Annotated in this window: 107 protein-coding genes and 1 tRNA gene (2 of these 108 only partly in view); 41 read left to right on the top strand and 67 right to left on the bottom strand. The window is 66.8% G+C overall.

Annotated elements, in window-relative coordinates; all coding sequences use genetic code 11:
* From pafA to ABFP37_RS06895, 9 genes are all read right to left on the bottom strand, one after another.
* Positions 1–397 carry the beginning of a Pup--protein ligase gene (gene pafA, locus ABFP37_RS06935; protein ID WP_078027787.1) on the bottom strand. 968 nt of this gene lie to the left of the window's left edge, so only the first 397 of its 1365 coding nucleotides appear in the window; the start codon lies at positions 395–397; its stop codon lies beyond the left edge, outside the window.
* 1 nt (position 398) lies between these two features.
* The gene (prcA, locus tag ABFP37_RS06930; protein WP_078027786.1) at positions 399–1106 is read right to left on the bottom strand and encodes a proteasome subunit alpha; all 708 of its coding nucleotides are present in this window, start codon (positions 1104–1106) and stop codon (positions 399–401) included.
* A gap of 1 nt (position 1107) precedes the next feature.
* Positions 1108–1929 carry a proteasome subunit beta gene (prcB, locus tag ABFP37_RS06925; RefSeq protein WP_078027785.1) on the bottom strand — a complete coding sequence of 274 codons (822 nt, stop codon included), beginning with the start codon at positions 1927–1929 and terminating at the stop codon, positions 1108–1110.
* Positions 1930–2014: 85 nt separating this feature from the next.
* A complete protein-coding gene (locus ABFP37_RS06920) occupies positions 2015–2215 on the bottom strand; it encodes a ubiquitin-like protein Pup (RefSeq protein WP_347033087.1) in 201 nt (66 codons plus the stop codon).
* An 86-nt stretch (positions 2216–2301) separates the two neighbouring features.
* Positions 2302–3912 (bottom strand): depupylase/deamidase Dop, encoded by a 1611-nt coding sequence (dop, locus tag ABFP37_RS06915; protein ID WP_347033119.1) that lies wholly within the window; start codon positions 3910–3912, stop codon positions 2302–2304.
* Between the two features lie 59 nt (positions 3913–3971).
* Positions 3972–5720: a proteasome ATPase gene (gene arc, locus ABFP37_RS06910; protein ID WP_078027783.1), complete on the bottom strand. Its 1749-nt coding sequence runs from the start codon at positions 5718–5720 to the stop codon at positions 3972–3974.
* An 82-nt stretch (positions 5721–5802) separates the two neighbouring features.
* On the bottom strand, positions 5803–6870 hold the full coding sequence (locus ABFP37_RS06905; protein ID WP_078027782.1) for a tRNA (adenine-N1)-methyltransferase: 1068 nt from the start codon (positions 6868–6870) through the stop codon (positions 5803–5805).
* Between the two features lie 132 nt (positions 6871–7002).
* Positions 7003–8160, bottom strand: coding sequence for a site-2 protease family protein (locus tag ABFP37_RS06900; protein ID WP_347033086.1), 1158 nt, complete (start codon positions 8158–8160; stop codon positions 7003–7005).
* Positions 8161–8171: 11 nt separating this feature from the next.
* A complete protein-coding gene (locus ABFP37_RS06895) occupies positions 8172–8900 on the bottom strand; it encodes an HAD family phosphatase (RefSeq protein ID WP_347033085.1) in 729 nt (242 codons plus the stop codon).
* Between the two features lie 180 nt (positions 8901–9080).
* Between ABFP37_RS06895 and ABFP37_RS06890 the strand changes: the two genes are divergently transcribed.
* A complete protein-coding gene (locus ABFP37_RS06890; protein ID WP_078027779.1) occupies positions 9081–9989 on the top strand; it encodes a PAC2 family protein in 909 nt (302 codons plus the stop codon).
* Between the two features lie 21 nt (positions 9990–10010).
* Here ABFP37_RS06890 and mshC read toward each other — a convergent pair whose 3' ends face one another.
* Complete coding sequence (gene mshC / locus ABFP37_RS06885; RefSeq protein ID WP_347033084.1) at positions 10011–11288, bottom strand: cysteine--1-D-myo-inosityl 2-amino-2-deoxy-alpha-D-glucopyranoside ligase; 1278 nt, start codon at positions 11286–11288, stop codon at positions 10011–10013.
* A 15-nt stretch (positions 11289–11303) separates the two neighbouring features.
* Positions 11304–12137 carry an undecaprenyl-diphosphate phosphatase gene (locus tag ABFP37_RS06880; protein WP_347033083.1) on the bottom strand — a complete coding sequence of 278 codons (834 nt, stop codon included), beginning with the start codon at positions 12135–12137 and terminating at the stop codon, positions 11304–11306.
* 50 nt (positions 12138–12187) lie between these two features.
* On the opposite strand from ABFP37_RS06880, the gene ABFP37_RS06875 reads away from it, so the two are divergent.
* A complete protein-coding gene (locus tag ABFP37_RS06875; RefSeq protein ID WP_078027776.1) occupies positions 12188–13132 on the top strand; it encodes an aldo/keto reductase in 945 nt (314 codons plus the stop codon).
* A 45-nt stretch (positions 13133–13177) separates the two neighbouring features.
* Here the strand turns inward: ABFP37_RS06875 and ABFP37_RS06870 are convergent, their stop codons facing one another.
* Positions 13178–13447, bottom strand: coding sequence for a hypothetical protein (locus ABFP37_RS06870; RefSeq protein ID WP_078027775.1), 270 nt, complete (start codon positions 13445–13447; stop codon positions 13178–13180).
* Between the two features lie 39 nt (positions 13448–13486).
* Here ABFP37_RS06870 and ABFP37_RS06865 point away from each other — a divergent pair, with 39 nt between their 5' ends.
* A complete protein-coding gene (locus ABFP37_RS06865; protein WP_078027774.1) occupies positions 13487–13720 on the top strand; it encodes a DUF5703 family protein in 234 nt (77 codons plus the stop codon).
* Between the two features lie 63 nt (positions 13721–13783).
* Here the strand turns inward: ABFP37_RS06865 and ABFP37_RS06860 are convergent, their stop codons facing one another.
* Positions 13784–14944, bottom strand: a complete 1161-nt coding sequence (locus ABFP37_RS06860) for an acyl-CoA dehydrogenase family protein (protein WP_347033082.1) — start codon at positions 14942–14944, stop codon at positions 13784–13786.
* Positions 14945–14955: 11 nt separating this feature from the next.
* Positions 14956–16260: a M20/M25/M40 family metallo-hydrolase gene (locus ABFP37_RS06855; protein ID WP_078027772.1), complete on the bottom strand. Its 1305-nt coding sequence runs from the start codon at positions 16258–16260 to the stop codon at positions 14956–14958.
* 192 nt (positions 16261–16452) lie between these two features.
* On the opposite strand from ABFP37_RS06855, the gene ABFP37_RS06850 reads away from it, so the two are divergent.
* Positions 16453–16535 (top strand) — tRNA-Leu (locus ABFP37_RS06850).
* Between the two features lie 118 nt (positions 16536–16653).
* On the opposite strand, the gene ABFP37_RS06845 is transcribed toward ABFP37_RS06850, so the two are convergent.
* From ABFP37_RS06845 to ABFP37_RS06835, 3 genes are read right to left on the bottom strand one after another with little or no spacing between them, the layout of a single operon-like run.
* A complete protein-coding gene (locus ABFP37_RS06845; protein ID WP_078029424.1) occupies positions 16654–17328 on the bottom strand; it encodes a DUF1345 domain-containing protein in 675 nt (224 codons plus the stop codon).
* The gene (locus ABFP37_RS06840) at positions 17325–18257 is read right to left on the bottom strand and encodes a cytochrome c oxidase assembly protein (protein ID WP_078029423.1); all 933 of its coding nucleotides are present in this window, start codon (positions 18255–18257) and stop codon (positions 17325–17327) included. The genes ABFP37_RS06845 and ABFP37_RS06840 overlap by 4 nt, the downstream gene beginning before the upstream one ends.
* A gap of 2 nt (positions 18258–18259) precedes the next feature.
* Complete coding sequence (locus tag ABFP37_RS06835; RefSeq protein WP_078029422.1) at positions 18260–19006, bottom strand: VTT domain-containing protein; 747 nt, start codon at positions 19004–19006, stop codon at positions 18260–18262.
* 167 nt (positions 19007–19173) lie between these two features.
* Between ABFP37_RS06835 and ABFP37_RS06830 the strand changes: the two genes are divergently transcribed.
* Complete coding sequence (locus ABFP37_RS06830; protein WP_260680747.1) at positions 19174–20478, top strand: macrolide family glycosyltransferase; 1305 nt, start codon at positions 19174–19176, stop codon at positions 20476–20478.
* Positions 20479–20723: 245 nt separating this feature from the next.
* On the opposite strand, the gene ABFP37_RS06825 is transcribed toward ABFP37_RS06830, so the two are convergent.
* Positions 20724–21353 (bottom strand): crosslink repair DNA glycosylase YcaQ family protein, encoded by a 630-nt coding sequence (locus ABFP37_RS06825; RefSeq protein ID WP_221937557.1) that lies wholly within the window; start codon positions 21351–21353, stop codon positions 20724–20726.
* 161 nt (positions 21354–21514) lie between these two features.
* Here ABFP37_RS06825 and ABFP37_RS06820 point away from each other — a divergent pair, with 161 nt between their 5' ends.
* On the top strand, positions 21515–21853 hold the full coding sequence (locus ABFP37_RS06820) for a hypothetical protein (RefSeq protein ID WP_078029420.1): 339 nt from the start codon (positions 21515–21517) through the stop codon (positions 21851–21853).
* A gap of 21 nt (positions 21854–21874) precedes the next feature.
* On the opposite strand, the gene ABFP37_RS06815 is transcribed toward ABFP37_RS06820, so the two are convergent.
* Positions 21875–22339, bottom strand: a complete 465-nt coding sequence (locus ABFP37_RS06815; RefSeq protein WP_078029590.1) for a GatB/YqeY domain-containing protein — start codon at positions 22337–22339, stop codon at positions 21875–21877.
* Between the two features lie 534 nt (positions 22340–22873).
* On the opposite strand from ABFP37_RS06815, the gene ABFP37_RS06810 reads away from it, so the two are divergent.
* The 4 genes from ABFP37_RS06810 to ABFP37_RS06795 all read left to right on the top strand — a co-directional run bounded on the left by ABFP37_RS06810 (position 22874) and on the right by ABFP37_RS06795 (position 26642).
* Positions 22874–23554: a polysaccharide deacetylase family protein gene (locus ABFP37_RS06810; protein WP_185982282.1), complete on the top strand. Its 681-nt coding sequence runs from the start codon at positions 22874–22876 to the stop codon at positions 23552–23554.
* Positions 23555–23576: 22 nt separating this feature from the next.
* The gene (locus tag ABFP37_RS06805) at positions 23577–24341 is read left to right on the top strand and encodes a M50 family metallopeptidase (RefSeq protein WP_078029418.1); all 765 of its coding nucleotides are present in this window, start codon (positions 23577–23579) and stop codon (positions 24339–24341) included.
* Between the two features lie 9 nt (positions 24342–24350).
* Positions 24351–25430, top strand: a complete 1080-nt coding sequence (locus ABFP37_RS06800) for a glutathione S-transferase C-terminal domain-containing protein (protein ID WP_078029417.1) — start codon at positions 24351–24353, stop codon at positions 25428–25430.
* A 93-nt stretch (positions 25431–25523) separates the two neighbouring features.
* Positions 25524–26642, top strand: a complete 1119-nt coding sequence (locus ABFP37_RS06795; protein ID WP_139362895.1) for an aromatic acid exporter family protein — start codon at positions 25524–25526, stop codon at positions 26640–26642.
* Between the two features lie 22 nt (positions 26643–26664).
* On the opposite strand, the gene ABFP37_RS06790 is transcribed toward ABFP37_RS06795, so the two are convergent.
* The 3 genes from ABFP37_RS06790 to ABFP37_RS06780 are packed head-to-tail and all read right to left on the bottom strand — an operon-like array spanning position 26665 to position 30287.
* Positions 26665–27576 (bottom strand): MaoC/PaaZ C-terminal domain-containing protein, encoded by a 912-nt coding sequence (locus ABFP37_RS06790; RefSeq protein ID WP_078029416.1) that lies wholly within the window; start codon positions 27574–27576, stop codon positions 26665–26667.
* Positions 27573–28910 carry a 3-oxoacyl-ACP reductase gene (locus ABFP37_RS06785; RefSeq protein ID WP_347033081.1) on the bottom strand — a complete coding sequence of 446 codons (1338 nt, stop codon included), beginning with the start codon at positions 28908–28910 and terminating at the stop codon, positions 27573–27575. Before ABFP37_RS06785 ends, ABFP37_RS06790 begins: the two co-directional genes overlap by 4 nt.
* Before the next feature lie 9 nt (positions 28911–28919).
* Positions 28920–30287 (bottom strand): acetyl-CoA C-acetyltransferase, encoded by a 1368-nt coding sequence (locus ABFP37_RS06780; RefSeq protein ID WP_078029414.1) that lies wholly within the window; start codon positions 30285–30287, stop codon positions 28920–28922.
* 68 nt (positions 30288–30355) lie between these two features.
* Here ABFP37_RS06780 and ABFP37_RS06775 point away from each other — a divergent pair, with 68 nt between their 5' ends.
* On the top strand, positions 30356–31036 hold the full coding sequence (locus ABFP37_RS06775; RefSeq protein ID WP_078029413.1) for a TetR/AcrR family transcriptional regulator: 681 nt from the start codon (positions 30356–30358) through the stop codon (positions 31034–31036).
* Positions 31037–31071: 35 nt separating this feature from the next.
* Positions 31072–33111, top strand: a complete 2040-nt coding sequence (locus ABFP37_RS06770) for an acyl-CoA dehydrogenase (protein ID WP_078029412.1) — start codon at positions 31072–31074, stop codon at positions 33109–33111.
* 552 nt (positions 33112–33663) lie between these two features.
* Here ABFP37_RS06770 and ABFP37_RS06765 read toward each other — a convergent pair.
* On the bottom strand, positions 33664–34320 hold the full coding sequence (locus ABFP37_RS06765) for a 4'-phosphopantetheinyl transferase superfamily protein (protein ID WP_260681032.1): 657 nt from the start codon (positions 34318–34320) through the stop codon (positions 33664–33666).
* A gap of 65 nt (positions 34321–34385) precedes the next feature.
* Positions 34386–35564 (bottom strand): glycogen synthase, encoded by a 1179-nt coding sequence (gene glgA, locus ABFP37_RS06760; RefSeq protein WP_347033080.1) that lies wholly within the window; start codon positions 35562–35564, stop codon positions 34386–34388.
* A gap of 115 nt (positions 35565–35679) precedes the next feature.
* Here glgA and glgC point away from each other — a divergent pair, with 115 nt between their 5' ends.
* The 4 genes from glgC (at position 35680) to ABFP37_RS06740 (ending at position 39721) form a co-directional block, all read left to right on the top strand.
* A complete protein-coding gene (glgC, locus tag ABFP37_RS06755) occupies positions 35680–37089 on the top strand; it encodes a glucose-1-phosphate adenylyltransferase (RefSeq protein ID WP_078029409.1) in 1410 nt (469 codons plus the stop codon).
* 64 nt (positions 37090–37153) lie between these two features.
* A complete protein-coding gene (locus ABFP37_RS06750; protein WP_078029408.1) occupies positions 37154–38605 on the top strand; it encodes an SDR family NAD(P)-dependent oxidoreductase in 1452 nt (483 codons plus the stop codon).
* A gap of 58 nt (positions 38606–38663) precedes the next feature.
* The gene (locus ABFP37_RS06745; protein WP_078029407.1) at positions 38664–39125 is read left to right on the top strand and encodes a pyridoxamine 5'-phosphate oxidase family protein; all 462 of its coding nucleotides are present in this window, start codon (positions 38664–38666) and stop codon (positions 39123–39125) included.
* A gap of 113 nt (positions 39126–39238) precedes the next feature.
* Positions 39239–39721, top strand: a complete 483-nt coding sequence (locus ABFP37_RS06740; RefSeq protein ID WP_078029406.1) for a pyridoxamine 5'-phosphate oxidase family protein — start codon at positions 39239–39241, stop codon at positions 39719–39721.
* A 22-nt stretch (positions 39722–39743) separates the two neighbouring features.
* Here the strand turns inward: ABFP37_RS06740 and ABFP37_RS06735 are convergent, their stop codons facing one another.
* Genes ABFP37_RS06735 through ABFP37_RS06725 form a run of 3 tightly spaced genes read right to left on the bottom strand, consistent with a single transcriptional unit; the run spans position 39744 to position 43132 of the window.
* On the bottom strand, positions 39744–40595 hold the full coding sequence (locus ABFP37_RS06735; RefSeq protein ID WP_078029405.1) for a transglutaminase family protein: 852 nt from the start codon (positions 40593–40595) through the stop codon (positions 39744–39746).
* Positions 40592–41518 carry an alpha-E domain-containing protein gene (locus tag ABFP37_RS06730; RefSeq protein ID WP_056627162.1) on the bottom strand — a complete coding sequence of 309 codons (927 nt, stop codon included), beginning with the start codon at positions 41516–41518 and terminating at the stop codon, positions 40592–40594. The genes ABFP37_RS06735 and ABFP37_RS06730 overlap by 4 nt, the downstream gene beginning before the upstream one ends.
* 57 nt (positions 41519–41575) lie before the next feature.
* On the bottom strand, positions 41576–43132 hold the full coding sequence (locus ABFP37_RS06725; protein ID WP_078029588.1) for a circularly permuted type 2 ATP-grasp protein: 1557 nt from the start codon (positions 43130–43132) through the stop codon (positions 41576–41578).
* Positions 43133–43245: 113 nt separating this feature from the next.
* Here ABFP37_RS06725 and ABFP37_RS06720 point away from each other — a divergent pair, with 113 nt between their 5' ends.
* Both ABFP37_RS06720 and pepN read left to right on the top strand, forming a co-directional pair.
* Positions 43246–44358, top strand: coding sequence for a putative sulfate exporter family transporter (locus ABFP37_RS06720; RefSeq protein ID WP_347033079.1), 1113 nt, complete (start codon positions 43246–43248; stop codon positions 44356–44358).
* Between the two features lie 4 nt (positions 44359–44362).
* Complete coding sequence (gene pepN, locus ABFP37_RS06715; protein WP_347033078.1) at positions 44363–46990, top strand: aminopeptidase N; 2628 nt, start codon at positions 44363–44365, stop codon at positions 46988–46990.
* 10 nt (positions 46991–47000) lie between these two features.
* On the opposite strand, the gene ABFP37_RS06710 is transcribed toward pepN, so the two are convergent.
* The 5 genes from ABFP37_RS06710 to ABFP37_RS06690 form a co-directional block, all read right to left on the bottom strand.
* Entirely contained in the window at positions 47001–47714 is a 714-nt protein-coding gene (locus tag ABFP37_RS06710; RefSeq protein WP_347033118.1) for a biotin/lipoate A/B protein ligase family protein, read from the bottom strand.
* Positions 47715–48177: 463 nt separating this feature from the next.
* Positions 48178–48435 carry a type B 50S ribosomal protein L31 gene (locus tag ABFP37_RS06705; RefSeq protein ID WP_028267311.1) on the bottom strand — a complete coding sequence of 86 codons (258 nt, stop codon included), beginning with the start codon at positions 48433–48435 and terminating at the stop codon, positions 48178–48180.
* 143 nt (positions 48436–48578) lie between these two features.
* Positions 48579–49388 carry an RNA methyltransferase gene (locus ABFP37_RS06700; protein ID WP_347033077.1) on the bottom strand — a complete coding sequence of 270 codons (810 nt, stop codon included), beginning with the start codon at positions 49386–49388 and terminating at the stop codon, positions 48579–48581.
* A 7-nt stretch (positions 49389–49395) separates the two neighbouring features.
* Entirely contained in the window at positions 49396–50181 is a 786-nt protein-coding gene (locus tag ABFP37_RS06695) for a sulfite exporter TauE/SafE family protein (RefSeq protein WP_347033076.1), read from the bottom strand.
* Positions 50182–50199: 18 nt separating this feature from the next.
* The gene (locus ABFP37_RS06690) at positions 50200–50985 is read right to left on the bottom strand and encodes an ABC transporter ATP-binding protein (protein WP_078029400.1); all 786 of its coding nucleotides are present in this window, start codon (positions 50983–50985) and stop codon (positions 50200–50202) included.
* A 166-nt stretch (positions 50986–51151) separates the two neighbouring features.
* Here ABFP37_RS06690 and serB point away from each other — a divergent pair, with 166 nt between their 5' ends.
* Entirely contained in the window at positions 51152–52057 is a 906-nt protein-coding gene (gene serB / locus ABFP37_RS06685) for a phosphoserine phosphatase SerB (protein WP_078029399.1), read from the top strand.
* Between the two features lie 85 nt (positions 52058–52142).
* On the opposite strand, the gene ABFP37_RS06680 is transcribed toward serB, so the two are convergent.
* The 3 genes from ABFP37_RS06680 to ABFP37_RS06670 all read right to left on the bottom strand — a co-directional run bounded on the left by ABFP37_RS06680 (position 52143) and on the right by ABFP37_RS06670 (position 55459).
* Positions 52143–52988, bottom strand: coding sequence for a VOC family protein (locus tag ABFP37_RS06680; protein WP_078029398.1), 846 nt, complete (start codon positions 52986–52988; stop codon positions 52143–52145).
* 156 nt (positions 52989–53144) lie between these two features.
* Positions 53145–53897 (bottom strand): SDR family oxidoreductase, encoded by a 753-nt coding sequence (locus tag ABFP37_RS06675; protein ID WP_078029397.1) that lies wholly within the window; start codon positions 53895–53897, stop codon positions 53145–53147.
* Between the two features lie 179 nt (positions 53898–54076).
* Complete coding sequence (locus tag ABFP37_RS06670; protein ID WP_347033075.1) at positions 54077–55459, bottom strand: PLP-dependent aminotransferase family protein; 1383 nt, start codon at positions 55457–55459, stop codon at positions 54077–54079.
* 67 nt (positions 55460–55526) lie between these two features.
* On the opposite strand from ABFP37_RS06670, the gene ABFP37_RS06665 reads away from it, so the two are divergent.
* Together ABFP37_RS06665 and ABFP37_RS06660 are read left to right on the top strand one after the other, a co-directional pair.
* Entirely contained in the window at positions 55527–56429 is a 903-nt protein-coding gene (locus tag ABFP37_RS06665; RefSeq protein ID WP_347033074.1) for a DMT family transporter, read from the top strand.
* Positions 56430–56474: 45 nt separating this feature from the next.
* Positions 56475–57146, top strand: coding sequence for an FMN-binding negative transcriptional regulator (locus ABFP37_RS06660; RefSeq protein WP_347033073.1), 672 nt, complete (start codon positions 56475–56477; stop codon positions 57144–57146).
* Here the strand turns inward: ABFP37_RS06660 and fabG are convergent.
* Positions 57109–57834 carry a 3-oxoacyl-ACP reductase FabG gene (gene fabG, locus ABFP37_RS06655; protein WP_347033072.1) on the bottom strand — a complete coding sequence of 242 codons (726 nt, stop codon included), beginning with the start codon at positions 57832–57834 and terminating at the stop codon, positions 57109–57111. The genes ABFP37_RS06660 and fabG overlap by 38 nt on opposite strands.
* Positions 57835–57972: 138 nt before the next feature.
* Here fabG and ABFP37_RS06650 point away from each other — a divergent pair, with 138 nt between their 5' ends.
* The 4 genes from ABFP37_RS06650 to ABFP37_RS06635 are packed head-to-tail and all read left to right on the top strand — an operon-like array spanning position 57973 to position 60047.
* Positions 57973–58422 (top strand): DUF3099 domain-containing protein, encoded by a 450-nt coding sequence (locus ABFP37_RS06650; RefSeq protein WP_347033071.1) that lies wholly within the window; start codon positions 57973–57975, stop codon positions 58420–58422.
* Entirely contained in the window at positions 58419–58682 is a 264-nt protein-coding gene (locus tag ABFP37_RS06645) for a hypothetical protein (RefSeq protein ID WP_347033070.1), read from the top strand. The genes ABFP37_RS06650 and ABFP37_RS06645 overlap by 4 nt, the downstream gene beginning before the upstream one ends.
* Positions 58683–59564: an SURF1 family protein gene (locus ABFP37_RS06640; RefSeq protein ID WP_347033069.1), complete on the top strand. Its 882-nt coding sequence runs from the start codon at positions 58683–58685 to the stop codon at positions 59562–59564.
* A gap of 3 nt (positions 59565–59567) precedes the next feature.
* A complete protein-coding gene (locus ABFP37_RS06635; RefSeq protein WP_078029389.1) occupies positions 59568–60047 on the top strand; it encodes a YbaK/EbsC family protein in 480 nt (159 codons plus the stop codon).
* Between the two features lie 206 nt (positions 60048–60253).
* Here the strand turns inward: ABFP37_RS06635 and ABFP37_RS06630 are convergent, their stop codons facing one another.
* Positions 60254–61852 (bottom strand): ABC-F family ATP-binding cassette domain-containing protein, encoded by a 1599-nt coding sequence (locus tag ABFP37_RS06630; RefSeq protein ID WP_078029388.1) that lies wholly within the window; start codon positions 61850–61852, stop codon positions 60254–60256.
* 301 nt (positions 61853–62153) lie between these two features.
* Here ABFP37_RS06630 and ABFP37_RS06625 point away from each other — a divergent pair, with 301 nt between their 5' ends.
* From ABFP37_RS06625 to ABFP37_RS06615, 3 genes are read left to right on the top strand one after another with little or no spacing between them, the layout of a single operon-like run.
* Positions 62154–62837 (top strand): biotin transporter BioY, encoded by a 684-nt coding sequence (locus ABFP37_RS06625; RefSeq protein WP_078029387.1) that lies wholly within the window; start codon positions 62154–62156, stop codon positions 62835–62837.
* On the top strand, positions 62834–63601 hold the full coding sequence (locus tag ABFP37_RS06620; RefSeq protein WP_078029386.1) for an ABC transporter ATP-binding protein: 768 nt from the start codon (positions 62834–62836) through the stop codon (positions 63599–63601). The genes ABFP37_RS06625 and ABFP37_RS06620 overlap by 4 nt, the downstream gene beginning before the upstream one ends.
* Positions 63598–64224, top strand: coding sequence for an energy-coupling factor transporter transmembrane protein EcfT (locus ABFP37_RS06615; RefSeq protein ID WP_078029385.1), 627 nt, complete (start codon positions 63598–63600; stop codon positions 64222–64224). The genes ABFP37_RS06620 and ABFP37_RS06615 overlap by 4 nt, the downstream gene beginning before the upstream one ends.
* A gap of 53 nt (positions 64225–64277) precedes the next feature.
* Here the strand turns inward: ABFP37_RS06615 and ABFP37_RS06610 are convergent, their stop codons facing one another.
* The 3 genes from ABFP37_RS06610 to ABFP37_RS06600 are packed head-to-tail and all read right to left on the bottom strand — an operon-like array spanning position 64278 to position 67645.
* Positions 64278–65003: an HNH endonuclease family protein gene (locus ABFP37_RS06610; RefSeq protein ID WP_347033068.1), complete on the bottom strand. Its 726-nt coding sequence runs from the start codon at positions 65001–65003 to the stop codon at positions 64278–64280.
* A 49-nt stretch (positions 65004–65052) separates the two neighbouring features.
* Positions 65053–66237 carry a thiolase family protein gene (locus tag ABFP37_RS06605; RefSeq protein ID WP_347033117.1) on the bottom strand — a complete coding sequence of 395 codons (1185 nt, stop codon included), beginning with the start codon at positions 66235–66237 and terminating at the stop codon, positions 65053–65055.
* Between the two features lies 1 nt (position 66238).
* Positions 66239–67645, bottom strand: coding sequence for an AMP-binding protein (locus ABFP37_RS06600; RefSeq protein ID WP_078029382.1), 1407 nt, complete (start codon positions 67643–67645; stop codon positions 66239–66241).
* Positions 67646–67705: 60 nt separating this feature from the next.
* Here ABFP37_RS06600 and ABFP37_RS06595 point away from each other — a divergent pair, with 60 nt between their 5' ends.
* Positions 67706–68602, top strand: coding sequence for a neutral zinc metallopeptidase (locus ABFP37_RS06595; protein ID WP_078029381.1), 897 nt, complete (start codon positions 67706–67708; stop codon positions 68600–68602).
* Positions 68603–68679: 77 nt separating this feature from the next.
* On the opposite strand, the gene ABFP37_RS06590 is transcribed toward ABFP37_RS06595, so the two are convergent.
* From ABFP37_RS06590 to ABFP37_RS06565, 6 genes are all read right to left on the bottom strand, one after another.
* Entirely contained in the window at positions 68680–69012 is a 333-nt protein-coding gene (locus ABFP37_RS06590) for a metal-sulfur cluster assembly factor (RefSeq protein WP_003798940.1), read from the bottom strand.
* Between the two features lie 12 nt (positions 69013–69024).
* Positions 69025–69822 carry a Fe-S cluster assembly ATPase SufC gene (sufC, locus tag ABFP37_RS06585; RefSeq protein WP_078029380.1) on the bottom strand — a complete coding sequence of 266 codons (798 nt, stop codon included), beginning with the start codon at positions 69820–69822 and terminating at the stop codon, positions 69025–69027.
* A gap of 85 nt (positions 69823–69907) precedes the next feature.
* The gene (locus tag ABFP37_RS06580; RefSeq protein WP_078029379.1) at positions 69908–70267 is read right to left on the bottom strand and encodes a non-heme iron oxygenase ferredoxin subunit; all 360 of its coding nucleotides are present in this window, start codon (positions 70265–70267) and stop codon (positions 69908–69910) included.
* A 26-nt stretch (positions 70268–70293) separates the two neighbouring features.
* Positions 70294–71544, bottom strand: a complete 1251-nt coding sequence (gene sufD, locus ABFP37_RS06575; protein ID WP_078029378.1) for a Fe-S cluster assembly protein SufD — start codon at positions 71542–71544, stop codon at positions 70294–70296.
* Positions 71544–73007 (bottom strand): Fe-S cluster assembly protein SufB, encoded by a 1464-nt coding sequence (gene sufB, locus ABFP37_RS06570; protein WP_078029377.1) that lies wholly within the window; start codon positions 73005–73007, stop codon positions 71544–71546. Before sufB ends, sufD begins: the two co-directional genes overlap by 1 nt.
* Positions 73007–73852 (bottom strand): helix-turn-helix domain-containing protein, encoded by an 846-nt coding sequence (locus tag ABFP37_RS06565; protein WP_347033067.1) that lies wholly within the window; start codon positions 73850–73852, stop codon positions 73007–73009. The genes sufB and ABFP37_RS06565 overlap by 1 nt, the downstream gene beginning before the upstream one ends.
* Before the next feature lie 115 nt (positions 73853–73967).
* On the opposite strand from ABFP37_RS06565, the gene ABFP37_RS06560 reads away from it, so the two are divergent.
* From ABFP37_RS06560 to ABFP37_RS06550, 3 genes are read left to right on the top strand one after another with little or no spacing between them, the layout of a single operon-like run.
* A complete protein-coding gene (locus ABFP37_RS06560) occupies positions 73968–74936 on the top strand; it encodes an ABC transporter ATP-binding protein (protein WP_078029376.1) in 969 nt (322 codons plus the stop codon).
* Positions 74933–75691, top strand: coding sequence for an ABC transporter permease (locus ABFP37_RS06555; RefSeq protein WP_078029375.1), 759 nt, complete (start codon positions 74933–74935; stop codon positions 75689–75691). The genes ABFP37_RS06560 and ABFP37_RS06555 overlap by 4 nt, the downstream gene beginning before the upstream one ends.
* 8 nt (positions 75692–75699) lie before the next feature.
* Entirely contained in the window at positions 75700–76644 is a 945-nt protein-coding gene (locus tag ABFP37_RS06550; RefSeq protein WP_078029374.1) for a COX15/CtaA family protein, read from the top strand.
* Between the two features lie 300 nt (positions 76645–76944).
* On the opposite strand, the gene ABFP37_RS06545 is transcribed toward ABFP37_RS06550, so the two are convergent.
* Positions 76945–77892: a heme o synthase gene (locus ABFP37_RS06545; RefSeq protein ID WP_347033066.1), complete on the bottom strand. Its 948-nt coding sequence runs from the start codon at positions 77890–77892 to the stop codon at positions 76945–76947.
* A gap of 561 nt (positions 77893–78453) precedes the next feature.
* On the opposite strand from ABFP37_RS06545, the gene tkt reads away from it, so the two are divergent.
* The 6 genes from tkt to pgl are packed head-to-tail and all read left to right on the top strand — an operon-like array spanning position 78454 to position 86651.
* Positions 78454–80541, top strand: a complete 2088-nt coding sequence (gene tkt / locus ABFP37_RS06540) for a transketolase (protein WP_347033065.1) — start codon at positions 78454–78456, stop codon at positions 80539–80541.
* Positions 80542–80570: 29 nt separating this feature from the next.
* On the top strand, positions 80571–81689 hold the full coding sequence (gene tal, locus ABFP37_RS06535; protein ID WP_078029371.1) for a transaldolase: 1119 nt from the start codon (positions 80571–80573) through the stop codon (positions 81687–81689).
* 6 nt (positions 81690–81695) lie between these two features.
* Positions 81696–83330 carry a glucose-6-phosphate isomerase gene (locus ABFP37_RS06530; RefSeq protein WP_347033064.1) on the top strand — a complete coding sequence of 545 codons (1635 nt, stop codon included), beginning with the start codon at positions 81696–81698 and terminating at the stop codon, positions 83328–83330.
* Positions 83331–83345: 15 nt separating this feature from the next.
* Positions 83346–84905, top strand: a complete 1560-nt coding sequence (zwf, locus tag ABFP37_RS06525) for a glucose-6-phosphate dehydrogenase (RefSeq protein WP_078029369.1) — start codon at positions 83346–83348, stop codon at positions 84903–84905.
* A complete protein-coding gene (locus ABFP37_RS06520; RefSeq protein ID WP_078029368.1) occupies positions 84902–85843 on the top strand; it encodes a glucose-6-phosphate dehydrogenase assembly protein OpcA in 942 nt (313 codons plus the stop codon). The genes zwf and ABFP37_RS06520 overlap by 4 nt, the downstream gene beginning before the upstream one ends.
* Positions 85833–86651, top strand: a complete 819-nt coding sequence (gene pgl / locus ABFP37_RS06515) for a 6-phosphogluconolactonase (RefSeq protein WP_078029367.1) — start codon at positions 85833–85835, stop codon at positions 86649–86651. Before ABFP37_RS06520 ends, pgl begins: the two co-directional genes overlap by 11 nt.
* Here the strand turns inward: pgl and ABFP37_RS06510 are convergent.
* From ABFP37_RS06510 to ABFP37_RS06430, 17 genes are all read right to left on the bottom strand, one after another.
* Positions 86622–86999, bottom strand: coding sequence for an RNA polymerase-binding protein RbpA (locus ABFP37_RS06510; protein ID WP_078029366.1), 378 nt, complete (start codon positions 86997–86999; stop codon positions 86622–86624). The genes pgl and ABFP37_RS06510 overlap by 30 nt on opposite strands.
* 148 nt (positions 87000–87147) lie before the next feature.
* On the bottom strand, positions 87148–87405 hold the full coding sequence (secG, locus tag ABFP37_RS06505) for a preprotein translocase subunit SecG (protein ID WP_056627064.1): 258 nt from the start codon (positions 87403–87405) through the stop codon (positions 87148–87150).
* 49 nt (positions 87406–87454) lie between these two features.
* Entirely contained in the window at positions 87455–88270 is an 816-nt protein-coding gene (gene tpiA / locus ABFP37_RS06500; RefSeq protein WP_347033063.1) for a triose-phosphate isomerase, read from the bottom strand.
* A 103-nt stretch (positions 88271–88373) separates the two neighbouring features.
* Positions 88374–89600 (bottom strand): phosphoglycerate kinase, encoded by a 1227-nt coding sequence (locus ABFP37_RS06495; protein ID WP_347033062.1) that lies wholly within the window; start codon positions 89598–89600, stop codon positions 88374–88376.
* Between the two features lie 10 nt (positions 89601–89610).
* Entirely contained in the window at positions 89611–90621 is a 1011-nt protein-coding gene (gene gap / locus ABFP37_RS06490; protein ID WP_347033061.1) for a type I glyceraldehyde-3-phosphate dehydrogenase, read from the bottom strand.
* Between the two features lie 266 nt (positions 90622–90887).
* Positions 90888–91511, bottom strand: coding sequence for a superoxide dismutase (locus tag ABFP37_RS06485; protein ID WP_078029362.1), 624 nt, complete (start codon positions 91509–91511; stop codon positions 90888–90890).
* 179 nt (positions 91512–91690) lie between these two features.
* The gene (whiA, locus tag ABFP37_RS06480) at positions 91691–92671 is read right to left on the bottom strand and encodes a DNA-binding protein WhiA (protein ID WP_078029361.1); all 981 of its coding nucleotides are present in this window, start codon (positions 92669–92671) and stop codon (positions 91691–91693) included.
* Between the two features lie 9 nt (positions 92672–92680).
* Positions 92681–93694 (bottom strand): uridine diphosphate-N-acetylglucosamine-binding protein YvcK, encoded by a 1014-nt coding sequence (gene yvcK, locus ABFP37_RS06475; protein WP_078029360.1) that lies wholly within the window; start codon positions 93692–93694, stop codon positions 92681–92683.
* Complete coding sequence (gene rapZ / locus ABFP37_RS06470) at positions 93694–94617, bottom strand: RNase adapter RapZ (RefSeq protein WP_078029359.1); 924 nt, start codon at positions 94615–94617, stop codon at positions 93694–93696. Before rapZ ends, yvcK begins: the two co-directional genes overlap by 1 nt.
* Before the next feature lie 113 nt (positions 94618–94730).
* Positions 94731–96770 carry an excinuclease ABC subunit UvrC gene (gene uvrC, locus ABFP37_RS06465; protein ID WP_347033060.1) on the bottom strand — a complete coding sequence of 680 codons (2040 nt, stop codon included), beginning with the start codon at positions 96768–96770 and terminating at the stop codon, positions 94731–94733.
* A gap of 61 nt (positions 96771–96831) precedes the next feature.
* Positions 96832–97500, bottom strand: coding sequence for a lysophospholipid acyltransferase family protein (locus ABFP37_RS06460; protein WP_078029357.1), 669 nt, complete (start codon positions 97498–97500; stop codon positions 96832–96834).
* Entirely contained in the window at positions 97487–98203 is a 717-nt protein-coding gene (locus ABFP37_RS06455; protein ID WP_078029356.1) for an HAD hydrolase-like protein, read from the bottom strand. The genes ABFP37_RS06460 and ABFP37_RS06455 overlap by 14 nt, the downstream gene beginning before the upstream one ends.
* A gap of 119 nt (positions 98204–98322) precedes the next feature.
* Entirely contained in the window at positions 98323–101199 is a 2877-nt protein-coding gene (uvrA, locus tag ABFP37_RS06450; protein WP_347033116.1) for an excinuclease ABC subunit UvrA, read from the bottom strand.
* Between the two features lie 97 nt (positions 101200–101296).
* Positions 101297–101677 (bottom strand): GntR family transcriptional regulator, encoded by a 381-nt coding sequence (locus ABFP37_RS06445; protein ID WP_078029354.1) that lies wholly within the window; start codon positions 101675–101677, stop codon positions 101297–101299.
* Positions 101674–103476, bottom strand: a complete 1803-nt coding sequence (locus tag ABFP37_RS06440; RefSeq protein WP_347033059.1) for an ABC transporter ATP-binding protein — start codon at positions 103474–103476, stop codon at positions 101674–101676. The genes ABFP37_RS06445 and ABFP37_RS06440 overlap by 4 nt, the downstream gene beginning before the upstream one ends.
* Positions 103473–105296 (bottom strand): ABC transporter ATP-binding protein, encoded by a 1824-nt coding sequence (locus ABFP37_RS06435; RefSeq protein ID WP_347033058.1) that lies wholly within the window; start codon positions 105294–105296, stop codon positions 103473–103475. The genes ABFP37_RS06440 and ABFP37_RS06435 overlap by 4 nt, the downstream gene beginning before the upstream one ends.
* Before the next feature lie 200 nt (positions 105297–105496).
* On the bottom strand, positions 105497–106273 hold the full coding sequence (locus ABFP37_RS06430; RefSeq protein WP_078029351.1) for a trans-aconitate 2-methyltransferase: 777 nt from the start codon (positions 106271–106273) through the stop codon (positions 105497–105499).
* Between the two features lie 140 nt (positions 106274–106413).
* On the opposite strand from ABFP37_RS06430, the gene ABFP37_RS06425 reads away from it, so the two are divergent.
* From ABFP37_RS06425 to ABFP37_RS06415, 3 genes are all read left to right on the top strand, one after another.
* Positions 106414–108960 carry a DEAD/DEAH box helicase gene (locus tag ABFP37_RS06425; protein WP_078029350.1) on the top strand — a complete coding sequence of 849 codons (2547 nt, stop codon included), beginning with the start codon at positions 106414–106416 and terminating at the stop codon, positions 108958–108960.
* 82 nt (positions 108961–109042) lie between these two features.
* Positions 109043–109543 carry a GNAT family N-acetyltransferase gene (locus ABFP37_RS06420; RefSeq protein WP_078029349.1) on the top strand — a complete coding sequence of 167 codons (501 nt, stop codon included), beginning with the start codon at positions 109043–109045 and terminating at the stop codon, positions 109541–109543.
* Positions 109536–110879: an alpha/beta fold hydrolase gene (locus tag ABFP37_RS06415; protein ID WP_347033057.1), complete on the top strand. Its 1344-nt coding sequence runs from the start codon at positions 109536–109538 to the stop codon at positions 110877–110879. The genes ABFP37_RS06420 and ABFP37_RS06415 overlap by 8 nt, the downstream gene beginning before the upstream one ends.
* Positions 110880–110898: 19 nt before the next feature.
* Here the strand turns inward: ABFP37_RS06415 and ABFP37_RS06410 are convergent, their stop codons facing one another.
* From ABFP37_RS06410 to uvrB, 3 genes are all read right to left on the bottom strand, one after another.
* A complete protein-coding gene (locus ABFP37_RS06410; protein WP_347033056.1) occupies positions 110899–112344 on the bottom strand; it encodes an MFS transporter in 1446 nt (481 codons plus the stop codon).
* Between the two features lie 99 nt (positions 112345–112443).
* A complete protein-coding gene (locus ABFP37_RS06405) occupies positions 112444–113469 on the bottom strand; it encodes a TerC family protein (RefSeq protein WP_078029348.1) in 1026 nt (341 codons plus the stop codon).
* A 212-nt stretch (positions 113470–113681) separates the two neighbouring features.
* On the bottom strand, positions 113682–114430 hold the 3' end of the coding sequence (gene uvrB, locus ABFP37_RS06400; protein WP_078029347.1) for an excinuclease ABC subunit UvrB. Its footprint extends 1351 nt past the window's final position; the window shows 749 of its 2100 coding nt (coding positions 1352–2100); its start codon lies beyond the right edge, outside the window — the gene reads right to left on this strand; the stop codon is at positions 113682–113684.

Here is a 114430-nt window from a genome sequence, read left to right as displayed (position 1 = left end):
CGCCCCGTCGCGGTATGAGGTAGTTCTCGTGGCTGCCGTAGGAGTTGCCGGCGGAGTCCGTGTTGTTCTTGAACAGGTAGACCGTACCGTTGAATCCCTCGGCCGCGAGCCTGGACTGGGCTTCGTCCACGAGGTCGTCAAGAATGAGTTCGCCGGCCCGGTCGTGGGCAATCAGTTGGGCCAGGTCATCGCATTCGGCGGTGGCGTACTCCGGGTGCGAGCCGACATCGAGGTACAGGCGGGACCCGTTGGTGAGGAAGACATTCGAGGAGCGCCCCCAGCTGACTACCTTCCGGAACAGGTACCGAGCCACTTCCTCGGGCGCGAGCGGGCGCGAATCAGGGCTCGAATAAGAGATGCCGAATTCGGTCTCAATACCGAAGATCCTCTTGTCCATTTCAGTTCTCCTCAGCCAGCAGTTCCATGACGTCGACGTCGGACAACCTGCGGAAGGCCCGGCGGGTTCCCCTGCTGCTTTCGGAGCCGCGGTCCAGCACGGCCACCTCCAGGGCCCTTGCCGGGAGCTCGGGCGACTCCTTGTCCGTCACTAGGCCCTTCACGGCGAGGCGGATGGCCGCCGCGAAGGAAAGATTACGGTGCCAGCCGGCCTCTACCGCGCCTGAGACTTTGTCGGCCTGCCCGCCCATCACGATGAAGCCGTGCTCGTCGGCGATCGAGCCGTCGAACGTCAGCCGGTAGAGGTGGTCGCGGTCCTGGGACGCTCCCACCTCTGCCACGGCGAGCTCCACCTCGAACGGCTTCTGCTCCGCAGTGAAGACGGCACCCAGGCTCTGCGCGTAGACGCTGGCGAGGCCCCGCGCGGTCACGTCGTCGCGATCGTAGGAATACCCGCGGACGTCGGCGTAACGGACCCCGGCCTGGCGGAGGCTTTCAAATTCGTTGTACTTGCCGACGGCCCCGAATGCGATTTTGTCGTAGATCTCGCCGATTTTATGGAGCGAGGGAGACGGGTTTTCGGCCACGAGCGCGATGCCGTCCTCGCAGCTCACGACGATCACCGACCGGCCCCGCGCGATGCCCTTCCGTGCGAAGTCCGCACGGTCCTTCATCAGCTGTTCGGGTGAGACATAGAACTGCTGGGTCACGTCAGGCCTCCCGCCGGGCAGCTGCCCTGGACTCGATGATGGTCCCGGCGACGGCGGCGAGTTCGCGTTCGGCGACGCGCCTCGCGCCGGCACGGTTGACGGTGTAGACGACGGGCCACAGCTGGCGGACAGGGTCCGGGCCGCCGGTGGCCGAGTCGTCGTCGGCCGCATCGTAGAGGGACTCGACGGCGACCGAGACGGCTTCGTCCTCCATCAGGTTGGGGCGCCAGAGCTTCTTCAGGGCCCCGCGGGCGAACATCGAGCCGGAGCCGACGGCGTGGTGCTCCTGCTCCTCGTACCGGCCGCCGGTCACGTCGTAGGAGAACAGCCGGCCCACCCCGGCGGCGGTGTCGAAGCCGGCGAACAGCGGCACCACGGCGAGACCCTGCAGTGCCATGGGCAGATTTCCGCGGATCATCGCGCCGAGCCTGTTGGCTTTGCCGTCCAGGCTCAGCAGCGTTCCCTCGATCTTTTCGTAATGCTCCAGCTCAACCTGGAAAAGCCGCGTCAGGTCGATGGCGATGCCGGCCGTCCCGGCGATGCCGAGCACCGAGTACTGGTCTGCGGGAAAGACCTTCTCAATGTGGCGGCTGGCGATGATGTTGCCCATCGTGGCCCGGCGGTCACCCGCCATGACGACGCCGCCCGCATACGTCATGGCGACGATCGTGGTGGCGTGAGGCACCTGCAGCGGCTGACTTGCCGACGGGCCGAACTCGAAGGGACGGTTATAGGGAAGCAGTTCCGGACGGTCGCGTTGGAGATGCTCAGTGAACGACGACGTCGCGTTGGCGGCTACCTTGTTGGCTGTTGTCTCCTGCACTGGTGCACTCCTTCAACGTGGTGATTCAGCGGCTGTCCGGTACCTCAGGCCTCCGTGCCCGGTGCGGGTTGGCGGCGCTGCCGGACTACTGTCCGCCCTTTTGCACGAACGCCCGGACGAACTCTTCCGCATTGGATTCCAGGACGCCGTCGATCTCGTCCAGGAGATCGTCAACGCCCTGCGTTGATGCGGATGCCTGTCCCTCGGCCGATGCCGGCGGTGCGGCGACTTCTTCCTCGACCTCGCTGTCGCGTGGCTGCGGCTGCTGTTGCTCCTGCCCTGCCATGTTCATCTCCTTCTTTCAGTCCCGCCGCTTCCGGCGGGACATCCTGTATGCCAATATTGCCACGCAAAGCGGCTCTTCGGGACGCTTTATGCCGGTGGCGGAGCCGGTGCTGATCCGAGCAGTTCCGCAAGGAAGGGACCGGCCTCGCGGTGCCGGGCAAACAGGGGCCCGGTCAGCGCTTTCGTGCCGCGCAGCGGCTCCCGCGTGGGGACGCGCTGCAGCCTGCCGTACCCCGGCACATCGAAGATCACCGAGTCCCAGCTGGCGCCCACCACGTCCTTGCTGAAGCTGCTGACGCAGCGTCCGCGGAAGTAAGCCCGCGTGTCCGACGGCGGTTCCGTCACCGCGGCGGCGATGTCGGCGTCGTTCACTATCCGCTGCATGCGGCCCCTTGCCAGCAGCCGGTAGTACAGACCCTTTTCGGGCCGGATGTCCGCCCACTGCAGATCGACCAGGCCCAGGCGGGCGTCGTCCCAGTCGAGGCCGTCGCGCTGACGGTACCCCTCCAGGATGGAGAGCTTGGCCAGCCATTCCACGGACGTGGCTGCTGCGGCGCGGTCGCTGTCCAGCTGCGTGAGTGTGGCGGCCCAACGGTCCAGCACGGCGTGGGTGTGGCCGTCGCCGTCCACGGCATCGGCAACGCCGGTGTCCTGCGCGAGCTTGGCGGCAGCCTCGTGATACATCCACTGGAGGTCCAGGGCCGTCACGCGGCGGCCGTCCAGCAGCCGGATCTTTGCGGTCAGCGAGGTGTCGTGGCTGACGGCCTGCAGGGCGGCCACCGGCTCGTGGACTTCAATCTTCGGAGCCAGGCCGGCCTCGATCAGGCTGAGCACCATCGCCGTGGTGCCGAACTTGAGGTAGTTGGACACCTGGCTGAGGTTCGCGTCGCCGATGATCACATGCAGGCGGCGGTACTTGTCCGCGGTGGCGTGCGGTTCGTCGCGGGTGTTGATGATGGGGCGGCGGATGGTGGTCTCAAGGCCCACTTCCGCCTCGAAGAAGTCCGCCCGTTGGCTGATCTGGTAGCCCGGGCGGGAGCTGTCCTGGCCGATTCCCACCCGCCCCGAGCCGCAGATGATCTGGCGGGTCACGAAGAACGGGGTCAGCCCGCGCACGATGTCGCCGAAAGGGACCGAGCGGGGCATGAGGTAGTTTTCGTGGCTGCCGTAGGACACCGACTTGTTGTCGGTGTTGTTCTTGTAGAGGTTGACGGCGGGGAGTTCGGTGTCGGCGGCCAGCCTCCGGACGGCGGACAGCGCCACGAGGTCCCCTGCGGCATCCCAGGCCACGGCGGCGGCCGGGTTGGTCACCTCCGGGCTCGAGTACTCCGGATGGGCGTGGTCCACGTAGAGCCGTGCCCCGTTGCCGAGGACCATGTTCATCAGGAGCGAGCCGGACTCGTCTTCGCCGTCAAGTTCAAGCTCGTCGCGTCCGTAGGCCAGCGCCACCGCCTCGGCATCAAGCACCGGAGGCTGGTCGGTCAGCTGGCTCGGATGGGCCTGCCCCCGTTCCAGGGTCCAGCCCCGGGCGTCATGCAGCGGCTCCTCATCCGTGTAGTCCCACCGGGTTTCGGCCCCGCCGGCGGCCCGGAGCCGGGTGACCTGCGCATAGGCCTGGACCACCCGCGCCGACATCATGGTGGCGTTGGCCCCCGGAGCGGACGGCGCATGGATGCCGTATTCGGTTTCCGACCCCATCACCCGCATCGCGCCTCCGGCGGGCAGGGCTCCCCCCTGCGCCAGCCCGGAACCGGCCGTCACAGGTACTGGCCCGTGCTGGGCATCGTCTCGATGGATTTGCCTGGCTCCTGCCCGGCCTTGCCCTGGACGATCGTGCGGATGTACGTGATGCGCTCACCCTTCTTGCCCGAGATGCGTGCCCAGTCATCCGGGTTGGTGGTGTTCGGCATGTCCTCATGCTCGCGGAACTCATCGACCACCGCGCGGAGCAGGTGGTCGATCCGCAGGCCCTTCTGCTGCGTGGTCAGCAGATCCTTGATGGCATATTTCTTGGCACGGTCCACGACGTTCTGCACCACTGCGCCGGAGTTGAAGTCCTTGAAGTACAGCATCTCGGTATCGCCGTTGGCATAGGTGACCTCGAGGTACTCGTTGGACTTTTCCGTGGAGTACATGGCTTCGACGGTCCGCTGGATCATGGCGTCGACGGTTGCCTGCACGTCGCCCTCGTGCTCGGCGAGGTCGTCCTCATGGAACGGAAGGTCGGGGGTGATGTACTTCTTGAAGATGTCGGCCGCCGCTTCCGCGTCGGGACGCTGGATCTTGACCTTCACGTCCAGGCGGCCGGGACGCAGGATGGCGGGGTCAATCATGTCCTCGCGGTTCGACGCGCCGATGACAATCACGTTGTCCAGCCGTTCCACGCCGTCGATTTCGCTGAGGAGCTGCGGAACGATGGTGGTTTCGACGTCGGACGAGATGCCCGTGCCGCGGGTGCGGAACAGGGAATCCATCTCATCGAAGAACACCACGACGGGGCTGCCGTCCGAGGCCTTCTCCCGGGCCCGGGAAAAGATCAGCCTGATGTGGCGTTCGGTTTCGCCGACGTACTTGTCGAGGAGCTCCGGGCCCTTGATGTTGAGGAAGTAGCTCTTCAGGTCGATGTTGCCGGAGCGTTCGGCCGCGCGGGCCGCGAGGGAATTGGCCACGGCCTTGGCGATCAGCGTCTTGCCGCAGCCGGGAGGGCCGTACAGCAGGATGCCCTTGGGCGCCTTAAGCCCGTGTTCGCGGTACAGGTCGGGGTGCAGGAACGGCAGCTCGATGGCGTCGCGGATCTGTTCGATCTGCGGGCCCAGGCCGCCGATGTCCTCGTACGTGATGTCCGGAACTTCCTCGAGGACGAGGTTTTCCACCTCGGACCGCGGGACCTTTTCCAGGGCATAGCCGGTGCGGGAGTCGATGGACAGCGCATCGCCCACGCGGAGCTTCTCCGCCAGGAGCGGCCCGGCGAGCCGGATCACGCGCTCTTCGTCCGCCCGGCCAAGGACCAGCGCACGGTCCGGGCCCAGCAGTTCCTTGAGCGTGACGAGTTCCCCGGCGCGTTCGTACCCGAGGCCTGCCACCACCAGGAGTGCCTCGTTCAGGAGGACTTCCTGGCCGACGGCAAGCTGGTTCATGTTGACCAGCGGGCTGATGCCCACCCGCATTTTCCGGCCGGCGTTGAAAATATCCACCGATTCCTCGGTGGCGGCCTGGCCGCTGCTGCCGGCGGTGGCCTGTCTTCTGGGGTTCAGCTGGAGGATGGTGCCGAAGCTGTACGGCGGCTGCCCCTCCTGGTCAAGGGCGTTCTTCAGCCTCAGGATTTCCGATTTTGCCGTTTCCAGCATCGCCACGAGCTTAGTGTTGTTCTGCGTGGCAGCCGCCAGCTGACGGTCGATATGCCGCAGCTTATCCCGGAGGATGTTGACCTGCCGGTCCGCGACAGACAGCTCGTTGGCCGCCTGCTCAGCCGGCGTAGGTACGGAGTCGTTGTTCGGCGTCTCCATGATGCATCAGCCCCTTCCTGCACTTCTCCTAAGACCATAGCCCCAAGTCGGCGGGTACTGCTGACGACATCCGAAATGCGGACTAGTTTGTGATCTCCGGATCATCCTTGACGTTGGTGCCCGCGATGGCGTCCCTGGCCGCGCGCCGCAGTTTCTTGTCAGAAACCAGGCGTTCTCCCACCGCGCCCGGTGTCCAGGCGTTGACGTCCTCTTCGTTGAAGTCCGTCTTGGACGGGCGCCGCTTTACGGAGATTCCGGTGACGCCGTCGGCGAGACGGCGGGTGACCAGCAGGAAGCCGGTGTGGGCGACCATCCTGTGGTCCGGGCGTACCGCGAGGCCCTCAAGATGCCAGCCGCGGACCATGGATTCCCAGGCATCCGGTTCGGTGAAGCGGCCGTCCGCGCGGATGGCCTCGGCAGTGCGCGAGAGCTGGGTGACAGTGGCAACGTAGTTGATCCAGACGCCGCCCGGGGCGAGGACCGTGGCGACGGCGTCGAGGCATTCCCATGGGGCCAGCATGTCGAGCACCACGCGGTCGATCGAGCCGGGTTCTTCAGTCCGGACCACTTCCTCTTGGAAATCTCCCAGCGAGATTTTCCAGGCCGGATGCGGGCCGCCGAAGATGGTTTCCACGTTGCCGCGGGCGATCGCGGCGAATTCCTCGCGGCGTTCGAAGGAGTGAAGGTAGCCGTGGTCGCCTACGGCGCGGAGCAGCGAGATGGAGAGCGCACCGGATCCCACGCCGGCTTCCACCACCCTGGCGCCGGGGAAGATGTCCGCCATGGTGACGATCTGGCCGGCATCCTTGGGGTACACCACGGCGGCACCGCGGGGCATCGACAGGACGAAGTCGGACAGCAGGGGCCGAAGGGTCTGGTACTGCTGCCCCACGTTGTTGACCACTACGGAGCCGTCAACCTTGCCGATGATTTCGTCGTGGTTCAGGAATCCGCGGTGGGTGTGGAACGCTCCGCCGGCTTCCAGGCTGATCGTATTCATGCGCCCGCGCTCGTCCGTCAGCTGGACGCGTTCACCTTCGCGGAAGGGGCCTCGCCGCCGGGCAGCGCCGACCGGCTGATCCCCCGTGCCGGCCGTCCCGGCGTCCGGCTGGGCAGTGCTGGTCCCGTTGGCGGCAGATTCGCTGCTCATGAATATTCCTCGCTCCTGTAAAGCTGTGTTTGCCGTGCCCCGTAGCGGCGCGGCGGGGGTGCGCCGTTTATCGGCTGCCGATTTCACGACCGGCACGTAACTCTACCGGTTCCGGTCCTGCGGCCGGGTGTTTTAGCGGGTTGCCTTGCCTGTAATGACCGTCACCACGGTGGACTGGCGCAGGAGACCTGTGACCCGGCCCTTGTGGTCGATCACCGCATAATCGTGGCCCTCCAGCTGGGCGAGATACTGGAGCAGTTCCTGGCCCTTGGACCACTCCGGCACATAGGCCCCGGCCCCGAGGACGGGGGCTACGGCGCTGGCCGGCGTGGCCGCCGCTGCCGACGCCGGAACCGCCGCCAGCGCCGCCGGGTCAACCACGCTGGTGGGCCTGCCGTCCGGTGCGTAGAGTACGACGGCGGGCCCGCCGCCCGCTGTCACCTGGAGGACGTCGGCGACAGTCGCCGATTCAGGAAGTCCGACCGCCGGTTCAGCCAGTGCTGCGGCGCTGACGAGGTGCAGCCTGCTGCGCAGGCGGCCCTGCTGGATGGAGGCGGAAGCGCCCATCCAGAGGAATCCGCACACCAGCACGGTAATGAGCATGGTGCTGGTGTCCGGTTCGCCTCCGCGGAGCAGCGGGAGGGCAACGAACCACAGGGCCAGTGCGATCACGATGATGCGCCCGCCCCAGCCCGCGGCGATGGTGCCCTTGGCGTGGCTGCCGGTGACCTTCCAGACGGCGGATTCCACCAGCCTGCCGCCGTCCAGCGGCAGCCCGGGCAGCACATTGAAGATGCCGATCACGAGGTTGGCCCAGAGGAAGATGTTGGTCAGGATGTCCGCCACGCCGGTCGGGTGGAGGGAAGAGACCACAAGCCAGGTCGCACCCGCCAGCGCGAAGTTCGCGGCCGGGCCGGCCAGCGCCACGAGCACGGAACGCCCTGGCGTGGCCGTGAAGCTCTCGAATTGGGTGTGGCCGCCCCAGAGGTTGAGGACGATCTTCTCGCTGGGCCAGCCGTACATCTTCGCCGTCAGGGCGTGGGCCAACTCGTGGACCAGCACCGAGATCAGCAGAAGCAGGGCGTAGGCGAAGGCCACGTAGTAGGCTCCGGCACCCAGTGCGGGGTTTCTGAACGCCAGCACAGGTCCGTAGGCGGCCACGGTGAAGGCGGCGATAACAAACCAGGAATAGGCAAGGATGACGGGAATGCCAGCAATCCTGCCCAGCGGGATGCCTTCGCCAAAGCTGCGGCGCCGGGGCCGCTGTCCGGTTGAAGCGGGATCAGACACGGGCTGGCTCCTTAGTTGACGCTGTCCAGCGTTGAGGCGCGGGCATGGGTCCCGTGCCGAAGCGCAACAAGCTCCTCAAGGTCTGCCACGGTGCGGTTTTCCAGGGAATCCCACATGGCCCGGCGGGGATCTTCGGGCAGCGGCACGATGTGCGGAATGGCGACCGTCACCGCTCCGGACGCCACGGCGGCCGCGACGCCGGGGGCTGAGTCCTCCAGGGCCACGCAGTGTGCCGCGGTGAGCCCGGGGTCTTGGCGCTGCAGCAGTTCGACGGCCTTGAGATACGCCTCCGGGTGCGGTTTGCCCTGCGTGACGGTGTCGCCGGTCACCAGGAACTCGAAGTAGGGCCGCGGAAGGCTCTCAACGATCTCCCGGGCGAGGGGTGTCTCTGACATGGTCACAAGGGCACAATGCACGCCGGCGGTGAAAAGTTCATCGAGGAGTTCGCGGGCACCGGGCCGCCACGGGACGTGGCGACGCACCCGGCTGATGACCTGCGCCGTCAGCGTGTCGATGATTTCCCGGACCTCCAGCTGCACGCCGGCACGCTGCAGGATGCCGGCGGAATGGACCAGCGATTGTCCTACGAGCTGCATGGCCTGCTCATGGGACCACGTTCCGCCATGGGCCTCAACGAGGCCGTGTTCGGCCTCAATCCAGTAGGGTTCGGTGTCGACGATGGTGCCGTCCATGTCCCATAAAACGGCTTTGAGCAGGGGCTGTGCGGCAGAAGATTGCATGGTCCCCAGTCTACGGGGCGGCTGCACGGCGCTTTCCCCGACGGGCCCCGCCTACGCCCTCGGCGAATATCAGCGGGACTGTGCGGCGTCCCGGGCCTCCCCGGCCGCCCGGCGCCGTTGTCTGTATCTATGGCGGTTCATTGAATGCATCGGGAACGGTTGTGGACGTAGGGTGAAGGGATGAATAGCTTCGACGACGGAGACACCACCGAACCGGCCGCCGAGCCTGAGACGGAGCAGCTGCTGCAGCCCGTTCCCGAGGGCCAGCGCATCACGGTGATGCTGGCTGCCTTCGAAGGCTGGAACGATGCCGGGGAAGCCGCCAGCGATGCGCTGCGCTACCTGAACAAGCTCTGGGGCGGCAAGAAGGTCGGATCCATTGATGCCGACGAGTACTACGACTTCCAGTTCACCCGGCCCACGGTCAGGCGCACGGCGTCCGGCGAGCGGAAGATCAAGTGGCCGTCCACCCGGATCTACAAGGCCAGCGCGCCCGGGACCAACGTGGACGTGATTTTCATCCAGGGCACCGAACCGTCGTACAAATGGCGGGCCTATACGGCAGAGCTGCTGGTTCATGCCGAAGCCCTCCACGTGGACTACGTGATCCTTGTGGGTGCACTGCTCGCGGACGTGCCGCACAGCCGGCCCATCCCGGTCAGCACCTCAACCGATGACAGCGCCCTGCGCGAGCGGCTGAACCTGGAGGCCTCGCAGTACGAAGGTCCCGTGGGCATCGTGGGAGTGCTCTCCGAGGTGTCCCTGCTTGCGGGCATTCCCACCGTGTCCCTCTGGGCCGCAGTGCCCCACTACGTGGCGCAGGCTCCGTCGCCCAAGGCCCAGCTCGCCCTCCTTAACCGCATCGAGGAACTGCTGCAGGTACCGCTTGATACCCATGAGCTGGCCGAGGAGTCCGATGCCTGGGAGCGCGGCGTCAACGAACTGGCCACCGAAGACCCGGAAATCGCGGCATACGTGCGGCAGCTGGAAGAAGCGAAAGACACCGCCGACCTTCCTGAGGCCAGCGGCGAGTCCATCGCCCGGGAATTCGAGCGCTACCTCAAGCGCAGGGGTAAGGATAAGCCTTAGGGCCTCGCGCCGGGTTATCCCTTAGAGCTCGACGCCGAGCAGCGAGTTGACGGCGTCGCTCACCAGGGCCCGGTCCGCGGCTGAAGCCGCATCTCCGCCTGCCAGCGCCAGCGCTGCCCAGCTGTCCACGGCCGCCAGGGCAGCGGGTGCATCAAGGTCGGCGGAGAGCGATGCACGCATGTCCGCCATAAGGGGTGCTGCCGACCCGGCGGGCGCCACTGCCAGCGCCGAGCGCCAGCGTTCGAGCCGTTCTTTGGCCTCCGCAAATCCTTCGGCCGTCCAGGACCAGTCCGAGCGGTAATGGTGTGCCAGGATGGCCAGCCGGATGGCTGCCGGTTCCTCGCCTGCGGCCCGCAGCTTGGACACCAGCACGAGGTTGCCCTTGGACTTGCTCATTTTTTCGCCGTCCAGGCCGACCATTCCGGCATGGGCAAAGTGCTCCGCCAAAGGCACGCCGGAGAGTGAGTAGGCGTGACCGGCGCCCATTTCGTGGTGCGGGAAGACGAGGTCCGAGCCCCCGCCCTGCACGGTGAACGGTGCGGGCAGGTACTTCTGGGCTATCACCGTGCACTCAATGTGCCAGCCGGGCCGCCCCTCCCCCAGTTGGCCGCCGTCCCAGCGGGGTTCGCCGTCGCGCGCAACGCGCCAAAGGAGGGGATCCAGGGCCTGGCGCTTGCCGGCACGGCCGGGATCGCCGCCGCGCTCCGCGAACAGCTCAAGCATTTCGGATTCCGGCAGGCCGGAAACCGCGCCCAGCGTCCAGGCGTCGACGGTGACGGCATGCTTTCCGGCGGCCTCGACGTCGTAATATACGTCCCCGTCTGGCTCGCCCGGTGTGCCGGTGACGCGGTACGCCAGTCCGTCCTGGAGGAGCTGCTCGATGGCGGGGACGATCAGCGGCATCGACTCTACGGCGCCGACGTAGTGGTCGGGCGCCAGCACGTTGAGCGCTTCCATGTCGGTCTGGAACAGCTCAATCTGGCTGGCCGCGAGCTCGCGCCAGTCAACGCCGGTAGCGGTGGCGCGTTCCAGCAGCGGGTCATCGACGTCCGTCACGTTCTGGACGTAGGAGACCTGCTGGCCGCCGTCGCGCCAGGCCCGGTTCAGCAGGTCGAAGGCGACGTAGCTGGCGGCATGACCCATGTGGGTGGCGTCGTACGGGGTGATTCCGCAAACGTACATCGACTGGTCGCCGTCGGCCTGGAGTGTCACGACACCGCCGGCGGCCGTGTCATAGAGACGGAGGGCGGGCATGGTGCCCGGCAGTTCAGGAACGGGGCGGGATATCCAGGACTTCACAGCCCAAGCCTAGTGCTAGGCGCTGATGACATTGAAACCGAGCAGCAGATACAGCGCCAGGCCGAGGAAAATGCGGTACCAGACAAAAAGCCGGTAGCTGCGCGTGGAAATGAACTTCAGGAACCAGCCGATGATGACGTAACCCACGGCGAACGCAATGACCGTGGCCAGCGCCGTTTCGGGCAGGCCGAAGGGTCCGCTGACCCCGTCCTTGGACACCACTTTGAACAGCTGGTAGAGGCCGCTGCCGAACACGGCGGGAATGGCCAGGAGGAATGAGTACCGGGCAGCCGCCTCCCGTGTGTAACCCATGAGGAGGCCCGCCGTGATGGTGCCGCCGGAGCGGGACACGCCGGGGATCAGTGCCATGGCCTGGGCGAGTCCGTAGAAGATGCCGTGCTTGTACGTGAGGCGGGTGAGATCCCGGTCCTGCTTTCCGACCGCGTCCGCCACGGCCAGGATGAGGCCGAACACAATGAGGGTGGTGGCCACGATCCACAGGCTGCGCAGCACGGACTCGATCTGGTCCTGGAACAGCAGGCCCAGGACGATGATCGGCAGGCTGCCAAGGATCACAAGCCAGCCCATCCGGGCATCGGGGTCCTGGCGGGACACACGCCCCGTCAGGGATCCGAACCAGGCCATCACGATGCGGACAATGTCGCGCCAGAAGTAGACGATCACAGCGGTCTCGGTGCCGAGCTGCGTGATCGCAGTGAAGGCTGCCCCGGGGTCCGCCGCGTTCGGCAGGAAAGACCCCACGATCCTGAGGTGGGCGCTTGATGAAATAGGGAGGAATTCGGTCAGTCCCTGCACAAGACCCAGCAGGGCCGCTTCAATCCAGTTCACGGTTCGACCCTACGTCATGATGCCGGTCGTTTCCCCGTAAGCTTGCTGCTATGCAGCAGCGTTACATCGGCAACAGCGGGCTACGATCATCGGCCCTGTCCCTCGGCACCATGACATGGGCCCGCGAAACGGATGACCAGGATGCCTCGGAGCTGCTGCGGACCTTCGTGGATGCCGGCGGCACGCTTGTGGATACGGCGGCCTCCTACGCGGACGGGCAGGCGGAAGCCTTGCTGGGCGCCTTGCTCGGCGACGTCGTCTCCCGAACGGAAGTGGTCATCTCAACCAAAGCCGGCGTGTCGCCGTCGGACGGACGGCAGAAGGTGGACGCGTCGCGGAACGCGATGCTCTCCGGGCTCGACGCCAGCCTCGCCCGGCTGGGGACCGACTATGTCGACATCTGGTTCGCCCAGGCGTGGGACCCCAATGTTCCCCTGGATGAGACTCTCTCCGCGCTGGAGTTCGCGGTCCGCAGCGGCCGTGCCCGCTACGCGGGCATCTCCAACTACAACGGCTGGCAGACGGCCAAAGCCGCGGCCGTGGCAGGATTCCCGCTCGTGGCCAACCAGTCGGAATACTCGCTGGTGCGGCGGCAGGCCGAGGCCGAGCTGATCCCGGCGGTCGAGGATGCCGGCCTGGGGCTGATGGCCTGGGCTCCGCTGGGCCGCGGCGTCCTGACGGCGAAGTACCGCGGCCATGTCCCGGCCGACTCTCGGGCTGCCGGAACCAGGCTTGCCACGTACGTGGAACCGTATCTGGAACAGCCGGCGTCGCGCGTCGTGGAGGCCGTTGCCATGGCCGCCCGCGGACTGGGCAGGTCGTCCCTGGATGTGGCGCTCAGCTGGCTGCTCACGCGGCACGGCGTGGCCACGGCCGTCGTCGGCGCCCGAACCCCGGTGCAGCTCAAGGAGATCCTGGATTCACAGCTGACGCCGCTGCCCGCGGAGATTGCCCGGGCGCTCGAGGACGTCTCCAGCAGCTCCCCGGCCCTCTAGGACCTGCTCAGTCCCGGGGCTCCGGCCAGGCACTTAAAGCTGGACTCAGTCCTCCAGGATCTCGAGATCCTCGTCGTCGTCCACTTCGTTGCCTTCGTCTTCGTCGTCTTCCTCGTCATCGAACACCTGGAGCGGCGTCACTTCGTTGTATGCCTCATAGAGGGCGTCCTCGTAGACTTCGAAAGCATCAGCAACTGCAAAGAAAGCAGCTTCCACGGAGGGGTCACCATCACCCCGGCGGTTTGAAGCTGCAACAAGATGTTCTTCCAAAGCGGCGGTCAAGGACTGAAGCGCGACACGCGGATCGATGCTCATGCCTTCACGTTAGCGGGAAAAGGACGAAAATGGAGAGCAATGAAGGAACATTTTCTGACCAGCTCGGTCCTGCGGGAACGGGACTACGTGAGGCAGTACGAGTACCTGGTACTGACGGTCAGTCCTGACGATTCACTGCCCGAAGCACGCCGCCGGCTGGTTGAACATTCGGAGTACGGCAAGTGGGAGTTGGAGCGCAGCAGGCTGTACGTGGGCGGCGGCAGACGTTTCTGGCTGCGGCGCCGGGTCACGCAGGTGCAGCGCACCGTATAGCCCTAGGTGCCCAGCCGGGCCCCGCGGAGCCCGTTCCCGGGCCTCGGGTGCAAGGCCCGGGTGCTAGTCCGCGAGCGGGCCGAGCCACGCGTTCGCAACCGTGTTGTGCGCCGACTCGTCATCCGACGGATGGAACATTCCGGCGAGCACATCGCGGTAGAGCCGCTCGAGCTCGGAGCCGCGGAAATAGCTTGAGCCCCCGGAGACGCGGATGGCCAGATCCACCACGGTCCGCGCCGTTTCAGTCGCACGCACCTTAAGTCCGACGAGCTTGGGGAACCATAGGCTTCCATGGTCCACCAGCCGGTCAACGTCTCTGGCGACCTCCGTGAGCTGGGGGGAGAGCGCCTCCATCGCCATGGCTGCTTCCGCCACCTTCCAGCGGATGTCCGGATCCTGGGCGAGGCTGCGTCCCCCGTTCTTGAAGGACGTCCTGCGCTTGGCAGCCTCGACCCCCAGGGCGAGGGCACGCTCGCCGATGCCGGCATAGACGCCGGCAAGGAGCGTCTCAAAGCACGCGAAGATGGCGAAGATCAGCGGATCCGCGTTGGGCCCCACCGGCAGCTTCCGGAAGATGCGGTCCGCCGGCACCCCGGCGCCGTCCAGCACGGTGGTGTTGGACTGGCTGGCGCGCATTCCCAGCGTGTTCCAGTCATCGACGATCCTGTACCCCGCCGCGCCGCGCTCCATGAACCCGTGCACCAGTTCGCCCTCGCCGCCGCGGGCCGCGCTGTCCTTGCCGAAGATCCCCAGGCGGGTCCAGGCCGGCGAGAGGCTCGTGAAAATCTTCGTGCCGGTAAACGTATAGCCTCCATCCGGGCGGGGCTTCGCTTCCGTCAGGGAATCGAAGAGGACAGAGTCGTTGCCGGCCTCGGAGTTCCCGAACGCGAAGATCTCCCCGGCTGCTGCTTCCCGCAGCACGAAGTCGAGCGAGGTGTCGCCCCTTTCGGCGAGGACACGCGCCACCCCGGTCCAGACCAGATGCATGTTGACGGCAAGCGCCGTGGCCGGGGCCGCCGTCGCCAGCCGCCGCTGGCACCTGGCGGCCGCTTCGAGACCAAAGCCCGCTCCGCCGTCGGACTCCGGAACAAAAAGCTTCAGGTATCCTGCAGCGGCGAGCTCCGCAAGATCTTCGGAGAAGAAGGCATTACTCTCGTCGTAGCCTGCGGCCCTGCCGCGGATGCGTTCGAGCAGATCGTCGGGCAGCAGCTGTTCGGCGTCCATGGGGCGGCGGCTCAGTAGTTGGTGAGCAGGGTGTTCAGGACCCTTGCGCCGAACTTCAGTGACTCGGCAGGAACCCGTTCGTCCACGCCATGGAACATCCCTGTGAAGTCCAGATCGTCCGGCAGCTGGAGCGGCGCGAAGCCGTAGCCGGTGATGCCCAGCTTGCTGAGGGCCTTGTTGTCGGTTCCGCCGGACAGCGTGTACGGCAGGACCTTGGCCCCGGGGTCCTCCGAGTGCAGGGCATCGATCATGGAGTCCACGAGGTTGCCGGAGAAGGGCACCTCGAGGGAGACGTCCTGATGCACGTAGCTGACGTCCACGCCGCTGCCGGCCAGCTCGCGCACAATTTCGAGCACCTGCTCCTGCTGGCCGGGAAGGGTCCGGCAGTCCACCAGGGCCTCGGCCGATTCGGGAATGACGTTGTGCTTGTAGCCGCCCCTCAGGAGGGTGGGGTTGGAAGTGTTCTGCAGCGTGGCGCCGACGAAGCGGGCCACGGTGCCCAGTTCCTTGAGCAGCATCTCCGGGTTGTCGGGATCGAACTCCACACCGGTGAGTTCCGTGACGCCGTCGAGGAACTGCCGCGTGGTGGCCGTCAGCTCGATGGGCCACTGGTATTCGCCGATGCGGGTCACGGCCCCGGCGAGGCGGGTGATGGCGTTGTCGGTGCTGATCTGCGAGCCGTGGCCTGCCCGGCCGTGGGCCACAAGCCGCAGCCACGAGATGCCCTTCTCCGCCGTCTGGAGAAGGTAGGTGCGCTGCCCGCCGATGGTGGCGGAGAATCCGCCTACCTCCGAGATCGCCTCCGTGGCCCCTTCGAACAGCTCCGGGCGGTGCTTGACGGCGAACTGGGAGCCGTGGACGCCCCCGGCCTCCTCATCGGCAAAGAAAGCAAAGACGATGTCCCTCTTGGGCTTGCGGCCCGTCCGGGCGAAGTCCCGCAGGACAGACAGGATCATGGCGTCCATGTCCTTCATGTCCACGGCGCCGCGGCCCCAGATAAGCCCGTCCTTCAGTTCGGCGCCAAACGGATCCACCGACCATTGCTCCCGAAGTGCCGGAACGACGTCCAGGTGCCCGTGCACTACCAGCGCGCTTGCGGAGGGGTCCTCCCCCGCCAGCCGCGTGACCACGCTGGCCCGGCCCGGCTCCGATTCGAAGATCTCAGCTTCCAGGCCGACCTCGGAGATCAGGCCGGCCGTATATTCGGCGGCGGCCCGTTCGCCCGGCCCGGAACCGTCCCCGAAGTTGGACGAGTCGATGCGGATGAGCTCCTGGCAGATAGTGACGACTTCATCCTCTGGCCGGATGTGAGACATTGGTCACTCCTTATATCGTGGGGAATGCGGATTCAGGCGGCTGTGGCGGGTTGTGGCCACCGGAACGCGTAGGTTCAGCCTACCCAGTCGGCCCGATTCCATGTTTCCCCAAAGTTCGTGTTAGAGTTTTTCTCGCTGCTTCGGAGAGATGCGAAACGCTGAAAGGCGGAACGGGTCACCGAATTACCACCTGCGCGGGTGGCGGAATGGCAGACGCGCTAGCTTGAGGTGCTAGTCCTCGAAAGGGGGTGGGGGTTCAAGTCCCCCTCCGCGCACAACGGGAAAAGCCCCCGGAATCCACGGATTCCAGGGGCTTTTTCGTGCCCGCACTCACCTGCGCTGCCGAAGAGCGCAGCGAACGACGAGCTGCCGCCAGCTCCCTCGGGCAGGCCTTCAGCGGACCAAGCCGGAGACGAGGTTGATGGTGGTGGCCAGCACAATGGCTCCCAGCAGATATGACAGCAGGGCGTGGCGCAGCACGGTGCCGCGGATGGCGTCGGTTTTCAGGTCGGTGTCGGAGACCTGGAAACACATGCCGACGGTGAAGGACAGGTAGGCGAAGTCCAGGTAGCGCGGCTGCCTGTCCTCGTTGAAGTCCACCCCGGACTTGTCCCGGTAGTAAATCGACGCGTAGCGCAGGGCGAAGAGCGTGTGCACCAGGAACCAGGACAGCGCCACGCTGCCGAGCGCCAGGGCGATGATGGCCGATTTCCCGCCGCCTTCCGTGGTGGAGGCGTCGAGCAGGATCAGCGCGACCCCGCCGAAGCTGGCAATCGTTGCTGCGAGCACGAGGGCATCCGAGGCGGCCCGGCCGGGATCGTCGCGCCGGGAGTGCGCCGCTGTGGCCCCCGCGTTCAGTCCGCCGATGATCGACCAGACCCAGACGAGGTAGGTGGCGCAGGCGGCACCCCAGCCCGTCGCGGGCGCGTAGGACCACGATTTCAGGAATCCGACGGCCACAGCCGCACCGATACCGACGACGGCCATCACCAGGAGCCGAAGACGCGAATGATGGGCCGGCTTGTCGTACTCCGTCGGCTGGTGCCCTGCCCTGTCAGTTGTGCTCATGGTCCGATCATTCCAGCTCCGCGGTCCGGAACCCGGGCGGCGGCCTGGCCGAGTCCGGTCAAATGCTGCCGGTTCAGGGCGTCCAGCTCGTCATCGGTGAGGTCGTCGAAGGTCCGGGCCTCGCGGCGGTCACTGCGGGCGAAGCGGACGAACATCAGGATGATCAGCGGCAGGTCGACGATTTCGGCGATGAACCACAGCAAGTCTCCGGCCATCTGCTGGTCGCGCAGAGGACCGGGCTGCCAGCTGGGGCGTCCGGCCGCGGCCCGCCCGGCCCCGTCCATGATCCCCGGGCTGAGCCGCATCAGGATTCCGGGCACGGCGTCGGCCAGGAGCTCGATGAAGACGTAGATGAACTCGACAATGATCAACGAACTGATTGCCTTCGTTGACGCGTCCTCGATGATCGGCACCGCCATCAGCATCCCCAGCAGGGGCACGAATATGGTCAGCAGCACGTCCCAGAGCGTGCTGGTCCGCAGGGTGTAGAACAGCGGAGTGAGGAACAGGCTGAAGATGCCCAGCCCCAGCAGGGCAGCAACCAGGGTGTTGCTCAGGCAGCGCACCACGGCGTGGTCCAGGATTCTCTCCAGCCGCGAAGCCCCCGCAGTGCCCAGCGAGGTCCGGGCCAGGGTAAGCGGCCTGCCCGCCGCCACGAGCAACGGGACGACGAAGAGGTAAGAGGTGACCTTCAGCGTGAAAACCCAGCGGAGATCGTGGCTGTAGACGCCCGTGAAGCCGCAGCTGAGCACCGTGAAGCTGCCCAGGCCCAGCACGTAAAACGTCACCGTCCGCCACCACGGCCACGTGATGCCGCGCCTCGCGGCCGCCCGGACTCCGCGCGCGTACAACACGGCGGCCAGAAGCAGCAGCGCAAGGGCCGGCCAGTTGAGCGTCCAGGAGCGCCAGACGACATCCCACGTTGGCATGGTCAGTTCCTCCTTGCCACTTCTTCGGCTGGCGCCTCGTCCGAGGCGTCCCCGCTGAACACGGCGCCCTCGTCAGCCTCATCGCCGTCGCCGGCCTTTTTGCTCCGGCGGTGCTTGAGGTATTCGATGCCCCATGGCACTACGGACACCACAACCATGACTACGGCGATGATGTCGATGTTCTTGGCGACTATGTCGAAGTGCCCCAGCCAGGTGCCCAGCAGCGTGACGGACGTGGCCCATGCCAGGGCTCCGACGATGTTCCACAGCGAGAAGGACTTGTAGCCGTAGCGGGCGATCCCCGCGCTCAGCGGCGCATAGGTCCGCACGATGGGAACGAAACGGGCCAGCACAATGGCCGGTCCGCCGTGGCGGCGGAAGAAGTCCTCGGTCTTGTCCAGATGGGACGTCTTCAGGATTTTGGCGTCGTCCTTGAACCAGCGGCGGCCGAACTTGCGTCCGAGCAGGTAGCCCACCTGGTCCCCCGCCACCGCCGCCGCCGTGATGACGCCGATCAGCACCGGCAGTGCCAGGTTCAGCTCCTGGTGAAGGAGTCCGGCAGTAAAGAGCAGGGAGTCGCCGGGCAGGAACGGGAAAAGGACACCGGATTCGATGAAGACCATCAAGGCAATGACAGAGAGGGTGGCCGGCCCCAGGCCCTGAAGGAGGGCTGCCGGGTCCAGCACGGAGGGACTCCCTGCGGACGATGCCACGGCAGGTGCAATCGCTAGGGCATGAAGAGTGTGCATCGAACCACCCTCGCCCGCGGTCTCTAAGAAAACCCTAAGAAACCGGCGCAGGGACCTGAACCGCCTGTACGAGGACGACGTCGTCGAGGCGGTCAGGATTGAGCGCTGAGCAGACTCATGGCCATCCGAACGGCACGTACGTACGATGATTGAAGGCCCGGAATCCGGTGCGGTCAGCTTGGCCGGAGGATGGGGTTGTCCCGGCCCGCCGGAGGTGCAGCGCATTGCATTTCGCTTTCATTTGCCTGCCCGCCGCGGGCCATGTGAATCCGACGTTGCCGGTGGTTGCCGAGCTCGTCCGGCGCGGCCACCGTGTCACGTATGCGACCTCGGCGAAGTATGCGGGCGCTGTTGAGTCTGCCGGCGCCGCCTTTTTTGAGAGTGGAGAGGACCTGGCCGCGCAGTTTCCCCGGTTCGGCAGTCCTGGTCAGGGCGCCGGCGCTGCATCCCCACAGGCGGGGATGCTGGCGGGATTGGCGTCGGGGATGATGTCTGGACTAGTGGAGCGGCTGCTGGAGCGTGCGAGGGAGGAGTTCCCCGCCCTGTTGGCCCGTTTGGCCGCGGACCGGCCCGACGCCGTGTGCTACGACGCCATGACACTGGCCGGAAAGATGGCAGCCATGAAACTTGACCTGCCCGACGTCGCGTTGCTGCCGAGCTATGCAACCAACGAACATTTCTCCGTGCGGGAGCTGATGCCGGCCCGTGCGCCGGAAGAAATGCTGGCAGCGTGGAAGCGGGTCCGCCGGCTGATCGATGATTTCGCAGCAGAGCAGGGCCTGGACGATTTCACCTTCATGGAAGGCCCGTCGGCGTCGTTGAATATCTGCTTCATCCCCAGGGAATTCCAGCCAGCCGGCGACACCTTTGGCGCCAGCTTCCACTTTGTGGGACCTTGCCTTGGCCAAAGAACGGACGAGAACACATGGCGGCCCGACCGGCAGTCCGCGCCACTGGTCTTCATTTCGCTGGGCACCACACCGCTGAACGACCGTGCCGAATTCTTCCGGATGTGCCTGGAGGCATTCGCCGGCACCCCGTGGCAGGTGGCCATGGCCATTGGCGACCGCACCGGGGTGGCCGAACTGGGGGACATACCGGACAACGCTGACGTCCGCGCGTTCTTTCCCCAGCTGGAAGTCCTCCGCCATGCCGACGTGTTTCTCTCACACACGGGGATGAATTCCACCATGGAGGCCCTGTACTTTGGAGTGCCTTTGGTGGCCTTTCCGCTGCAGCCGGAACAGGAAGCCAATGCCCGCCGCGTCGAGGACCTGGGACTGGGACGCCGCCTGCCCGCCGAATCGCTCACACCCGCCCTGATCCGCACGGTCATCACCGAAGTCAGTGACGACCAGGAAATCCGGCGAAACCTGGAGACCATGAGCCAGCGCGTCCGCGGAGCTGGAGGACCAGCGGAGGCCGCCGACGCCATCGAACGCTACCTGCACGGCGGGCGCCCTTCGGCGTAGCTCTTGCGCTGCTCCCCGGCCGGCGGCCTGCGCCTCAAGCGTGGGCTCGCGCCCGAATCGGTCCGATGGCCAGGCTCGCATCGGCTCGGAGGAAGCCCCCGATGCGGTCAGCCTGTGCCATCAGTTCGTCCTTCTGGGGCGTTCTCAGCGGCCGGAACAGTTCGGCCGTGATTTCGACTCTGCGCCCGGACCGGCGTTGGTGCCACAGTCCTCCGACCACGCCGTCAATCAGCACAACCGGAAAATTACCGGCCTGCCCCCTGGACAGCCCCCGCTGGGCGGCCTCCCCGGCGAAGAGCCGATCGCGGGGCTGGGAGCCCACGATGAAGGCATCGAAGAGCGAATGCTGCCTGCGCCAGGACAGCGCGCCAGCGCGGCCACATCCCGTTGAACGCGGGCATGACCAGCTCACCAGCCCACGGCCCCGTTTGTGCGACGACGGCGTCGCCGAGTTCTGCCGCGGTGAGCTCGGCCGCCCGGAGCGCATCGGCTATCGCGAAAATGACTTCCTCCGCCTGCGCCAGAGTCAGGAACCGTTGCTGGACCGCTGCAGGGAGCGGAATTGCGCCCAGAGCTGCTGTCCAGAGGGGGAGGTCCTCGGCAGGCAGCAGGTGAACGGTGCCGCGGGGTCCGTACGTCTTGACCAGGCTTCGCTCGTCCCCCAGGCCCCGACGGATCTCCTCCTGGGAAATGCCCAGCGAGCGTATCCCGGTGGACAGCTCCGCGGCCGAGGGGACTTGGGCGTGTGCCCCGCACATGGCCCTCACGATATCGGCCGGGCGGCTGTGCCCGGCGGGCGGGACAAGCCCGTTCCGCTCCAGCCGCCGGGCGCAGACCTCAGCCCACGAAAACGCCTCTGGCTTCCGAATGCTCATCCCTGCAGTGTTCCTTCGACGCCTTCCCGAGACAATGGGGCGCGGGTTCCCCTCCACCTGTCGTTCAGGGTCACACGCCCCGCGATGCCATCGGGGCGTGTGACTACACCACTACCCCACCCACTCTGGAGCTCCGTCAGCACCGGGCTTAGGGTGGTGCCATGGCTGATGCGTATTCCTCTCTCCTCGAAGCGTTCAAGAACGTTGGTGCGGCCAGAGCCTACGGCGCTCCGGTCAGGCTCGACGACGGCGAAGAGTTCGTGCCGGTCGCCCTGGTTTCGTTCGGGTTCGGCGGCGGCACCGACGCCGAACCCGACGGCGCAGGTGCTTCGGGCGGAGGCGGGGGCGGCGTAGTCATCCCGCTCGGCGTTTACAGCCGCGGCAGCGGGGGCAGCCCTGTGTTCCGGCCTAACACGATTGCGCTTCTGGCCGGCCTCGTCCCTGTCGTGTGCGCTGCGGGTTTTGCGGTTCGCGGAGCTATTCGGGCGCTGCGTCCGTAGATGCCTGGCCACACCAGAGGGCTACCCCAGCCGGCTGCGAACGATCTCGCTGACGGCCTTGCCGTCGAAGCGCCCGGCGACCTTGGCCGTGACGGGCTTCATCACGGCGCCCATGTGCCGGATGGACAGCTCCGCCCCTTCGGCTTTCAGGGCGTCGATCGCCTCGTCAACTATTCCTTCCACCTCCGCGGCAGTCAGCGGCTGCGGCAGGTACGCCTCGATGACCTCGGCTTCTGCGAGTTCGGCGGCGGCACGCCCGTCCTCGCCGGCCTCCGTGTAGATGCGCGCCGTGTCATGGCGCTTCGCGGCTTCCTTCTGCAGCAGAGCAGTCACCTGGGTGTCATCCAGTTCGGTTGGCGTCTTGCCCGACTTCTCACGCGTTTCGATCTCGCCCAGCACATTGCGCACCGTGGTGAGCGCCACCCGGTTGCCGTCCTTCATGTGGACAACGACGTCAGCGTGCAGGCGTTCCTTCAGGGTGCTCATGGTTTTCGTCCTTTCAACAGCGTTCAGTAGTTCAATGGTGTACCCGGCCACGGGTTCCCACTAGGACCCAGCCCGCGGCGGCCGCGTCGCCGCACCGGCCGGGGCACCGCTCCCGGTTCACCGGCATGCCGCAGCCGGAAGGCGCAAATTTCCGGTTATGGTTGTGAGGGTTGGGGGCCACCACCCGGCCTGGGGAGGAATGAACACATGGAACTGCATGGCCGAAATCGTCGGAACGCGAAAATAGGCCGCCGGCTTTTCACCCTCGCCTCAGTAGCCGTGGCCCTCAACGGCTGCGGTCCTGCAAACCGAAGCGAAGGCACCGGCAGCGCAGCGGCATCTCCCGTCGCCCCACCGGCCACGGCCACTGCACGAAAACGTCCGACGACGACCCCGCCTGCCGTGCGTCCCCTGCCGGATCCTCAAACGCAGGTTTCCCAGACGGCATCGGCCCTTCTTCCGGGGACCTATGGTCCGCCCGGCCCGGCTCCCAGCCGCCGGCCCGCGGCCGCCGCGCCTGCCAAGGCCCGCATCGTGGCTGATTTCACGGGCAAGGCACCCGGCACATGGGGGCTCTATGTGCCGGGGACCGCCACGAACCTCACGGGCCGCGGCCGCAGGATCGCCCTGACCTTTGACTGCTGCGGCGGGCCCGGGGGCGACGGCGTGGACCGGGAACTCATCGACACGCTTCAACGTACGCGAACCCGGGCCACGTTCTTCCTCAATTTCCGGTGGATCCAGGCAAATCCCGGAGTTGCCAGATCCCTGGCCGAAAACCCTCTCTTCGAGATCGGCAACCACGGCACCAAGCATGTTCCGCTCTCGGTTTCCGGCCGCAGCGCGTACGGAATCCAGGGCACCGCCAGCCCGGCGGAGGTCTACGACGAAGTCATGGTCAACCAGGCTGCACTGTACCGGCTCACGGGCAAGCCTGCCAGGTACTTCCGCCCCGGAACCGCCTACTTCGACGAGGCCTCGGCCGCCATAGTCAGGGAGCTCGGGCTGATCCCCGTGTCATTCAGCATCAACGGCGACGGCGGTGCCACCTACCCTGCGCCGGTTGTTCTTGGCGAAGTCGCCGCAGCCAAGCCCGGGGATATCATCATCGCCCATGCCAACCACCCTCACGGCGGAACCGCAGCCGGAGTGGCGCTGGGGTTGACCGCCCTGAAAACGGCAGGCCTCAAACCGGGACGACTCAACGTGAAGTAGTCCGGCGGTAGCCTAGAGTCCTATGGTTTACTTCGAAGCAGCTGCCCCGTCCCTCCCGCAACTGTGGTGGGACCGCGTGGCTTCCGGCTTCGCGCAGTCCGACATTCCCGCGGTGACCGTTACCGAACTCCTCGCCGTCGTCGTGATCGCCGCAATTCTCTCCGTCCCGCGCGCCACGTGGCGGTACTTCGGGCTGTTTGCGACCGTAACCCATGAACTGGGGCACGCATTTGCCGCGCTTACCAGTGGCCAGCGGCTCGGCGGCATCCAGCTTCGGCTCAACCACTCCGGCACCACCACCTCCTACACCCGCGGCCGGTTCGCCGCCGTATGGTCAGGGTTTTGGGGGTATCCCGTTCCCGGCATGGCGGGTGCAGCGCTGGTCTGGTCCGGCTTCACCGGGTGGGGGCCTGCTGCCATGTCCACCGGGCTGCTGATTCTGCTGGCATCCCTGATGTTCATCCGCAACGTCGCCGGCGTCTTCATCCTCCTGGCGGCCGTCCTTGCCTCGGCCACCACGATCATTGCCGTGCCCGCTGCTTTTACCGGCCATATCGCAATCATCCTGGGGCTGGCCCTGCTCGTCGCCTCAGTCCGCGACCTGGCCAAGCTCACGAACGTCCACCTCCGCCGCCGCGACCAGTTGCGGACCTCCGACGCCTACATCCTCTACCGCGCCACGGCCGTGCCCTCGGGGGTATGGATCGTCCTCTTTGCCATACTTGTCGGGGCGTCCTGGTTGGTGGCGTGGCAGCCGATTTCGAAGGTTCTTGCCGCGGCGACATAGGCTGGACCTATGAGCGAGAAGTCCAGCACCCTCGAAGAGCACAGCACCGTCGATGAACACAGCACCAAGGGATCGTATGTCACCGGTGGCGACTTCAACCGGGACACTAACTACATCGAGGACCGCATTACCCGCGAGGGCAAGCCGGGACCGAACGGTGAGCCAGGCTGGCCCGTGGCCCCCGGCCGCTACCGGCTGGTAGCCGCACGCGCCTGCCCGTGGGCGAACCGGGCGGTGATCGTCCGACGGCTTCTGGGCCTGGAAGAGGTCATCTCGTTGGGTCAGCCCGGCCCCACCCACGATGCCCGGTCCTGGACCTTCGACCTGGATCCGGACGGCAAGGACCCGGTGCTGGAAATCGAGCGCCTGCAGGACGCGTACTTCCGCCGGTTCCCGGACTATCCGCGAGGCATAACCGTGCCCGCCATGGTGGACATCGCCACGGGAGCGGTGGTCACGAACGACTTTCCGCGGATCACGCTGGACTTTTCCACCGAGTGGACGGAGTTCCACCGCCCCGGAGCGCCCCAGCTTTATCCGGACCACCTGCGCGAGGAGATTGACCGCGTCAACAAGCGTATCTTCACGGAGGTTAACAACGGCGTGTACCGGTGCGGTTTCGCCGGCTCGCAGGAGGCCTACGAGTCGGCCTACAGCCGCCTGTGGACGGCCATGGACTGGCTTGAGGAACGGCTCGGCACCCGGCGGTATCTCGTCGGCGACTCGATCACCGAAGCTGACGTCCGCCTCTTCACGACGCTGGCCCGGTTCGATGCCGTCTACCACGGCCATTTCAAGTGCAACCGGAACAAACTCAGCGAGATGCCGGTTCTGTGGGCCTATGCCAGGGATCTCTTCCAGACGCCCGGTTTCGGGGACACCACCGACTTCGTGCAGATCAAGCAGCACTACTACGTCGTCCACGAGGACATCAATCCCACACGCGTCATCCCGGCCGGCCCGGACTTGTCCGGATGGCTGGCGCCGCACGGCCGCGAGGCCCTGGGCGGGCGCCCCTTCGGGGAGGGAACGCCTCCCGGCCCCGTCAAAGCCGGGGAGGAAGTGGCCGCGGGACACGGGGCTTCCTGAACGCAGATTACGGCTTGCCGCAGGTTCACCCGGCCCTGCCGTGAGAGTTAGTCCACTTGCCGCACACCGGCAGCGCCCCTACTGTTGGGCCGGATGAGCACCTCGACGCAGAACACAACGGCCCGGGAACCGCTGCCCCGGAAACTCTGGCGGCTCTCTGCAGGAAGTGTGGCCCGCGCCCTTGCGGCGCCGCGGCTGCAGCTGGCAGCCAAGGCGGGCCTGGCCGCGGGCCTCGCGTTCATGATCGCCCCGCTCATGCCGGGCGCTGCGGCGCACTATCCCTACTATGCTCCGCTTGGGGCGCTCGTGGCCATGTACGAAAACGTAGCCGGCTCCATGCGGCAAGGCCTGCAAACGCTCGTGGGACTGGCGGCGGGCATAGGCCTTGCGTTCCTCCTGATCAGCTTTGGCGCCACACCGCTCACCGTGGGCATCGTGATGGCGCTCGGTGTCCTGCTCGCCGGGCTCCCCCGCCTGGGCGCGGGCCGGGACTGGATCCCGACGGCGGCACTGCTGGTCTTGCTCGTGGGCGGACGCAACCCGGACGACTTCTCGTTCGGTTACCTGCTCCAGATGGGCTTTGGCGTGGCGGTGGGCATCGTTGTCAACATGCTCGTGTTCCCGCCCCTGCACTTCAACGCAGCGGCCCTGAGCCTGGCAGAACTCCGTCTCGCGTTGGCCCGCCAACTATCAGACATGGGCGAGGCGGTGCACGAAAAGTGGCCGCCGGAGCACCAGGAGTGGTCCCGCAGGTCGGAGGAGCTGGCCCGGTCGGCCCGGTCCGTCCGCGCCGCCGTCGAAAAAGCCGATGCCAGCAGGGAGGCCAACCCCCGCCGCCGTTTCCATCCCCGCGACCTGAACCTGGATTACCGCAGCGTCCGCGCCCTGGAGCGCGTCACGTTCCACATCCAGGATATGACCGAGGTGCTGACTGACGTGATCTGGAACGAGGACATGCCCTTCACCATTCCGCTGCCGTACAGCGAACCGCTGGCGGGCGCCCTGTCCGCAGTCAGTGAAGTGCTCCGCGCCGCGGAGGAGGACGATGCCGGCCGGCAGGCTGAGCTGCTGAGTGCTGCACACGCCGCGGTCGGCGTCCTCGAAGAGCGCATCACCTCTGAGGACGCCGACGCGGACGGACCGAGCGCCGCGGAATCCATCCTGCTGAGCCTGCACCGGATACTGCGCGCGGCCGGAACGGACAGCCGGTAAGCCCGCCCGGTCCGGGGCGGCACTACAGCGCCGTCACCGATCCGCTGAAATGCTTCCGGCCGGACCGTGGGCTCCAGGCCACGTAGTCGGAACGCAGCCAGGCCGCGCCCTCCGTCTGCGCCGTGGAGATGTCCAACGCCACCCTCGCGGGAAGGAACACCGGCGCCTCGAAACTGACCTCCCAGCGGAAAGCCTCGCCCTTCGCCGAACCAACGTCCGCCAGCGCACGGGACGCGAGGTACATGCCGTGCGCAATTGAACGGCGAAGGCCAAGGGCCTTGGCCGAAAGCACGCTGAGGTGGATGGGATTGAAGTCTCCCGAAACGGCAGCATAGGCACGCCCCGCGTCGACGCCGAGCTGCCAGAGTGCAGTGGGATCCGGAGCCTTGAACGCCGCAGGCTGCACGGCGGCCGCCGCCTTATCGATTCCGGGCAGGAACACACCCTTTGCCAGGTACGTCGAAACACCCCGCCAGCGAACCGTTCCGTCACCGGCCGCGCGGACCTCGGCCACGATGTCCAGTTGGGTCCCGGCGCGGTGCGCGCGGAGGTTTTCGGTCCAGGCCGAAATATCCACCGGTTCGGTAAACCGCACCGGACTGCGGTGCTCGACAGCATTGCGCAAATGGATCATTCCTAGCAGCGGCAACGGAAAGTCGTCACGGTTCATGACGCTCATGGCGACCGGGAACGCCAGCGCGTGGATGAAGCCGGCGGGCAAAACGTCGCTGGCAGTTTCACCCAGGAGGTGCTGATAGGCCGTGAGGTTCCCGACGTCGGCCAGGACTCCCCTGACCTCATGGCTTACCAAGGGCAGGGCGGTGCTGTTGTGGGACCCTAGGAGCCGGCGCCGGGCAGCCGCGGCGGCCGCGTTCACATAGAGCTTCGAGAGGGACGGCATTTCTCCCAGGATGACGGGCTGGGCACTGCTCATGCTCCCACCATGTTTTGTCCGCACACCCGGAGCACCTCGCCGGAAATGCCGCAGGCGGCGCCGCTGGCGAGGAAAGCAATCGTCTCGGCAACGTCCTGCGGCCGGCCGCCCTGCTGCAGGGAATTCAGCCGACGGGCAATCTCTCGCGTGGCAAACGGTATGCGGGCGGTCATCTCCGTCTCGATGAAGCCGGGCGCCACGGCGTTGATCGCACCGCCGTATCCGGCCAACAAAGGTGCCGTGGCCCGGACCATGCCCATCACCCCGCCCTTGGACGCAGCATAATTCGTCTGGCCCCTGTTGCCTGCGATACCGCTGGTGGAAGCAACGGACACGATGCGCGGCGACGACCGGAAGTGCTCGGAAGCCAGGAGGGCGCCGTTGATGCGCAGTTGGGCGGCGATGTTCACGTCGATCACCGAACTCCAGCGCGAGTGGTCCATGTTGACGAGCAGTTTGTCCCGCGTAATTCCCGCGTTGTGGACCACGATGTCCAGGCGCCCGTAGCGGCCGACGGCGTGGTCGAGGATCCTGGTGCCGGCGTCATCGCGGGTGATGTCCAGTTGCAGGGCTGTCCCTCTGACGTCGTTGGCGACCTCGGCCAGGTGGTCACCCGCGGCCGGGATATCGACCGCCACCACTGTCGCGCCGTCCCGGTGGAGCGTACGGGCAATCGCCGCGCCGATCCCGCGCGCGGCACCCGTAACGACGGCGACTTTTCCTGCGAGCGGTGTGTCGACGTCGTCGGGCAGCGTGCCGTCAGAAGTACCGATCCGCACGAACTGGCCGTCCACGAATGCGGACCGCGCGGAAAGGAAGAACCGGAGCGCGCCCAGCGCACCCGGCGCGGTTGCGCCCACCCCGTCTGCCAGAAGAACGCCGTTCCCTGTGGCACCGGCACGGAGCTCCTTGGCCAGTGAACGGAGCAGCCCGTCCACCCCCTGCCGGGCGGCTGCGGCGGCGGGGGTGCCGCCGTCAGGCATGCGGGAAACGGTGATGACGCGTCCGTTCGGAGCAAGGTCCCGCAAGGAGGGCGCAGCACTCAGCACCGGCTCCTCAAGGTCGCCGGGCGTTTCGAGGTCGTCGAGGACCAGCACGATCCCGCCGAGCTTTTCCCCGGGGACGGCGTGGCGCCGGACGTCCAGGTCCCAGGCAAGGAGGTCAGCCGCCAGGGCATCCGCTCCCGCGCTCGAACCCACAACCAGCACGGGGCCGTTGACCAGGGGTTGGCCGGGTTCGTAGCGCCGGAGCACGGCAGGCTGCGGCAGCCCGAGCTTCTTCGCAACATCCCGGCCGAGGCCCTTGCTGACCAACCGTGTGTAAGTATCTGTCATGAGAATCCCCTAGTGTGCTTCCAGCAGCGCGACGACGCCCTGGCCGCCCGCGGCGCAGATGGAAATCAGGCCGAGGGCCGGACGCCCGTCAGCGGTGCCCTTTTCGTGCAGCATCTTGGCGAGCGACGCCACGATGCGTCCGCCGGTGGCGGCGAACGGGTGGCCTGCCGCGAGCGACGATCCGTTGACGTTAAGCCTGGAACGGTCTACCTTCCCGAACGCTCCTTCCAGCCCCAACCGGGTCCGACCGAATTCCTCATCTTCCCAGGCGGCCAGCGTGCTCAGCACCGTCCCGGCAAACGCCTCGTGGATCTCGAAGTAGTCGATGTCATCCAGCGTCAGGCCGTTGCGCGCCAGCAGGCGCGGCACGGCAAAGGCGGGAGCCATGAGGAGACCGTCTTTGCCGTGGACGAAATCCACGGCGGCGGCCTCACCGTCCAAAATCGTGGCGAGCGTGGGCAGGTCGTGCCGGTCCGCCCACTCTTCGGACGCCAGGAGCACGGTGGAAGCGCCGTCGGTCAGCGGAGTGGAATTGCCGGCCGTCATGGTGGCTGCGGATCCAAGGCTCCGGCCGAAGACCGGCTTCAGGGACGCCAGCTTTTCCAGGCTCGTGTCGGCCCGGAGGTTGGAGTCCCTGGTGAGCCCGCGGTACGGGGTGAGGAGGTCATCGAAGAACCCCGCATCGTAGGCGGCTGCAAGGTTGCGGTGGCTGTTGTAGGCCAGCTCGTCCTGGGCCTCACGCGTGATCTTCCACTGGGCAGTGGTCAGTGCCTGGTGCTCCCCCATGGACAGGCCGGTGCGCGGCTCGCCCGTATTCGGTGCGTCCGGCGCAAGGTCCTTGGGACGCAGACGGGCGAGGATCTGCAGGCGCTGCGGCAGTGTTTTGGCCCGGCTGAGATCGAGCAGGACTTCACGGAGTCCCTCACTGACGGCGATCGGCGCATCGGATGCCGAGTCGACACCGCCGGCGATGGCGGACTCAATCTGTCCGAGCTTGATCTTGTTGGCAAGGCCCAGCACCGTTTCCAGTCCTGTGGCGCAGGCCTGCTGGAGGTCATATGCCGGCGTTTCCGCGGAAAGCGCGGAGCCCAGCACGGCCTCGCGGGTCAGGTTGAAATCCCGCGAGTGTTTCAGGACTGCGCCTGCGGCCACTTCGCCGATGCGCTCGTCCTGCAGCCCGAACCGGGCGATCAGTCCGTCCAGGGCTGCCGTGAGCATGTCCTGGTTGGACGATTTGGTGTAGGCCCCGCCCGTGCGGGCGAACGGAATCCTGTTACCGCCCACCACCACGGCCCGGCGAACTGCGTGTCCAGATGAAGCGGCCCGCGCCACGGCGGGCTCTTCTGATCCATTTACTGACTGTCCGTCGATGGACATGCGGTGTCTCCTTAGGTCCAGGCTAGTTATCGATACCCAGCGTACCTGATACGCTGGGTATCGTGAATATGAGCCACACTGACGGAGACTCCCTGTCCGGACCCGCGGCCGTGGACGGCCGCGCCTCCAGGTGGCAGTCCCACCGGGAGGAGCGCAGGCGCGAACTCATCAAGTCTGCCCGGCGCGCCGTTCACGCCCTGGGCAGCGATGCCTCCATGGAGGACATCGCCACGGCAGCCGGCACGTCAAAGTCGGTGTTCTACCGGTATTTCGGTGACAAGGCGGGGCTGCAGCAGGCCGTGGGCGAAGTGGTGCTTTCCCAGATGCAGCGCCGCATCCGGGAAGCTGCGCAGAGTGCCCAGACCCCGCGCGAAGGCCTGTTTGCGATGGTCTCCGCGTACCTCCAAATGGCCGAGACGAGCCCCAACGTCTATACCTTCGTGACCCGCTATTCAGCGGGAGATACCGACGGCGGCCACACCGCCATTGCCACGGCCGGCGCGCTGGGGCATTTCTTCGACTCCATCGCGGACATGATCGCCCGGCCCATGCGCGCGCATCTCGGCGAAGGCAAGGAAGCCGTGATCGGCTACTGGCCGAACGCGGCGATCGGACTGGTCCGCAATGCAGGCGAGCAGTGGCTCGCCAGCCCGGACTCCCCTGCGAAACCGGACCAGGAGACGATGGCCCGCCAGATCACCGCCTGGCTCTGCGTTGGCATCGCACCCGAACTTACCGACGTTCAGTAACCCTCAAATTGTCAAAAACCAACGAAGGAAACGACATGACTGAAGTAGCGGACCGCCCCACGGGCGCATTCTCCCGTCCGGCTCCGGCAGGACAGCCCGCCGTCGACGTCGCCGTGCTCGGCGAGCAGCTGCTGGGCAAATGGGCGCACGTCCGGCGCCAAGCCCGCGAGTTGGCAGCGCGCCCGGAACTGCACAAGACCGAGGGCCTCACCCATACCGAGCACCGCAAGCGCACGTTCGGCCAGCTTCGCTACCTCGTGGAAAACGATGCCGTCCATCGCGCCTTCCCGGCCGCCCTCGGCGGATCAGACGACCACGGCGGAAATATTGCGGGCTTCGAGGAGCTGGTCACTGCCGACCCGTCCCTGCAGATCAAGGCCGGCGTGCAGTGGGGCCTCTTCGGCTCGGCCGTGATGCACCTGGGCACCGAGGAGCACCACCGCAAGTGGCTGCCGGGCATCATGAACCTGGACATCCCGGGCTGCTTCGCCATGACGGAGACGGGCCATGGGTCGGACGTCGCGAGCATCGCCACGACTGCCACGTACGACGCCGGCACGCAGGAGTTCGTTATCAACACGCCTTTCCGTGCGGCCTGGAAGGACTACATCGGCAACGCCGCCATAGACGGTCTGGGCGCTGTTGTGTTCGCCCAGCTGGTCACGCACGGCGTGGACCACGGCGTCCATGCGTTCTACGTAGACCTCCGCGATCCGGATTCCAAGGAATTCCTGCCCGGCATCGGCGGCGAGGACGACGGAGTCAAGGGGGGCCTCAACGGCATCGACAACGGCCGCCTGCACTTCAGCAACATCCGGATCCCACGCACCAACCTGCTCAACCGCTACGGTGATGTGGACCCGGACGGCAACTACAGCTCCCCGATCGCCAGCCCTGGCCGGCGCTTCTTCACCATGCTGGGAACATTGGTGCAGGGCCGGGTCAGCCTGGACGGCGCTGCCGTGGCCGCTTCCAAGCTCGCACTCAAGACCGCTATCACCTACGCCACCGAGCGGCGTCAGTTCAATGCCTCCTCCGCCACCGAAGAAGAGGTCCTGCTCGACTACCAGCGGCACCAACGGCGGCTCTTCACCCGCCTGGCAACCACCTACGCTGCCGCGTTCGCCCACGAACAGCTGCTGCACAAGTTCGATGACGTCTTCTCCGGCGCGAACGACACTGATGAGGACCGGCAGGACCTGGAGACCCTGGCCGCGGCCCTTAAACCGCTCAGCACCTGGCACGCCCTCGATACCCTGCAGGAATGCCGGGAGGCGTGCGGCGGCGCCGGCTTCCTGATCGAAAACCGCTTCGCGTCGCTCCGCGCCGACCTCGACGTCTACGTCACGTTCGAGGGAGACAACACCGTGCTTCTGCAGTTGGTGGCCAAGCGGCTGCTGGCGGACTATGCCAAGGAATTCCGCAGCGTCAACTTCGGCGTCCTGGCCCGGTACGTGGTCAACCAGGCGGCAGGGAACGCCGTCCACCGGACCGGGCTCCGCGGAGTCGCGCAGTTCGTGGCGGACACTGGCCTGCCCCAGAAGGCCGCCATCGCGCTGCGGGAAGAGGAGAGCCAGCGCGCACTGCTGACCGACCGCGTCCAGACCATGGTTGCGGACGCCGGCAGCGCTCTGAGGGGCGCCAACAAGCTCCCGCAGAGCGAGGCTGCCGCCTTGTTCAACCGGCATCAGGACGAGCTGATCGACGCGGCGCAGGCCCACGCCGAGCTGCTGCAGTGGGAAGCCTTCACAGATGCCCTCGCACAGGCCAACGATCCGGGAACGAGGACTGTGCTCACCTGGCTCAGGGATCTGTTCGGGCTGTCCCTGATCGAGCAGAACCTGTCCTGGTACCTTATGAACGGCAGGCTCTCCATGCAGCGCGGGCGCACCGTGGGCGAGTACATCAACCGGCTGCTGACCAAGATCCGCCCGCATGCGCTGGATCTGGTGGACGCTTTCGGTTATGGCCCGGAGCACCTGCGTGCCGCGATCGCCACTGGCGCGGAAAAGGTGCGCCAGGATGAGGCCCGCGACTACTACCGCGCGCGGCGTGCAAGCGGACAGGGACGGTAGCTGAACTCCTAGTTCTTGAGGCGGGCCCCTGCGCGGCGGCCACGGAGGCCATGCCGTCCGTGGCCCACGCGGTGCGGACGCTGCAGTCTATGCTTGGCAACGCAGCGTGACGTCCTGTGGCAGGCAGGGCCGGCGCAGTCCTATTGGAAGGTTGGTGGACGGGCATGTTAGCTAGCCGGCCATCGTCCGCCGCCGGGCCCGATGGTTCGCGGTGACGGGCCAGCTTCACGACCGCTTCCACCGATTTGGTCCCCCTGGGCCCCGGAACCATCACTTTGCAGTTCAGGTCTCTGGGTTTGAGAATTAAGGAGTGGCCTCAGCAGGACCGGATTGTTGTGCCCGTAGTTCAGAGCCCGGCCCCCGTTGAAAAAGTCCAGACACTCCCTGCCCTCGTCGCTGTAGAGGGTGCTGCAGGCGAACACGACTTCCCAGCCGCGGCAATAGGATAGAACTTCGGATTCTGACGGCTTCTCACGGCTTGTTTTCAGGATAGAGGTGAATCTCAGGACGTCCGACGGCGGCTTCCTCGCCGCCGTCGGCCCTGGGACCGCCTCAGCGGCGCGGCGGCAGTGCAAGCCAGGCAACGGCCACTACCAGATTCGACGGAAGGCCGAGTGGCTCCGGAGCCATGCTGCGGACGCGGGGATCGGCAACGACGTCAATGCCGTTTGGCTCCCGTGCCAGCCCGGTTCCGAGTGCCTTTAGGAGCGCTTCCTTCCGAGTCCACAGCTGCGCCCTCAGCTGGGGACGGCTGTGCTCGGGAGTGCTGAGTGTGAGGCGTTGTTCCCCATCAGTCAGCAGCGTAGCGTCGAAACCCTCAAAGGCCGTGGACGATTCATCTTCAACATCGACCCCGACCGCTCCGGTGAGGTCGGCATCCAGTTGCCCGGCGACAACTGCCCAGTCTCCGCACCGCGACAGGCTCAGCACAAGCGGAACGGGACGGCCTTCGACCGTATATCCCGGCCGTCCATGGTTCAGCCAGGAACCTTGTCCACACGCGGGGCAGTGATAATCGATCTCCAGCCGATCATCTGCGAGGCCAAGAAGCTCTGCCGCAAAATGGCGCTGTACCAATCGGCCAGCCAGAAACCGCCGACGCGGAAGTTCACCACTGAATAGCGCCGCTCGAGTGAGTTCAGCGGGATCCAGGATCCAACTGCGCCCGACATCGACGTTACTCAGCTGAAAAGCGCGAACCTGCAGCATCAATACCCTTCCCTCCTGGGATGCTGCGGTTCACAACATCCCAGGAAGGTCAAGAACGCCTCGCGTTACAGTACCGAGCGGTATACGTCGAGGGTGGTCTCAGTGATGGACTCCCACGAAAAGTGCTCCTCCGCCCGGCGCCGGCCGGCTTCGCCCATGTCACGGGCGCGCTCGGGATCCGACACCACTTCCGTCAGGGCAGCCGCAAAGTCGTTGACGAACTTTTCCGGGTCCAGCGGTGTGCCGGTGCCGTCGGTGACCTGTTCGATCTCCACGAGCAGCCCGGTCTCTCCGTGCTGAACCACCTCGGGGATGCCGCCGGTGGCGCTGGCAACTACGGCGGCGCCGCAGGCCATGGCCTCGAGGTTGACGATACCGAGCGGTTCGTAGATGGACGGGCACGCGAAGGCGGTGGCGTGGCTGAGGACCTGGATGAGCTCGTTGCGTGGCAGCATCCGCTCAATCAGCACCACGCCGCTGCGCTGGCCCTGGAGTTCTTCTATCAGCCGGGCAGTCTCCGCGGCCAGTTCAGGCGTGTCCGCCGCACCGAGGCACAGCACCAGCTGGACGTCCTCGGGAAGCTTGGCGGCGGCGCGCAGGAGGTAGGGAACACCCTTCTGCCGGGTGTTCCGTCCTACGAACACCACGCTGGGACGGTCGGGGTCGATGCCAAGTGCGCGGACGGCGTCGTGGTTCTCATCGCGGTTCCACATGCTGACGTCGATGCCGTTGTGCACCACCTTCACCTTGGCGGGGTCCACGTCGGGGTAGCTGCGCAGGATGTCTTGGCGCATGCCCTCGGAGACCGCAATGATGGCGGCAGCCGCCTCGTAGGCGGTCTTCTCCACCCAGGAGGACAGCGCGTAGCCGCCGCCGAGCTGCTCGGCTTTCCACGGGCGCAGCGGCTCCAGGCTGTGGGCACTCAGGACGTGCGGGATACCGTGCAGCAGGGACGCCAGGTGCCCGGCCATGTTGGCGTACCAGGTATGCGAATGGACCAGGTCCGCGCCGGCGATGTCCGGAACGATGCGCAGGTCCACCCCGAGCGTCTGGACCGCGGCATTCGCCGAGCCGAGATCCTCCGGCACGGAGTAGGACGTCACCGCAGCCCCGTGGTAGTCGGCGTCCCGGGGCGCCCCGAAGGCACGCACCTGCAGGTCGACGTGCTTGGCCAGGACCCGGCTCAGCTCGGCTACGTGGACGCCCGCGCCACCATAAATCTCCGGCGGGAATTCTTTAGTCACAATGTCTATTCGCACGATACCCAAGGTAGTCGTTACGGTTGAACTGTTCTAGTGTGAAGGAGTCCGGGCGTGCCGGACTTTTGGGGAAGTTACGAAGGCGTACAGGAGCGACCACATGCCGTTGAATAAGAAAGTCCTGGCCATTGTCCTCGCAGGCGGGGAGGGAAACCGTCTCATGCCATTGACGGCGGACAGGGCCAAACCAGGCGTGCCCTTTGCGGGAAGCTACCGCCTGATCGACTTTGCGTTGTCCAACCTTGTGAATTCCCGATACCTGCAGATCGTGGTCCTGACGCAGTACAAGTCCCACAGCCTCGACCGCCACATCTCCGAGACCTGGCGGATGTCCACCCAGCTCGGCAACTACGTCGCCTCGGTCCCCGCGCAGCAGCGCGTCGGCAAGAGCTGGTTCCTCGGCAGCGCAAACGCCATCTACCAGTCCCTGAACCTCATCCGTGACGCCAATCCCGACATCGTCGTCGTGGTGGGCGCGGACCACGTGTACCGCATGGACTTCGCCCAGATGGTGGAGCAGCACGTCAAGAGCGGCGCCAAGGCAACCGTCGCGGCCGTCCGCCAGCCACTGCACATGGCGGACCAGTTCGGTGTGATCGAAGTCGACCCCGAGGACTCCCAGAAGATTGCCGCCTTCGTCGAGAAGCCGTCCTCCACGCCCGGCCTGGCCGCGGATCCGACCCAGTTCCTGGCATCCATGGGCAACTACGTCTTCAACGCCGATGCACTGGTGGACGCCCTGCACGTCGACGCCGAACGCCTCGACACCAAGCACGACATGGGCGGGGACATCATTCCCTACTTCGTGAACCAAGGCGAAGCCGGCGTCTACGACTTCACGCTCAATGACATTCCCGGCTCCACCGAACGCGACCGCACCTACTGGCGCGATGTCGGAACCATCGACTCGTTCTACGACGCCCACATGGACCTCATCTCGCCGCTGCCCGTGTTCAACCTGTACAACTCGGAATGGCCTATCTACACGCGTCAAAGCATCTCCCCGCCCGCCAAGTTCGTGCGCGGTGAGCACAACACCGTGGGCAGCGCCCTGGACTCGATCGTGGCCAGCGGCGTGGTTATCTCTGGAGGCATCGTGGAAGGCTCGGTCCTGGCCAACGACGTCTACGTCGGCACGGCAAGCCGCGTGGTGGATTCCGTGCTGATGGACAAGGTCCAGATCGGCGAGGGCGCCGTGGTCCACCGCGCCATTATCGACAAAAACGTCAAGGTTCCCGCCGGTGCCGCGATCGGTCTGGACGCGGAACTCGACCGCGCCCGCGGCTTCAAGGTCACGGATTCGGGGATCACCGTGCTGTCGAAGGGCCAGGCCGTTCCCGAGCCGGACGACGCCGAGCGGGCACTCTCAGCGGCCAACCTGCACCTTGTTCCCAATGCCGTGAAAGCCGCCACCGAGAATCTCCCTGGAGTGCGCGAGTCCGTGCAGCAGGCCGGACAGGTCCAGGCCGCCGCCGTCGGCGTGGAAGCACCCGCCAACAGCCGCTCCTGAGATCGCGGTTTCAAGAGGGCTTTGTGGGCGGGCCTGATGCTCGGCAGGCTGTAAAATCAGATCAATGAGCTTCTCCGATCTGACGCCTGAAGAGATTCAGGCCTGCCTTAAAGTCCTCAACACCATCCACGTCTACGACGAGGAGCACCCGGACTACGTCTCGGTACGCCGTGCCACGGGCAAAATGTTCAAGGCCGTCAAACGGCACCGGCGCGTGACCAAGCGTGACCTGATCGCGGAATCAGACCGCGCCGTCATTGCACAGACGGCGACGGCCGCGCCGGACCGGATCGACGACGAGACCCGCGGCAATAAGCTCGCCCCCTCGGCCACCGGCAAGGTTGCCGGCCACCTGATCAGATCCAGGCCCTGCTACATCTGCAAGCGGCACTACACGCAGGTGGACGCCTTCTACCACCAGCTCTGCCCGGAATGCGCGGCGTTCAGCCACACCAAGCGCGACGCCCGGACGGACCTGACCGGACGCCGTGCCCTGCTCACCGGCGGCCGAGCGAAGATCGGCATGTACATCGCGCTGCGGCTGTTGCGCGACGGCGCCCACACCACTATCACCACACGCTTCCCGAAGGATGCCGCCCGACGCTTCGCCGCCATGGAGGACAGCGCCGACTGGCTGCACCGGCTGAAGATCGTGGGCATCGACCTCCGCGACCCCTCGCAGGTCATGGCCCTCACCGACTCGGTGAGCGCCGCAGGCCCGCTGGACATCATCATCAATAATGCTGCGCAGACCGTGCGCCGCACGGGCAACGCCTACAAGCCGCTCGTTGACGCTGAGGACGAGCCTTTGCCCGCGGCCCTCGAACCCGCCAACGGAGGACCCGAGCTGGTCACCTTCGGCCACGCCCACGACAAACACCCCCTGGCCCTCGCAAGCAGCGTAACCGAGCATCCGGTCCTTGCGGGTGACGCCATCACCTCGTTGGCCCTGTCCACCGGTTCGGCGTCGCTGGAACGCATCGCGTCCGGAACCGCCATCGACGCGGGCGGGCTGGTGCCTGACCTCGCCACGATCAACAGCTGGACCCAGGTGGTGGACGAGGTGGACCCGCTGGAAATGCTCGAGGTCCAGCTGTGCAACGTCACCGCGCCGTTCCTCCTTGTCAGCAGGCTTCGGGATGCCATGAAGCGCTCGACGGCCCGGCGGAAGTACATCGTGAACGTGTCCGCCATGGAAGGGCAGTTCTCCCGCGCGTACAAAGGCCCGGGCCACCCGCACACCAACATGGCCAAGGCGGCGCTGAACATGATGACCCGCACCAGCGCGCAGGAAATGCTGGACACCGACGGCATCCTCATGACGGCTGTTGACACCGGCTGGATCACCGACGAACGCCCGCATTACACTAAGGTCCGGCTGATGGAGGAAGGCTTCCACGCACCCCTGGACCTCGTGGACGGCGCGGCCAGGGTCTACGATCCGATCGTCATGGGCGAAACCGGCGAGGACCAGTACGGCGTCTTCCTCAAGGACTACAAGCCGAGCCCCTGGTAACAGGCCGTCCTCCGGGTCATGCCTCCACGTGTGCGGCCGCGGGCCGTACGATGTGTCCATGGATACTGCACCGCACGACGGAAAGCTCACCTTCGACGACTGCTGGGAGCTGCTGGCCTCGGCCACTGTCGGCAGACTGGCCCTCATCGTGGACGGTCATCCGGAAATCTTCCCGGTCAACTTCGTTATTGAGCGCCGCAGCATCGTGTTCCGCACCGCCAGCGGGACGAAGCTGTGGGGCTCCATGAAGGAGGAGCCCGCCGCCTTCGAGATTGACGGCTACGACCCCCAGACCGAAGAGGCCTGGAGCGTTGTGGCGAGGGGCGGCACCGTAGCAGTGGAGGACCCCGCCGAGCGCGCTGCAGCGGACGCCCTGGGCCTGGAGCCGTGGCAGCCCGGAACCAAATCCCACTACGTGCGGCTGTTGCCGAAAGTCCTGACCGGCCGGCGGTTCAAGGTCAACGCCCCGGATGTCTGGAACACCCGGCTCGGCGACCAGCGCAGAGCGTCCTTTGAGTAGCCTCGCCCCATCCCGGCGGCCGCACGAATTGCCGGCGGCGGTTGGTGGCCCCTGCGGCCCTGCGGGAGGCGACGCACTGGCAAGGCTCTCGGAGCGGGCGTAGGCTCTGGTCCATGAGTAATGTGCAGCCCGCCGCAGCGGCCAACGAACCCCTGGAACACCTGGAATCCAGCCAGTGCTGGGACCTTCTCCGGCAGGTTTCGGTTGGCCGGCTGGCCGTATGGGTGGAGGATCATCCGGATATCTTCCCGCTCAATTACGCGGTGGACCACGGCACCCTAGTGTTCCGGACTGCTGTGGGAACCAAACTTGGGGGCGCCCTCGGCGATATTCCCGTGGCGTTGGAAGCGGACGGCGTTGATGCCGCCACCGGGATGGCGTGGAGCGTGGTGGTCAAAGGCAAAGCCGCCGCCGTCACCGGCATTGAGGGAGTCCTGGAAACCGCGTCCCTCTACCTTTTCCCGTGGCAGGGCGGGCAGAAGGACCACTTCGTCCGGATCACTCCCGATTCGGTGACCGGCAGGCGGTTCAAGGTGACACCACCGCTCACATGGTGGACGCAGCTCAGCGGCGCCGTCAGGTCTTCCCCCGAGTAGGCGCCGCCGGCAACAAAAGGCGTCAGGCCAGCCGGGTGATTACCACGCTCACGCTGAGCGTGGAGCCGCCGCCGCCGGACAGGATGCCCTTAAGGGGCGCCACGTCCCGGTAATCCCGGCCGCGTGCCACCGTGACGTGGAAGTCCCCGGCAGGCTTGTGGTTCGTGGGATCCCAGCTCCGCCACTCCCCGTCCCACCATTCCAGCCACGCGTGGGACTGGCCGGCCACCGGCTCGCCGATATCCGCCGTGGACCGCGGGTGAAGGTAACCGGAGACGTACCGTGCCGGGATGCCGCAGCTGCGCAGCGACCCGATGGCCAGGTGCGCCAGGTCCTGGCACACCCCCTGCCGCTGGCTCCAGGCCTCCTCGGCGTTGGTGGTGACGCCGGTGGTGCCCTTCATGTAGGTCATCTCGCCGCGCATCCACTCAAAAATTGCCATGGCGGCCTCGTGCGGGTTCTTGTCCGCCACGACGCCGGGGATGATGTCGAGCACTTCCTCCCCCGGGCCGGTCAGCTGGGACTGCGGAACCCAGTCGCTGAACTGGTTGAGCGTCTCGGGCGAGGTGATGACGTCCCAGCCCGCTATGTCCGCTTCTGACGGAATCCGGACGGAGCGGTGGACCTCGACAGTGGTGGTTGCCAGAACTTCCAGGTGCTCATGCGGCATCTGCATGTCGAACGCGGTGACCCGGGTGCCCCAGTAGTCGCGGTAGCTGCTGACCGCCGCCTGGGACGGGGACACCTTCATGGATGACTCCAGCACCACCTGCTGGGGATCCGTCAGCGGCGTCATGCGTGCCTCGTTATAGGACAGCGTGACGCGCTTGTTGTAGTTGTAGCCGGTCTTGTGAACGATGCTCAGCCGGGTCATGAAACTTCTCCCACCCAGGCCAGTTCGTCCGCCTGATTGAAGTACTTACGGGAAATGGCGTCCGAGGCCTGCGAAACCGCCTTCTGCACGCGCTCCATGTGCTCCGGAAGCTCCGACATCAGGTCATCCGTCCGGTGGAACTCGAGGAACGTGCGGGCCTGGCCCACGATCCGGCGGGCGTCGTTGATGAAGCCGACGCGCTGGGCCGAGGGATCCAGCTTCGCCAGGCACTCGTCGGCGTCGCGCAGGGCGTAGACGATGGAGCGCGGGAAGAGCCGGTCCAGCAGCAGGAACTCGGCCGCGTGCTGGTCGCCGAAGGCCGCGCGGCGGGTCCGCAGGAAGGACTCGTAGGCGCCGGCGCAGCGCAGCATGTTCACCCAGGACATGCCCGCGGACAGGACGTCTCGGGTGGAGAGCATGCGGGCCGTCATGTCGGCGCGCTCCAGGGAGCGGCCCAGCGCCAGGAACAGCCAGCTGTCATCGTGGCTGACGGTGGTGTCCGCCAGGCCGCTGACCATGGCGGTCCGTTCCAGGACCCAATGGCAGAAGCGGTAAGTGCCCACCACGTCCTTGCGGTGCTGGTTCAGCCCGTAGTACGTCGTGTTCAGGCTCTCCCACAGGCCTGACGAGACGGTCTCGCGGGCACGCCGGGCGTTCTCCCGGGCAGCACCGAGCGAACCGGCGATGGACGTGGCGCTGTGCTTGTCATAGGCGAGGGCGTGCAGCAGCTCCTCGAGGCCGAAGTCCTCGCTCTGCGGGCGCGCCCCCATGACCGCCAGCAGTTCGCGGGCCACGCTGCGCCGCTCCTCGGTGGGCAGGTGGTTCAGCCGTTCGAGGTGGACATCGAGGATGCGGGCTGTGCCATCTGCCCGTTCAACGTAGCGGCCGATCCAGAAAAGGGACTCGGCGATTCGGCTAAGCATGTGCGGCTACCTCCTGCGCGAGCATGGTGGTGGATGTGGGCATGAAAACTGGAGGCGTCACTGCTGCTGCTCCGACTGGCGGTCGCGCCAGTTGCTCTCGACCGGCCACACGGACACGCGCTCCCGGACGGTGACGGACTGCCGCGGCAGCCGCTCTACCGGCACCTGCGGGGAATCCGCGAGCACCCAGGTGTCCTTGGACCCGCCGCCCTGGCTGGAGTTCACGATCAGCGAGCCCTCCTTCAGCGCAACGCGGGTCAGTCCGCCGGGAAGGACCCAGACGTCGTCGCCGTCGTTGACCGCGAACGGCCGGAGGTCAACGTGCCGGGGGCCGAACTTGTCTCCGCTGAGCGTGGGCACGGTGGACAGCTGCAGAACCGGCTGGGCGATCCAGCCGCGGGGGTCGGCGATGACCCGCTTGCGCAGGGCCTCCAGCTCGTCTTTGGAGGCGTCCGGACCGATGACGAGGCCCTTGCCGCCGGAGCCGTCCACGGGCTTGACGACGAGTTCGGCGAGGCGGTCCAGGACGTGTTCGCGGGCTTCCTTTTCCTCCAGCCGGAAGGTGTCCACGTTGGCTATGACGGGTTCTTCGCCGAGATAGTAGCGGATCAGGTCCGGTACGTAGCTGTAGACCAGCTTGTCATCCGCCACGCCGTTGCCCACGGCGTTGGCGATGGTCACGCCGCCGGCGCGCGCAGCGTTGACCAGGCCCGGGCAGCCCAGCATGGAATCGGCGCGGAACTGCAGCGGGTCCAGGAAGTCGTCGTCGATCCGCTTGTAGATCACGTCGACGCGCTGTTCACCGGCGGTGGTGCGCATGTAGACCCGGTTGCCGCGGCAGATGAGGTCGCGGCCCTCGACGAGTTCGACGCCCATCAGGCCGGCGAGCAGTGTGTGCTCAAAGTACGCGCTATTGAAGACACCGGGGGTCAGCACCACCACAGTGGGGTCGTCGACGCCGGACGGCGCCGTTTTCCGCAGCGCGGACAGGAGCCTGCGCGGGTACTCTTCGACCGGCCGGATGAGCTGCTGGCCGAAGGCTTCGGGGAGGCCCTTGGCCATGGCACGCCGGTTCTCCAGCACGTAGCTGACACCGGACGGCACTCGCACGTTGTCCTCCAGCACCCTGAAGGTGCCGGCTGCGTCGCGAACGACGTCGATTCCCGAAATGTGCACGCGCACGCCGCCGGCCGGTTCGAAGCCGTGCACGGCGCGGTGGAAGTGTGCGCTGGTGGTGACCAGCTGCCTGGGGATCACGCCGTCGGAAACTACCGTCATCTTGCCGTAGACGTCATTAAGGAACGCTTCGAGGGCCCGCACGCGCTGCGCCACCCCGCGCTCCAGGACGTCCCACTCGTCGGCGGGGATCACCCGCGGCACGATGTCGAGCGGGAACGGGCGCTCCTCCCCCGCGAAATCGAAGGTCACGCCACGGTCCAGGAACGTCCGTGCCATCGAGTCCGCCCGGGCGCTCACGTCAGCCAGTGACAGCTCGCGAAGGGCAATCGCGACCTGCCCGTAGGACTTGCGGGCCACTTGCCCAGGGGCAAACATCTCGTCGTAGGCGCCGGTGCGGCCGGCCGCCTCGGAGTAATCCTGGAATAGGTCAGACATGGTCATAAGCCAACCACCTTTTTGTTGCGAATTCATTACCGGACCCGTCCGTGGCGTGTTGGAGGGGTCCTCCCGGTTGGTCTTTTGCCGCCGGTGTCCGGCATGGTTGGGACGTGCCAGACTTTCGATTCCCGACGCCGATGCGGCGGCAGCTGCGCGGGGTGATGCATGAGAACTTTACCCGCATTCTGCCGGGACTGCTGACGGCCCTCGTGGCCCTGGCACTCGCCTTCGCCCTCCACGCCGGCGTCCCGGCCCTGCCTGCCATGACCCTGGCCGTGGTCCTGGGGCTGCTGGCCGCCAATCTGCCGTTTACGGCCGTTTGGGCGGCCGGGCGGGCACGGCCAGGACTGGATTTCGCCGGCAAGCACCTCATGCGCGGCGGCATCGTCCTGCTGGGGCTCAAGGTCGGCATCACCGACGTCCTGGGCCTCGGCTGGGGGTCACTGCTGCTGATTACGGCGGTGGTGCTGGCCGGCTTCGCGGGGACCTACGGCATTTCCCGGCTGTTCCGGCTTCCGCGGGAGGCCTCCCTGCTCATTGCCACGGGATTCTCGATCTGCGGTGCGTCTGCGATCGGGGCCATGGCCGCTGTGCGGCGTATCAGGCATGCCGATACCGTCCTGCCGGTGGCCCTTGTGACGCTGTGCGGCACGCTGGCCATCGGTGCCCTGCCGCTGCTGGTCCATCCGCTGAACCTCAGCGCCGAGGTCTTCGGCGCGTGGACCGGCGCGTCTGTGCACGACGTGGGACAGGTGGTGGCCACAGCGCAGACCGCCGGGCCGACGGCGCTGGGCCTCGCCGTCGTTGTTAAGCTGACGCGCGTGATCCTGCTGGCGCCCATGGTGGCCGCCGCGGGACTGCAGCAACGCCTGGCCGTTCAGCGCTCGGCGGGCCAGCAGGTGGCGGGCCAGGGAGCGGCGGGTCAGCCTTCCGCGGCAACCGGGACCGAGGCCGAGGCGCTGCCGCCCGTGGTGCCGTTGTTCGTCGTCGGTTTCGTGGTGATGGTCGCGCTCCGGTCCACGGGCTGGCTCACTGCCGGCTGGCTCGACGCGGCGGCCGGACTGCAGGACATTCTGCTGGGAGCGGCGCTTTTCGGGCTGGGATCCGCGGTCCGCATCCGCACCCTGCTCCACACCGGGCTGCGGGCGCTGCTGGCTGCCCTCGTGGCATGGCTCCTGGTCGCGGTCCTCGGCCTGGGAGCCGCGCTGCTCATGATTCAATAGCTGAGTGTCGAATGAGAACCTCAAGCGCAATGAAGCGGCAGCACGGTCGTCCCTGATTTCCACGCACAGCTACGACGTCTCCCTCGACGTCCGCAACGCGGCGGATCCCGACGTCTCCGGCTACCCCAGCCGAAGCACCATCACTTTTTCGGCGAGCCAGCCCGGCGCCTCGACCTTCCTGGATTTCATATGCCGGGACGTCAGCAGCGTGGTCCTTAACGGCACGGAACTGGCGGTCTCCGACGTCGTTGACGGTTCCCGGATCCGGCTGGACGACCTCCGGGCCGAGAACGAGGTGACCGTCACCGGGACGGCCCTCTACAGCAGTTCCGGCGAGGGCATGCACCGCTTCTTCGACCCGGCCGACGGCCAGTGCTACCTGTACACGCAGTACGAGCCCGCCGACGCCCGCCGCGTGTTCGCGAACTTCGAGCAGCCGGACCTCAAAGCGCGGTTCACCTTCCACGTCACCGCCCCTTCCGGCTGGGAGGTCGCTTCCAACGGTGCCGTGTCGGGGCGGTTCGCGCTGGCCGATGACGCCGCCGCCAGCCGGTGGGAGTTCGCCCCGACCCTGCCCGTGTCCACCTACATCACCACCGTCCTGGCAGGCCCGTACTTCAAGGCCGCCGACCACTGGGGCAAAGTGCTCGACGACGGCACGCGGCTGGACGTGCCCCTAGCCCTTTACTGCCGGGCGTCCATGGCGGCGTCGTTCGACACCGCCGAGCTGTTCAACCTCACCAAACAGGGGCTCGACTTCTTCAACGGCCTCTTCGACTTCCCGTATCCGTGGGGAAAGTATGACCAGGCCTTCGTGCCGGAATACAACCTGGGCGCCATGGAGAACCCCGGCCTGGTCACCTTCACGGAGAACTACGTCTTCACCTCACGGGCAGCCGACTCGCAGTACCAAGGCCGCGCCAATACGCTCATGCACGAGATGGCGCACATGTGGTTCGGCGACCTCGTCACGATGCAGTGGTGGGATGACCTGTGGCTCAAGGAATCCTTCGCCGATTACATGGGAACTCTCGGGGTGGACCGCGCCACGGCCTGGGACACGGCCTGGGTCAACTTCGCAAACAACCGCAAGGCCTGGGCGTACGTCCAGGACCAGCTGCCCACCACCCACCCGATCGTCGCCGACATCCCCGACCTCGAGGCCGCCAAACAGAACTTCGACGGCATCACCTACGCCAAGGGCGCGTCGGTGCTCAAGCAGCTCGTGGCGTACGTCGGCTTCGATGCCTTCGTGGCGGGATCCCGGCAGTACTTCAGGGACCACCAGTACGGCAACACCACCTTGGCGGAGCTGCTCGGCGCCCTCAGCGCATCGTCCGGGCGGGACCTTGCCGTGTGGGCGCGGCAGTGGCTGCAGACGTCCGGGATTTCGACGCTGAGCGTCGAGCTGGAGGCCCGTGACGGTGTGCTGGACAGGGTCACCCTGCTGCAGGACGCCCCGGACCCCGCGTCCGGCCGGCAGGAGCTGCGCCCGCACCGCCTGCGGATCGGGCTGTACAACTTTGACGCCGACGGCATGCTGGTCCGCACGGGGTCGGTGGAGACGGACCTGTCCGGGGCAGCGGAGGAAGTTCCGGGGCTGGCAGGCATGGCCCGGCCGGCCCTGCTGCTGGTCAACGACGAGGACCTGAGCTACGCCAAGGTCCGGCTGGATCCCGGTTCGGAGGCAACGGTCCGGGCCTCGCTGGACCGGATCAGCAACCCCATGGCCCGTGCCCTGTGTTGGACCGCCCTGTGGAATTCGGCCAGGGACGGCGTCACGCCGGCGGTCCGCTACGTGGAGGCCGTCCGCCGCTTTGCCCCGTCCGAGACGGGTATCGGCGTGCTGCTGAACGTCCTCGGGAACGCCTCCACCGCCCTGGAACACTATGTGCCGGCTGACGAGCGTGACGAGGTGCGCGCCGCATTCGTGGCCGCGGCGGCCACGGAGCTGCGCAGGGCCGCGCCCGGCTCCGACCAGCAGCTGGCATGGGCCAGGACGCTCGCCACGCTCAGCCGCACGGACGCCGGCCAGCTGGACCTGCTCCGCGGCATGCTGGACGGCACGGCCGCCGTGCCCGGCCTCGCCGTCGACGCGGAACTCCGGTGGAGCCTGTGGCACGCGCTGGCGGCCCACGGCATGGCTGGCGAAGCCGAACTGGACGCCGAGCTGGCGCGGGACACCACTGCGTCGGGCCGCGCCGGCCACGCCACGGCACTCGCGGCGAGGCCGGACGCCGCTGTCAAGGCGGCCGCCTGGGACGCGGCGGTCCGGAGCACGGAACTGTCCAACCAGCTGCTCAGCGCCACCATCGCCGGCTTCAACACCGGCGCCGAGGAGCTGCTCGATCCCTTCGTGGAACCGTATTTCAGTTGCCTGGAAACGGTGTGGGCGGAACGGAGCATCGAGATCGCCAGCCGGATTGTCCGCGGGCTCTACCCCGCGTCCCGTGATCTGGCCCGGGCTGACGGTTCCCCGGAAGACCACCCGGTGATCGCCCGCACGGACGCCTGGCTGGCGGCCCGCCCGGACGCGCCGCGGGCGCTGCGCCGTATCATCATCGAGCAGCGCAGCCACCTGCACCGCGCGCTCACGGCGCAGGCCGCGTCCCTCGCCGGCCTGCCCAGCTAAACCGGAACGCCTAAGGCACGCGGTAGAGCCACTCGTGGGTACCGAACTTGGACGCCACCCGTTGCCGGGCGGTTTCCAGTTCCGCGCCGGTGAGCTCCGACGGCGTGGCACCGTACCTGCCGGAGAACACGTCCATCATGGCGGCGACGATCTCTGTCCGGGCCAGGCCGGTCTGTCGCCGCAGCGGATCAACCCGCTTCTTGGCGCTGGCCGTCCCCTTGTCCGAGAGTTTTTCCTTCCCGATCCGGAGCACTTCCACCATCTTGTCGGCGTCGATGTCGTAGCTCATGGTGACGTGGTGAAGCATGCCTCCGTTGGCCAGCCGCTTCTGCGCGGCGCCGCCGATCTTCCCCTGATCGGTGGCGATGTCATTGAGCGGCACGTAGAAGGCGTTGATGCCGAGCTGCTTCAGCGCTGCCATCACCCAGGCGTCCAGGAACGCGTAGGAGTCCGCGAAGCTGATGCCGTCCACAAGGGTCTGCGGCAGGTACAAGGAGTAGGTGATGCAGTTGCCCGCCTCCATGAACATCGCTCCCCCGCCGCTGATGCGCCGGACCACAGTAATCCCGTGCCGGGCCACGCCGTCGGGGTCCACCTCGTTGCGGACCGACTGGAAGCTGCCGATCACCACGGACGGCTCCTCCCAGTCCCAGAAGCGCAGGGTGGGGTTGCGGCGGCCTGCGCCGACTTCTTCGGTGAGCACCTCGTCCAGCGCCACGTTCATGTGCGTCGGCAGGACGGTGGGCGCAATGATGTTCCAGTGATGGTCGCTCCAGTGGGTTGCCTTGGACAGCGCCCTGCGCACCGCCACGGCCACCGCCTCCGCGGAGAAGCCGAAGAGCACGGCCTCCGCCGGAAGGGACGCCACCACGGCGGCGGCGATCTCGGCCGCCGTCGAGCTTTCCGGGAGTCCCTCGAGCGCGGAGTTGATGTCCAGCAGCGCCTCATCGGGTTCGAGGAAGAAGTCGCCGCTCAGGGAGACGTCGGCGAAGGCGCCGTCGGCGACGTCGAGATCCACGACGACGAGCTTGCCGCCGGGGACCTTGTACTCGCCGTGCAGGCGCGGGGCGTCAGAGTCGGTTGCGTTCAGCGGCGTGCCAGTCATGAGTTCCATCCTGCCCCACGAACGCAAAAGCCCGCACCGTTGCCGGTGCGGGCTTTTCCAGAGAACCTTGGGGAGAAGTAAGTTACTTCTTGCCGCCGAAGCCCTTGAAGCGAGCGTTGAAGCGCTCGACGCGGCCTGCAGAGTCCATGATGCGCTGCTTGCCCGTGTAGAACGGGTGGGACTCGGAGGAGATTTCGACGTCGATGACCGGGTAGGTGTTGCCGTCTTCCCACTCGATGGTCTTCTTGGAAGACACGGTGGACTTGGTCAGGAACTTGACGCCGGAAGCCAGGTCGTTGAAAACAACAGCTTCGTACTTCGGGTGGATATCAGACTTCATAGTGGGACCTTTGTTCACAGCGCTGGATTTTGCCAGCTGCCAGGTATGAATGGGATGGCCGCGGTCCGCATCAAGAGCAAGCAAAAGACGCTGGGCGGCCAGCTATCAATAATAGCGGATCCGCGGGCGCGTGACGAACGCCGTCACGTCCGCGGCCGAAGCTCCCAGAATGCCACGGCCGCCGCCGCCGCCACATTGAGCGAGTCAACTCCGGCGCGCATCGGGATCTTCACGGCGAGGTCGACGGCGGCAAGGGTCTCCGCGCTCATGCCGGCACCTTCGGTCCCCAGTACCAGCGCGAGCCTCTCCGGATTCCGCGCGGCCAGGTCGTCGAGGTCCACGGCGTCTCCGGTGAGCTCCATTGCCGCCACAGTGAATCCCTGGTCCCGGAGGACGGCAAGGTCCGCCGGCCAGGACTCCAGCCGCGCCCATGGCACCTGGAACACCGTGCCCATGCTGACGCGGACGCTGCGCCGGTACAGCGGATCACCGCAGCGCGGCGACACGAGGACGGCGTCGACGCCGAGGGCTGCCGCCGAGCGGAAGATGGCCCCGACGTTGGTGTGATCCACGATGTCTTCAAGCACCGCCACCCTGCGGGCCCCGGCCAGCAGCTCGGGAAGCGGAACCGGCGCGGGCCGGTGCATGGCGGCCATGGCCCCGCGGTGCAGGTGAAAGCCGGTGATCTCCTCGAGCAGGCCGGCGCCCCCGATGTAGGCGGGCACGTCCGGATACAGCTCAAAAATGTCGGCCAGGTCCGCGAGCCACTTTTCGGCGAGGAAGAACGACCGCGGCCGGTGGCCGGCCGCCAGCGCCCGCCGGAGGACCCGGGAGGATTCCGCAATGTACATGCCCTCGGCCGGTTCGCGGAGCTTCCGCAGGTGGACGTCGGTCAGCTGCGTGTAGTCGGAAACCCGGGGATCGTCAGCGGATTCGAGATAGTGGAAAGTCACCGGCCGATTATTTCAGCAGATTAGCGATCATGAAGCCGAGCGCCACCAGCCCGAGGGCGAAGATGACGCCCCGCAGCACCGGCGGCGACAGCCTGCGGCCCACCTTGGAGCCCGCGAGGCCGCCAATGAGCGAGCTGACGGCGATGATGGCCACCACGGTCCAGTTGATCCGGTCGAACGCGAACATCAGGTAGGACATCGCCGCAATGAGGTTGACCCCGAGCACCAGGATGTTCTTCATGGCATTGGCGTTCTGGATGGTGCCGGTCATGAAGATGCCGAGAATGCCTACGAGCAGAATCCCTTGGGCGGCAACAAAGTAGCCGCCGTAGACGCCGGCCAGGAAGACGAGGATCACGAGGAGGACGCTGTGGTGCTTGTCCCGGAGCGCATGCTCCGGGTTCTCTTCGCGGTTGCGCACCCAGCGCTGCAGCCGCGGCTGAAAGACCACCATGAGCAGGGCAAGGACAATCAGCGCCGGCGCCGCGTAGTGGAACACTTTTTCGGGAAGGTGGAGAAGCAGCCACGCACCGGATATGCCGCCGAGGAGCGAAGCCGGGAGCAGCCGCAGGAGTTGCCGACCGCGGCCTTTCAGCTCCCGGCGGTATCCCCAGGCTCCCGCCGCGCCTCCCGCCACGAGGCCCATGGCGTTGCTCATGGACGCTGTGACGGGTGCGAGCCCCAGAGCGATCAGCACCGGGAAGGTGACGAGCGTGCCCGATCCGACAACGCTGTTGATGGTGCCGGCCCAGAGGCCGGCGATGAACACAAGTATGCCGCTGAAAAACTCCACGCTGTGCCGGCCGCCCTGTCAGCGGCTGGCGGTTGCCGTGTATCGGCCGGAATTGACGGACACGTCGAGCGGCAGGCCGAAGGTCTCGCTGAGGTTGCCGGAGGTGAGGACCTCGCCCACCGGCCCGGCGGCCACGACGCCGCCGTCGCGCATGAGCATTGCGTGCGTGAAGCCGGGCGGGACTTCCTCAAGGTGGTGCGTCACCAGCACGATCGCGGGAGCGGTGTCGTCCATGGCCAGCTGGCTGAGCCGGTGCACGAGGTCTTCCCGGCCGCCAAGGTCAAGCCCGGCTGCGGGCTCGTCCAGGAGGAGCAGTTCGGGGTCCGTCATGAGCGCCCTGGCGATCTGGACGCGCTTGCGCTCACCCTCGGACAGCGAGGCGAACGGGCGGTTCAGCAGCGGACCCATGCCCCATTCATTTAGCAGGGCAAAGGCCCGGCGTTCGTCGTCCTTCTCGTAGCCTTCGCGCCAGCGGCCGGTCACGCCGTAGGCCGCGGTGACGACGACGTTGAGGACCTTCTCGTGCTCGGGGATCTGGTTGGCGAGTGCCGCAGAGGAGAGCCCGATCCGCGGGCGCAGTTCGAAGACGTCCACGGAGCCGAGGATTTCCTCCAGGATGCCTGCCATGCCGCTCGTGGGATGGAGCCTGGCGGCGGCGATCTGAAGCAGTGTGGTCTTGCCGGCGCCGTTGGGTCCGAGGATTACCCACCGCTCGCCTTCCTTGACCTGCCAGTCAACCTTGCTCAGGAGCGTTTTGGCTCCGCGGACAACGCTGACGGCGGCCATTTCAAGAACATCACTCATAGAAGTAGACACTAGGACAAAACGCGGTGCGACTGATAACTGAAACGGTTGTCCCCGCCGGTGCGTCGGCCGTACGCCTGCGGACCGGCCCTGGACCGGACCCGGCCCGGGGCCGGTCCGCGAAACGAATTCGGGCGGCACCGCTGCGCTGGCTAAGATTGCAGCCATGAGTTCGAACGTGACCGCGGTCAGCTACGGCGTGCAATTGTCCCCCTCGGAACCGGAAAGCCTTCGGTCCCTGCTGGCCGGTTCCGGTGCGACATTCGGAGCCGCCTCGAGCAGCGGCGACGGCCGCTATGACGTCTGCACCGTTGATTTCTCGGTGCCGTCCGGATCTGCTGCCGATATCGCCGGGCTGCGGCACCGCGTCGCCGCGGCGAAAGAGGACGCAGGACGGGCCGGCGTTGACACTGCCATCGTGCCGGCCGAGCTGCGCCAGGCCGGACGCAAGTTCCTCATCATGGACGTGGACTCCACCCTGATCCAGCAGGAGGTCATCGAGCTGCTCGCCGCCTATGCCGGAAAGCGCGATGAAGTGGCTGCCGTCACGGAAGCCGCCATGCGCGGTGAGTTGGACTTCGCCCAAAGCCTTCACGCGCGGGTGGCGGTCCTCGCGGGGCTGCCGGCCGCCGTCGTCGATTCCGTCCGGGCAGAAGTGAAGCTCAGCGAGGGAGCGGCGGAGCTGGTGGCGGCGTTCAAGGCTGCCGGCCATGTTGTGGCCGTGGTGTCAGGCGGTTTCAACCAGATCCTGCGCCCCATCGCCGAGGATCTTGGCCTGGACTACTGGATCGCCAACGAGCTCGAAATTGTCGACGGCGCGCTGACCGGCAAGGTGCTCGGTGCCGTGATCGACCGCGCCGCGAAGGAGAAGTACCTGCGCGAGTGGGCCGCTGCCGAAGGCGTGGCCATGGAGCACACCATTGCCGTGGGCGACGGCGCCAACGACCTCGACATGCTCGGTGCCGCCGGAATCGGCGTGGCGTTCAACGCCAAGCCCGCGGTGCGCGCGGTGGCCGACGCCGCCGTGAATATGCCGTACCTCGACGCCGTGCGGCACATCGCCGGCGTCTGAGCAGCAGCCGGCGCAGGCGGCGGCTGCTTCGCGCCTGACTGAACCGCGCCCGGCATAATGACCGGGTCGGTTCAGCAGGCCCGGTTCAGCCGGCCGGCGGGGTGAACTGGCTCGCGGTGAATACCGCTCCGCCAGGATCACGGATCAGGACGGTGCGTGTCCACTCGGTGTCGTCCTGCCGCAGGACGCGGCCGCCCAGGCGCTCGACGTCCCTGGCCGTGCGGTCCCGGTCGGCGACCGTGAACGTCACGTGCCACAGCGGCCGCTCGCCGGGGGCAGCGGGGACGAGCCAGGCGACCGCGTCCTCGAATCCTCGGGGTACGGCGTCGCCCGACTGGCGGACCCTGATGTTAGGGTCGACGGTGGCCTCCAGGTGGTCACCATAACCGGGGCGGCGGATCATCGTTCCGAAGTCGAGGGTGTCGAACTGCCAGTCGAATGCCTTGGCGTAGAAGGCGGCCGCTGCGTCCATATTGGCCGTGTGGAGGTCACTGAAGTTCCATCCGCCCGGCAGGTTGACCGCCTGCGCCCCGAGCCGTTCCCGGGCCTGCCAGATGCGGAACTCGGCGCCTTCGGGGTCGGCCAGCACCGCCTGGATCCCTCCTGAGCCGGCATCGGCGGGAGCGGACTTCAGGGTGGCGCCGACCGATAGCAGGTGGCGCGCGGCAGCATCCGCGTCGTCGACGGCGACGTACGTGTGCCACGCGGGGACGCCGGTTCCCGGGCCGGCGATCGCGCCGGCTTCCTGGCCGTCAAGCCGGGCTATCACGTACCTGCCGGCGGTGCCGGGCGGGGCGCCGTCCTCGAACTCCCACCCGAAGAGCCCGCCGTAGAAGTCCATGGCGGCCGCCACGTCGGGCTGCTGGGTGTCAACCCAGCACGGAACACCTGACGGATAGCTCCGGCTGATTGCCTCTGGTTGCTGTTCCATGCATAAAACCGTAAACGGCCCTGCGTGACGTGACAACGCCTGGGACGTGGGCGGTGCCCCGTCGACGGCAAGAGCTCCGGACAGCAATACTGCCCGGAGCTCTTGGTGAGGAGTGCCGTCGCCCGGGCAACGGCCTCTACGGGATCCGGGGAATCTCTACTCGGCGCTCTTGCCGAAATAGTCGGCGCCGCCGGCGTACTCCGTGTGGCCGGACTCGACGTCGGCGGTGGCCATGCTGGCGACCACTTCAGCGAACTCCGCCACGGAATACAGCTTGCCGGCTTCGGCGCGGCGGGCCTCGATGGCGCCCGGGTTGGAACGGTCCAGCAGTGTCGCGGTGACGGTGCCCTCGATCATGTCGCCGGACACGACCACCAGCGAGACCCCCTTGTCCGCCAGGCTCGGCAGGAGCTCGCGGAGCGCGTCCTCGCCCGCACGCTTGCTGCGGGCCACGGGCTCGTACTCCGGCATGGTGGGCACCGAGTTGATGAAGTGGGCCTGGTGGCTGGTAACGAACACCACGCGGGAGCCCGCCTTCATGAGGGGCACCGCGGCGTTGAGCATGTTGACCTGCGCGTCCCGGTTCAGCTTGAGGGCATATCCCTCTTCCATGCCCGACTCCATGCCGCCCGATGCGTTGAGCACCAGCACGTCCAGTGACCCGAAGTTCTCCATGGCGGCGCTCGCCAGGGCCTGCACACCCTCAACCGTGGTCAGGTCGGCGCCGACCGCTACTGCGCGGCCGCCCGCAGCCTCGACGTCGGACACCACTTTGTTGGCGCGCGGCGCCTTCTGGCGGTAGTTGACGACGACGGCGGCACCCTCGCCAGCGAGGATCTTGGCCACTTCGGCGCCGATTCCGCGCGAGGATCCGGTCACGATGGCGGTCTTGTTGTCCAGCAGTCCCATATGAGCTCCTTTGTTCCAAACGTCTAAATCACTGAAGGTCTGAAGTCCATCATGCCAGCGGAGGTGCCCGATCCGCTTGTCGGATCGCGACAAAGAAGGTGGGGGCAGCTAGTTTCCGCGGGGCCGGTTGGCTACCCGAACAGGCGCGGCGCCGGCTCCCGCCATGACAGGTCAGGTACCTAGCGGCTGTTGCGCTCCAGGACCGCACCGACAATCCGTGCCCCTTCCGCGAACGCCCCCGGGTTTGGCCCGGCGTAGTTGAGCCGGATGAAGGGCCCTGCGGGTTCGGCCGGGAACCAATCAGTGCCGGCAGCGATGATCACCCCCGCGGTTTCGCAGTCGCGGACGAGCCGTTCGAGGTCGGTCCCGTCGGGCAGGCGCGCCCAGAGGTTCAGCCCTCCCTTGGGCACGTGGGTGATGTGGGCCTGCGGCACGTGCTCCCGCAGGCTGGTGACCAGGAGGTCCCGGCGCGCCTGAAGCTGAAGGCGGAGGCCGCGCAGGTGCGTCTGCCAGCCGGGCTGGGTGACGACGTCGAGCGCTGCCGTCTGGAGGAGGCCGCTGACATACATCGTCTCGGCACCGCGGTCGGCCAGAATACGCTCGCGGGCCGGGCCGCGGGCGATGACGGCGGCGATGCGGATGGCCGGGGAAACGCTCTTGGTCAGCGACCGAAGGTAGACAACATGGCCGGAATCATCGTGGGCAGCCACGGGAACCGGGGTGGTGGTGATGCCAAAGTCATGCGCCCAGTCGTCCTCAACCAGGAAAGCTCCGTTCCTGCGGACGACGTCCAGGACTTCTTCGCCCCGGCCCGGCGCCCATTGCGCTCCGGTGGGGTTTGCATAGTTCGGCTGCGCGTAGAACATCCGGGCGCCGGTCTCTTCGAAGGCCCGGGACAGCTCCTGCGGATCGGGACCGTCGGAACCGCTGGGAACCGGAACGACACGCACACCGGCCTGGGAGGCCGCCAGGATGGCTCCCCAGTAGGTCGGCGACTCCATGAGCAGCGACTGCCCCCGGCCGGCGAGTGCGCTGAAAATGGAGCTCAGCCCGCTTTGGCTTCCCGGCAGCACAATGACGTCGCTCGGTGTGGGCGGGGTGACCCCGACCGGGGTCGCGGCGCCGAGTTCGTGCGCGAACCAGGACTGCAGCTCCGGCATCCCTGCCGCGGGTGGACGGGACAAGGCAGCGTCGCCGCGGGCGGCCCGGGTGAGCGCGGCCCGCACCAGGCGCTCCGGCAGGAGTTCGCGGTCCGGGTAGCCGGAGTGGAAGGCGATGACGTCGTTCGGTGCGCTCCGCATCGCGGCTGAGGCATTGCGAAGAGGTGCCTGCGGCGAGCCCAGCGCCGCAGTCTGCCAGCCGTAGTCGGACGGGCGCGCGGTCCGCACGGCCCGGACGAAGGTACCGACGCCGGGCCGGCTCTCGATCAGGCCCTGCGTTGTCAGGGTCTGCAGGGCCTTTTGCACTGTGACGGGGCTGGCCTGGTACTCGGCAACCAGCGACCGCGTGGACGGCAGCCGGGCTCCGGGGGCGGCCCCGGCGATCCACTCCCGCAGTCGCATCGCAATCCTCGAACTGCTATCGTTATTCATGAGAGACAAGAGTAGCGCTACTATCCTTATTCGGCCAGTGATACCGCAGCGGCAGTCCAGCGGCGTCTGGTGGGGCCTCCTCGGAGTAGCGGCCTTCTCGTTCACCGTTCCGTTCACGCGGGTGGCCGTCACCAACATGTCCCCGTTGTTCATCGGATCCGCCCGTGCACTCCTGGCGGCTGCCCTGGCCGTCTTCGCCCTCGCACTCACCCGGCAGCGTTTTCCCCGGGGTGCGCAATGGGCGCGGTTCGCAGTGGTGGCCGGCGGGATCGTCGTAGGCTTCCCGCTGCTCACGTCCTATGCGCTCGCCACAGCTCCTGCCAGCCACGGCGCCGTCGTCATTGCCCTGCTCCCGGCCGCGACCGCAACCGCCGCCGTTCTCCGCGGGCGCGAGCGTCCGAGGCGGGCTTTCTGGATTGCGACGGTAGTCGGCGCCCTGGCAGCGATCATCTTTGCCTTCGCGCAGTCAGGTGGCCTGGGGCACCTGCACTGGGCGGACCTGCTGCTCCTCGGCGCGGTCGCGGCGGCCGCCGTCGGATACGCCGAAGGGGGCCTGCTCGCACGCGAACTCGGCGCCTGGCAGACCGTGTCCTGGGCGCTCGTGATCGCATCGCCGCTGATGGCGTCCCTGACGGCACTCTCCATCGCGCAGCAGCCGCCGTCCGGCACGCCGGTGCAGTGGGCCGCCCTTGCCTACCTGGGCATCGTCAGCGCGTTTCTCGGGTTCTTTGCCTGGTACCGCGGCCTCGCCATCGGCCCTATGGCCCAGGTGAGCCAGATCCAGCTGGTCCAGCCCGTCCTGAGCATCTGCTGGGCCGGACTCCTGCTGGGCGAGGCCCTGACCTGGAGCACCATTGCCGGCGGCCTGGCGGTCATCCTCTGTGCCGGCGCCGCGGTCCGCGTGCGGCTAAGCCCGCAGACCACGCAGCCCAATCCCTGACGCTCCCCCACCACGAGAATTCTTCATCCAGCATAAGGACATCCCATGTACACACCAGAGCACTTTGCAGTCCACCCCGATGCAGTCCAGGAGCTCCTTGCGAGGCCTGCGGCGGCCAACCTGGTGACCGCAACCCCGCAAGGAATCCTCGCCACGATGCTGCCCTTCGTCTACGACCCCTCGATCGGCGAACACGGCGCGCTGCTCGGACACCTTGCCCGCAACAACCCTCAGTGGTCTGAACCTGTGATCGGCGAAGCACTCGTCATCATTCAGGGCGGCGATGCCTACATTTCACCGTCGTGGTACGCGTCGAAGGCAGCGCACGGACGGGTGGTGCCGACCTGGAACTACTCCACCGCGCACGTTTACGGAAAGCTCGCCGTTCATGACGACGCCGACTGGCTCAACCGGCAGGTACGGCGCCTGACCGACCTCCACGAAGCAGGCTCCGAGCAGCCGTGGACCGTGGACGACGCACCGGAGCGCTACATTTCGGGCCAGCTGCGCGCCATCGTGGGCGTCGAACTGCTCATCACCCGGATCGAGGCAAAGAAGAAACTCAGCCAGAACCGGCCCGACGCCGACGTCGACGGCGTGGTGGCAGGACTTGCCGCCCGGGGGCATGCGGAGGTTGCCGCCGACGTGGCGCGGGCAAGGCAGGAAAAGTCAGCGGCGGTTAGTGGCCCATGCCCAGTCCGCCATCGACCGGAATGACCGCACCGGAGATGTAGGCGGCCTCGTCGCTGGAGATCCAGCGCACCACGTTGGCCACCTCGGAGGCATCGGCGAAGCGCCCGGCGGGCACCTTGGAGAGGTAGTCCTTCTGCGTGGCTTCCGGGAGCTCGGCGGTCATGTCGGTGTTGATGAAGCCCGGAGCCACCACGTTGGCAGTGATGCCGCGCGAGCCCAGTTCACGCGTGAGGGACCGCGCGATGCCGACGAGCCCGGCTTTGGAGGCCGAGTAGTTGATCTGCCCCGGGGCGCCGTAGAGGCCGGAGACGGAGGAAATGAGGACCACACGGCCCTTGCGCAGCCGGATCATGCCCTTGGAGGCCCGCTTGATCACGCGGAACGCTCCAGTGAGGTTCGTGTCGATCACCGAGGTGAAGTCGTCCTCGCTCATGCGCAGCAGGAGGGTGTCCTTGGTGATGCCCGCATTGGCCACCAGCACCTCGACGGGACCGTGGGCGGCTTCAACTTCTGCGAACGCGGCGTCAACGGATGCCTCGTCGGTGACGTCGGCCTTGACCCCCAGGATGCCTTCCGGCAGCTTCGATTCGCTCCGGTAGGTCACGGCCACCTTGTCGCCGTTGGCCAGGAAGGCCTCCGCGATGGCCAGTCCGATGCCGCGGTTGCCGCCGGTGATGAGGACGCTTCGGGCCGTGGTTGCTGCTTCAGACATGAGTGCTCCGGGTTTCCGCGAAGCCTGGCTCCGCTGTGGTGGCTGGATTTTTACTGCCTCCGATCTTAGCCCCCGTTTGGGAGGCTCCCCCGGATGGTGAGAGAATTGGGGTAGCAATTGGAGCGTGATGAGACAGCCGTGACACCTGAACACCAGCCCGGACAGCCGATGCCCGAGAAGCGTGACGCCGCATCCGGTCATCCGGAGGTACACAGCATCACGGACGCGGCTGCAGCGCATTCCGAAGACATGCGGGAGCGGATGATCAAGTACGCGGTGGCCATGGGAATCCGCATGGTCTGCCTGGTTCTGATCTTCGTGGTGGATGGCTGGTTCAAGCTCGTTGCTGTGGCCGGGGCCCTCTTCCTGCCGTGGATTGCCGTGGTGATCGCCAACGGCTCCGACAAAGCCGAGATCCACAGCGACTCCCTGCTCGACTACGCTCCGTACGCTGAACTGGAAGCAGCCGATGGCCAATGGGCCGGGGAAGCGGAGGGCTCCGGGTATCCGGAAGACCCGCCGGCGGTGCTGCAGGGCGAACTGATCAGCGATGAAGACGACGACGACCGGGGACAGAAAGCTTCATGAACCTTTTTAACCTGGGCGGCGGAATCGGCGAGACTGCCGGGCCGGCGTCCGCGGCTATGTGCTCACGCAAGGCCTGCCGGGCCGAAGCGTCATGGCAGCTGCTCTGGAACAACCCGAAGATCCACACGCCGGAGCGCCGCAAGGTCTGGCTCGCGTGCGGGGAGCACAGGGAATGGCTGGAGGACTATCTCCAGACGCGGGGACTCTGGAAGGACACCGTCCCGCTTGAGCCCACACCGGCGACCGGCGGGAACGGCTGAATGTACCGCTTTCTGTTCTCCAGCAAATGGCTGGGGTATCTCCTGATGGCCGCGATTTTTGCCGCGGGTTGCGTCTTTTTGGGCCGCTGGCAGATGGACCGGCGCGCCGAAACGCTCGCCGAGATCCAGCGCGTCACCTCCAATTATTCGGCCACGCCCATCAGCTTCACCGACGCCAGGAACGACTTCCGGCAGCTTGATCCGGACCGTGAATGGGCGCAGGTGGAGCTCCGGGGCAGCTACGACATATCGGGGCAGCGGATTGTGCGTAACCGTCCGCTCAACGGGCAGCCGGGCTACGAAGTGGTGGTGCCGTTCAGGCTCGTCTCGGGCGAAACCGTGGTGGTTGACCGCGGCTGGCTGCCGATCGGAAACAACAACCCGGGGCGCCCGGATTCCATTCCGGCCCCGCCTGCCGGGCAGGTCACCGCCGTTGTCCGGCTGAAGCACGGCGAACCCGCGCTGCAGCGCGGCGCTCCCGACGGGCAGCTCGCCTCCATCGACCTGTCGGCGTATTCCGCGCAGCTGGGCTACCCGCTCCTGACGGGAGCTTACGGGCAGCTCGCCTCCGAGACACCGCCCGTGGCGGACATGCCGCAGGCGTTCCCGATGCCGTCGGTTGAGGAGGGGACGCACCTGTCCTACTCGCTCCAGTGGTTCGCCTTCGGCATCCTGATGTTTGTGGGGTTCGGCTACGCCGCCCGCCAGCAGGCCCGGAACGCCGTCATCGACGCCGAGGACGCCGAAGCAGCGGGCGGCGCCGTCGGTTCGGCCTCCGGCGCCAATGCGGGGGCCCGCCGTCGTCCGCCGGCACCGCGGAAGCGCAAGCACCCCACGGCGGAAGAAGAGGAAGACGCGATCCTGGATGCCCAGGGCTACTGAGCGATGACACGTGATGCCTTTCCCGGACCTGTGGCCAACGTGAAGCAGGCCCTCACCGCCCTGGGCGCCGAGGACACCGTGACGGTGTTTGATTCAAAAGTCCCGACGGCGGCCGCCGCGGCCGCCGCGCTCGGCTGCGACGTCGCGGCCATCACCAACAGCCTGGTGTTCGAACTCGACGGCGCTCCCCTGCTGATCCTGGCCAGCGGAGCGGCGAAGGTGGACGTGCGATTGGTGGCCTCGCAGCTGGGCGGCGGCAAGATCCGCCGCGCCGCCCCGGACTTCGTCCTCCGCCACACAGGCCAGGAAGTAGGAGGCGTGGCCCCGGTAGGCCACCCGGAGAAAATCACGACACTCCTGGACGAATCCCTCAAAAGCCACGAACTCCTCTGGGCAGGAGCCGGAGACCACAACTCAATGTTCTCCATCACCTACAAAGAGTTGCTAAGAATTACCGCAGCCAAGGAACTCCAGGTACGTTAGCTCCCGCAGGGGGTGACATGACCGCTAGCGCAGCGGCGAGGGTGATTTGCGTAGCGTGCGTCAAAGGCGTGGGCCCACGCCGTCAGGGTTCCCTGGCCGAGCTTGCGAGGTTAGGGAGACGGTGGGGAGAACGAGCCAGCACGCGGCAAATTACGCGCGCTGCGAAGCGGACGCAACCATACGCCGCCAGCCGCAACAAGCGAGGCTTAAGCCAGCGTAATCAGGTCCAGGTAGTCTTCGTTCCAGTGGTCCTCGATGCCGTCGGGCAGCAGGACAACACGCTCAGGATTCAAGGCCTCGACAGCACCTTCGTCGTGGCTCACCAGGACGACGGCGCCGGTGTAGTTGCTCAAGGCCCCGAGGATTTCAGCACGGCTGGCGGGGTCCAGGTTGTTGGTGGGCTCGTCGAGGAGCAGCACGTTCGCACTCGAGGCCACGATGGTGGCCAGCGCCAAGCGGGTCTTCTCGCCGCCGGACAGCACACCTGCGGGCTTGTCGACGTCGTCGCCGGAGAACAGGAACGAGCCCAGGATGTTCCGTACTTCCGCGTCGTTCATGTCCGGGGCGGAGGATCGCATGTTCTGCAGGACGGTGCGGTCCACATCGAGCGTCTCGTGCTCCTGGGCGTAGTAGCCCACTTTCAGGCCGTGGCCCGCAACGACCTCGCCGGTGTCCGGCTTGTCGACGCCGGCGAGCATGCGCAGGAGGGTGGTCTTGCCGGCGCCATTGAGGCCCAGGATGACCACCTTGGAGCCGCGGTCGATGGCGAGGTCCACGTCGGTGAAGATTTCCAGCGAGCCGTAGGACTTGCTCAGGCCATCGGCGGTGAGCGGGGTCTTGCCGCAGGGCGACGGATCCGGGAAGCGCAGGGCTGCCACCTTGTCGTGCGCGCGGACGGCTTCGAGGCCGCCCAGCAGGCGTTCCGCACGCTTGGCCATGTTCTGCGCGGCGACGGCCTTGGTGGCCTTGGCCCGCATCTTGTTGGCCTGGTCGAAGAGGACCTGGGCTTTCTTCTCCGCGTTGGCGCGCTCACGCTTGCGCGCGCGCTCATCGGTTTCGCGCTGGGTGAGGTAGCGCTTCCAATCCATGTTGTAGAAGTCGATCTGGGCGCGGTTGGGATCGAGCAGGAAGACCTTGTTCACCGTCGCTTCGAGCAGTTCGGTGTCGTGGCTGATGACGATCAGCCCGCCCTGGTGGTTCTTCAGGAACTCACGCAGCCAGGAGATGGAATCGGCGTCGAGGTGGTTGGTGGGTTCGTCAAGGAGCATGGTCTCGGCATCCGAGTACAGGATGCGGGCGAGCTCCACGCGGCGACGCTGACCGCCGGACAGGGTCTTGAGCGGCTGGTTCAGCAGGCGGTCCGGCAGGGCGAGGTTCGAGCAGATGGCTGCGGCCTCGGCTTCGGCAGCGTAGCCGCCGGCGGCCAGGAACTCGGATTCGAGCCGGTCGTAGCGGTTCATCGCCTTGCGCTGGACCGCGGCGTCTTCGCTGGCCATCTCTTCGTGGGCCACACGGAGCTTGCCGACGGCGATGTCCAGGCCGCGGACGGAGAGGATCCGGTCCCGGGCGAGCTGTTCCATGTCCGGGGTCCGGGGGTCCTGCGGCAGGTACCCGATCTCGCCGGTGCGGGTCACCTTGCCGGCCGCCGGAAGGCCTTCGCCCGCAAGGACGCGGGTCAGGGTGGTCTTTCCCGCACCGTTACGGCCCACGAGGCCGATCTTGTCTCCCTTATCGATCCGGAAGCTCACCTGGTCCATGAGCAGCCGGGCGCCGGCGCGCAGTTCAAGATCCTGGACGGTAATCAAAGCAGGTAAGGCCTTTCACAACAGGGAACGCCGCGGCACAGCGGATGGAATCTGGTGGGTGCCGGGGCGGTGCGGCCGGGAGAACGGCCCCTACAAGTCTACCGGGCGCAGCAAGGCTACATAACCGGGCGCTGGGCGACGCGCTACACGCCACTTGCGCCGGACGCAGCGCCTTCATTTGTGCCGTGCATTCAGCCCCGGCGGCCCGGTCTTGTAGGACCACTACAAAATGGGCTTATTCCCGGGCCAGTAGCGTCAACATCAGCCGATAATTGTTTGTACCCCTCCGACAGGACCTCCCATGACCCAGACCCATTCGTCCGCCACCGGCCAGCAAGCCAAACGCCGCCGCTGGGACGCCACCGACCTCGGACTCATCGCCGTCTTCGCCGCGCTTGTGGCCGGCTCGGCGCTCGTTGCGGCCATCCCGGTGGGCGCGCTGGGCGTCCCCATCACGCTGCAGACGCTCGCCGTGATCCTGACCGGACTGGCCCTCGGCCCGGGCCGGGCCTTCGCGGCGGTCGGTCTTTACACGCTCCTCGGTCTCGCCGGCCTCCCCATCTTCAGCGGCGGCCGCAGCGGGCTGGGCATCCTGGCCGGCCCGTCTGCCGGCTACATCGTTGCGTTCCCCCTTGCTGCTGCAGCGGTCGGCTGGCTTGCCGCCGTCGTCATCCGCCGGACCGTGAAGTACCGGGGCGTGCTGCTGTTTGCCGCCGCCATGGTCACCAGCATCGTGGTGGTCCACGGGCTCGGCGTGCTCGGCATGATGGTCAACGCCAAGCTTGAACTGTCCAAGGCCTTCCTCGCAGACCTCGCCTACTACCCGGGCGACATCATCAAGAACGTCCTGGCCGTCACGGTCGCCCTCGCCCTGCACAAGGCGTTCCCTGACCTGCTGGTCCGGCGTGTCCGGCCGCTGGGCGCACCGGTTGCTTCAGCCGCCGGCTCGCAGGGCGCGGCGCAGCAAGCCACTCCGCAGCAGTGAGCACAGTCGCCCTCAGCGACGTTGAAGTCCGGGTTGCCGTCGACGGCCGCCCGGACCCCAAGGTCCTGCTCCAGGACGTGACCCTCAGCCTGACCGAGCAGCGGATCGGCGTGATCGGCGCCAACGGTTCCGGCAAGTCCACGCTCCTGCGCCTGCTCAACGGCCTCGTGGCACCGACCGGCGGGACGGTCACTGTCAACGGCTCGGATACCGTCCGGAATGTTCGTGCCGTCCGGCAGCAGGTGGGCTTTGTCTTCACCGACCCGCTGTCCCAGCTGGTCATGCCCACCGGCCGCGAGGACGTTGAACTGTCACTGCGGCGCTCCGTACGGAATGGCCCGGAACGCCGCCGCCAGGCCGACGCCGCACTAAGCCGCTTCGGTCTCCTCCACCTGGCGGACCAGAGCATCTACGAGCTTTCGGGCGGGGAACGGCAGCTCCTTGCCCTGGCCGCGGTGCTGGCAGTGGAACCGGACGTGCTGGTCCTCGATGAACCGTCCACGCTTCTGGACCTCCGGAACCGCGAACTGCTACGCCGCACGCTTTCCGGTCTCCGCCAGCAGATCGTCATGTCAACTCACGACCTTGAGCTTGCCCTCGACATGGACCGCGTCCTGGTTGTCGAGTCCGGCCGGATAGCGTACGACGGCGGTGCTGCCGCCGCCGTGGCGCACTACCGCGCCCTGTGCGCCAACAGCCTTGAGGCTCCCGGCGGACACAGCGTGGCGAACAGGGTTGATCCGACCGGCGGGAGCGCCCGGTGAGGGGCGGCGGCGTCCTGCTCGCCAACTACGTGCCAGGGACGTCGGTGATGCACCGCATGCCGATCTGGCTCAAGTTCCTGGTGGTCCTCGCCTGCGGCATGGCCTCATTCCTAATCGTGGACTGGCGCCTGGCCGCCGCAGCGGTTGCCCTGATGTGCGCGCTGTTCCTGCTCAGCGGTGCGGGGCCGGCCCGCCTCTTCCGCGCCGTCCGGCCGCTGCTGCCCGTCCTCCTGGCCGTCGGCCTGTTCCAGTGGTGGCAGCTCGGGGCGCCAACGGCGGCCCGCATTGTCCTCAACATTCTGCTCTGCGTGGTGGCGGCCTCGCTGCTGACGGCAACCACGCCGCTGCACCGGCTTCTCGACGGTGTGGTGTCCCTGGCTCGTCCGTTCCGGCGCTTCGGCGCGGACCCTGAGCGGTTTGCGCTCACCATCGCCATCATGCTGCGCAGCATCCCGTTCATCGCCGGGGCCTTCGGGGACGTCCGGGATTCAGCCCGGGCCAGGGGCCTGGAACGCAACCCCCGCGCGCTGGTCCTGCCGGTCTTCATCACCACCGTTGCCTACGCCCGCCACACCGGGGACGCGCTGGCCGCGCGCGGCCTGGGCGAGCCGGACGACGACTGAGAGCCCTTCCGGTGGAGTTACTCATCGCGCGGCGAGGTACGGTGCAGCCGTTGTCAGGAGCAGGACTTCAGGATGTTGGCGATGGCGTCATGTTCGGCCTGGGTGACCCATAACTTGTATTTGGCCTTGACGGCTGTCTGGCGGGCTACGTACTCGCACCGGAAAGGCTTGCTCGGGGGCAGCCAGGTGGCTGCGTCCTTGTCGGACTTGGCTGAGTTGGTGGGGCCGTCAGCGGCCATCAGGTTCAGGGGGTCGTTGGCGAGCTGCTTGCGCAGCTCGGCGCCGATCTTCTGGGCACCTTTCTGCCAAGCGTCGCTGAGGGGAACGATGTGATCAATCTGGACGGCTGAACTGGTCTGGCTGCCACGAACGAACTTAATGGTCGTCCCCGTGTACTTGTCTGACAGCGTGCCCGAAGCCACCACGCAGTTCCGCGTGCCGGGCTTGAACGTCTCCCCGGTCAGGTCGCGGGCAAGAATGTCGTTCCGGGTATCGCATCCGTTGTGGTCCACGTCAGCCCATGCCGCGCCGAACTGATCGCGGCTGTACCCGGTCTTGGGGGCGCGGCCCTTCACTGGAATGGTGCCGAGTTGGGCAATCGCCACGGCCGCTGCTTCCGGCTTCAGCGCTCCGGGGGCGGCCGATGCGGCCGGGCTGCAGCCGGCAAGTCCTCCGGCCAGGAGCAAGGCAGTGAGAATGGTCAGCGTCGTGGTGGCAGGGCGTGCGATGGTCTTGTCCTTCATGTGTGCGTCGGCAACGACCAGAGTAAACGCCTGCACCCTCGGAAGGCGGCTGCACGCGCCGCCGGCGGAAAGATTGCCGGCCCGGCTACAGCCTGACGTACCGGAACAGGGCAGCTGTGCCCATTCCGCCGGCGATGCTGATCATGGCCAGCGCGAGTTTGTTCCGGTCCGGAGTCTGCCGGGCCTGAGCCAGCAGCCTCGTCACGAGGACGGCGCCCGAGGCCCCGTACGCATGCCCGAGCGCCAGCGCACCGCCGTCGGCGTTGGCCCGCTCCGGTTCGATGCCGAGCCGGTCGAGGCAAGCGAGCGTCTGGGAGGCGAATGCCTCGTTGAACTCCACGAGATCCACATCCTCCGCCGCCACGGCTTGCGAGGCCAACAGGCGCCGTGCGGCCGACGCCGCACCGATGCCAAGGAGCCGGGGCTCCACGCCGGCCGTGTCCGTCCCCACGACGAGGAGCCCGTCCCGAACGCCGAGTTCGCGCGCGCGGGCCACCGAGGTGACGACGACGGCGGCGGCACCGTCTGCGTCGAAGCAGGAGTTTCCGGCCGTGACCGTTCCGGATTCCACGAAGGCTGCCGGGAACCTGCCCATCAGGGCCTCGCTGAGCCGGGCACGGGGGCCGTCGTCCGCCGCCACCTCTCCGGAGTCAGCAGCAAGCGGGACAATTTCCCGGCTGAAGGCACCGTCCGCGGCAGCGGCCACAGCCCGGCGGTGGCTCCGGAGGGCGAATTCGTCCTGCCGGGCGCGGCTGATGCCGAACTCGGCCGCCACGTTTTCCGCGGCCACCCCCATGTCCGGGTCGCCCAGGCTGTGCGGCGCAAACTGGGCCCGGGCGAAAAAGGCGGGGCCGCCGTCGTCGTTCCGGTGTGCGCGCAGCGGTGCGGTGCTGATGCTTTCCACTCCCCCGGCCAGATACACGCCGCCGCCCGCGGCGACGAGCCGGGACGCGAGGACGATGGCGTCCAGGCCGGAGCCGCACTGCCTGTCCACCGTGAGTCCCGGGACGCTGACCGGAAGCCCGGCCTCGAGGGCCGCCAGCCGCGCCACGTTGCCGCCGCCGGCCACCGCGTTGCCGATCACGACGTCGGTCACTTCTGACGGTGCCGCGCCGGTTTGGGCCAGGAGGGCGTTGACCACGGGGGCGAGAAGCTCATGCGCGCGGAGATGCCTGACCTGGCCGTTGGCCCGGCAGATGGGGGTGCGCAGGGCGGCAATGATGACCGGCTGCCGCTCGGCAGGGAGCGCCGCCGGCGTCTCCAGGTGCACGTCAGACAAGGCGCCGGGCCCGCGAGTCCCGGGCGGTGATCCAGTCCAGCATGATGCGCCGGCTGACCTTTCCGCGGTCCGTCAGCGGGAGCTCGGCGAGGGCGAAGTACTGCAGCGGCCGCTTGTCCCTGGCCAGGATGTCCTCCAGCCCGGCCTTGAGCTGGGTGGCCGTGACGCCGCCGTGCGACGGGACGATTCCGGCCACGACGCGCTGGCCCCGGACGTCGTCGGCCATGCCGGCCGCCACTGCGGAGGCCACACCGGGCACGCATGCGAGGGCCAGTTCGACTTCGTGCGGATAGACGTTCTTGCCCGCGGTGATGATCATGTCCGCGCGGCGGCCCAGGATGTGGAGTTCGCCGTCCTCCAGGTAGCCCTGGTCCCCTACCGTGAACCACCCGTCGAAGCACCGCAGTGCCTGGCCGTCGTCGCCCCACAGGTAGCCGTTACTGACCATGCCGCTGCGAACACTGATGTTCCCGGCGGTGCCGTCCGGGAGCGGGGCTCCGGTGTCATCCAGGATCCGCACGTCGACGCCGGGGAACGGCCGTCCGATGCCCGTGCCGCCGGCGTCGAGCGGTTCCCCGGCGGCAAGGCCGGTGCCGGAGACGAAGCTCAGCTCCGAGGCGCCGTAGTATTCGAAGATGGTGGCGTTGGGGGCCCATCGCCGGGCCGCCTCAAGCGTACGGGCGTCCAGCTTCGAGCCGGCACAGATGATGGTCCGCACGCCCGAGGCGTCGACGCCTCCGGTGAGGCCGCGTTCGCTGAGAAGCCGCAGCATGGTGGGGACCAGCACCAGCCGCGTGATGCCGTCGTAGGTGATGGCAGTGTGGACGTCCCCGACGTCGAAGGATTCGAGGGTGTGGAACTCCGAACCTGCGTAGAGGCACTCGGCGAGGGCGTACAGGTTAAGGCTCGCGGCGAGCGGTCCTGGCGCCAGCGTCTTGTCCTCCGGGCCCAGGCCGAAGAACTCCATCGAGGCTTCGAAGGACTCCTGCCAGGACTGCCGCGAACGGGTGAAGGCCTTTGGCACGGACGTGGTGCCGGAGGTCAGCCCGATCAGGAACGACGACGCCGGATCCCCGTCCCTGAGCGGTGACCCGGGGCCGCCAGGGACTGCGACCGCTGCAGCGCCCAGCCGCTGGACGATTTCCTCCCGCATGGGCCGCGGCCACGTCGGATCCAGCACCGCGCACTGCCGGTTCCCCGCCACGGCCGCGGCGAAGTCAATCGCAAACCGGGTGGAATTGTGCTGCGCGAGCACCATCACATCGGCTGTATTGTCCGCCGCAGCGGCCTCCGCGGCGTCGCGGAGGGCGGCCCACGTGAGCCGCTGTCCTGCCACGACGACGGCGGTGTCGTCGGGCCGGTCATCAGCCCAGCGCTGGAGTCTGTTGAGAAAAGGCATCGGACCAACTTTACCGGCGGATGCGTCTCTTCGCCCTCTGGCAAAGACTATTGTGACAACATGAGCTTCAACGACGGGGTCGAGCTGGACCCATCCCAGGTGGAAGACCGGCGCGGCGGCGGAATGGGCCGCGGCACGAAGATCGGCGGCGGCATCGGCGGGGGCATCGTCCTCCTCCTCGCGGCGCTGTTCGGCATCAATCCGCAACTGCTCGAAGGACTGGTCGGTCCGGGGCAGGAACAGCCCGGTGCTGGCCAGACCACCACCGCGGAGGCCTGCAAGACCGGCGCCGACGCTGACCAGCGGCTCGACTGCCGCATCAAGGGCACCGTCAACAGTCTCAATGCGTTCTGGCCCGCTTACCTCGCCGACTACAAGGTCAAGTACCCGCGGCCCAGAACCGTACTCTTCGAAGGCGGTACCCCCACCGGCTGCGGCGCCGCGACGTCGGAGGTCGGCCCGTTCTACTGCCCGGCCGACACCACGGCCTACTTCGACCCCGGCTTCTTCCAGGAACTCGTGGACCGCTTCGGCTCGTCCGGCGGCCCGCTCGCGCAGGAGTATGTGGTTGCCCACGAGTTCGGCCACCACATCCAGAACATCCTTGGTGACCTGGACAAGGCCCAGCAGGATCCACAGGGTGCAGAGTCCGGGGCCGTTCGGGTGGAACTGCAGGCGGACTGCTACGCCGGGCTCTGGACCCGTTACGCCACCACTCAGAAGGATCCCAAGTCCGGATTGCCCTTCCTGGAGCCGCTGACGCAGAAGGACCTCAACGACGCCCTCTCGGCGGCGTCCGCCGTGGGCGACGACCGGATCCAGAAAGCAGCCACCGGCCGTGTTTCGCCCGAGGGCTGGACCCACGGATCGAGTGCCCAGCGGCAGAAGTGGTTCTACCAGGGCTACAAAACCGGCGACATCAACCAGTGCGATACCTTCAGCGCCGCCAGCCTTTAGCCGCCACCCTTTAACTGAAACGACGACGGCGGGCCACCTGGAGGTGGCCCGCCGCCGTCGTACTTTAAGCGGTAGCTTTAGATGTTGAACCCGAGGGCGCGCATCTGGTCCTTGCCGTCATCGGTGATCCGTTCCGGGCCCCATGGCGGCATCCACACCCAGTTCAGGCGCCACTCGTCCACGACGCCGTCCAGCGCCTTGCCGACCTGCTCCTCGAGCACGTCGGTGAGCGGGCATGCCGCCGTGGTGAGTGTCATGTCGATGAGCAGCGCGCCGTCATCCTCCGAGTACTTCAGGCCGTACAGCAGCCCGAGGTCCACGATGTTGACCCCGAGCTCGGGGTCGATGACGTCCTTGAGTGCCTCTTCGACATCCTCCAGCCCTGTGCGGGCTGCGTCGATTTCTGTCATGGCGTGTCCTTACTAGGCCTGTGCTGCGGCGGCAGCGGCAGCGATCGTGGCTGCTCCGGCGCCCGTGGCGTAGCGGTCGTAGCCTTCTTCTTCGAGGCGGTCGGCGAGCTCCGGGCCGCCCTCTTCCACAATCTGGCCGTCAACGAAAACGTGGACGAACTCAGGCTTGATGTAGCGCAGGATGCGGGTGTAGTGCGTGATGAGCATGGTGCCCATGTTGCCTTCGGCGTGGGCGCGGTTGACGCCTTCCGAGACGATCTTCAGGGCGTCGACGTCCAGGCCGGAGTCGGTCTCATCAAGCACGGCGAACTTGGGCTTGAAGAGCTCGAGCTGCAGGATCTCCACGCGCTTCTTTTCGCCGCCCGAGAAGCCCTCGTTGACGTTGCGCTGTGCGAAGTCCGCATCGATGCGCAACTGCTGCATGGCGGCCTTGACGTCCTTGGTCCAGGTGCGCAGGGCAGGCGCCTGGCCGTCGATGGCGGTCTTGGCAGTCCGCAGGAAGTTGGTCATTGTGACGCCGGGAACCTCCACCGGGTACTGCATGGCCAGGAAGAGGCCGGCGCGAGCACGCTCGTCGACGCTCATCGCCAGGACGTCTTCGCCGTCCAGCGTGATGGTGCCGCCGGTGACGTTGTAGCGCGGGTGGCCGGCGATGGTGGACGCAAGGGTGGACTTGCCCGAACCGTTGGGGCCCATGATGGCGTGAGTCTCACCGGTCCGGATGGTCAGGCTGACGCCCTTCAGGATCTCCTTGGTGCCCTGCTCGGTGTCGATGCTGACGTGCAGGTCCTTGATCTCAAGAGTAGACATGTGTCTTGTTCTCCTCTGCACCGTGCCGTTGGGGCGGCGGTGCGGTCTTTGGTCTGGAAGGTAATAAGTTCTGGTACAGGCCTGGCTAGCTGAAGTTCGGGGTTTCGGCGCCGTTCAGGACGTTGGTGAAGTCCACGTAGACCTCGTCCCCGACGATCTCCACCGCGAACACGGGCACGGGATCGTAGGCCGGCAGCTGGAGAGGCTCGCCGGTGCGCAGATCGAACTGCGAACCGTGGCCCCAGCATTCGATGGCGCAGCCTTCGACCTCGCCCTCCGAGAGCGAGATGTCCGCGTGCGAGCAGGTGTCGCCGATGGCGTGGATCTCTCCCATGGAGTCCTTGACGATCGCGACGGGATAGTCATCGATCAGGATCCGCAGGGCCTGCTTGGGCTGGATCTCGTCCACGTTGCAGACGAGCTCGCCCTTTGGCTGTTCAGTCATCCGATGTCCTGTACTTTCCGGGCTGCTTAGTTTTCGGTCGCGGCGAGTTCACGCTCAACAGCCGCGGTCAGGCGCTCTTCGAGTGCCGGGACCTTGATCTGCTGGATGATCTCGTTGAGGAAGCCGCGGACGACGAGCCGCCGTGCCACGTCTTCGGGAATGCCGCGTGCCATGAGGTAGAACAGGTGTTCGTCGTCAAAACGTCCGGTGGAGCTCGCGTGACCGGCGCCTTCGATGAGGCCGGTTTCGATCTCGAGGTTCGGAACCGAGTCCGCGCGGCAGCCGTCCGTCAGCACAAGGTTCTGGTTCTTCTCGTACGAGTCGGTGCCCAGTGCCTGCTTCTGGATCAGGACGTCGCCCACCCAGACGGTGTGCGCGTTCTTGCCCTGCAGGGCGCCCTTGTAGAGCACGTTGGACTTGCAGTTGGCCACGTTGTGGTCAACGAAGGACCGGTGCTCCAGGTGCTGCCCGGCGTCGGCGAAGTACAGGCCCAGCAGCTCGGCCTCGGCACCTTCACCCGCGAAGCGGACGTTGGAGTTCAGGCGCACGATCGATCCGCCGAGGGACACGGCGATGTGCTTGTACACAGCGTCCTTGCCCACCTGCGCGTCGTGCTGGGCCAGGTGCTTGGCGTCGTCTTCCCAGAGCTGCACCGAGATGACAGTGAGCTTGGCGCCTTCGCCGACGATGACTTCCAGGTTGCCGTTGTGGTCGGCCGCACCGGTGTGCTCCAGGATCACGACGCTGCGCGAGTTGGCGCCGGCCTCCAGCACGTAGTGTGCGTTGGAGCGGCGTCCGGCGCCCGCGCCGTGGACCAGGATCCGCACCGGCTCAGCCGGCTCGGCTTCCGCCGGGATGACCACGTGCAGTGCCTCGTCCGTGTTGGCGGAGGCGACGACGGCGGCACGGTCGGCCGGGGTCAGCACGGATCCGCGCGGGGCGGCTCCGTGGGCCAGGGGCGTGCGGACATAGCCTTCCGGTGCGTCCACGGTGAATGCGGCGGCCGGATCCGGATCGACATCCGTCGCGCGATCCGAGAGCAGGTTGGCCAGTCCGCGGACCGGGCTGAAGCGCCATTCTTCCTCGCGGCCCGTGGGCAGTGCGAAGTCGGCGACGTCGAAGCTCGTAAGCCGTTCGGCGCGGGAGGACATCACGGTGACGCCGTGGTTGTGGCTGTGGTCCACCTTGGCGGAGACCAGGCCCTCGCCTTCCTCGGTGAAGCCTGCGATGGAAGGCGCTCCGATGCGGGCCTTTTCAGTAGTAATTTCGGCAGTCATTAACCGACGGATCCTTCCATCTGGAGTTCAATGAGGCGGTTCAGCTCGAGGGCGTATTCCATCGGCAGCTCGCGGGCGATCGGCTCGATGAAGCCGCGCACGATCATGGCCATGGCTTCGTCTTCGCGCATGCCGCGGGACATGAGGTAGAAGAGCTGCTCTTCGGAAACGCGCGAGACAGTTGCCTCGTGACCCAGCTGGACGTCATCCTCGCGGATGTCGATGTAGGGGTAGGTGTCCGAGCGGCTGATCGTGTCCACCAGCAGGGCGTCGCAGCGCACGGTGTTGGCCGAGTGCTTGGCGCCTTCGCGGATCTGGACGAGGCCGCGGTAGGCCGCACGTCCGCCGCCGCGGGCCACTGACTTGGAGATGATGGAGCTCTTGGTGTTCGGCGCGATGTGGACCATCTTGGAGCCGGTGTCCTGGTGCTGGCCTTCGCCGGCGAACGCGATGGACAGGGTCTCGCCCTTGGCGTGCTCGCCCGTGAGGTAGACGGCCGGGTACTTCATGGTGACCTTGGAGCCGATGTTGCCATCGATCCATTCCATGGTGGCGCCTTCTTCGCAGATCGCGCGCTTGGTCACCAGGTTGTACACGTTGTTGGACCAGTTCTGGATGGTGGTGTACCGGACACGGGCGCCCTTCTTGACCACGATTTCCACGACAGCGGAGTGCAGCGAGTCCGACGTGTAGATCGGCGCGGTGCAGCCCTCGATGTAGTGGACGTAAGAGTCCTCGTCCGCGATGATCAGCGTGCGCTCGAACTGACCCATGTTTTCCGTGTTGATGCGGAAGTACGCCTGCAGCGGAATGTCCACGTGGACGCCCTTGGGCACGTACACGAAGGAACCGCCGGACCACACGGCCGTGTTCAGCGAGGCAAACTTGTTGTCTCCCACGGGAATGATGGTGCCGAAGTACTCCTGGAAGATCTCCGGGTGCTCGCGCAGCGCGGTGTCCGTGTCCAGGAAGATGACGCCCTGGGCCTCAAGGTCCTCGCGGATCTGGTGGTAGACCACCTCGGACTCGTACTGGGCTGCCACGCCGGAGACCAGGCGGCTGCGCTCGGCTTCCGGGATGCCGAGCTTCTCATACGTGTTGCGGATGTCCTCGGGCAGGTCTTCCCACGTGGCGGCCTGCTTCTCCGTGGAACGGACGAAGTACTTGATGTTGTCAAAGTCGATGCCGGACAGGTCCGCACCCCAGGTGGGCATGGGCTTGCGGCCGAAGTACTTCAGGCCCTTCAGGCGCAGGTCCAGCATCCACTCCGGCTCGCTCTTCTTGGCCGAAATGTCGCGGACGACTTCCTCGTTGAGGCCACGGCGTGCGTTGGCGCCGACGTCGTTCTTGTCGGCCCAGCCGTACTCGTAGGTGCCGATTCCGTGGAGCTCGGGATTCTTTTCCAGAATCTCCGAAATCACAGCAGTCTCGGCAACCGTCTTCTCTGATAGTTGGTCCGTCATCACGGCCTTTCTTGCAGATGGTTGGATACTTCGTCCAGGTTGTCCGTAACGGCTCGGGTGGTTTCCGCCACCGTTGCGGCCGGACGGCCTGTTGGTATGTGGGTGGTGCAGACATGCCCCCCGCGCGCCAAGGTGGAGAGGCGCCGCACGTCGACGCCGACCAGCCGGGAAAACGTCTCGGTTTCAGCATCGCAGAAAACGGGGAACTGTGCTGCGAGCTGCTGGATGGGGCAGTGGCCCTGGCACAGCTGGACGCTGGACAGCGCTGCCGGCAGCGGCGCCCTGGCCTCGATGGACGCGGTGGAGGCTACATAGCCGTCCCGGGACAGCGCGGCGGAAAGCGCCTGCGCCCGGGCGGTGATGTCGGTTCCGGCCGCATCAACCTCCGGGGCGTAGCGGCGTTCCATCTCGGAAAAACGCTCGACGGCGAACTTCCGCACTGCTTCGGTACCGGCCATTTCTTCGAGCTGCTTGAGCGCGGTGCTGGCGATGTTCAGGTAGTCGTCACCGAGCGTCGACTGGCCCTGTGAACTCAGGACATAGCGGCGGGCGGGGCGTCCGGCGCCGGCGCCGGCACGGGCAACACGCTTCACTTCGATGACGCCTGCACGGGACAGGTGGTCCAGGTGGCGACGGACGGCGGCCGGCGTGAAGCCGAGAAGGTCGCCCAGTTCCGCGGCGCTGACGGGTCCGTGTTCGAGTACCGCACTGAGGACGCGGTCGCGCGTGCGCTCGTCAGCGTCGGCTGCCGGCGGCACGGCCGCCAGGGCATCGCGCTTTCCACCGCGCAGCGCGCTAAGCGGCGCGCGGTGCCCGGCCAGAGGCAGGGAAGTGGGATTACTCATGGAATACACAACACAATCATGTCGTAATTTACTCCGCCCATCCAGTAAGGCTTGGCTGACCTGCTGCTCCGGGCGGTCACATCGGAGCCCGTACTACTTCACGTAGAATGCTGGGGTGCGATCCCCCAAATCCCCCGTACTGTCCATCAGCGGGCTCATTAAGGACGTCGGTCCGCTGCCCACCCTCGATGGCAGGATGCTGAGGGTGGTGAGCGACGTCTCACTCGTCGCCGGACGCGGCGAGGTAACGGCGCTGCTCGGAGCCAACGGCGCCGGCAAAACCACCACCATCGAGTGCGCGCAGGGCCTCCAGAAGCGCACCGGCGGCACAATTTCCCTGTTGGGCGAGGATCCCGGCAGCGCCGGAGCGGAACTGCGGTCCCGCGTAGGGGTCATGCTCCAGGACGGCGGCCTCCCGCCGTCGGCCCGTCCCATTCCCCTGCTCCGCCACATCGCCGGCATGTACCGCAATCCGAGGCCGCTCGACGAACTGGTGGAGCGGCTCGGCATCGATGCGTTCAGCCGGACCAGTGTCCGCCGGCTGTCCGGCGGACAGAAGCAGCGGCTGGCCCTCGCCGCCGCGCTCATCGGCAATCCCGAAGTGCTGTTCCTCGACGAACCGAGCGCCGGCCTTGACCCGCAGTCGCGCCAGCTTGTCTTCGGGCTGATTTCGGAGCTCCGGAACAGCGGGATGGGCATCATCCTGACCACCCACCTGATGGACGATGCCCAGCGCCTCGCCGACTACGTGTACATCATTGACGCCGGCAGGAATGTCGCCGAGGGCACCGTCGCCCAGCTCCTGCAGCACCACACCCCGGACATGGCCCGGAAGGACCACATCCGGACCCTGCATTTCGAGGCGCTGCCCGGGCTGGACTTCACGGGTGTCCTTCCCGCCGAGGTGGAGGTCAGGGAGACGCGGGCCGGCAGCTACTCGGCCACCGGCGTGCTCACCCCTGCGGACCTTGCCGCGCTGACGGCGTGGTGGGCGGCCCACGGCGTGATGCCAGGGTCCATGAGCATGGAGGCCCGCAGCCTCGAAGACGTATTCCTCGACATTTCCGGAAGGGAAGTCCGATGACGACAGTGACCGGCGGCGCTCCCGCTCCCCTGCTCCGCCGGATCCTGCTGCAGGGCCAGTACGAGGCGATGACAATGCTCCGGAACGGAGAGCAGCTGATCCTCGCGATCGTCCTGCCGCTGCTGGCCCTGATCGGCCTCACCGTGACGCCGCTGCTGGACGGGCTGGGCGACAGCCGGATCAACGTGGCCGTTCCCGGCATCCTCGCGCTGTGCGCCATGTCCACCGCCTTCACCGGCCAGGGCATCTCGACCGGATTCGACCGCCGCTACGGCGTGCTGCGCTTCCTCTCCACCACACCGCTGGGACGCACCGGCCTCATCGCCGGAAAGATCATCGCCGTCCTGGCCGTCCTGTTCCTGCAGGTGCTGATCGTCTCCGGCATAGCCCTAACGCTCGGCTGGCGGCCCGATCCGGCCGGCTGGCTGCCGGGCATGGGACTTTTGATACTTGGCGCGGCCGCGTTCACGGCCCTCGGCCTGCTGGTGGCCGGGACAGTCCGACCCGAGGCCACACTCGCCATCACCAACCTGCTGTGGATCCTCCTCGGGGCCCTCGGCGGCATCGTCATCCCCGCCCCGCGGCTGCCCGGACCGGCCCAGGATGCCGTGCATTTCCTGCCGTCCGGAGCCCTCGGCCAAGGACTGCGCGATGCGTTCCTGCACGGTGCCGTCGACGGCGCCTCTGTCCTTATCCTGCTGTTGTGGCTGGTTGTCGCCGGCGCGGCAGCCATCCGTTGGTTCAAGTGGAATTGAGAAATACCGTGAGCACGGCTTCGCGCCTCCCCCAGATCGTCGGCCGCCTGGCATCAAAGCTTCCCGTCACCGTTGATTCAACCGTCCGCCGCCTCGCGGTGCTGTCCCTCATCGGGCAGACGCTCCTGGTGGTGACCGGCGGCGCCGTCAGGCTGACCGCCTCCGGGCTGGGCTGCCCCACCTGGCCGCGCTGCACGAACGAATCCCTGGTCAACACCCCCGAAATGGGCATCCACGGCTTCATCGAGTTCGGCAACCGGCTGCTGACCTTCGCCCTCGCCGCCGTCGCGGCGATGATGCTGGTCTACCTGTGGAACCTGCGCAAGGAACGCAAGGACCTCTTCCTGCTTGCCCTGGGCCTGCTGGCCAGCATTCCCGCGCAGGCCATCATCGGCGGCGTGACGGTGCTGACGCGCCTCAACCCGTGGGTGGTCGGCCTCCACTTCCTGGTTTCCATGGCCCTGGTGGTCTTCGCCACGCTCCTGGTGAACCGCGCGTACGGCAGGACCGGACGTATCCTCACCCGCCCGCTGGCGTCCCTGCCGGGAGTCCTGCGGCCGGTGACGGCCGCCGTCGCTGTTTTCTCCGCCGTGGCGGTGATGCTGGGCGTGGTGGTGACCGGCGCGGGCCCGCACGCCGGCGACGCCAACGCACCCCGCAATAACCTCGACTGGGACCTCTTCTCCCACATCCACGCTGTTCCGGCCTACGTGATCACCGCAGGAACCCTCTTTGCCGCCTACCTGGTGTTCCGCCGCGGCATCTCCGGCCCGTTCCGAACGGCCGTGCTCCTGCTCCTCGGCGTCACCCTGCTTCAGGCCGTCATCGGCTTCACGCAGTACTACAACGGCATCCCGGCGCTCCTCGTGGGCGCCCACATGCTGGGCGCGGCACTCCTGATGAGCGCCGCAACCAATGTTTGGGACATCGCCCGCTACAGCCAGGCCAGGTAAGGCAGCCGCGCGGAGCAGTCCGCGCCAAACAGTCCGGCGCGACGCAGTCCGGCACAAAGCAGCTCAGCAGACGAAAGTACCCCGGTCCGCACTGACCGGGGTACTTTCTACTTGTATTGACGTAGTTGTACAGACGCCCTCCCGCGCCCTGCACACTTTCCGCGACTCACTCTCCACCTACGCAGGCACGCAGGCACGCAGGCAAAGGCAATGCTCCTCCACATGGTGTGAAGGAGCATTGCAGAAGCTGTTGCGAAAAGCGGGAGAACGTCCTGGAGGCCGGAACCGCGACGGGTGCGGTCAGCCCATGAGCGGCGAACCGACAAACGGGTCCACCGCCAGGGCGATGAAGAGGAGCGTCAGGTAGCTGATGGAGCCGTGGAAGACCTTCATGGCGCCCTTGTCCGAGAGGTCCCCGCCCTGCGCCCGGTTATACAGGGCGTGGGACTCGTACAGGAACCACGCACCGGCAAGAACAGCGGTCACGGTGTAGACCCAGCCGGCACCCCCTGCGGGAACCATGAGCAGCGAACACACCACCATGGCCCAGGCGTAGAGGACCACCTGCACGGAAACCACCTTGGCGCCGGCGATGGCGCCGAGCATGGGCACGTTGGCGTTCCGGTAGTCCTCGCCGTAGCGCATGGACAGCGGCCAGTAGTGCGGCGGCGTCCACAGGAAGATCACCATGAACAGCACGACTGCCGGCCACTCGACGGTATTGGTGACGGCGGCCCACGCGATGAGAACCGGGAAGCAGCCCGCCGCACCGCCCCAAACGATGTTCTGGGCAGTGCGCCGCTTCAGGATCATGGTGTAAATCACGACGTAAAAAACGATGGCGCCGAGCCCGAGCCACGCGGACAGCGGGTTCGCGCCGAACCACAGGATGGCGATGGCAGCCGCGCCCAGGAGCCACGCAAAAATGAGGGCCTCGCGCGGCGTGACCTCACCCGTGACCAGCGGGCGCTTTTCGGTACGGTGCATCAGCTTGTCGATGTCGCGGTCGATGTAGCAGTTGAAGGCTCCGGCGCTGCCAGCGGCGAACGCGCCGCCCACCAGCGTTGCAAGGATGAGCCCGAGGGACGGAAAACCGCGCTGGGCATAAATCATCGTGGGGAGCGTGCTGACCAGCAGAAGTTCGATGACCCGCGGTTTGGTGAGAGCAAGGTACGCCTTCGCCTTGCGGGCTAGTCCGGCTCTTGCGTGGACCCTGGCGGAGGTCAGCGGCGTATCTGTTGTGCTCACGTTGGCAGTCACTCTGTTCTGTCTGGCTGTGTTGTCTGACTGATCTGCCCGAATCCTGGGTCCGGAATGATCCCTCAACGGCGGTCGACGGGCTTGAAAGTGCTCTTCGCGTGCCCTGCCTGTCCGCCGGTGGCCTCCCGATATCATACCGCGGTCCCGCATGGGTCGTTGGCACCGCCCGACTTGGCCAAATCGCTGAAAATGATTCCTTCGAGCTTGCTTCGAGCACATTAACGCAGCCTCACCGGAGACACCCGCCAAGAGTGATTCACAAAAGAGAAATTGCGTCCAATTGGTGAGATTTTCGCCGCCCGAAGTGTGGAATAGAGCTAAGCTGTCTGCAGATCAGCGCACACTGGGAAACGGCTAGAAACCGCATTCCCATCCCGTCCAGCGACTGAATGAAGATCAACGTTTCAATGGTGAACGGCTGGTAGACAAAAACGCAGCGGGCACCGACCTGTGCCTTGCCGCGACCTGTCCGTACCGCTTGCCGTTAGCACAGAGAGGGGCCCGGTTTTCGTGCCACATTTGAAAGAGCAAGAACTGACATGGACCAGTTTGGACCAGCGCGCGGTTGACACGGTCCGTGTCCTTGCCGCGGACGCCGTCGAAAAGGTGGGCAATGGCCACCCCGGCACCGCAATGAGCCTGGCCCCGGCCGCATACCTTCTCTTCCAGAAGATGATGCGCCACGACCCCAAGAACCCGGACTGGATCGGCCGTGACCGGTTCATCCTCTCCCCCGGCCACACGTCCCTGACGCTGTACATCCAGCTGTTCCTCTCCGGCTATGGCCTGGAGCTGAAGGACCTGCAGGCGCTGCGCACCTGGGGTTCACTGACACCCGGCCACCCGGAATACAAGCACACCGCCGGCGTCGAGATCACCACCGGTCCGCTCGGCCAGGGCCTCGCGTCCGCTGTCGGCTTCGCATACTCCCAGCGCCGCCAGCGCGGCCTGTTCGACGCCGACGCTGCCGCCGGCACCAGCCCGTTCGACCACACCATCTGGGTCATCGCCTCCGACGGCGACCTCCAGGAAGGTGTCACCTCCGAGGCTTCCTCGCTGGCCGGCCACCAGGAACTGGGCAACCTCGTGGTGATCTACGACGAGAACCACATCTCGATTGAAGACGACACCGACATCGCCTTCACCGAGGACGTCCTCAAGCGCTACGAAGCCTACGGCTGGCACGTCCAGCGCGTGGACTGGACCAAGACCGGCGATTACAAGGAAGACGTCCAGGAGCTGCACGCCGCGCTCCAGGCGGCCAAGGCCGAGACGTCCAAGCCGTCCATCGTCTCGCTGCGCACCATCATCGGCTACCCCGCGCCGAAGAAGCAGAACACCGGCAAGATTCACGGCTCGGCCCTCGGCTCCGAAGAAGTGGCGGCACTGAAGCAGGTCCTCGGGTTCGACCCCGAGAAGACCTTCGAGGTCGACGAGGAAGTGCTGGCCCACGCCCGCGCCGTCGTGGACCGCGGCGCCCACGCACGCAAGGAATGGGAGGAGTCCTTCGCGGCCTGGCAGTCCGCCAACCCCGAAGCCGCCGCCCTTCTGGAACGAGTGGAAGCACGCAAGCTGCCGTCCGAACTCGACGCTGCGCTGCCCGTCTTCCCGGCCGGCAAGGACGTGTCCACCCGTGCGGCCTCGGGCAAGGTCCTGAACGCCATCGGCCCGGTCATGCCGGAACTCTGGGGCGGCTCCGCCGACCTCGCCGAGTCGAACAACACCACGATCGAAGGCTCGCCGTCGTTCGTTCCGGCGTCCAAGCAGACCGAGGCCTGGAAGGGCAACCCCTACGGCCGCGTCCTGCACTTCGGTATCCGCGAGCACGCGGCCGCCTCGATCGTCAACGGCATCGCCCTGCACGGCAAGACCCGCGCGTTCTCCGGTACGTTCCTGATCTTCAGCGACTACCAGCGCCCCGCCATCCGCCTCGGCGCACTCATGGGCGTGCCGTCGCTGTATGTCTGGACCCACGACTCCATCGGTCTGGGCGAAGACGGCCCCACCCACCAGCCGGTGGAACAGCTGGCCTCCCTGCGCGCCATTCCGGGCCTGGACGTCGTCCGTCCCGGTGACGCCAATGAGGTCTCGGCGGCATGGAAGTCCATGCTGGAGAACCACGACAACCCGGCCGGCATCGTGCTGACCCGCCAGAACATCCCCACCTACGCCCGCGGCGAAGGCGAAGCGGAAGGCGACACCTTCGGCTCCACCGCCGGCGTTGCCAAGGGCGGATACGTCCTGGCCGAGGCCTCCAAGGACGGTGCGACCGCGCCGGCACAGGTCATCCTCATCGGCACGGGCTCGGAAGTCCAGCTCGCCGTCGAGGCCCGCGAAGCGCTGCAGGCCGAGGGCATCGCCACCCGCGTGGTCTCCATGCCCTGCGTCGAGTGGTTCAACAAGCAGGACGCCGCGTACCGCGAGGCCGTCCTGCCCGCCGCAGTCAAGGCCCGCGTTTCAGTCGAAGCCGGCCTGGCCCTGGGCTGGAGGGAGTTCGTCGGCGACGCCGGACGCTCCATCAGCCTCGAGCACTTCGGCGCCTCAGCCGACTACAAGCGCCTGTTCCAGGAATTCGGCATCACCGCGGAGGCTGTCACCGCCGCCGCCAAGGATTCCCTCGCCGGAATCCAGTCCTGACAGCACCTACAGTTTCAAGGAGATATGAAATGACCACCACTCCCACGCAGCAGCTCTCCGACGCCGGCGTTTCCATCTGGCTCGATGACCTCTCCCGCGGCCGCCTGAAGACGGGCACGCTGCAGAAGCTCATCGAAGAGAAGAACGTTGTCGGTGTCACCACGAACCCCAGCATCTTCCACGCGGCCATCACCACCGGCCACGACTACGACGCCACCATCGCCAAGCAGGCAGCAGCCGGCGCCAGCATCGAGGAAACCATCTTCGAAATCACCACCACCGACGTCGCGGACGCCTGCGACCTCTTCGCCCCGGTCGCTGCGGCAACCAAGGGTGTTGACGGCCGCGTTTCCATCGAGGTCGACCCCCGCCTGGCCTGGGACACCGCCGGAACCATCGCCGAAGCCAAGCACCTGTACAAGAAGGTCGGCCGGGACAACGTGCACATCAAGATCCCTGCCACCCTCGAAGGCCTCGAGGCCATCACAGCCACCCTCGCCGAGGGCATCAGCGTCAACGTGACCCTGATCTTCTCGCTGGAACGCTACCGCGCCGTCATCAACGCCTTCCAGTCCGGCCTGGAGCAGGCCAAGGACAACGGCCACGACCTCTCCAAGATCCACTCCGTCGCCTCGTTCTTCGTCTCCCGCGTGGACTCCGAGATCGACAAGCGCCTCGACGCCATCGGCACCGACGAAGCCAAGGCCCTCAAGGGCAAGGCCGGCGTTGCCAACGCCCGCCTCGCCTACCAGGTCTACGAAGAGCAGTTCTCGACCGAGCGCTGGGCAGTCCTGGCCGGCGCAGGCGCCCTTCCGCAGCGTCCGCTCTGGGCCTCCACCGGCGTTAAGGACCCGGCCTACCCGGACACCCTCTACGTCACCGAACTCGTTGCACCCGGCGTCGTGAACACCATGCCGGAAAAGACCCTCGACGCCACGTTCGACCACGGCGTGGTCACCGGCGACACTGTCACCAACGGCTACGACGACGCGAACGCCACCCTCAACGCGCTGGACGCGCTGGGCGTGTCCTACAACGAGGTTGTGGCCCTGCTCGAATCCGAAGGCCTCGACAAGTTCGTTGCCAGCTGGAAGGAACTGCTGGCCGACGTTGAGGGCGCCCTTGCCACCGCACGGAAGGCTTCCTAATACACGATGAGCACACTCAGCTACGACGCCACCGGCGCCGCCCGGAAGGCTCTTGAGCAGCACCTGCCCGCCCTGGTGGAGGACCGGATCGCCACCCGTATCTTCGCGAAGGACCACACGCTGTGGGGTCCCGATGCAGAGGCCGAGTCCGCAGTCCGCCTGGGCTGGGTCGAGGCGGCCACCGTCGCGCGGCCCCTCGTCGCCGGCATACTGGAGCTCCGCGATGCCCTGAAGGCCGACGGCGTCACGCGCATCGTCCTTTGCGGCATGGGCGGCTCCTCGCTCGCTCCTGAAGTCATCGCCGGCACCGCTGGCGTCGAGCTGACCGTGCTGGACAGCACCGACCCCGAACAGGTCGGTGCTGCCCTCGCGGACCGTCTCGCCGAGACCGCGATCGTGGTTTCCTCGAAATCGGGTTCGACCCTTGAAACGGATTCGCAGCGGCGGGTCTTCGAGCACGCATTCAACGAAGCCGGCATCGACGCCAAGAGCCGGATCATCATCGTGACCGACCCCGGGTCGCCGCTGGACAAGGCGTCCCGCGAAGCCGGCTACCGTGCCGTCTTCAACGCGGATCCGAACGTGGGCGGACGCTATTCCGCCCTGACCGCCTTCGGGCTCGTGCCCTCGGGCCTGGCCGGCGTCGACATCGAATCCTTCTTGGACGAGGCCGAGGAAGCCGCCGAAATCCTGAACGAGGACGCGCCCGAGAACATCGGGCTGGCCCTGGGAACGGCACTCGGCGGCACCAACCCGCTGCGCGACAAGATCGTCATTGCCGAGGACGGCTCGGGAATCGTGGGCTTCGCCGACTGGGCCGAGCAGCTCATCGCCGAATCCACCGGAAAGCTCGGCACCGGCGTCCTCCCCGTGGTCGCCGGCCCGTCCGCACCGGAGGTTACCTCCGGCGCCGAAGACGTACTCGTAGTACGGCTCGTGAGCCCGGATGCCGACGTCGAACTCGGCGAAAACGAAGTCGCCATTGCCGGCGGACTCGCCACCCAGATGATGGTGTGGGAGTTTGCCACGGCGGTGGCCGGCCGACTCCTGGGCATCAACCCGTTTGACCAGCCCGACGTCGAAGCAGCCAAGGTCGCGGCCCGTGGCCTGCTGGATGCCCAGCCGGAACCCACACCGGCAGCCTTCGTTGACGGTGCCGTTGAAGTCCGCGGCGGCGACTGGCTCGGCGACTCGGCCACAGTGGCCGAGGCTGTTTCCGCGCTTCTCGGCCAGCTGGGCAGCAACGGGTACCTCAGCGTGCAGGCCTACTTTGACCGGCTGGCCTACGCACGACTCGAAGGCATCCGCGACGCACTCGCTGCGGTTAGCGGCCGTCCGGTCACCTTCGGCTGGGGACCGCGCTTCCTCCACTCCACCGGCCAGTTCCACAAGGGCGGACCCGCCATCGGCGCCTTCCTGCAGGTCACGGCCGCTTCCAGCCAGGACCTGGCCATTCCGGACCGGCCGTTCACGTTCGGCGAGCTGATCTCGGCGCAGGCCGCAGGCGACGCTCAGGTGCTCAGCGAACATGGCCGCCCGGTCCTGCGCCTGCACCTCACCGACCGTGCGGCCGGCGTGGCCCAGCTCCAGGAGATTGTTTCCGCGCTTGCCGGCCAGGCAACATCCGCCACTGAAAGCTAAGGCACCGAACCAACCATGCCAGATACCCTGAACGGCAGAAGGTCAGCAGGCAGGAACGGGAACCCGCTGCGGGATCCGCGGGACCGCCGTCTGAACCGGATTGCCGGACCGTCGTCGCTCGTGCTCTTCGGAGTCACGGGCGACCTCGCCCGCAAAAAGTTGATGCCCGCCGTCTACGACCTCGCAAACCGTGGACTGCTGCCGCCCAGCTTTGCCCTGGTGGGCTTTGCCCGGCGCCAGTGGGACAACGAGGACTTCGCCGCAGAGGTGAAGGACGCCGTCAAGACGTACTCCCGGACACCTTTCGACGAGGCCGTCTGGAACCAGCTCTCCGAAGGCATCCGCTTCGTGCAGGGCGAGTTCGACGACGACTCCGCATTTGAGCGGCTCGGCGAGACCATCAAGGAACTCGACGAGCAGCGCGGCACGCGCGGCAACCACGCGTTCTACCTGTCCATCCCGCCGAAGGCCTTCGAACAGGTCTGCCGGCAGCTCTCGAAGCACGGGCTGGCCCAGGCTGAGGGCGACAACTGGCGCCGCGTGGTCATCGAGAAGCCGTTCGGGCACGACCTTGAGTCGGCCCGGCAGCTGAACGACATCGTGGAGTCCGTCTTTCCGCCCGACGCCGTGTTCCGGATCGACCACTACCTGGGCAAGGAGACGGTGCAGAACATCCTGGCGCTGCGCTTCGCGAACCAGCTGTTCGAGCCGCTGTGGAACGCCAACTACGTGGACCACGTGCAGATCACCATGGCCGAGGACATCGGCACCGGCGGCCGCGCCGGGTATTACGACGGCGTGGGTGCCGCCCGCGACGTCATCCAGAACCACCTGCTCCAGCTGCTCGCGCTGACGGCCATGGAGGAGCCCATCTCCTTCAACGCCGATGACCTGCGCGCGGAGAAGGAAAAGGTGCTGGCCGCCGTCAGGCTTCCGGAGGACCTGTCCACCCATTCCGCCCGCGGGCAGTTCGCCGGCGGCTGGCAGGGCGGCGAGCAGGTACAGGGCTACCTCGAGGAGGAAGGCATTCCCGCCGACTCCACCACCGAGACCTATGCCGCCATCCGGGTGGACATCAACACCCGGCGCTGGCACGGCGTGCCGTTCTACCTCCGCGCGGGCAAGCGCCTGGGCCGGCGCGTCACGGAAATCGCCGTGGTGTTCAAGCGCGCCCCCAACCTCCTGTTCCGCGACCACGGCGAGGACGACTTCGGCCAGAACGCCGTCGTCATCCGCGTCCAGCCGGACGAGGGCGCCACGATCCGCTTCGGTTCCAAGGTCCCCGGCACGCAGATGGAAGTCCGTGACGTGACGATGGACTTCGGCTACGGCCACTCCTTCACGGAATCCAGCCCCGAAGCCTACGAACGGCTCATCCTGGACGTGCTGCTGGGCGAGCCGCCGCTCTTCCCGCGGCATGAGGAAGTGGAGCTCTCCTGGAAGATCCTGGATCCGTTCGAGGACTACTGGGAAGGCTTGGGCGAGCAGCCCGAACCGTACGCACCCGGCAGCTGGGGCCCGGCCTCCGCTGACGAGCTCCTTGCCCGCGACGGACGAACCTGGAGAAGGCCATGATTGTAGATCTTCCTGACACCACCACCTCCAAGGTCTCCAAGAAGATCATGTCCCTGCGGGAGCAGGGAGGTGTGATCGCCTTGGGCCGCGTGCTCACCCTCGTGGTGGTCACCAAGTCGGGCCTTGAGGAAGAGGCCATTGAGGCCGCCAACGAGGCCAGCCGGGAGCACCCCTGCCGGATCATCGTGCTCGCGGACGCCGGTTCGTCCGCGCCCAACCGGCTCGATGCCCAGATCCGCGTTGGCGGCGACGCCGGTGCCTCCGAGGTCATAGTGCTGCGCGGGTTCGGTGAACTCGCCGAGGAGAGCGAATCCCTGGTGGCCGCGCTCCTCCTGCCCGACGCGCCAATCGTGGCCTGGTGGCCGCACGGCGCGCCGAAAAACGCGAGCGAAACCTCGATCGGCCGGATCGCGCACCGTCGCATCACCGACTCCGCGAATGAAGCCGAGCCGCAGGTTGCACTCGAGAACATCCGCAACACCTATAAGGCAGGCGACACCGACCTCGCCTGGACGCGCCTCACCAACTGGCGCATCCAGCTGGCGGCCGTCCTGGACCAGGTGGACGCGTCTCCGGTCACGGCCGTGGCGGTGGAGGGCGCCTCCGACTCCCCCAGCACCATCCTGCTGGCGGCGTGGCTGACACTCTCCCTCGACGCTCCGGTGACCATCGTTGCTGATCCCGCGGGAACCGGCATCCGGCGCGTCCGGCTCAGCAGGGCCAGCGGCGACGTCCAGCTGTTCCGCCCCGGACTGTCCGTTGCCGAACTGACCCAGCCGGGCCAGCCCGCGCAGCGGATTTCCCTGCCCCGCCGCAGCCTGCGGGACTGCCTGGCGGAGGAATTGCGGCGCCTGGATCCCGACGAAGTCTTCGGCGAAGTGATTACTATTGGACTGCCACGTACCAATCTAAGGAGTGTCCGACCCAGTGAGCGCTGACCCCAGAGTAAGCATCCATCCAGACTCTTCCGTACTCATGGCCGCCATCGCGGCCCGCCTGATCACCAAGCTTGTGGATGTCCAGGACCGATTCGGTGAAGCAACGGTGGTGCTGACCGGGGGCACGGTGGGCATCGGCACGCTCAAGGCCGTGGCAGATTCCCCTGCTGCGCCGGCTGTGGACTGGGCAAAGGTCAACTTCTGGTGGGGCGACGAGCGTTTCGTCGGGTCCAAGGACCCAGACCGCAACGCGCTCCAGGCGCAGGACGCGCTGCTGAAGCACATCGATGTCGATCCGGACCGTATCCACGAGCCGGGTTCGACCGACGACTTCGAATCCCCTGAGCAGGCCGCCGAGGACTATGCGCGCAGGCTCGGCGAGGCTGCAGCTGCCGAGCACGCCGCGGACACCTCTGATGACAGGCCGGAGGAGCCGGGGAACCTTCCGCGCTTCGACGTCGTCCTGCTGGGCGTGGGGCCGGACGCCCACGTCGCGTCGCTCTTTCCGGAGCAGGCGGGCATCCGCGAGAAGGAGCGAACGGTCGTGGGAGTGCGTAACTCCCCTAAGCCGCCGCCTGAGCGGATCTCACTGACGCTTCCGGCGATCAACACCGCCGCCGAAGTGTGGATGGTGGTGGCCGGCGAGGACAAGGCCGGGGCTGTGGGCCTGGCGCTGGCCGGCGCTAACCCTGTCCAGGTTCCTGCCGCCGGGCCCGCGGGCCGCTCGCGAACGCTCTGGCTGATCGACGAGAACGCCGCGGCGCGCGTGCCCCAGCAGCTAGTCCGGAAGGCTCCTGCCGGCTCGTAGCCTTCGCAGCGCTCCGGCCAGAACGTCTTCGGCGTCCTGGCTGGAGCGTCTTTCTTTAACGTATTCGAGATGGGTTTTGAAGCCGTCTTCTGCCGTCTCCTGCGCCGGCGCGGCGCCCGGATGCCGAGTGGCGGGCCTGCCGCACCGCCGGCAGTCCCAGAGGGCGGGAATCTCCTCGTCGGGCAGCTTAATGAAAACAGGCCGCGTCTCATGTCCCATGGCGCACCAATAGGAGACGTGAATACGCGGCAAGGGCTCCCCCAGAGGATCGTCACCCTGGTTCTTTAATCCGGTTCCTTGGGTAACACCCACACGGGTACCCCGGAATCCTGACGTGGAATGCACCATGGGAACTCCTCGCTGCTAATGGCGACGCTGCCGTTAGGCTCGATAGCCCCAGTTTAGTGCGGAGTTGCCCATGGTGGCAGAAAAAGGCCCGGGCAAGTCCGGAATACATCCGGACCCGCCCGGGCCTTCGCTGCTAAGAGTCAGCTACTTAGGAGTCAGCCACACCCGTGAACCGCATCAGCAGCCCAAGCGCGATGATCACAGCGCCCCAGGTGATGCCAAGGATGATGGTGAACCTGTTCAGGTTGCGCTCGGCGACACCCGAAGAGCTCAGGCCCGAGCTCATTCCGCCGCCGAACATGTCTGACAGACCGCCGCCACGTCCCTTGTGGAGCAGGATGAGCAGCGTCAGCAGCAGGCTGGTGATGCCCAGGAGGATCTGCAGAATGACATGAAGAACGTCCACGACGGCCTTTCGAAGGGTAGGAAATACGGGAGTCTTGCCAGTGTCCGGACTAGCCCGTCACAAGGTGACTCTCGAACCTGACAATATTAGCAAACTCGGCCGGGTCGAGGCTGGCGCCGCCCACGAGCACGCCGTCGACGTCGCGTTCCTGGAGGATGGCTGCGGCGTTGCTGGCCTTGACGGATCCGCCGTACAGCAGGCGCGCCCTGGCGGCGACGTCCGTGCCGAAGAGCTCCGTGAGCTCGGCGCGGATGGCGGCGCACATTTCCTGGGCGTCCTCCGGACCGGCAACTTCACCGGTTCCGATGGCCCACACGGGCTCGTAGGCGACCACGAGTTCAGCAGCCTGTTCTGCGCTGAGGCCTTCCACGTCGGCGCGGAGCTGGTTCAGGGTGTGCTGGACGTGGGTGCCGGCCTGCCGGATTTCCAGGCCCTCGCCGACGCACAGCACGGGGGTGATGCCGTGGCGGTAGGCGGCCTTGACCTTGGCGTTGAGGACGTCGTCGGACTCGTTGTGGATGGTGCGCCGTTCGCTGTGCCCCACCAGCACGTACTTGCACCCGAGCTTGTTCAGGAACTGCCCCGAAATGTCGCCGGTGTACGCGCCGGAGTCGAACTCGGACAGGTCCTGCCCGCCATACGAGATGTCGAGTTCGTCGCCCTGGACCAGGGTCTGGACGCCGCGGAGGTCGGTGAAGGGCGGGAAGACCACGGCTTCCACGCGGCTGTAGTCGTGCTTGGCGTCGGACAGGGTCCAGGCCAGCTTCTGCAGGAGGGTGATGCCCTGGACGTGGTCCATGTTCATCTTCCAGTTGCCCGCAATGAGAGGGGTGCGGTCAAAGGTGCCGTTAGTTGACGTTGTCACGTGTTCTCCAAAAAGTGCAGGTCAAATGTGCTTGTCATGTGAAACAGCCGGCAGGCGCCTTCCGTCGTGCGGAAGAAGGCGCCGTGCCGGCTGGTGTGTGCTTCTAGCGGTCCAGGACGGTGAGGCCCGGGAGGTCCTTGCCTTCGAGGTATTCCAGGCTGGCGCCGCCGCCGGTGGAAATGTGCCCGAACTGGTCATCGGAGAAGCCGAGGGTGCGGACGGCCGCGGCCGAGTCTCCGCCGCCCACCACGGTGAATGCGTCCGTCTCCGTCAGGCCCTGGGCCACGGCACGGGTGCCGGCCGAGAAGGCCTCGAATTCGAACACGCCCATGGGCCCGTTCCAGAACACCGTCTTGGCGCCTTTGATCCGCTCGGCGAATGCCTGCGCGGACTCCGGGCCGATGTCCAGGCCGATGCCCTGCGCACCGAACCGGCTGCTTTCGATGGCCTCTGCACGAACGGTCTCGTGGTCCGCGTCGGCGGCGAATCTCGCTGCCACCACAACGTCGGTGGGCACCACGAATTCCGTGCCTGCGTCAGCAGCACGCTTCAGGTAGTCCTGAACCACGGGGATCTGGTCCTCTTCCAGCAGGCTGCCGGCCACTTTGTGGCCCTCGGCTGCGAGAAAGGTGAACAGCATGCCGCCGCCCACGAGGATGGTGTCCGCCTTGCCGATCAGGTTGTTGATGACAGCGAGCTTGTCGGAAACCTTTGAGCCGCCGAGCACCACGACGTACGGGCGCTGGGTGTCTGCCGTCAGCTTGCGCAGCACCTCCACCTCCGTGTGGACGAGGTCGCCCTGGTACGACGGAAGCCGGGTGGCGACGTCGTACACGCTGGCGTGCTTGCGGTGCACGGCACCGAAAGCGTCATCTACGTAGGCGCCGTTTTCCCCGGTCAGGGCCACCAGTTCATCGGCAAAGGCGCCGCGCTCTGCGTCGTCCTTGCTGGTCTCGCGGGCGTCGAAGCGTACGTTTTCGAGCACCAGCACTTGGCCGTCCTGCAACGACGTGGAGAGCTCCTTGGCTGACGGTCCGACAGTGTCCTGTGCGAGGGACACCGGGAAGGAGGCCAGCTCGGCCAGGCGCGTGACGGCCGGCTGGAGCGAATACTTGTCTTCCGGGGCGCCCTTGGGGCGGCCCAGGTGGGCTGTTACCAGCACGCGGGCACCGGCGTCCGTGAGCTTTCCCAGGACCGGCAGTGAGGCCTTGATGCGGCCGTCGTCAGTCACTGTAGAGCCGTCGAGCGGCACATTCAGGTCACTTCTGACCAGAATGTACCGCCCGCGGACACCTTCAGCGATCAGTTCGTTGAGGGTGTGAAATGTCATGAAGCTAACCCTAGCCCAGCTTTGCTGCGACGAGCTCCGTGAGGTCCACCAGTCGGTTGGAGTAGCCCCATTCGTTGTCATACCAGGAAACAACCTTGACCTGGTTGCCGATGACCTTGGTCAAACCGGAGTCAAAGATTGACGAAGCGGGGTCGCCGACGATGTCCGAGGAGACGATGGGCGCGTCGGTGTAGGTCAGGATGCCCTGGAGCTCGTCCGAATCGGCAGCCTTCTTCAGCGCGGCGTTGACTTCCTCGACCGTGGTCTCGCGGGAAACCGTGACGGTGAGGTCCGTAGCGGAGCCGGTGGGGACCGGGACGCGGATGGCGTAGCCGTCGAGCTTGCCCTTGAGTTCCGGGAGCACCAGGCCGATTGCCTTGGCAGCACCGGTGGAGGTGGGAACCATGTTGATTGCGGCGGCGCGGGCACGGCGGAGGTCGTTGTGCGGGCCGTCCTGCAGGTTCTGGTCGGCCGTGTAGGCGTGGATGGTGGTCATGAGGCCGCGCTCGATGCCGAACTCGTCGTTGATGACCTTGGCCAGGGGGCCGAGGCAGTTGGTTGTGCAGGACGCGTTGGAGATGATGTGGTGAGCTGCGGGGTCGTACAGTTCGTGGTTCACACCCATCACGATGGTGATGTCCTCGTCGGAGGCCGGGGCGGAGATCAGAACCTTCTTGGCGCCAGCTTCGATGTGCTTCTTGGCAGCAGCGGCCTTGGTGAAGAAGCCGGTGGACTCGATGACGATGTCCACGCCGAGCTCGCCCCAGGGCAGGTTGGCCGGATCGCGCTCGGCAAGGACCTTGATGGCGTTGCCGTTGACGACCAGGTTGCCTTCTTTGACCTCAACGGTTTCCTTCAGGCGGCCGCCGACGGAGTCGTACTTCAGCAGGTGGGCCAGTGCCTCGGGGCTGGTGAGGTCGTTGACGGCAACGATTTCAAGGTCCGCACCCTGTGCAAGCGCTGCGCGGAAGTAGTTACGGCCGATGCGGCCAAAGCCGTTAATACCAATACGGGTGGTCACTTTTTCAGTCTCCTTGGTGCTTGTGAAGCACAACTAGTTGAGCGGGCGTTCAAGCCAACTAACAGATCCCGCACGCCATTGGGCAGAGATGATTACCAGATCGGAGGGCGACCAGCCACATTGCTGAAGGCTAACCGCCTTCCGTGATCCATCTTACGTTTAAGAAGGTCCGCCCCCGCAAGTGCGGGGGCGGACCGTCCACAATTCGGCCCTAAAGAAGCCGAATGTGAAGATTGTTACTGGCGCATGTACGCCGCATCACACTGCTAGAGCGTGATGAGGCCGGTGGCGTTCGCGCGGGCTCCGGCAAAGCGCTGGGCGACGTCGGCCCAGTTGACGATGTTCCAGAACGCTTTGACGTAGTCAGCCTTGACGTTGACGTAGTCGAGGTAGAAGGCGTGCTCCCACATGTCGAGCATCAGCAGCGGGGTGGTGCCCAGCGCGACGTTGCCCTGCTGGTCATAGAGCTGTTCGATGACCAGGTTTCCGCCGATGGGTTCGTAGGCGAGGAAGCCCCAGCCGGAACCCTGCAGGCCGAGGGCGGCCGCGGAGAACTGGGCACGGAAGGCGTCGAAGGAGCCGAAGGCGTCGTCGATGGCGGCAGCCAGCTCGCCTTCCGGCTTGTCGCCGCCGTCCGGGGAAAGGTTGTTCCAGAACACGGAGTGGTTGATGTGGCCGCCGGTGTGGAAGGCCAGGTCCTTGGAAAGCCGGTTGATGTTGGCGAAGTCGCCCTTGTCGCGGGCCTCGGCGAGCTGGGACAGCGCGTTGTTGGCGCCAGCCACATAGGCAGCGTGGTGCTTGCTGTGGTGCAGCTCCATGATCCTCGCTGAGATGTGGGGCTCCAGCGCTGCGTAGTCGTAGCTGAGTTCGGGCAGAACGTACTCGGTCACAAAATCCTCCAATGTCGTGGACAGTTTGTCCGGTTCGGTAACTCTCGGATTGTGCATCCGGATGACGGGTCACCCGGAAGTCTGCGGTGGCGGGTCCCTTGCGGGCCACCCTCCACGACCCGTAACTCCCGGGCCGTCCAAGGTATTTCCGCCACCTGGTCTTGATTCTAGGGGCGCACTTACTCGTCCAGCATTTCCGGCGTCACATTGGCGTCCGTGCCGGGAATGCCGAGGTCAGTGGCGCGTTTGTCCGCCATGGCCAGCAGGCGCCGGATGCGGCCGGCGATGGCGTCCTTGGTCATGGGCGGATCGGCGAGCCGGCCGAGCTCGTCGAGGCTTGCCTGCTTGTGGGCCACCCTGAGCTCGCCGGCGTACTTCAGGTGCTCCGGGACGTCGTCGCCGAGGATTTCCAGAGCGCGGTCGACCCGGGCTCCTGCCGCCACGGCCGCCTGCGCGGAACGGCGCAGGTTGGCGTCGTCGAAGTTCGCGAGCCGGTTGGCGGTGGCACGGACTTCCTTCCGCATGCGGCGTTCCTCCCAGACCATGAGGGCGTCGTGGGCGCCCATCCTGGTGAGCAGCGCAGCGATGGTGTCGCCGTCGCGGATCACCACGCGGTCCACTCCCCTGACCTCGCGGGCCTTGGCCTGAATACCGAGCCGCCTCGCCGCGCCGACGAGGGCCAGCGCAGATTCCGGTCCGGGGCACGTGACCTCCATGGACGAGGACCTGCCGGGTTCGGTCAGTGACCCGTGCGCCAGGAAGGCGCCGCGCCACACGGCCTCGGCGTCGGCGGCAGAACCGTTGACCACCACTGAGGGCAGGCCGCGCACCGGGCGGCCGCGGGCGTCGAGGAGGCCGGTCTGCCGCGCCAATGCCTCGCCGTCCCGGACCACGCGCACCACATAGCGGTTCCCGCGGCGAAGCCCGCTGCCGGACACGACGATGATTTCGCTCTGGTGTCCGTAGACTTCGGCGATCGCAGCCCGGAGCCTCCGCGCCGTGGAGGCCAGGTCCACTTCGGCCTCGATGACAATCCGCCCCGAAATGATGTGCAGCCCGCCGGCGAAGCGGAGCATGGCCGACACTTCAGCCTTCCGGACCGATGACTTCTTTATGTCCAGGCGGGACAGTTCTTCCTTGACTGATGCTGTCAGTGCCATGGCACCTTCCTAACTGTTCCCAAAAATATCCTGGTAAGCCGTAGCCAGCCGCAGGGGGTCGTGGACCGGACGCCGACCCGAAGCCCCTACTTTACCCAAGACAACCTCGGCTCCGATCATCCCGGCAGCCTTCTCAAATTCGCGCAGATCCGAAACCGAGGCGGGATCCGCCAGCACGACGTCCGCGCTGAATTCCGGCGCGTAATCCCGCAGCACGTGCAGGTGGTCGGCTGCGGACATCCCCGACGTTTCCTTGGTGTCCATGGCGAGGTTCATGGTGAGGCACCGCTTGGCCGGAGTGTCACACAGGGCCTGCCTCATTTCAGGCAGCAACAGGTGCGGGAGCACTGACGTGTACCAGGAGCCCGGACCCAGCACCACCCAGTCGGCGAGTTCAATGGCGGTCAGCGCTTCCACGCATGCCGGCGCATGGTCCGGAAGCAGGCGGACGCTCTCGAGCGAGCCGGCCACCGCGCACCGCGCCTGGCCCCTGATGGTGGTGAGCGTGCTGCTGCCGTCGGGGGCAGCGACGCGCACGTCGCCCTCGATCGTCAGCGGCACCGTGGACATGGGCAGGACCTGGCCGCGGGCTCCCAGCAGGGCCCCGGCCCACTTCAGCCCGGCCACCGCATCACCGAGGAGCTCCCAGAGCGTGACAATGAGCAGGTTTCCCATGGCGTGGTCGTCCAGCGAGCCGCTGCCGCGCGGCGACTGGAACCGGTGCTGCATGACGTCGCGCCAGGTGCGGCCCCAGTCGGTGTCGTCGCACAGCGCGGAGAGCGCCATACGCAGATCGCCCGGGGGAAGGACACCGTACTCCTGGCGGAGGCGGCCGGAGGATCCGCCGTCGTCCGCAACTGTGACAATCGCCGTCAGTTCGGAGGTCAGCAGCCGAAGTGCCGACAGCGACGCCGAGAGGCCGTGGCCTCCGCCGAGGGCCACCACGGAGGGGCCCTTGGCCTGTTGGGAGCCGGCCAGGCCGGCCGGTGGAACCAGCGGCAGCGGGCCGGTGAGCATGCCCATTACTCGCGGCCCAGATCCCGGTGCGTCGTGGTCACCGTAACGCGCGGATATTGCGCTAGCTTCTTGGACAGCTCGACGGCGACAGCCACCGAGCGGTGCTTTCCGCCGGTGCAGCCCACGGCGATGGTGGCGTAGTGCTTGTTCTCCCGCCGGTACCCGTCCAGGACCGGCTCCAGGGCAAGAACGTAGCGCTCGACGAAACTTGGCACGCCCTCGGCCTTGAGGACGTAGTCGCTCACGTCCTGGTCCAGGCCGGTGTGCGGCCGCAGCTTGGGCACCCAGTGCGGGTTGGGAATGAACCGGACGTCCGCGACGTAGTTCGCGTCCACGGGCAGGCCGTATTTGAAGCCGAAGCTCATGACGTTGAGCCGGAGGGCCACCGGACCCGTTTCCGAGAAGAGTTCCGTGACCGCGGTGGCGAGCCCGTGCACGTTGAGCGATGTTGTGTCCAGCACGAGGTCGGCTGAATCCCGCAGTTCCGTCAGGAGTTCGCGCTCCGCGGCTATGCCGTCCAGGATCCGGCCGCCGCCCTGAAGCGGGTGCGGGCGCCTCCCCTGTTCAAAGCGGCGGACCAGGACGTCGTCGCTCGCGTCGAGGAACAGCACCCGGAACGTGACGCCGCTCGCGGCGAGGGCGCCGAGGGCGGCGCGGATGTCCGCGAACAACGCCTTGCTCCGCACGTCCATGACGACGGCGAGCCTGGGAATGGACTGCGGGGCGTGGGACACCAGCTCTGCGAGGGTGCCCAGCATCTGCGGCGGCAGGTTTTCCACGACGTACCAGCCGTGGTCCTCGAGGGCATCCGATGCGGTGCTGCGGCCGGCACCGGACATTCCCGTCACCACGAGCAGTTCCGCTTCGACGGGCTTGACGGGCGTCAGGCCGTCCTCGTCCGCGCCGGATCCCGCCGTCGACTCTGCCATTAAATCCAGCCCCATTCCTGCCGTTGCTTCTTGTGTGCCGTTGCCCGTGTGCTGCGCACACTTCAGGACACGTCGGATTCCGTACTTACCCTAGCTAACATTCAGGACGCTAGCTAAGTTTCGAGGACTTCTCCGGTGGTCATGTTGATGGCCGGCATCGCATCGTTCGCCTCGCCGCCGGCTCCGCCCGCAGTGAAATGGGAAACGATGGCCGCTGCCAGCGCCGGGCCCACACCCTTGGCCGTCATGAGTTCCTCGGCGGTGGCCGCCTTGATTTTCCGGACCGAGCCGAACTGGGCCAGGAGCGCCTTGCGCTTGGACTCGCCGAGCCCGGGCACGCTGTCCAGGGCGGAGACCGTCATGGCCTTGCCGCGCTTCTGCCGGTGAAACGAGATGGCGAAGCGGTGGGCCTCGTCGCGGATGCGCTGCAGCATGTACAGGCCCTGGGAGGAGCGGGGCAGGATGACCGGGAAGTCGCTGTCCGGCAGCCACACCTCTTCCAGCCGTTTGGCCAGGCCAACGACGTAGACGTCGTCGACCCCCAGTTCGGCCAGGGCGCGGGCGGCGGCATTGACCTGCGGCTTGCCGCCGTCCACCACCACGAGGTTGGGCGGGTAGGCGAATTTTGACCGCGGAGCGGCGGTGGTGGTGTCCGCGATACTGGCGTCCGCAGGACCGCTTCCGGGACCGGCCGCCTCTGCCCCGGGGACCGGCTCCGGGGATTCCAGCTGGGAGGCTTCCACCTGCGCGGTCTTGTCCATCAGATAGTGCCGGAAGCGCCGGGTCAGGACGTCGTGCATGGCGGCGGTGTCATCGGTTGCCGCCGCTCCGGTAATGGAGAACTTCCGGTAGTCGGATTTCTTGGGCAGCCCGTCTTCCACCACCACCATCGACGCCACCACGTTGGTCCCCTGGACATGGGAGACGTCGTAGCATTCGATGCGCAGCAGCGGGACCGGCAGCTCCAGTGCTTCCTGGAGTTCCTGCAGCGCCTGGGACCTCACCGTGAGGTCGCCCGCGCGCCGTGTCTTGTGGAGCCGGAGCGCGTGTTCGGCGTTCTCCCGGACGGTGGACATCAGGGCGGCTTTGTCGCCGCGCTGCGGAACCCGGATGTCGACTTTTGCCCCGCGGAGACCGCCCAGCCACACGGCCAGGTCGTGGGCGTTGCTGGGCTCGACCGGCACCAGCACCTCCCGGGGAAGCCGCCCCTGGGTCTCGGCGTCTTCGCCGTAGACCTGCTGGAGCAGGTGCTCGACCAGGTCCGGTGTGGTGGCGTCCTCCACTTTTTCGACCACCCACCCGCGTTGGCCTTTGACACGGCCGCCACGGACATGGAAAACCTGGACCGCCGCTTCGAGTTCGTCCTCGTGCAGCGCGAAGACGTCGGCGTCCGTGTCCTCGGCCAGCACCACGGCGTTCCTCTCGAAGACCTTGCGGAGGGCCGCGATGTCGTCGCGGACCCTGGCGGCCCGTTCGTAGTCCAGTTCCGCCACGGCCGCCGCCATGTCCTTTTCCAGTCGGCTGATGAACCGCTTGGCCTCGCCGCCCATGAAGGCGCAGAAGTCCTCGGCCAGGGCCCGGTGTTCCTCGGGGGTGACGCGCCCGACGCACGGGGCCGAGCACTTGTCGATGTAGCCCAGCAGGCATGGCCGGCCGCTGGCCTGGGCACGCTTCAGCACGCCGGCACTGCAGCTGCGCACGGGAAATACCCGGAGCAGGGTGTCCATGGTTTCCCGGATGGCGCCGGCCGTGTAGGGGCCGAAGTAGCGGGTGCCTTTCTTCCGCTCGCCCCGCATGACCTGCACCCGCGGGAGCTTCTCCCCCATGGTGACGGCCAGGTACGGATACGTCTTGTCATCCCGGAAGACCACGTTGAACCGCGGTTTGAATTCCTTGATCCAGGTGTATTCCAGCTGCAGGGATTCCAGCTCGCTGCCCACCACCGTCCACTCGACGCTGCTGGCCGCGTGCACCATTGCGTGCGTTTTGGGCAGCAGGCCGGCGGGGTTCGCGAAGTACGTGTTCAGGCGCGAGCGGAGGTTCTTGGCCTTGCCGACGTAGATGACCCGCCCGTGGGGATCCCTGAACCTGTAGACGCCCGGATTGGTCGGAATTTCACCCGTCTGGGGCCGGTAACTCGTTGGATCTGCCACGGTTCCAGTCTACTGAGCCGGCGGCCGGCAAAATGCCATGCCCGGGGCGCCGGCCATGGTTCTACTCGACGGTTTTGCTCTGGTTGTAGCTGGTGGAGCGTTCCTGCCCGCTGAGTTCGGCGATGGCGTCCATGATGCGGTCGGTCACCTGGCGGCGCGCCGGCAGCGAGTGGTCCGGCCCGGTCTTGTCGAAGTAGAGCGCCTCGCCGACTTTCATGGTGAAGTGCTGCGGCTTGACCGCGTTGCGGCCCGCGGGCTGCAGCTTCTCGGTGCCGATCAGCCCCACCGGGATCACCGGCGCGCCGGTGGTCAGGGCCAGCCAGCCGACGCCGGTCCGGCCCCGGTAGAGGATGCCGTCGCGGGATCGGGTGCCCTCGGGGTAGATTCCGATTCCCCTTCCGTTCTCCAGGATGTCCAGGAGGGTCTTCAGCGCCTGCACGCTGGCTGCCTGCTCGCCGCGTTCCACCGGAATCGATCCCACCGCTTCGAAGAAGGACTTCATGACGCGTCCCTTGACGCCCTTGGTGGTGAAGTATTCCGCTTTGGCGAAGAAGGCGACAGGGCGGGGCATGAGGGCCTGCACGATCACGCTGTCAAGAAACGAGAGGTGGTTGGGGGCCACGATGAACGGGCCCTCCTTGGGGACGTTCTCGAGTCCGATGACCGTGGGCCGGCACGTTCCCGAGATGAGCCCGCGCGTGGTCCAGCGGATTCCGTCAAACAGCTCCATCGTTGCGCACCTCGCTCAGTGCTGCAGCCCGGACTGCTTCCAGCTCCTCGATTTTGCTGCGCAGGGTCAGGGTGTCATGGACCACCGCGACGGCGCCCGCTTCTTCCAGCTCGCCGTCGGGCGCGAAGCCCCAGCTGACGCCGATGCAGTCGATACCGTTGGCGAAGGCCCCCGCCACGTCCTGGGCCCTGTCCCCCACCATGATGGCGTGCTGGGTGCGGAGATCCGCCAGTGCGGCCGCGATGATCTCTGTCTTCCCGACGGGACCTGCGGCAGCTGCGGTCTCGTCCGCCGCGGAGCCCCTGATGAAGAGGAACCGGTCGGCAATCCTGTGGTGTTCAAGGACGAGGTTTGCCAGGTTTTCCGGCTTCTGCGTGGCCACCGCGACAGGACGGCCAGCGGCGACGTAGCCGTCGAGGAGCTCAACAATGCCAGGATACAGGCGGCTCTGCGCTATGCCGCTTTCAAGGTAGTGCCGCCGGTAGATCCGGACCGCGTCCGCCAACCGGGCCGCCGGAACCCCCGCGATGTTCAGCAGCGAGTCGCTCAGCTTGGGCCCGATCATCGCGTTCAGGACGTCCAGGCCCGGGACGGGCAGTCCCAGTTCCGTGAGGGCCGACGCAATTCCGTCTGTTATCCCGCCGGCCGGATCGACAAGAGTGCCGTCCAGGTCGAAGATCACGGGCACTATTGTTGAAGTCACCGGCTTAGTTTCTCACGACAGCACCCCTGCACAAACTCACATGCCGTCCGCGGAATACTTCAGCGCGGCCGATGGGCCCCGCCCGCCGCGCCGTGCTGCAGACCGGACCCCCGCGGCTCCTACGCCAGAATTTCGGCCAGGAACGCGGCCGTGTGGCTCTCCTTTGACTTGGCAAGCTGCTCCGGCGTGCCGGACGCTACGATCCGCCCGCCGCCGGAACCGCCGTCGGGACCGAGGTCCACGATCCAGTCCGCGCTCTTGATGACGTCCAGGTTGTGTTCGATGGTGATCACGGTGTTGCCCTTGTCCACCAGGCCCTGCAGCACCATCAGCAGCTTGCGGATGTCCTCGAAGTGCAGTCCCGTGGTCGGTTCATCAAGCACGTAGACGCTGCGCCCGTTCGAGCGCTTCTGGAGCTCGGCGGCAAGCTTGACGCGCTGGGCTTCGCCGCCGGACAGCGTGGTGGCGGGCTGGCCCAGGCGGACGTACCCGAGGCCGACGTCCACTAGCGTGTTCAGGTGGCGGGCGATCGGCGAGAATGCTGCGAAGAACTCTGCACCCTCCTCGATGGGCATGTTCAGCACGTCCGCGATGGTCTTGCCCTTGTAGTGCACCTCGAGGGTCTCGCGGTTGTACCGCGCGCCGTGGCACACCTCGCAGGGGACATAGACGTCGGGCAGGAAGTTCATCTCGATCTTCAGCGTGCCGTCACCGGAACAAGCCTCACACCGCCCGCCCTTGACGTTGAAGGAGAAGCGGCCCGGCAGATAACCGCGGACCTTGGCCTCGGTGGTTTCCGCGAAAAGCTTGCGGATGTTGTCGAACACTCCGGTGTAGGTGGCCGGGTTGGAGCGAGGCGTGCGTCCGATCGGGCTCTGGTCCACATGGACCACCTTGTCCAGGTGCTCGAGCCCCTGGACCGTGCGGTGCCGCCCCGCCACCTGCTTGGCGCCGTTGAGCTTGTTGGCCAGGACCTTGTACAGGATCTCGTTGACCAGGGTCGACTTGCCGGAGCCGCTGACCCCGGTCACCGCCGTGAACAGCCCAAGCGGGAAGGCGGCGTCGACGTTGATGAGATTATTTTCGCGTGCGCCGACGACTTTAAGCTCACGCTTCTTGTCGTATTTGCGGCGCTTTTTGGGGATCTCGATCTTCTTGCGGCCCGACAGGTAGTCACCCGTGAGCGATTCCGTGTTCTCGAGGAGGGCCTTGTAGGAACCGGAATGGACCACCTGGCCGCCGTGCTCCCCGGCCCCCGGCCCGATGTCCACGATCCAGTCGGCTTCGTGGATGGTGTCTTCGTCGTGCTCGACAACAATGAGCGTGTTGCCCATGTCCCGCAACCGGGTGAGGGTCTCGATGAGCCGGCGGTTGTCCCGCTGGTGCAGGCCGATGGAGGGCTCATCGAGGACGTAGAGGACGCCCACGAGGCCGGAACCGATCTGGGTGGCGAGCCGGATGCGCTGCGCCTCACCGCCGGACAGGGTGGCCGACGGGCGCTCCAGGTTCAGGTATTCCAGGCCGACGTCCAGAAGGAACGTCAGACGGGCCTGGATTTCCTTGAGGACCTGGTGGGCGATCTGCGCCTCGCGTCCGGTCAGCACAAGGTTGTTGAGGAACTCGGCACAGTCCCGCATGGGCAGCGCCGCGACCTCCGCGATCGACTTGCCGTTGATGAGGACCGACAGCGACGCCGGGTTCAGGCGTGCCCCGTTGCAGGCGGGGCAGGGTACCTGCCGCATGTATTCCTCGTAGCGGTCGCGGGCCCAGTCGGAATCGGTTTCGCCGTGCTTGCGGTGGACATACTGGATGGCACCCTCGAAGCCGGTGCTGTACTTGCGCTCCCGGCCAAACCTGTTGCGGTACTGGACCACGACCTTGTGGTCTTTGCCGTGGAGGACGGTCTGGCGGACGTCGTCCGTCAGCTCTTCCCACGGCGTGACCATGGAGAAGCCAAGTTCCTTGGCCAGTCCGTCGAGGAGCCGGTTCCAGTATTCCGTGGTGGCTGTGCCGAGCGACCACGGGGCGATGGCACCTTCAGCCAGCGAGAGCTCCGGATTGGGGACGATGAGTTCCTCGTCAACCTCGAGCTTGGTGCCAATGCCGCTGCAGGCGGAGCAGGCGCCGAAGGGGTTGTTGAACGAGAACGACCTCGGTTCGATTTCATCGATGGCCAGCGGATGTTCATTGGGGCAGGCAAGGTTCTCGGAGAACGCACGCAGGCGGCCGGGATCATCGGCGTCCAGGTCCACGAATTCGGCCAGCACGCGCCCTTCGGCAAGGCCGAGGGCCGTTTCGATGGAGTCCGTCAGACGCTGGCTGATGCCTTCCTTGACCACCAGCCGGTCCACCACCACCTCGATGGTGTGCTTGAACTGCTTGCCAAGCTTGGGGGGCTCGCTGAGCTGGATGAGTTCGCCGTCCACCCGGGCGCGCGAGTAGCCCTTCGCGGTCAGCTCCTTGAAGAGGTCCACGAATTCACCCTTGCGGCCGCGCACCACGGGCGCGAGGATCTGGAAGCGTGTTCCGTCCTCGAGTTCCAGCAGCTGGTCCACAATCTGCTGCGGTGTCTGCTTGATGACCGGCTCGCCGCAGACAGGGCAGTACGGGCGGCCCACGCGTGCCCACAGGAGCCGCATGTAGTCGTAGATTTCCGTGATGGTGCCGACCGTTGAGCGCGGGTTCTTGCTCGTGGACTTCTGGTCGATCGAGACCGCCGGCGAGAGGCCTTCAATGAAGTCGACGTCGGGCTTGTCCACCTGGCCCAGGAACTGCCGGGCATAGGCCGAGAGGGACTCGACGTAGCGGCGCTGGCCCTCGGCGAAGATGGTGTCAAAGGCGAGGGACGACTTGCCCGACCCGGACAGTCCGGTGAAGACGATCATGGCGTCGCGGGGAAGATCGAGGTCGACGTTGCGCAGGTTGTGTTCGCGCGCGCCCTTGACGACCAGACGGGAGAGATCCGGGCGCGCCGGTTTGGGGTGGTTCAGCGGCACGACGGCGGAGTGGGCATCAAGGGCTGTTTCTTCAGCTACGGCTTTAGGCACGGACTAATGCTAATCGAAAACTTCTTCGAATATCCATGCGGCTCCGCTATCCTGCGTCGTAGGCCGCCGCCAGCAGGTGGACAGCCTCGGCGAACGTGGCGCCTTGGGATTTGGCTGCGGCGGCATATTCCGCGGCGGCCTCCGACAACACGCCCCACCGTTCGTCGCGGGCGCACACCACGGTGCCGTTCCTGCCCTTGGTGGCCACCACCCCGGCAGCCTCGAGCTCCTTGTAGGCCCTGGCGACCGTGTGCGGGGCCACGCCGAGGACCCCGGCCAGGTTCCTGACGGCGGGCAGCCGGGTTCCGGGGGCAATCTTTCCCTGGTCGGCCTGTTCGATGATGTGCAGCCGCAGCTGCTCGTAGAGCGCCACGGAGCTGCCGTGGTTGGGCTTCCACTGCCCCGGGAAGGCGTCCCCGGGGCTCACAGGCCCGGCTCTTCCACGTCAACACCGCGGAACTGGGCGTTGTAGAGGCGCCGGTAGTGTCCGTCCACGGACAGCAGGCTGCGGTGGGTTCCCTGTTCAACGATGCGTCCGTGATCCATGACCAAGATTAGATCAGCGTCACGCACTGTGGACAAACGGTGGGCAATAACGAAGCTGGTCCTGCCCTGCCGGAGCCTGCTCATCGCCAGCCTGATCTGCACTTCCGTCCTGGTGTCCACGGAGCTCGTGGCTTCGTCCAGGATCAGGACGCTGCGGCCCGCCAGCTGCGCACGGGCGATGCTGATGAGCTGCCGCTGCCCCTGGCTCAGGGAGTCGCCGTCGTTTCCCAGCACGGTGGAATATCCGGCCGGCAGGGAACGGACAAAGTGGTCAACGTGGGTGGCCTCGGCCGCGGACACAATCTCGTCGTCGCTGGCCCCCGGCGCGCCGTACTCGATGTTCTCGCTGATGGTGCCGCTGAACAGCCAGACATCCTGCAGCACCACGCCGAAGTTGGAGCGCAGCGAATCCAGCGGCACGGAGGCGATGTCCGTGCCGTCAATGGTGATGCGGCCCGAATCCAGCTCGTAGAAGCGCATGAGCAGATTCACCACGGTGGTCTTGCCGGCTCCCGTGTGTCCCACGATGGCGACGGTTTCGCCCGGACGGACCGAGAAGGACAGCCCGCTGACCGCCTCGACCTCCGGAGTGTAGCCAAACGTCACGTCCTCGAACTCGATCCGGCCGCGGAGGTCCTGCGGCCGGAGCTGCGCCGGATCCTCTCGCGGGATCTCGGCTGCGTCCAGCAGGGAAAACACGCGTTCCGCCGAGGCAGCGCAGGACTGCATCAGCGTCAGCATCCCGCCGATCTGGCCCATGGGCTGCGTGAACAGCCTGCTGAACTGGATGAACGCCTGGATGCCGCCAATGGTCATGGCCCCCGCCGCCACCTGGAGGGCCCCCACCACCGCGACGGCCACGTAGTTGAGGTTTGCCACGAACACCATGAGCGGCTGGACGGCCCCGGACACATACTGGGCGCGTTCGCTGGTGCGGGCCAGCCGGTCATTGCTGCGCCCGAAGATTGCGGCCGCCTCTTCCTGCTGTCCAAAGGCCTTGATCACTTCATGGCCGGTGACGAATTCCTCGATGTGCGCGTTGAGATCGCCGGTGGACGCCCACTGGGCCGTGAAGTAGACCTGCGACTGGCGTGCGATCCACACCGTGATGAGGGTGGAGACCGGAACCGACAGGAGGGCGATGGCAGCGAGCAGCGGGGAGATCCAGAGCATCATGGCCAGCGAGCCGCACAGCATCAGTACGGACATGATGAGCTGTGTCAGCAGCTGGTTGAGGGCCTGCGAGATGTTGTCGACGTCGTTGGTGGCCCGGCTGAGCACATCCCCCCTGGTCTGCTCCTGGAAATGCGCCGACGGCAGCCGGTGGAGCTTTTCCTCGACGGCGGAGCGGAGCCCGAACACCAGCCGCTGCACCGCGGTGGCGGTCAGGGCTCCCTGAATCCAGTTGAAGAGTGACGTGCCGAGGTACATGAGCGCCACCACCAGCAGCAGCCCTGCCAGCCGTCCCTCGTCGAACGTGCCGCCCACCAGTGGCTCGACGACGACGTCCGTTGCGTCGCCCAGAAGTTTGGGTGCCGCCACGTTCAGCGCCGCGAATCCACATGTGGAGGCAACGGCTATGACCATCCGGCCCCGGACAGGGCGCAGCAGCCCGACCAGTCGCTTGGCCGCCGGAAGGAAGGTGCCCCCTTTTCTCTCGGCGAGGTGCGCACCCCTCATGGCTGCTCGTCCAAAGCCAGCTGCAGCCCGGCAATCTCCCGGTAGGCCGGCGAGGTGCTGAGAAGCTCCGCATGGGTACCCCGGGCCACCAGCCGGCCGTCGTTCAGGACGAGGATCTGGCTGGCGTGCATGATGGTGGGGATCCGCTCGGCGACGATGATCACGGTGGCCGCCTCCAGGGCAGGCACCAGGGCATACCGGACGGCAGCCTCGGTGGCGTAGTCCAGCGCCGAGAAACTGTCATCGAACAGGAAGAGCTCCGCCTTCCGCAGCGCCGCGCGGGCAATGCACAGCCGCTGCCGCTGGCCGCCGGACAGTCCCGCCCCGCCCTGGACGACGGCGGCATACAGCCCGCCCGGGAGGCTGCTGACAAAGTCGTCCGCCTGCGCCATCCGCAGCACCCGCCACAGGTCGTCGTCCGTGGCGTCGGGTGCCGCCATCCTGAGGTTCCCGGCGACGGTGCCCGAAAAAAGGTAGGAGTTCTGCGGCACAACGGCCATCCGGGCCCGCAGGTGGTCGGCGGCCACGTCCCGGACGTCCCGTCCGCCAAACCGCACCTCTCCGTCCGTGGCTTCCAGGAACCGGGGCAGGAGGTTCAGCAGCGTGGTTTTGCCGCTGCCGGTCGCGCCGATGATGGCCGTGGTGGTGCCGGGGCGGGCGGTGAAGGAGATGTCGGCCAGCACGGCCGACTCGGCCCCCGGATAGGCGAAGGAGACGCGACGGAATTCCACGGTTCCCTGGGGCACGGTTCCGCCGGCGGCGTGTCCGCCGAATCGGCTCCCGGTGCCGACGTTCCCGACAGCCGGAGAGTGCGGTGATGGCGGGCCTGCGGCGGCGGCGTGCCGCCCCGCATGCCCGCGGACGGGAGGCGACGGAACGACGTCGAGCACTTCCTGGATGCGTTCGGCGCAGACGGCCGCGCGGGGTGCGGTCATGAACACATACATCGCCATCATGATGGCGAGCAGGATCTGCAGGATGTAGGCGATGAAGGCGGTAAGGGCGCCCACCTGCATCTGGCCGCTTTGAATGAGGTGGCCGCCGAACCAGACCACAGCCACCGAGGACAGGTTCACCACAATCATGATGATGGGAAGCATGCCTGCCACCAGGAGCGCCGACTGGAGATTGTTGCCGGTCAGCTTTCGGTTGGCCTCGGCGAAGCGGGATGCCTCGTGCCGCTGCCTGACGAACGCCCTGATGACGTTGGCCCCAATGATCTGTTCACGCAGAATCCTGGTGATGCCGTCGATCAGGGCCTGGCCTTGCCGGTACAGCGGAATGAGGCGGCGGACTATGACGTACATGATGAGCACCAGGAGCGGAACAATGGCAATGACGACGCCGGCCAGGGTGGCGTCCTGCTGGATCGCCAGGACGATTCCTCCGATGCCCATGACGGGGGCAGCGGCCAGCATGGTGAAGACCAGCACCGCGAAGGTCTGGATCTGCTGGACATCATTCGTGGCCCGGGTCACGAGGCTCGGGGCGCCAAAGGAGCCGACTTCCTGGGACGACATGTCCTGGACCCTGCCGAACAGCTCCCGCCTCAGCCGGTGCCCGATCCTCATGGCCACAACGGCGCCAAGGTAGCCGGCACCCAGGGCGGCGCCGGCCTGGACGGCGGTCAGGGCCATCATCCAGCCGCCGAGGCGGATGATCACGTCAGGCTGGCGTGCGAGGATGCCGTCGTCAATGATGCTGGCGTTCAGCGTGGGGAGCAGCAGGTTCCCGGCCGTCTGCACCACCTGCAGCACAATGATGGTCCAGACTGCGGCCCGGTGCTCTCCGAGGAGTCGGATCATCAGGCCAAAAAGCACCGCACCTCCTCCATCGATAGGACCGACCCGGAGCCTTCTTGACCGCCCCCATAGCCGCTCCGTCATTGTAAGCCACATCACATCGATCCGGAGGTGGCTCAGGTGTGGCTCGGGGTGTGGCGCGGGCCGCCGGACGGGCCCGCGCCGCCGGACGGGCCCGCGCCGCCGGCCCGGCTACAAGGCCTGCTGGGAAGGCCCTCTCACAGCTTGCACGCCACTGCGAAGATCCGGCGGAACGGATAGACAGTCCCGTATCCGGACGCCGGGTAGGCCTCGGCGAGGCGCGCCGCGTATTCGGCTTCAAACGCCGCCGCGTCGCTTGGCGAAAGGGCATCCAGAACCGGCCGGAGGCCTGCGCCCCGCACCCATTCCAGGACGGCGTTTTCACCGGCAAGCACCTGCTGGTAGGTGGTCTCCCAGGCGTCGGCAGCGCATCCGGCGTCGAGCATGATCTCGAGGTAGCGGGCAGGGGCGGCCACGGCGTCATCGTGGCGCAGGCGGCCGCCGAGCTTGGCAGCCCAGGTGCCGGACTCCGCGAGCTCCCGCATCAGGACGTGGGACGCGGAGGTGAAGTTGCCCGGCACCTGCAGCGCGAACCACGCCCCCGGCGTCAGCTCCTTCAGCCACCGGGAGAGCATCTCCTGGTGCCCCGGGACCCACTGCAGCGCGGCGTTGCTGACAACGACGTCGGTCTCCGGGGACGGCGCCCACGTGGCGATGTCGCCGAGGCGGTATTCGAGTCCGGGCGCGGCCTCCGCGTATGCAGTGGCCTTGGCGAGCATGTCCGCGGAGGAGTCCAGGCCGATGACACGGGCGCCGGGCCAGCGCGCGGCGAGCGTGGCCGTCAGGTTGCCGGGGCCGCATCCCAAGTCAACGACCTCCCGCGGCGCGGCGGCCTCGATGCGGCCGGTCAGGTCAAAGAACGGGCGCTGACGATAGTCACCAAACTGGACGTATTTGGCGGGATCCCACTGCACATGGCCTCCGGTTGGTCGGAAAGGGTACCTTGGCGCGGCACGGGCGGCCGGCCCTGCGCCAAGGGCTCGGATATTGCGAGCCTAATGCGGCACCGGTCAGAACGCACGCGCCCGAGGCGCTGGCACTAAGCTGGAAAGCAATGAAACTCGTTGAACAGCTCCCCGCCCCGGCCGCACGGATCACCACGGGAACAGGCAACGACCCGGACACGCTGTACATGCGGTTCGTGGAGTGGACGGAAAGCCGGGGGCTTGCGCTCTATGCCGCCCAGGACGAAGCCATCATGGAACTCGCTTCCGGCGCCAACGTGATCCTGGCGACACCCACGGGTTCGGGCAAATCACTCGTGGCCATCGCCGCCCATTTCCAGGCCATGGCCCGCGGGGAACGGAGCTACTACACCGCGCCCATCAAGGCCCTGGTCTCGGAGAAATTCTTTGCCCTGTGCGATATCTTCGGCGCCGAGAACGTGGGGATGATCACCGGCGACTCCGGCGTGAACCAGGACGCGCCGATCATCTGCTGCACGGCGGAGATCCTCGCCAACATCGCGCTGCGCGAAGGAGCCGCGGCGGATCTCGGCGCGGTCATCATGGACGAATTCCACTTCTATTCCGATCCGCAGCGCGGCTGGGCGTGGCAGGTTCCGCTGCTGGAACTGCCCCAGGCCCAGTTCCTGCTGATGTCCGCGACGCTCGGAGACGTCAGCCGCTTCGAGGCGGGGATGACCGAACTCACCGGCCGGCCCACCACGACGGTCAGCTCCGCGGAACGGCCCATCCCGCTGCACTACTACTACCACCAGACCCCCGTGCACGAGACGCTCGAGGAGCTGCTGTCTACGAAACAGGTCCCGGTCTACGTGGTGCACTTCAGCCAGGCCGAAGCCATCGAGCGTGCCCAGACCCTGATGAGCATCAACGTCTGCAGCCGCGAGGAGAAGGACAAGATCGCCGAGCTGATCGCGAATTTCCGTTTCGCCGCCGGGTTCGGCAAGACGCTGAACCGCCTGGTCCGGCACGGGATCGGCGTTCACCACGCCGGCATGCTGCCGAAGTACCGCCGGCTCGTTGAGCAGCTCGCCCAGGCGGGCCTCCTGAAGGTCATTTGCGGCACTGACACCCTGGGCGTGGGAATCAACGTTCCCATCCGGACCGTCCTGCTCACCGCACTGAGCAAGTACGACGGCGTGCGCACCCGCCTGCTGAATTCCCGCGAATTCCATCAGATCGCCGGAAGGGCCGGCCGCGCCGGCTACGACACCGCGGGAACCGTGGTGGTCCAGGCACCCGACCATGTGGTGGAGAACGCCAAGGCGATGGCCAAGGCCACCGCCAAGTTCGGCGACGACCAGAAAAAACTGCGCCAGGTGGTCAAGAAGAGGCCGCCGGAGGGATTCGTCTCCTGGGGAGAGCCCACGTACAACCGGCTTGTGGAGTCCGTCCCGGAGCCGCTCACATCAAGCTTCACGGTGACCCACGCGATGCTCATGAACCTGATGGAACGGCCCGGGGACCCCTTTGCCGCCGCCCGCCGCCTGCTCACCGAGAACCATGAACAGCGGTCTTCCCAGCTCCGGCTCATGAAGAAGGCGCTGTCCATCTACCGCGAGCTGCTTGCCGCCGAAGTGGTGGAACGCATCCCGGCTGCCGAGCAGGAACATGACGGGCGCACCGTGCGGCTCACCGTGCACCTGCAGGCGAACTTTGCACTGAACCAGCCGCTCTCGCCGTTTGCCTTGGCCGCCCTGGAACTCCTGGACCCGGAGTCGCCGTCGTACGCCCTTGACGTGGTCTCGGTGATCGAAGCGACGCTGGAGAAGCCGCGGCAGATCCTCTCCGCCCAGCAGAAGAAGGCCCGGGGCGAAGCCATCGCCGCGATGAAGGCCGACGGCATCGAGTACGAGCAGCGCATGGCCATGCTTGACGAAGTCACCTACCCGCAGCCGCTGGGCGAAATCCTGGGCGAGGCCTTCGAGGTCTACCGCAAGGCAGCCCCGTGGGTGGGCGACTTCGAGCTGGCCCCGAAGTCGATCATCCGGGACATGTACGAACGGGCCATGAACTTCGGCGAATTCGTCCAGTTCTACGGCCTTGCCCGCTCCGAAGGCATCGTGCTGCGCTACCTCGCCGACGGCTTCAAGGCCCTGCGGCAGACCGTTCCGCAGGATGCCCTCCGCGAAGACCTCGAGGACCTCATCGCCTGGCTCGGCGAACTGGTGCGCCAGGTCGATTCCAGCCTGCTGGACGAGTGGGAGGAACTGACGTCCGGGGCCGCACCGACGCCGCACGACGCCCCGCCTCCCCCGCCTCCGTCGCTGACGTCGAACATCCGCGCCTTCCGCGTCATGGTTCGGAACGAGATGTTCCGGCGCGTGGAGCTCTTCGCGGACGAGGACGCCGCCGCGCTGGGCGGGCTCGACGGCGATGCCGGCTGGGACGCGGACCGCTGGGAGGACGTGCTCGATGACTACTTCGACGAACACGACGACATCGGCACCGGGCCCGACGCCCGCGGGCCGGGACTGCTGATGATCACCGAGGGCCCCGACGTGTGGAAGGTGCGCCAGATCTTTGAAGACCCCGCGGGCAACCACGACTGGGGCATCTCGGCCGAGGTTGACCTTGCCGCGTCGGACGAATCCGGCACCGCCGTGGTCCGGGTGACCGACGTCAACAGGCTCTGACCGACTGCCCCCTGCAGGCACCAGGCAGAGCCGTGAGGGGCGGAGACAGCTCTGCCCGGGAACGACCAAGTAAGCTCGGAGCATGAGCGTAATCCGTCCCGCAACTCCGTCCGACGTCCCGGCAATCCTGCAGATGATCCACGAACTGGCCATCTATGAAAAGGAGCCGGACGCCGTCCGGAACACGCCGGAAATGCTCACGGACGTGCTGTTCGGTGCGAACCCGCGGGTGTTCGCCACCATGGCCGAGAACAACGCCGGCGAGCTCCGGGGCTTCGCGCTGTGGTTCCTGAACTACTCGACGTGGGAAGGTGTCCACGGCATCTACCTGGAGGACCTCTACGTCACTCCGGACGCGCGCGGCGAGGGCCACGGAAAGGCGCTCCTGCAGCATCTGGCGGCGACCGCCGTCGAGCGCGGTTATGCCCGCGTTGAGTGGAGCGTACTGGACTGGAACGAGCCCTCGATCAATTTCTACCGGAAGCTGGGGGCGGTCCCGATGGAGGAATGGTCCACGTTCCGGCTCACCGGCCCCGAGCTGACCGCGTTCGGAACGCGCACTGAGGCGGGCGTCCGTGGCTGAGGCAGCCGTGGAAGCGGCCGTCCACACCGTCCGCGCCCGGCACGAGTTCCGGGGCATGCGCACGGCCGAGCACTACTTCACGGTCCCCCTGGACCACTTTGCGTCGCCGGACGCCCCCGAGGCCGGGGAAACCATCACGGTGTTCGCCCGGGAATACGTGTCCGCGGAGCACAGCGAAGCCGCCGCGGCAGCGCTGCCCTGGCTCCTATACCTGCAGGGCGGGCCCGGCGGCCGCGGCAACCGGTTCACCGCCCTGGGCGGCTGGAGCAAGGCCGCCGCGAAGGATTTCCGGATTCTCATGCTGGACCAGCGGGGCACGGGGCTGTCCTCCCCCGTCGACCGCAACACGCTGCCGGCGCGCGGGGACGCCGCCGCCCAGGCACGCTACCTCGAACACTTCCGGGCCGACTCGATCGTGGCCGACGCCGAGCTGATCCGCGAGGCGCTCGGCTCGGAGCCGTGGAGCATCTATGGCCAGAGCTACGGCGGATTCTGCGCCCTCACCTACCTGTCGTTCGCACCGGCCGGGCTCAGGGAAGTCCTGATCACCGGGGGACTGGCACCGCTCGACGGGCCCGCCGACAGGGTCTACCGGGAGACATTCAAGCGCGTGGCGTCCCGGAATGCCCAGTACTTCGGCTGGTATCCGGAGGACCGGGAGACAGTGAACCGGATCGCGGCCCACCTTCGCGGCACGGAAGAGTTCCTGCCCGGCGGCGAACGCCTCACGGTGGAAAGGTTCCAGATGGTCGGTTCCTACCTCGGCGGGAACACCCGGGTGGACGGGCTGCACAACCTGCTCGAGGACGCCTTCGTGGAAACCGCCCACGGCGCACGGCTGTCGGATGCATTCCTTGAACAGGTCCGCTCGCTCGTGTCGCGCGCCACCAACCCCCTCTACGCGCTGATGCACGAATCCATCTACGGCCAGGGCACGGCGACGGACTGGGCGGCCTGGCGGGTCCTGAAGGAGTTCCCCGAGTTCAGTCCCGAAGCCCCCGAGGTGCTGCTGACCGGCGAAATGGTCTACCCGTGGTACTTCGAGCAGGACACGGCGCTCCGCCCGCTCAAGGACGTGGCGGAACTGCTGGCGGCCAAGGCTGACTGGAAACCGCTCTATGATTCCGCCCAGCTTGCTGCCAATACCGTGCCGGCCGCCGCCGCCGTGTATCACGAGGACATCTACGTGGAGCACGGGCTATCCCTCGAGACCGCAGCGGCGGTGCGCGGGCTCCAGGCGTGGGAATCCAGCGACTTCCACCACGATGGCATTGCCGACGACGGCGAAGCGATCTTCGGCCGCCTCCTGGGCATGGTCCGGTCAGTCCGGGGCTGAGCCGCCGCGGCAGCTCCGGTCAGTCCCGGGCTGAGCCAGCGCCGCCGGCGCCCTGCGCGGGCCGGCTCTCGGCGGCGGGCTGGAGCCGCCCGGTAGCCAGGACGAAGACCGCGGCGGCCAGGACCGCAGCGCCGAGCACGCCGCCGGCCAGGTTGAGGCCCAGGTACCCGGCCCAGCTGAGGATCAGACCGGACACCGCCCCGCCGGCCGCGCCGGCCGCGCCCATCAGCATGTCCGAGACGCCCTGGACCACCACGCGCTCCTCCTGGTCCACGCTTTCCGCCAGGAGGGTTGAGCCGGCAATGGTCGCAGCAGACCAGCCCACGCCGAGGAGCACCAGGCCGGCGGCTACGGCCCGGGCCGAACCCTGCCCGTAGCCGGCCACCAGGACGGCCGACACGATGGTGCCGAGACCCAGGGCGATGGTCTGCACCCTGCCCACCTTGTCCGTAAGCCAGCCAAGTGCCGGCGAGAGCGCAAACATTCCCGCAATGTGCAGCGAGATCGTGAAGCCGATGATGACGAGGGCATCGTTTCCCGCTGTGTGGCTGCCGTGGACGCCGCCGGGGCCCGCGACGAGTGCCTGCAGGTGGAGCGGCGTCATGGACATCACCCCCACCATCACCGCGTGGGCCCCGACGACGGCGGCCAGGGCCAGGATCGCGGCGGGCGCTTGCCGGACGGCGCGCAGGCCCCTGCTGAGTGAACTCCCGAGTGACCCGCCGGGCGGCGGAGGCCCTGCCAGCGGACCTGCTGCGGCGCCCGCGCCCGGCGCGCCGTATGCGGCGCTTCCGGCCGCCGCTGCCGGTGCCGCTGTCTGTCCCTGGGCCGCAAGCCGGCGGGCGAAGAGGAGCGGATCAGGGCGGAGCCCGACGATCAGCAGCGCCGTGGCCAGCAGCAGTCCCGCCGCCGAGATCACGAACGGCCCGGCAATGGGCGGGAGGCCCAGGGCCTGGCCCACCACGGCGCCGGGCTGGATCAGGTTGGGCCCGGCGACTGCGCCGATGGTGATGGCCCACACGACGGCGGACAGCGAACGGCCGCGGTGTGCGGGGTCGGCGAGGTCGACGGCGGCGAACCGGGCCTGCAGGTTGGCGGCCGTGCCTACGCCGATGCCTGCCGCGCCGACAGCCAGGAAAGCGAAGATCCCCGAAACCACGGACACCACGATCAGCACGGCGCCGGCGAGGGCTGCCGCGAGGCCCGTGGCCAGGCCCACGCGTCGGCCGCGGCGTTCGGCAAGCGCGGCCAGGGGCAGCGCCGCCAGGGCGGCGGCGAGGGTCATCATGGTGGCAACCGAACCGGCCCACGATTCGGAACCGGTCAGATCGACGGCCAGCAGGGACCCGATGGAAACGGTGGCGCCGGTGCCGATTCCGCTAAGGAGCTGGGCGGATCCCAGGAGCGCCACGGTGCGCCGCTGCACCTGCCGCTGGTCCGGCTCCGCCCGGCTAGTGGTAGCCATCTTCCGAGCATAGTCCGCACTGGCCTCGGCAAACACGGGTTAAAACCGGACAACCCCGGCCACAAAAGTGACCGGGGTTGTCAGTGCACAGCGGGGCTGCTAGTCGACGTCGCTGAGGCTCTTCCTGGCGTCCTCCTCGAGGCGGGCGTCCAGCTTTGCCTTCTGCGCTCCCGAGCTGACCAGGCTGGCGATCACGGCGATGATGATGGTGCCCACGATGACCGCGAGGGAGACGTAGGTGGGGATCTCCGGTGCCCACTCGATGTGGTGCCCGCCGTTGATGAACGGCAGCTCGTTGACGTGCATGGCGTGCAGGACCAGCTTGACGCCGATGAACGCCAGGATGATGGACAGCGCGTGCTTGAGGTAGACGAGGCGGTTCATCAGCCCGCCGAGCAGGAAGTAGAGCTGGCGGAGGCCCATCAGCGCAAAGATGTTCGCGGTGAAGACGATGAACGCGCTCTGGGTCAGGCCGAAGATGGCTGGAATGGAGTCCACGGCGAACAGCAGGTCCGTCATGCCGATAGTGACAAAGACGACCAGCATGGGGGTGAAGACCTTCTTGCCGTCCACCACGGTGCGGAGCTTGCCGCCGTCGAACTTCTCCGACATGGGGATGACCTTGCGGAGCTTCGCGATGATCGCGTTCTCCTTGTCCTCCTCTTCCTCGCCCTCGTCCTGGGCCTGCTTCCAGGCCGTCCAGAGCAGGAAGGCGCCGAAGATGTAGAAGACCCAGCTGAACTGTTCGATCACGATGGCGCCGAGCATGATGAAGATGCCGCGCAGGATCAGCGCGATGATGATGCCCACCATCAGCACTTCCTGCTGGTACTTACGGGGCACGGAGAAGCGCGCCATGATGATGATGAAGACGAAGAGGTTGTCGATGCTGAGGCTGTATTCCGTCACCCAGCCCGCTACGAACTGGCCGCCGTACTCGGCGCCGGTAAACATGAACATGGCACCGGCGAACACGAGGGCCAGGGCAACGTAGAAGGCCACCCACAGGCCGGCTTCCTTCATGGAGGGCTCATGCGGGCGCCGCAGCACCAGAAGCAGGTCTAACAGGAGGATGATGCCGAGGGCGACGAATGCGCCGACCTCAAACCAGACGGGAAGTTGCACAGGGATACCTTTCGCAGGGTACAGAAAACCGGTGTAAGTCTCTCCGGCGAACCTGTGCACTTGGTGCTGATGTGGTTGCCCGCTACGCCCGGCAAGGCATCTGTGCCTTGCGTGTTGACGTTCGTAGCGCTTGGGATACTCCCCTACGTGACCTCAACTTTACCCTAGAGGCGGCCCTGCCCGCGCCCACGCCGTGCCCGGCCGCGTCACACTCAGGCGTGCCCGGCGGCGTGCATCTGGCGGAGTTCCTTCTTCAGCTCGCTGACTTCGTCGCGGAGCCGGGCGGCCAGCTCGAACTGCAGCTCGGCCGCGGCGCCGTGCATCTGCTCGGTCAGCTGTTCGATCAGCCCCACCAGGTCCTCCGCGGGCGCCGCCGCGAGCCCGTCCGCCCGCACGGTGGCCGCACCCTTGGCCGCCGACTTTCCCCGTTTTCCGCCCTTGGCGAGGCGGTTGTTGGTCAGCAGTTCCTGGGTGTCGGCGTCCTCCTTGGCCAGCTGGTCCGTGATGTCGGCGATCTTCTTCCGCAGCGGCTGCGGGTCGATGCCGTGTTCGGTGTTGTACGCCACCTGGATGGCGCGGCGCCGGTTGGTCTCGTCAATCGCGTGCGCCATGGAGTCCGTAATCCGGTCCGCGTACATGTGCACCTGGCCGGACACGTTTCTGGCGGCGCGTCCGATGGTCTGGATCAGCGAGGTGGACGACCGAAGGAAGCCTTCCTTGTCGGCGTCGAGGATGCTCACGAGCGACACCTCGGGCAGGTCAAGGCCTTCGCGGAGCAGGTTGATGCCGACCAGGACGTCGAACGTGCCCATCCGCAGCTCACGGAGCAGTTCCACGCGGCGCAGCGTGTCCACGTCCGAGTGCAGGTATTCCACCTTGACGCCGTGCCCCAGCAGGTAGTCGGTGAGGTCCTCCGCCATCCGCTTGGTGAGGGTGGTGACCAAGACGCGTTCGTTTTTCT

The organism is Burkholderia sp. RS01, from assembly GCF_039748055.1.
Classification (GTDB): domain Bacteria; phylum Actinomycetota; class Actinomycetes; order Actinomycetales; family Micrococcaceae; genus Arthrobacter.
The sequence above is the reverse complement of the archived record's forward strand: the minus strand, read 5'-3'. Positions and strand labels throughout refer to the sequence as shown.

Bases quoted from the DNA above. Each gene is read 5' to 3' on its own strand.
- serB (WP_078029399.1), top strand. From the start codon at position 51,152: ATGAGTTCGAACGTGACCGCGGTCAGCTACGGCGTGCAATTGTCCCCC.
- ABFP37_RS06690 (WP_078029400.1), bottom strand. From the start codon at position 50,985: ATGAGTGATGTTCTTGAAATGGCCGCCGTCAGCGTTGTCCGCGGAGCC.
- sufB (WP_078029377.1), bottom strand. From the start codon at position 73,007: ATGACGGACCAACTATCAGAGAAGACGGTTGCCGAGACTGCTGTGATT.
- ABFP37_RS06675 (WP_078029397.1), bottom strand. From the start codon at position 53,897: ATGGGACTGCTGGACAACAAGACCGCCATCGTGACCGGATCCTCGCGC.
- ABFP37_RS06780 (WP_078029414.1), bottom strand. From the start codon at position 30,287: ATGTCCATCGACGGACAGTCAGTAAATGGATCAGAAGAGCCCGCCGTG.
- ABFP37_RS06895 (WP_347033085.1), bottom strand. From the start codon at position 8,900: ATGCAATCTTCTGCCGCACAGCCCCTGCTCAAAGCCGTTTTATGGGAC.
- sufC (WP_078029380.1), bottom strand. From the start codon at position 69,822: ATGTCTACTCTTGAGATCAAGGACCTGCACGTCAGCATCGACACCGAG.
- ABFP37_RS06775 (WP_078029413.1), top strand. From the start codon at position 30,356: ATGAGCCACACTGACGGAGACTCCCTGTCCGGACCCGCGGCCGTGGAC.
- ABFP37_RS06590 (WP_003798940.1), bottom strand. From the start codon at position 69,012: ATGACAGAAATCGACGCAGCCCGCACAGGGCTGGAGGATGTCGAAGAG.
- fabG (WP_347033072.1), bottom strand. From the start codon at position 57,834: ATGTCTGAAGCAGCAACCACGGCCCGAAGCGTCCTCATCACCGGCGGC.
- whiA (WP_078029361.1), bottom strand. From the start codon at position 92,671: ATGGCACTGACAGCATCAGTCAAGGAAGAACTGTCCCGCCTGGACATA.
- ABFP37_RS06660 (WP_347033073.1), top strand. From the start codon at position 56,475: ATGTACACACCAGAGCACTTTGCAGTCCACCCCGATGCAGTCCAGGAG.
- ABFP37_RS06645 (WP_347033070.1), top strand. From the start codon at position 58,419: ATGAACCTTTTTAACCTGGGCGGCGGAATCGGCGAGACTGCCGGGCCG.
- ABFP37_RS06840 (WP_078029423.1), bottom strand. From the start codon at position 18,257: ATGCCAACGTGGGATGTCGTCTGGCGCTCCTGGACGCTCAACTGGCCG.
- ABFP37_RS06765 (WP_260681032.1), bottom strand. From the start codon at position 34,320: ATGCTGCAGGTTCGCGCTTTTCAGCTGAGTAACGTCGATGTCGGGCGC.
- ABFP37_RS06600 (WP_078029382.1), bottom strand. From the start codon at position 67,645: ATGCCTTTTCTCAACAGACTCCAGCGCTGGGCTGATGACCGGCCCGAC.
- yvcK (WP_078029360.1), bottom strand. From the start codon at position 93,694: ATGGGCATGCTCACCGGCCCGCTGCCGCTGGTTCCACCGGCCGGCCTG.
- ABFP37_RS06890 (WP_078027779.1), top strand. From the start codon at position 9,081: ATGAATAGCTTCGACGACGGAGACACCACCGAACCGGCCGCCGAGCCT.
- ABFP37_RS06725 (WP_078029588.1), bottom strand. From the start codon at position 43,132: ATGTCTGACCTATTCCAGGATTACTCCGAGGCGGCCGGCCGCACCGGC.
- ABFP37_RS06865 (WP_078027774.1), top strand. From the start codon at position 13,487: ATGAAGGAACATTTTCTGACCAGCTCGGTCCTGCGGGAACGGGACTAC.
- ABFP37_RS06870 (WP_078027775.1), bottom strand. From the start codon at position 13,447: ATGAGCATCGATCCGCGTGTCGCGCTTCAGTCCTTGACCGCCGCTTTG.
- tal (WP_078029371.1), top strand. From the start codon at position 80,571: ATGACCACCACTCCCACGCAGCAGCTCTCCGACGCCGGCGTTTCCATC.
- ABFP37_RS06640 (WP_347033069.1), top strand. From the start codon at position 58,683: ATGTACCGCTTTCTGTTCTCCAGCAAATGGCTGGGGTATCTCCTGATG.
- ABFP37_RS06520 (WP_078029368.1), top strand. From the start codon at position 84,902: ATGATTGTAGATCTTCCTGACACCACCACCTCCAAGGTCTCCAAGAAG.
- ABFP37_RS06440 (WP_347033059.1), bottom strand. From the start codon at position 103,476: ATGAGGGGTGCGCACCTCGCCGAGAGAAAAGGGGGCACCTTCCTTCCG.
- ABFP37_RS06510 (WP_078029366.1), bottom strand. From the start codon at position 86,999: ATGGTGCATTCCACGTCAGGATTCCGGGGTACCCGTGTGGGTGTTACC.
- ABFP37_RS06565 (WP_347033067.1), bottom strand. From the start codon at position 73,852: ATGAGTAATCCCACTTCCCTGCCTCTGGCCGGGCACCGCGCGCCGCTT.
- ABFP37_RS06835 (WP_078029422.1), bottom strand. From the start codon at position 19,006: ATGCACACTCTTCATGCCCTAGCGATTGCACCTGCCGTGGCATCGTCC.
- ABFP37_RS06905 (WP_078027782.1), bottom strand. From the start codon at position 6,870: ATGAGCAGCGAATCTGCCGCCAACGGGACCAGCACTGCCCAGCCGGAC.
- ABFP37_RS06795 (WP_139362895.1), top strand. From the start codon at position 25,524: ATGAGCACCTCGACGCAGAACACAACGGCCCGGGAACCGCTGCCCCGG.
- ABFP37_RS06730 (WP_056627162.1), bottom strand. From the start codon at position 41,518: ATGCTTAGCCGAATCGCCGAGTCCCTTTTCTGGATCGGCCGCTACGTT.
- ABFP37_RS06735 (WP_078029405.1), bottom strand. From the start codon at position 40,595: ATGACCCGGCTGAGCATCGTTCACAAGACCGGCTACAACTACAACAAG.
- ABFP37_RS06530 (WP_347033064.1), top strand. From the start codon at position 81,696: ATGAGCACACTCAGCTACGACGCCACCGGCGCCGCCCGGAAGGCTCTT.
- ABFP37_RS06805 (WP_078029418.1), top strand. From the start codon at position 23,577: ATGGTTTACTTCGAAGCAGCTGCCCCGTCCCTCCCGCAACTGTGGTGG.
- ABFP37_RS06740 (WP_078029406.1), top strand. From the start codon at position 39,239: ATGAGTAATGTGCAGCCCGCCGCAGCGGCCAACGAACCCCTGGAACAC.
- ABFP37_RS06625 (WP_078029387.1), top strand. From the start codon at position 62,154: ATGACCCAGACCCATTCGTCCGCCACCGGCCAGCAAGCCAAACGCCGC.
- ABFP37_RS06800 (WP_078029417.1), top strand. From the start codon at position 24,351: ATGAGCGAGAAGTCCAGCACCCTCGAAGAGCACAGCACCGTCGATGAA.
- ABFP37_RS06790 (WP_078029416.1), bottom strand. From the start codon at position 27,576: ATGAGCAGTGCCCAGCCCGTCATCCTGGGAGAAATGCCGTCCCTCTCG.
- ABFP37_RS06920 (WP_347033087.1), bottom strand. From the start codon at position 2,215: ATGGCAGGGCAGGAGCAACAGCAGCCGCAGCCACGCGACAGCGAGGTC.
- arc (WP_078027783.1), bottom strand. From the start codon at position 5,720: ATGGAGACGCCGAACAACGACTCCGTACCTACGCCGGCTGAGCAGGCG.
- ABFP37_RS06420 (WP_078029349.1), top strand. From the start codon at position 109,043: ATGAGCGTAATCCGTCCCGCAACTCCGTCCGACGTCCCGGCAATCCTG.
- ABFP37_RS06410 (WP_347033056.1), bottom strand. From the start codon at position 112,344: ATGGCTACCACTAGCCGGGCGGAGCCGGACCAGCGGCAGGTGCAGCGG.
- ABFP37_RS06770 (WP_078029412.1), top strand. From the start codon at position 31,072: ATGACTGAAGTAGCGGACCGCCCCACGGGCGCATTCTCCCGTCCGGCT.
- ABFP37_RS06670 (WP_347033075.1), bottom strand. From the start codon at position 55,459: ATGCGACTGCGGGAGTGGATCGCCGGGGCCGCCCCCGGAGCCCGGCTG.
- zwf (WP_078029369.1), top strand. From the start codon at position 83,346: ATGCCAGATACCCTGAACGGCAGAAGGTCAGCAGGCAGGAACGGGAAC.
- ABFP37_RS06705 (WP_028267311.1), bottom strand. From the start codon at position 48,435: ATGAAGTCTGATATCCACCCGAAGTACGAAGCTGTTGTTTTCAACGAC.
- ABFP37_RS06815 (WP_078029590.1), bottom strand. From the start codon at position 22,339: ATGAGCACCCTGAAGGAACGCCTGCACGCTGACGTCGTTGTCCACATG.
- ABFP37_RS06555 (WP_078029375.1), top strand. From the start codon at position 74,933: ATGACGACAGTGACCGGCGGCGCTCCCGCTCCCCTGCTCCGCCGGATC.
- ABFP37_RS06595 (WP_078029381.1), top strand. From the start codon at position 67,706: ATGAGCTTCAACGACGGGGTCGAGCTGGACCCATCCCAGGTGGAAGAC.
- ABFP37_RS06495 (WP_347033062.1), bottom strand. From the start codon at position 89,600: ATGACATTTCACACCCTCAACGAACTGATCGCTGAAGGTGTCCGCGGG.
- ABFP37_RS06855 (WP_078027772.1), bottom strand. From the start codon at position 16,260: ATGTCTCACATCCGGCCAGAGGATGAAGTCGTCACTATCTGCCAGGAG.
- glgC (WP_078029409.1), top strand. From the start codon at position 35,680: ATGCCGTTGAATAAGAAAGTCCTGGCCATTGTCCTCGCAGGCGGGGAG.
- ABFP37_RS06425 (WP_078029350.1), top strand. From the start codon at position 106,414: ATGAAACTCGTTGAACAGCTCCCCGCCCCGGCCGCACGGATCACCACG.
- ABFP37_RS06710 (WP_347033118.1), bottom strand. From the start codon at position 47,714: ATGAACGTGGCGCTGGACGAGGTGCTCACCGAAGAAGTCGGCGCAGGC.
- ABFP37_RS06845 (WP_078029424.1), bottom strand. From the start codon at position 17,328: ATGAGCACAACTGACAGGGCAGGGCACCAGCCGACGGAGTACGACAAG.
- ABFP37_RS06745 (WP_078029407.1), top strand. From the start codon at position 38,664: ATGGATACTGCACCGCACGACGGAAAGCTCACCTTCGACGACTGCTGG.
- ABFP37_RS06460 (WP_078029357.1), bottom strand. From the start codon at position 97,500: ATGGAGCTGTTTGACGGAATCCGCTGGACCACGCGCGGGCTCATCTCG.
- ABFP37_RS06580 (WP_078029379.1), bottom strand. From the start codon at position 70,267: ATGACTGAACAGCCAAAGGGCGAGCTCGTCTGCAACGTGGACGAGATC.
- rapZ (WP_078029359.1), bottom strand. From the start codon at position 94,617: ATGGCAGAGTCGACGGCGGGATCCGGCGCGGACGAGGACGGCCTGACG.
- ABFP37_RS06635 (WP_078029389.1), top strand. From the start codon at position 59,568: ATGACACGTGATGCCTTTCCCGGACCTGTGGCCAACGTGAAGCAGGCC.
- ABFP37_RS06875 (WP_078027776.1), top strand. From the start codon at position 12,188: ATGCAGCAGCGTTACATCGGCAACAGCGGGCTACGATCATCGGCCCTG.
- ABFP37_RS06750 (WP_078029408.1), top strand. From the start codon at position 37,154: ATGAGCTTCTCCGATCTGACGCCTGAAGAGATTCAGGCCTGCCTTAAA.
- dop (WP_347033119.1), bottom strand. From the start codon at position 3,912: ATGGGGTCGGAAACCGAATACGGCATCCATGCGCCGTCCGCTCCGGGG.
- ABFP37_RS06860 (WP_347033082.1), bottom strand. From the start codon at position 14,944: ATGGACGCCGAACAGCTGCTGCCCGACGATCTGCTCGAACGCATCCGC.
- sufD (WP_078029378.1), bottom strand. From the start codon at position 71,544: ATGACTGCCGAAATTACTACTGAAAAGGCCCGCATCGGAGCGCCTTCC.
- ABFP37_RS06785 (WP_347033081.1), bottom strand. From the start codon at position 28,910: ATGACAGATACTTACACACGGTTGGTCAGCAAGGGCCTCGGCCGGGAT.
- ABFP37_RS06680 (WP_078029398.1), bottom strand. From the start codon at position 52,988: ATGGAACAGCAACCAGAGGCAATCAGCCGGAGCTATCCGTCAGGTGTT.
- ABFP37_RS06825 (WP_221937557.1), bottom strand. From the start codon at position 21,353: ATGAGCATTCGGAAGCCAGAGGCGTTTTCGTGGGCTGAGGTCTGCGCC.
- ABFP37_RS06820 (WP_078029420.1), top strand. From the start codon at position 21,515: ATGGCTGATGCGTATTCCTCTCTCCTCGAAGCGTTCAAGAACGTTGGT.